This window comes from Aggregatibacter kilianii, assembly GCF_003130255.1.
Lineage (GTDB): Bacteria > Pseudomonadota > Gammaproteobacteria > Enterobacterales > Pasteurellaceae > Aggregatibacter > Aggregatibacter kilianii.
In genome coordinates this window covers 57,672-173,014 of sequence record NZ_NRCN01000001.1, presented here as the reverse complement: position 1 = coordinate 173,014, position 115,343 = coordinate 57,672, and the positions used below count along the sequence as shown (strand labels likewise).

Here is a 115,343-nt window from a genome sequence, read left to right as displayed (position 1 = left end):
CTTCCGTAAGGTGAATAACGATGAGCGCTTCCTCTTTTGCCGTTGCGGTTGAACATGTCTCACATTTATACGGAAAAACGACCGCACTTTATGACCTTAGCCTGCAAATTCCACGCGGGGCGACCGTAGGGTTAATCGGCCCTGACGGGGTTGGCAAATCTACCCTGCTCTCCCTGATTGCCGGGGTGAAAATCATCCAGACGGGGACCGTTCGGGTGTTTGATTTAAATGTCGCCGAGAAAAAAGCCCGTGACGAGCTTTCCCACAAAATTGCGTTTATGCCTCAGGGGTTGGGGAAAAACCTCTATCTCACCCTGTCTATTTATGAAAACATTGATTTTCATGCTCGTCTGTTCGGCTTAACCAAACCACAACGCAAAGCACGTATCCAGCGCCTGCTTAATGCCACGGGGCTCGCGCCTTTTGCCGATCGGGCGGCGGGAAAACTCTCCGGGGGTATGAAACAAAAACTGAGTTTATGTTGCGCCTTGGTACATAGCCCCGATTTACTGATTCTAGATGAACCTACCACCGGCGTTGATCCACTCTCCCGTCGTCAATTCTGGCAATTGGTGGACGATTTACGACATGAACATGAAAAAGACGGCATGACGGTCATCGTTGCCACAGCTTATATTGATGAAGCGGAACGTTTTGAACGCATTTTAGCCATGGATGACGGCAAATTGATTACTAATCAACCAACCCAACAGCTTATTCAAGAGACACAAAGTCATAATCTGGAAGAGGCTTACATCAAATTATTACCGCCGGAAAAACGTGGGGCGGAAAATGGCTTACGGATTCCTCCGTTCCAACCCATTTCCAATGAACCGCCGGTGATTATCGCCAGGGGATTAACCAAAAAATTCGGTGATTTTATTTCTGTAGATAATGTGACTTTCACCATTCCGAAAGGCGAAATTTTTGGTTTTTTAGGTTCTAACGGTTGTGGCAAATCCACTACCATGAAAATGCTTACAGGCTTGCTGGAACCGACGGAGGGTAAGGCTACGTTACTTGGTCAGCCCATTGATGCTAGCAACATCGATACCCGAAAACGGGTGGGTTATATGTCGCAAGCATTTTCGTTGTATGAAGAATTAACGGTGTATCAAAATTTGGAATTACACGCCAAGTTATATCATATTCCGCGCGCGCAACGGGCGGATTATGTGAAGTCGGCGATGAGCCAATTTGATTTAACCCACCTCGCCGATGAATACCCGACGTCGTTACCTCTTGGTATTCGTCAACGTCTCCAACTGGCCGCCGCCTGTTTACATAAACCTGAAGTGCTGATTTTAGATGAACCCACCTCCGGTGTAGATCCGGCTGCGCGAGATATGTTTTGGGAATATCTGATTGCACTTTCACGTGAAGATGGCATCACCATTTTTGTAACAACGCATTTTATGAACGAGGCCGCACGTTGTGATCGCATTTCTTTTATGCATCGCGGACGTGTGTTGGCGGTGGGAGCACCGGAAGAGTTGCGTGTTGGCAAACACGCGCCGACATTGGAAGAAGCCTTTATTCTTTATTTGGAAGAACAGGCAGATGATATTACGGAACACTCTGCCTTAACGGAACAAATAACGGAAAAGATGGCAGATAAAAGTGCGGTCGATTTTAAAAATGTTTTTGCAACGAAGCCGAGAAAAGGGGGTTGCACATGGTGGTCTTTGGTGTGGACCTTTGCTGCGCAGGAAGGCAAAGAATTATTACGGGATAAAATTCGTCTGTTTTTTGCGTTGTTCGGCCCGGTTATCATGTTATTTAGCATGGCATCCAGTATTTCTTTTGATATACATCCCTCAAAATTTACGGTGTTGGATTATGACAACAGCGTGGAAAGTCGCCGTTTTATGGAATATTTTGATGGTTCCCGCTATTTTGTACGTCAACCGGATATTCATTCGGCGGCTGAAATCAATTCTCTATTGCAATCTTCCAAAGTAAAACTGGTGATTGAAATTCCGCCTGATTTTGGCAAAAAACTGTTAAGCCAACAAATGCCGGAAGTCGGATTCTTTATTGACGGCGCGTTTCCCATTACCGCGGAAAATTTAAGAGGTTCGGTGATTGGTGTGCTCACCCAATACGCGCAGGAAACCTTAAAAAAAGAAAATATTTCCATTTCTGATAATCGCCTTTTAGCAACGCGTTTTGTCTATAACCAAGATTTTAAGAGTATTTTTGCCATGACACCGGGTGTCATTATGCTCGCCATGATGTTGATTCCGTCGATGATGACCGCGTTGGGCGTGGTGCGTGAAAAAGAAATCGGTTCCATCATGAATTTATACGGTTCTCCTGCCGGCACATTGCAATTTTTGCTTGGTAAGCAACTGCCATATATTCTCTTAGCCTTTGTTAGCTATTTAATTATGGTGTGGTTGTCTATTGTGATTTTTGACGTCCCCGTGAAAGGCTCAATGTGGGCAATGACCTTGGGGGCCATATTGGCGATTGCCGCCTCAACAGCTTTCGGATTGCTTATTTCCAGCTTTGTAAAATCCCAAATCGCTGCCATTTTTGCCACGGCAATTATTATTATCGTGCCAACGATGAACTTCTCCAGCATGCTCTACCCAACCTCTACATTACCTGAACATATTTATTTTATTGCTCAACTCTTCCCGGGTTATTGGTTCCTATTGGTTAGTTTAGGCGGTTTCACCAAAGGGTTGGGATTTACCGATTTTCTCACCGGTTACGGTGTATTACTCACGATTTATGCCGTGTATTTCTTCGGCTCGGTGTGGTTACTCAAGAAACAGGAGAAATAACATGCTGAGATGGTTGAAAAATGTACTTTATTTATCGGGTAAAGAATTGCGCAGCTTGTTTTCCGATCCTGTGTTGGTAGTGCTGATTATCTACATATTTTCCGTTGCGATTTACATAGTTGCTAATGCCATTACCTTTGAAGTGAAAAATGCCTCTGTGGCGATTGTGGATAACGACCATTCCACGCTGTCTTATCGCTTACAACAGAGCCTAATTCCGCCGAATTTTAGAAAAGTGCACACGGTGAGTGCCAATCAAGTAGATCGTTTAATGGATGTGGGAGAATACACCTTTGTGTTGGATATCCCGCCAAATTACCAACGGGATATATTGGCCGGGCGCAACCCGCAAATTCAGCTGTTAGCCGATGCCACCGCCATGACACAAGCGGCAATCGGTTCGAGTTATATTTCACAGATTTTTAGCGGTGAAATAAATGAATTTTTACGGATTCGATCTAATACGCAAGCCCTCATTCAACCTACCATTAATGTGCTTTATAACCCGAATTTTACCGGTAATTGGTTTATGGGGAGCATGAATATTGTAGGTTATTTGAATTTATTAACCATGTTATTGGTCGGGGCGGCGGTCATTCGCGAACGGGAGCGCGGCACGTTAGAACATATTTTGGTTATGCCCGTACGTTCCAGTGAGATTGCTATGGCAAAAATCTTGGCGAATGAACTGGTGTTATTAACGGTGACTACCTGTAGTTTATACTTTGTCGTACATAAAATTATCGGTACCCCGTTACCGGACGGTGCACTCCCGTTATTTGTATTGGGCTCGGCGATTTTTATTTTTGCTATCGCCTCCTTAGGCATTCTGTTGGCAATTTTTGCGCCGACCATGCCTCAATTCGGCTTATTGGTTTTGCCTGTGTATATCGTCATGTATTTGCTTTCCGGCACCATGTTGCCCTTAGAAAATATGCCCGAATTCGTGCAAAAATTGGTTCAGTTCTCCCCTACAACGATTTTTGGTGCTTACGCTCAAGATGTGTTGTTTCGTGGTGCCGGGCTTGATATGGTGTGGGATAAGTTATTGCAAATGGCAGCGTTAGGTGCATTATTTTTAGGTGTGGCATTAGCACAATTCAAATCCATGTTGTTACGCCAATGTTAAAAAAGGAAAAGCTTATGAAAAATATTACTCCGAAGCTTACTCTGATAGCGATGTTTATTGCATTAACAGGTTGTACGACAAACGTTGATTTATCGTCAAAGGTAGAGGTTCCCACACAATTTGAACAAACTCAAAATGCAGCAACCTCCAAAAATGCCATAGAAATTTCCCGTTGGTGGCAAAATTGGCATGATCCGCAGCTGACTCAGCTCATCGAACAAGGATTAAAAAACAACTTGGATATTGAAATCGCGAAAGCCCGTTTATTAGAAGCTCAAGCGATGAGTCAATATACGAAAGCCGAACTCGGCTCGAAAATAGGGGCACAAGGAACGGCGGGGCTCATGCACACTCATGTAGAAAATCCCCTAACTCACCGTTCTTATGATCGGGAAGGTAATATCCAATTAGCAGGAATATCTGCAAGTTGGGAATTGGATTTTTTCGGTAAAAAACGTAGCGACCGTGATGCTGCGCAAGCTGCAGCACTGGGTGTTCAACAGCAGGTTTATGCCGCCCAAATGTTGGTTACCGGACAAATTGCCGAAAGCTACGCTAATATTGCCGTGCTTCGTCAGCAAAAAGATTTATTAAAACAACAGGAAAAACACTTACTTCAATTAAAACGTTATGCGCAAGGGCGTTTTAATGCAGGTCAAGCTAATGCCAATGATGTGTTGCAAATCGAAAGCCAAATTAATGCAGTGCAGGCTCAATCATCCACATTAGAGGCACAAATCGCCGGAAATGAACGGGCCATTGCGGTGCTAATCGGCAAGCCTCCTCAGGGGTTCCGCATTGTTAAAAGTGCGGTCGATTTTCTCGGTGTTTTACCGTCAGCCCCACAGGGGGTATTACCCGGTGAAATATTAGAACGTCGCCCCGATTTACGCGCTTATAAAGCACAAGTGCAAGCCTATGTGGCCAAACTAGCCTCGGCCAAAGCCGATCTTTATCCGCGCTTTGATATTCAATTTTTAGGTCAAACGGGGCGCATTGACCTGAGTACGGATATTCCCGATTTGAAAGGCTGGGGAAATTTATTGAACGTAAATCTTAACATTCCGATTTTTACTAATGGACGTATTCAAGCCAATATTGATGCGGCCGATGCCCGCTTAAAAACAGCGCTTTTGCAATATGATAAAGCTTTATTGCAATCCCTTGCTGATGTAGATAACAGCTATCAGGCACAAGCTGCGTTAAATCGTCAAACTCACCTACTACAAACCGCCTATCAACAAGCGCAAAAACAAGCAGGTAATGCAGAAAAATTATTTCAATATGGTGAAAAAACCTTAGATAACGCTTTAACTGCACGATTAATCGCATTAGATTATCAAAATCGGTTGGTGCAAAGCCGTTTAGCGGGAGCAAAGAATTTAATTAATTTATATAAGGCATTAGGTGGCGGTTGGCAGGAATAGCGTTTAAGAAACAAAAAAGACCTAAATAAATTTAGGTCTTTTAATTTATTAGCAATAGACAGTAAATTATTTATTACCGTTTACTGCGATTTCTACACGACGGTCATCGGCTAAGCAAGCAATAAGAGCTTTACGACCTTTAACTGCGTCACATTGATTGCCGGTAACCGGATTGGCTTTACCATAGCCTGTGGCGGAAATGGTGTCTTGTGCAACGCCTTTAGATACAAGGTAGTTAGCTACGGTTTCAGCACGTTTTTGTGATAATTTTTGGTTGAAAGCGTCAGAACCGATGCGGTCTGTGTAACCGGATACAGCCACGCTAGGCTTGTTTACTTTTGCGATTTCACTATAAATACCATCTAGTGTCGCTTTGGCATTTGGTTTCAAGTTTGCTTTGCCAAACGCAAATGTTACATCAGATTTCAGTGTAAACACTTTTGTTGCTACTTCAGGTGCAACAACAGGTGCCGCCCCTTGGCCAAAACGGTAAGATAAACCTAAACTTAAAGAACCGATGTCCGGAGAATAACGTACATCAGGTTCGTCATAATTATTTGGTCCATAATATGCGTCTGCTTTTTTTCTTTCCGCTTTACCAAAATTACCTACACGAGCTACCCATTGATATTCAAGACGTAATGCTAATTCAGGCAAAATAGCATATTCAAGACCGCCGGCAAATACCGGAGAAACTTTTAAATCATTAAATTTATGTGTTTCGCCATAAGTAGTATCTTTATAGTCAACACGAATTAAAGCCGCTCCTGCGCGTGCGTAAAGATCCAAATTATCTAATACCGGATAACTTGCTTTAAGAGATAAACTGGAACCGTGAGCTGTAATTCTTTTTTCACCGTCACCAAACTCTTTAAACTCTTTTACTTTTCCACGACCAAAAAATTCATAACCCGCTTCAACGGCGAAATGATCGGTAATTTGATAACCACCGAAAACACCATACGCTTCTGAATTAATTTTGGCTTTACCAATTACTGCGCCATCGCTTTCATCTCTATATTGATATTGATTCAAACCGTGACGAACGGAAGCCCAGCCTGCTTTTGCACCGACATAAAAGGTATTTGCTTGCGGCGCAGCTTGTACCACGGTAGCCACAGTCGCAACTAAACCGGCAACAGCTAATGCGATCGTAGTTTTTTTCATCTTAAATAACCCTCTTTCTATTTAATAGTTTTTATTTTAATAATCATGTCAGTTATTAACGAATAATAAACACAATATTCTCAGTGTTTAATACCATAAGTTTTACCTGACTTTTTATTTTGCGGTAAACTCATTTATCCTTAAATGATAACTTAACGCACAGAAATTATCCTACTAAAAATATAAAAGATCAAACTTATAATTCATCTTTGTTTGTTTTATAAGTAAGCGTTTTATTCCCTATTTTTTAAAGGGAATTATTTATTTCATTAAAAAGCCCCCGCTTTGATTTTTAGGAATTAAAGTGCGGTCTTTTTTTTAATATTTTTAAATCTGCTTTTAACGCATATTTTCTAAAAATTTAATAACATCACAGGAACGAGATTAAATAAGAACGTTATGATACTTTCCACAATAAACACAAAAAAATAATGGATTTATGCTATAAAGCCATATTATTTTCATCCTCCTAGGAGTCTGAAGTGCATTTTTTCCCTATCTTCAACAATTCGTTTATACAAAAACTCAGGCTTCATATATAATGGACAGCTTTCTACCGAACCCAATAATACTGATGCGATAAACACTGTTATGCAAACCGAGAAAAAACAAACTTACAATCTTAATAAATTACAAAAACGCCTACGTCGCAATGTGGGCAATGCCATTGCCGACTTCAATATGATTGAGGATGGTGACAAAGTAATGGTATGTCTTTCCGGCGGCAAAGACAGCTATACTTTGTTAGATATTTTGCTGAACTTGCAACAAAATGCACCGATCAAGTTTGATATTGTGGCCGTGAATTTAGACCAAAAACAACCGGGTTTTCCTGAACATGTTCTACCCAATTACTTACAAAGTATCGGTGTGGATTACAAAATTGTAGAAGAAAATACTTACGGTATTGTGAAAGAGAAAATTCCTGAAGGCAAAACCACCTGCTCACTTTGCTCCCGTTTGCGCCGTGGCATTTTATATCGCACCGCAACAGAATTAGGCGCGACCAAAATTGCTTTGGGGCATCATCGTGATGATATGTTGGCTACCCTCTTCTTGAATATGTTCTATGGAGGCAAATTAAAATCTATGCCACCGAAATTGATTTCTGACGATGGCAAACAAATCGTGATTCGTCCGTTGGCTTACTGTAAAGAAAAAGATATTGAAAAATATGCCGTGGCCAAAGCTTTCCCGATTATTCCTTGCAATCTTTGTGGTTCTCAACCCAATTTACAACGTCAAGTCGTCAAAGAGATGTTAAATACTTGGGATCGCCAATACCCGGGGCGTTTGGAAACCATGTTTAGCGCAATGCAAAATATTACCCTTTCTCATTTATGTGACCCAAAACTCTTCGATTTTAAAGGTATAAAACACGGGCAGTTAATCGAAGGCGTGGAAGGCGACACAGCGTTTGATGAAGAAAAAATCACACCTATGCAGTTTGATGATGAAGATCAGGCGGATTTTAGTGAGCAAGAAATGATTACGTTTAAAGAAGTGAACTAAAAATACCACTAAAAAATGCTATTATTTCTGACCGCACTTTTTAGATTAAAAAACAAAAAATGGTAGCTTTTACACTACGATTTTTTTTATTGGAATGTGAAAGTTAGATCCGTCTTGCCTGCCAATAGGCTTTTCGCCAATAGTCACTATTTAAGGAGGAATAAATCACTCCTCCCTTCGTCGAAGCATGGAGAAATTTATCTTCTTTCACATAAATACCTACATGATAACCGTTAGGTCCACGCCCTGTCTTAAAGAAAACTAAATCGCCGGTTTGAATATCCGCTTTATCAATATATTGTCCATAATTGGCTTGTTCTTTGGTTTGGCGCGGCAATTTTATGCCAAAGCGATCAAAAAAAGTAGTTTGTACAAACCCTGAACAATCAACACCTTTACGGCCGGAGCCACCTAAAACATAAGGTGTGCCTGCCCATTCATATTGCTGTTCACTCAACAAGGCAATGGCCATAATCGGATCATTAATTTGACCTTTATAATTAATGCGTGAGTTCTTAGTGCCGCTAGTGGAACAGGCCACTAATGTTGCCATACTGCAACAAACCAGCAAAGATTTAAAAAACATCTTCATCTATGAGAGTCTCTAAAGTAAAAAGCTATCAATAAGAGACTACTGATAGCTTAGTTAATTAGGCTTTCGGCTTAACTTTTTCTACCCGACTGCGTAATTTTTGCCCCGGTTTAAATACCACGACACGACGGGCGGAGACAGGGACACTTTCTCCGGTCTTAGGATTCCGACCCGGACGGGAGGCCTTATCGCGTAATTCGAAATTACCGAAACCGGATAACTTCACATCATTTCCTGTTTCCAAAGCTACACGGATTTCTTCAAAGAAGCTTTCCACTAAGTCTTTGGCTTCACGTTTACTGAGATGGAATTTCTCAATAAGATTCTCGGCGAGTTCTACTTTAGTTAATGTCATAGTTTAATCTCTCAAGTAAGCATTAAAACGTTGTTTTAACTCAGATAATACCGCTGAAATTACTGTGTTAATTTCATCTTCTTCAAGGGTTTTTTCATTGTCTTGAATCACTAAGCTTATCGCTAAGCTCTTATGTCCTGTGGCAACACCATTTCCTTGGTAAACATCAAATAAATTGACTTGGGTAACTTTATCTCCACCCGCTGCACGACACGCTCCCAACACATCATTTGCCGGCACATTATCCGCAACCACCACTGCTAAGTCGCGACGGTTAGCCGGAAAACGGGAAATTTCTTTTGCACGAGACACCTCTCTGCGAGAAATATGCTCAACAGAAATTTCGCAAACAAATGCTTTTCCGGTAAGACCAATTTTTTGCGCAATAGTTGGGTGAAGTTGTCCGATAAAACCAATTTCTTTACCATCTAACATAATTGCGGCAGATTGACCCGGATGTAACGCTGTATATGATTTTGCTATAAATTTTGCTCGATTTCCAGCAGAACTTAACGAAAGTAGGTTTTCAATATAGCCTTTTAAGTCGTAAAAATCTGCCGGTGCAGTTTTTTCGCTCCATTGTTCGTTAGCTTTGGAGCCCGTCATTACTGCCGCAAACACAGGTTCTTGACGTACACCAAATTCGGCTTTTTCATCCGGTACAAAACGTAATCCAAATTCAAATAAACGAACACGATTTTGTTGACGATTTTGGTTATAAATCACTGCGCTAAGCAAACCGGTTAACAAAGAAACCCGCATTGTGGACATTTCCACAGAAATCGGATTTGGTAACACCAACGGTTTGATTTCAGGATGAAGCAAACTTTGAATTTTCGGATCAACAAAGCTATAAGTAATGGCTTCATAAAAATCGCAACTTACTAATGCCGCTTTGATACAGGATAATTCAACATCTGCTTCTTTGTGTTCGCACATACGTAAATGTGCTAACGGTGCATTATTCGGAATGCTGTTATAACCATAAATACGGGCGACTTCTTCAATTAAATCTTCTTCGATTTCAATATCAAAACGCCAAGATGGCGCAACAGCCGTCCAACTGTCGTTAGCGTAAGAAACCTGTAAACCAAGACGTTGTAAAATATCCGTCACTGTTTCGTTTTCAATATGATGACCGAGTAACGCATCTAATTTGTGACGTTGTAATGTAACTGCTTGGCGTTTCGGTAAATGCTGTTCGCTCACCGCCTCACAAATCTCACCGGCTTCCCCACCACAAATTTCAAGTAAAAGTGCGGTCGCTCTTTCCATTGCTTTGCGTGGTAGCTCAAAATCGACACCACGTTCAAAGCGGTGAGACGAATCTGTATGCAAACCATACTGACGTGCGCGTCCGGTAATCGCTAATGGCGCAAAAAATGCCGCTTCTAAAATCACATCTTTTGTGACTTCCACATTCACACCACTGGCTTCACCACCAAAAATACCGGCCATCGCCAATGCGCCACTTTGGTCTGCGATAACCAATGTATTTGGTTGTAATTTCGCCGTTGTACCATCTAATAGCACAAGTTCTTCGTTTTCTTTTGCCATTCTGACTTGTACCGGTTGGGCAACTTTTGCCATATCAAAGGCATGCATCGGTTGGCCAAGTTCAAGCAAAATGTAGTTAGTCACGTCCACGATCGGATCAATAGAACGGATACCGCAACGACGTAATTTTTCCTGCATCCACATTGGTGATTGCGCTTTAACATTCACATTTTTCACCACGCGCAATAAATAACGAGGACAGGCTTCGGTAGCTTGAACATCAATTTGTACTTTATCAGTGATAGTCGGTTTAACCACCTCAAAGTGCGGTGGATTTTCGTGGAGTTTATTCACCACGGCTAATTCACGCGCCACACCGGCAATGCTTAAACAATCCGCACGGTTTGGCGTTAAGCTAATCTCAATGGCGTTATCATCTAATTTTAAATAATCACGTAAATTGGTACCGATAGGTGCATCTTGTGGCAACTCGATAATACCATTCGCATCAGATTCAATGCCGAGTTCGCTGAATGAGCAAAGCATGCCTTCGGAAGGTTGTCCGCGTAATTTGGTTTTCTTGATTTTGAAATCGCCCGGCAACTCGGCACCTTCTACGGCACAAGCCACTTTCAATCCTTGACGACAATTCGGTGCACCGCACACGATATCTAATAAACGCTCACCGCCAACATTCACTTTGGTCACGCGTAATTTATCCGCATCAGGATGCTGTGCGCATTCCACGACTTCGCCCACCACAACACCAGTGAAATCACCGGCAATCTTTTCTACACCGTCAACTTCCAAGCCTAACATGGTAATTTGATCGCAAAGTTGCTCCGTAGAAATCGCCGGATTAACCCATTCGCGTACCCATTGTTCACTAAATTTCATACTTATCTCTCACTCAAAATTATTTAAACTGTTTCAAAAAGCGTAAATCATTCTCGAAAAATGAACGTAAATCTGTGACGTTGTAGCGTAACATAGTTAAACGCTCTACCCCCATGCCCACAGCGAAACCTGAGTATTCGTTCGGGTCAATGCCGACATTACGTAACACGTTAGGATGCACCATACCGCAGCCCAACACTTCTAGCCATTTCCCATTTTTACCCATTACATCCACTTCGGCAGAAGGCTCTGTGAATGGGAAGTAAGACGGACGGAAACGCACTTGCAAGTCTTCTTCGAAGAAAGCGCGTAAGAAATCGTGCAACAAACCTTTTAATTCGGTGAAATTCGCATGTTTATCCACATACAACAATTCGATTTGATGGAACATCGGTGTGTGGGTTTGGTCGTAATCGTTACGATATACGCGTCCCGGCGCCATAATGCGAATTGGCGGTTGCTGTTTTTGCATGGTACGAATTTGTACCCCAGAAGTTTGCGTTCTTAACAATAATTCGGGATTAAACCAGAACGTATCGTGATCGGCACGCGCAGGGTGATGTTTAGGAATATTTAAGGCATCAAAATTGTAATAATCGCTTTCGATTTCAGGACCTGACTCAACAGAAAAACCCAATTCGGAGAAGAATTTGGTCACGCGCTCAATGGTAATGGAAACCGGATGTAAACAACCCATTTCCACTTTACGACCAGGTAAACTCACATCAATACGCTCGTTTTCCAATTGCGCATTAAGTAATGCTTGCTCCCACTCTGCTTTTTTTGCATTTAAAAAATCTAATGCCGCTTGTTTGGCTTCGTTAATTTTCGCGCCCATGGCCGGACGCTCTTCCGCCGCTACATTGCGCAATTCTTGCATTAATTGGGTAAAGTGACCTTTTTTACCAAAATATTCCACGCGAATTTCATCAAGTGCCGCAAGGCTTTTATCTTCAATTTTGTCTATAGCATTTCTTGCTTTATCCACAAGATCTTTAAGATGCTGCATAAATATCCTCTGTGATGATGTCTTTAGTCTAAAAAATGGTTTCAATAATAATACTAACTGCTTAGAAAATCACGCGATTTATCCATATCGATGCAAATTATTCACAAATCTAAATATCTCGTGAGAAAAAATATTCAAAAAAACAACCGCACTTTAAAATCGGTATAGGTGTTTATGCTGAAACTTTTTAGCTGCTTTCTTTCATGCAAAAAAATAGAGGCTTAAAAAGCCTCTATGATTGAATAGTAAAAATATTAGCGATTTTGTAACGCTTCAATGCGTTTTTCTAACGGTGGGTGACTTAAAAATAACTCTTTTAATCCGCCGCCGCGTTTACCGTTAATAGCAAATGCCGCCAATGTAGAACCTTCCAATTCTTGTGGTTCATGCAAACTTTGCAGGCGTTTTAACGCGTCAATCATTTTTTGTTTGCCAACTAAATCCGCCGATCCCGCGTCTGCTCTGAATTCGCGTTGACGGGAGAACCACATGGCGATCATGCTGGCTAAGAAACCGAATACCACTTCAAGCACCATAGATACTAAGAAATAAATACCGGAATTGCTTGAACTTTCATTGCCTTGATTGCGGGAATTCGCAACTACGTTGGCAATTAAGCGGGACAAGAAAATCACGAAGGTGTTGAGTACGCCTTGTAACAATGCCATGGTCACCATATCACCATTTTTAATGTGGCTAACTTCGTGCGCCAATACCGCTTCAGCTTCGGCACGGGTCATTTTATTTAATAACCCGGTACTCACCGCCACCAAGGAATTTTTTTGACTCGCGCCTGTGGCAAAGGCATTTACATCGGCAGAATGATAAATCGCCACTTCAGGGCGTGGCAAACCGGCTCGATCCGCTTGCGAATACACGCTTTCAACCAACCAACGCTCCATTTCATTGCGCGGTTGTTGAATCACTTCTGCGCCCACCGCACGAATCGCCATGCTTTTGGACATTAATAAAGAAATAATGGATCCCGCAAAACCGAATAATGCAGCAAAAATCATTAAGCCGGAGGCATCACGGGCTTGAATGCCGGTTAACGATAAGATGATATTAAATACCAACAATACCGCCATGTTGGTGGCTAAGAAAAGTAAAATGCGCATCATAGATAAAAACTCCCTAAATAAAATAATAACAAAAACACGCTCGGTTATAATGGCGATAAAAAACGGAAAATCAAGTATGCCGATGAACTTTATAAAAAAATGACAATGTTTGTTAGACATTGTGAGAAAAAGTGCGGTGAATTTTGACAATGTTTTTGAAAAGAAAATGGAGTTGGTCGATAAGCCGGGTTCTGTCGTGGACAATCATTCATCTAGGCGCATATTTACACATACGCTCAAGCAACCTACCCGAATCCTGAACGGGCCATTCATTGGATTCCTATTTGGTCTTGCTACGAGTGGAGTTTACCCTGCTACCAACCGTTACCGGCGGCACGGTGCGCTCTTACCGCACCCTTTCACCCTTACCTGATCCCTTGCGGGCCATCGGCGGTTTGCTCTCTGTTGCACTTGTCGTAGGCTCTCGCCTCCCGGATGTTATCCGGCACTCTGCCCTGTGTAGCCCGGACTTTCCTCCCGTCTACTTGTCCCCTAGGTTACGCTTGCGCAAATTTGAGGGCTTCAATAGACCGGCGATTGCCTGACCAACTCGGCGCGCAGTATAGCCTAAATTTAGGCTGAAATATAGGGCTAAAATCGCCTTTAACCATGTAGCAGTAAAAGTGCGGTCGATTTTAAACACGTTTTTTCGCATAAAAAAATTTTGTGAAAAACAACCGCACTTTTGGCGTATAAGCATTGAATTACGCCCTGCTAAGGCGTATAACCTACAGCGGAACTTTCACTTAAACATTTTATAAGCTATGACATTTGACACAACGCGCAATGCCACTTTAACGGTAAAAACCCGCTATCCGCAACAAACAACTGATGTCACTTACCAACAGGGTAGCAATGTCATCTTTCACCGAACCTTTGATACCTTTGAATATATGTACAAAAATTTTGATGGCAACTTACTGATTCAATTTTGTCACCGTAAAGGCAGTGAAGATGGCGGAAAGCTGGTGTTTATTGATATGTTAAGCGGACAAACCCGTTTTTCCGTTAATCCGGAATTCGGCCGACAAAAAAACTTCAAATGGCATAATAATCAACTCTTTGTGGTTTTCCATTATGGTGAATTTGCCATTAACGAAGAAGGTAAACTGGCGGACAGAAGTGCTTTTCTGCGTGCTTGGGTGAAGACCGGCAGCATTGATATTATCCCACCGCTTCGAGAGTTATTTGAAAACATCGATCAATCGTATGATGCCCTGCTTTGGTATCAATGCGAGTTGGATAGTTATATTTACAGCCATCAACGTCATCTGCATGCACTCACCAAAATCAGTGAAGCGCTTAAATTAAAGGGCGAAATTTGTGAATACCAAAAAGATTATTACCGTGCTTTTCGTTCTTACACCTTAGCGATCAAACTCAACCCGCATTTAGATATTCAAAAAAATCTGGACAGGGTCGCCAGCCATCTGCATCCCGATTTAATAGATTCTGTGAATATGGCGCTTGGGTTATATGCTAACGCTATGATTCGTATGAATAAAGATGTGAAAAATACGGCTTATAAGAAATATAGTGTTAAATAGAAAGTTAGGCTAGAATGGGCGCCATTTAAAATACATGAAAAAGTGACCGCACTTTTTCCCTTTCCGACAAAAGGAATCCCAATGGATTATTTACAAATTGCTCGTGAAACCTTGAGCGTCGAAGAAAAAGCCCTCGGGCAATTAAACCAGAAATTAGACCGCACTTTTGCCGATGTCGTAGAATTAATTCTTTCCTGTGAAGGCCGTTTGGTGATAGGCGGCATCGGTAAATCCGGCTTGGTGGGGAAAAAAATGGTCGCCACCTTTGCTTCCACCGGCACACCAAGTTTTTTCCTACACCCAACAGAAGCTTTCCACGGCGATTTAGGCATGCTGAAACCCATTGATGTGGTGATGCTCATTTCCTACAGCGGCGAAACCGACGATGTCAACAAACTCATTCCAAGCCTAAAAAACTTCGGCAACAAAATCATTGCGCTCACTTCCAATAAAAATTCCACTTTAGCGCGTCATGCGGATTATGTGTTGGACATTAGCGTAGAGCGGGAAGTCTGCCCGAATAATCTTGCGCCGACCACCTCCGTAGTTGTTACTATGGCATTAGGCGATGCGTTGGCAGTTTGCTTAATGCGCGCCCGTGATTTCCAACCGGAGGATTTTGCAAAATTCCATCCGGGCGGCAGCTTAGGTCGCCGTTTGTTATGCCGCGTGAAAGATCAAATGCAAACCCGCTTACCGATCGCCGCCTTAGCGACCTCCTTCACCGATTGCTTAACCATTATGAATGAAGGGCGTATGGGCGTGGCGTTAGTCATGGAGCAACAGCAATTACGCGGCATCATCACCGATGGTGATATTCGTCGTGCATTAACGGCCAACGGTGCCAATACGCTTAGCAAAACCGCACAGGAATTGATGACCTCTCATCCGAAAACCATTCATCAGGATACCTATTTATCTGAAGCGGAAAATTATATGAAAGCGCACAAAATTCATTCTTTGGTTGTGGTGGATGATGCGCAAAATGTCGTGGGATTAGTGGAGTTCTCAAGCTAATGACAACAGAATTACAAGAAAAATTAAAACAGGTGAAATTTGTTATCACCGATGTGGACGGCGTATTAACGGACGGTTTACTGCACTACGATGCTAACGGCGAAGCGCTCAAAAGTTTTCATGTGCGCGATGGTTTAGGCATTCGGATGTTGATGGAAGCCAGCATTCAGGTCGCTGTGTTATCCGGACGTGATTCGGCAATTTTGCGCAAACGCATTGCCGATTTAGGCATTAAACTCGCTTTTTTAGGCAAGCTGGAAAAAGAAAGCGCCTGTTTTGAATTATGCCGCCAAGCCGGTGTTGAGCCGGAGCAAACGGCTTACATTGGCGATGACAGCGTTGATCTCCCCGCTTTCGCTGTTTGTGGACTTTCCTTCGCGGTTGCCGACGCGCCGGAATATGTCAAAAACTGTGCCGATTACACCTTAGGGTTAGGCGGTGGCAAAGGCGCCTTCCGTGAAATGTCCGATATGATTCTAAACGCCCAAGGCAAAGCCGAAATTTACAATTCAGCTCAAGGATTTTTGAAAACAGCGAAAAAGATGGCGCAGTAAAAAACGCCGTAAAAAACGACCGCACTTTTTGATTCATATCGTGGGCGGATATTAAATCCGCCCTACTTCGCTATTCATCCATTCCCACCATTCTTAAACAAAATTTTTATTTTTCTTGACTTTCAATTCTTGTACTAGTTTAATAGTGCAAAATTTATTTCATGCTTTTAAGGAAATGAGAATGTCTTCCGCTTTTATTCAAACTTTTACGCAAAACGTACCTTATCACAGCGACCCTACCGCCATTTTCGCCACATTATGTGAAAACAAACCGAATACGCTACTGTTAGAATCTGCCGAAATTTCCAGCAAAAACAGTCTGAAAAGTTTATTACTCGTTAACACGGCCATGAAAATTTCCTGTTTGGGACAAAGCGTCATTTTTCATGCGTTGACCGACAACGGTGCCACAGTGTTACCGTTAATTGCGCAAAAGCTCTCGGCACAGGTAAACGTAAAATCCCAAACAAGCACCGAACTGCAAGTGGAATTCAAACCTGTCGACAATAATGCAGACGAAGACAGCAAATTATTGGCGCACAGCATTTTCGACGGGTTGCGTTGTTTCACCGAACTTTATCAGGCAAGCTCGTTGCCGGTTTTTTTAGGCGGGTTATTCGCCTATGACTTGGTGGCAAATTTTATTCCGATGGAAAACATCACTTTGCAAGATGATGGCATTACCTGCCCTGATTATTGCTTTTATTTAGCGGAACAATTATTGGTGATTGACCATCAATTGCAACAAGCGGAATTACAAACCTTTTGTTTTGCACAAAATACGTTGGCTACGTTGCAGCAGAACGCCCAAGAGATTGCCAAAAAACTCTTGGAAATTCGACCGCACTTGAGCCTCAAATCATCTTCTACCGAAGTCGCCATTAATTTAGATGATGATAAATTCAAAAAAATTATTGAACGCCTGAAGCAGCATATTTATTGCGGCGACGTGTTCCAAATCGTGCCGTCCCGTCGTTTCTCCCTTGAATGCCCGAATACGTTGGCGACTTATCGTCAGTTAAAACAAAACAACCCAAGCCCGTATATGTTCTTTATTCAAGACGAGGATTTCACTTTGTTCGGTGCTTCACCGGAAAGTGCCTTGAAATATTCGCAAACTACCCGTCAGTTGGAGATCTATCCGATTGCCGGTTCCCGTCCGCGCGGCTTTGATGCTGACGGCAATATCGATCCCGAATTAGATTCCCGTTTGGAACTGGAATTGCGTTTGGATCATAAAGAACAGGCGGAACATTTGATGTTGGTGGATTTAGCGCGTAACGACATCGCCCGTGTGTGCGAAAGTAAAACCCGCCATGTGAAAGATTTAATGCAGGTGGATCGTTATTCGCACATTATGCATCTTGTCTCTCGCGTTGTAGGTAAACTTCGCCCTGAACTGGATGCGTTACACGCTTACCAGGCTTGTATGAACATGGGCACGCTAACCGGTGCACCGAAAATCAAAGCCATGCAGTTAATTTATCAGTTTGAACAACAAAAACGCCACAGTTACGGCGGTGCCGTAGGCTATTTACAGTCTGATGGCAATTTTGACACCTGCATCGTGATTCGCTCCGCCTTCGTGCAAAACGGCATCGCCCATGTGCAAGCCGGTTGCGGTACGGTGTTGGATTCCGACCTCCAAATGGAAGCCGACGAAACCCGTCACAAAGCCCGCGCGGTCATCAACGCCATCGTACAAACCAATAAGAAAGCGAATCAATAGGAGTGACATCATGGCAACCATTTTATTTTTAGATAACTTTGATTCCTTTACTTACAATTTGGTGGATCAATTTCGCGGATTGGGACATCAGGTTCACATTTACCGCAACGATTGCGATTTAGCCATTTTAGAAAAAAACGCCTTGGCGCAACCGGATACGATTCTTGCCCTCTCCCCCGGGCCGGGCACCCCGGATGAAGCGGGGAATATGATTCCGTTGATTAAGCGATTAATCGGCAAAGTACCGATGTTGGGCATTTGTTTGGGGCATCAAGCATTAATCGAAGCCTTCGGTGGTAAAGTCGTTCATGCGGGTGAAATTTTGCACGGCAAAGTGTCCAGAATTGAACACGACAATGAAGCCATGTTCAAAGGTTTGACCAACCCGATGCCGGTTGCGCGCTATCATTCCCTCATGGGAATTAATTTGCCCGATGAATTGATTCCGAATGCTTCTTATAATGGTATTAATATGGCAATTCGCCACCGCACTTTGCCGATTTGTAGCTTCCAATTCCACCCCGAGTCTATTTTAACGGTGCAAGGAGCACAGTTATTAGCGCAATCGGTGGAATGGTTGTTGAAACGGAATTAATAATCACGTAGCCTCGTTTCATAACTTGAACTTACAATTAAAACTTAAGACACGCGTCAGGAGACGCGCGCCATCAATAAATAAGATAAATAGGAAATACAATGATCACAGTATATGGCTTAAAACGCACCCTCTCCCCTCGCAAATCCGCTGTGGCGGAAGTGATTTATAACTGCCTGGAACTCGGTTTAGATGTTGCCAAAGGCAAGCACGCGCTTCGTTTTATTTGTTTGGAAGACGACGATTTTTACTATCCGCATACCACAAACCGCACCGACAATTACATAGTGATTGAAATCAATTTAATGCAAGGTCGTTTAGAACAAACCAAAAAGCGCTTAATCAAAATGTTGTTCAGTGAATTTGAATACAAATTAGGCATTAGCCCGTTTGACGTGGAAATCACCATCAAAGAGCAACCGGCACATTGTTGGGGCTTCCGTGGCATGACCGGCGATGAAGCGCGCGATTTGGATTACGATATTCATAAATAAGGACAAGGATGATGGAAAACCAAGCTCTATTAGAAAAACTTTATGGTGCACAAACCTTAACCGCCGCGGAAAGCGAAGCCTTATTTAACGCCATCATGTTGGGTGAGTTAAGCAATGAACAAATCTCCGCCATGTTAGTGGCACTAAAAGTGCGTGGCGAAACCATCGATGAAGTCAACGGCGCCGTATTAGCCGCCGTTAAAAATGCCAAACCGTTTCCAACACCCGACTACCCCTTTGCCGACATCGTCGGCACAGGTGGTGACAGCGCCAATACTATCAATATTTCTACGGCGTCCGCTATTGTCGCAGCCGCTTGTGGTGCCAAAGTAGCAAAACACGGCAACCGTAGTGTTTCCAGTAAAACAGGTTCAAGCGATTTATTAACCGCATTGGGTGTCAATATCGCTATGTCAACAGAACACGCCCGTAAAGCATTGGACGACATTGGCATCAGCTTCTTGTTTGCACAGCAATATCACCCGGGTTTCAAATATGTCGTGCCTGTACGCCAAGCCTTAAAAACCCGTACGCTCTTTAATATTCTCGGTCCGCTTATTAATCCTGCTCGTCCAAAACGTCAATTGCTTGGCGTTTATTCTCCCGAACTGATTGATATTTACGCCAAAACCGTTGCCCAATTAGGTCACGAACACACGATTATTGTGCACGGCAGTGGCTTAGACGAAGTGGCAATTCATGGCGCTACAGAAGTGGCGGAAGTGCGTAACGGCGAGATTGAACGTTATACCTTAACACCGCAAGATTTTGGCTTCCAAGTCAAACCGTTGGAAAGTTTGCGCGGTGGTGAACCGACAGAAAATGCGCAAATGATTACCGCACTTTTACAAGGCAAAGGCAAAACGGAACACAACCAAGCCGTTGCCATGAACACCGCACTATTATTAAAACTGTTCGGACAAGAAGACATTAAACAAAATGCACAACGGGTATTGGATGCGATTGCACAAGGCAAACCGTTTGAAACTTTACAGAAATTAACAACTTATTAATTTAAAGACCCGTTTTCAAAAATAAGACATAAACATGATCACACAAGACTTTTCCAAACCACTTGAAACCGCCACGGTGTTACAAAAAATCGTGCTCGATAAAGCCGAATGGGTAAAAAACAAAGAAGCGGAATTTCCGTTAAGTGAATTTGAAAAAAACATTCAAAAATCCGACCGCTCTTTTTATGATGCGTTAGCAAAAGGCACGCACCAAAAACCGGCGTACATTTTAGAATGTAAAAAAGCCTCGCCTTCCAAGGGGGTGATTCGTAGCGAATTTAAACCGACAGAAATTGCGCAGATCTATAAAAACTATGCCAATGCGATTTCTGTGCTGACAGATGAAAAATACTTCCAGGGCGATTTTGCCTATATCAAACAAGTTCGCGACGTTGTCACACAACCAGTGCTATGTAAAGACTTTATGATCAGCGAATACCAGGTTTATTTGGCGCGTTTTTACCAAGCCGATGCTATTTTACTTATGCTTTCAGTGGTGAACGACGAGACTTATCGAATCTTAGCCGATTTAGCGCATTCTCTCGGCATGGGCGTGTTGACCGAAACCAGTAACGAAGAAGAATTTGAACGCGCCTTGGTGTTAAGCGCGAAAATTATCGGTGTGAATAATCGCAATTTGCATGATTTAAGCGTGGATTTAAACCGCGTGGTGGCATTAACCACCCGATATGCCGACCGCATTCCTGCCGATGTGCGAATCATCAGCGAATCAGGCATTTACCATTATCAACAAGTACGCGAATTGCAACACGTTGCCCACGGCTTCTTAATTGGCAGCAGTTTAATGGGCAGTCCCGACTTAAACAACGCCGTGCGTGAAGTCATTTTTGGCGAAAACAAAGTGTGCGGTTTAACCCGTGCGCAAGACGTAAAAACCGTTTACGAAAGCGGCGCATTGTACGGTGGGCTGATTTTTGTCGAAAATTCCAAACGTTGTGTCAGTTTACGCCAAGCCCAAGAATTGGTGACGGCCGCACCACTTCGTTTTGTGGGCGTGTTTCAAAATCAAGACATCGATTTTATCGTGAAAATCGCGCAGCAGTTACAGCTCTATGCCGTTCAGTTGCACGGCGATGAAACACCGGAATTTATCACCGCACTTCGCGCCGAATTGCCTAAAAATATTCGCATTTGGAAAGCCATTTCCGTAGATGTAACCCATAAAAGTGCGGTGGTTTTTGACGACGTTTCTGAGATTGATCGTTTTATTTTCGATAGCAAGTCAGGCGCACAAAAAGGCGGTACGGGTGAGGCTTTCGATTGGTCGCTGATTCCTGCGCAACTAAAACATAAAATCCTTTTAGCCGGAGGCATCAATCCAAACAATATTGACGCGGCATTAGCACAACATTGTGTTGGTGTTGATCTGAATTCAGGCGTGGAAAGTGCTCCAGGTGTGAAAGATGCCGAAAAAGTGCGGTCGGTTTTTAAGGCAATTTTGTAAAATCGGCAAACTTTAATAAGCATGAGCCACTTTTCAATTCATATCATCCTCAATCAGGAGATTTTATGAAAAAACTTTTTAATTTTTTAATCACGTTTATTCATCCGCATCCTTGCATGTTGGTGATATTTTTTGTTGTGGCCACATTGATGTTCAGCAGTGATCTTATCAGTATTGTAAAAGATGATATCCCTTTAGAAAATTATCTAGAAACTAAAATTTATCACAATGTTAACGTAACAGTAGAAAAAGAAAAAATTTCAGGCAATTTAAATCAATATATTCAAACTAAAAATATAAGCGACCGATGCTATATCGAATATTGCGGTTTTTCCCATGCCGGAAACTTTCAATTATCCAGCATTGAATTCATTCAGGTAGAAAGACATTCTTTCTTAAACAAAAGCTGTTTAGATGCCGAGGAAAAACATTGCTTTCGTAATGTTTCCGAAGCTTATGTTGAACAGGTCACAAAACAAGCACAACAAAAGCATAAAAGAGGCGGAATTTTATGGTTAATCTATGGTGCTGTCGCTTTGATTTTCCTCCTCCTACTAGGAAGAAAACATCGATTACCAGACGAATATAAAATATAGCCACTGATAAAATATAACATTCATCACATAAAAAGTACGCATCTCCAGACGCGTGCTTTTCTTTTCCACTCATTATTCTTATAAATACGTTTACGCCAATCTGCCGTTCTATACCTGTTTATAGTTATAATAATTTAACAAATGAGAATAACTCTCAATTAATCTATAAAAACAAAAGGTTACATCTTATATTCGGATAAAAAATAGGGATATTCTTGATGACGATCAAATAAATTCCCATCATCAAGGCATATCATATTCCAATAACCATACGAACAACGTGCCAATTGGAGTGATGATATGCAAAGAAGCGATGGATTATTTTCTGCCTTAGCCGATGTTTCCCGCCGGGATTTCATGAAATTATGTACCGCACTTGCGGCAACAATGGGGCTAAGTAGCAAAGCCGGTGCGGAAATGACAGAAGCATTAACTGCGCCCGCTCGTCCGCCGGTGTTATGGATTGGTGCACAAGAATGCACCGGATGTACGGAATCTCTGCTACGTGCCAATCACCCGACGGTGGAAAATTTAGTCTTAGAAATGATTTCCTTGGAATACCACGAAACCCTTTCTGCGGCTTTTGGCGAACAAGCTGAAGATAATAAACACAACGCCATGAAGAAATATTACGGCAAATATGTTTTAGTCGTAGATGGCTCCATTCCGGTGAAAGACGGCGGCGTTTACTGCATGGTGGCAGGCAAACCAATTGTGGAACACATTCAAGAAGCCGCCAAAGGCGCCGCTGCCATTATTGCCATTGGTTCTTGTGCCGCGTGGGGCGGCGTACCTTCCAGCGGTGGCAACCCAACCGGTGCAAGCAGCTTATCTGACGTATTACCAAAAGGCACGCCGGTTATTAATATTCCGGGCTGTCCACCAAATCCACATAACTTCCTTGCGACCGTCGCTTACATTCTGACTTATAAGAAACTGCCGGCAATGGACAAACTTAACCGTCCGTTATTCGCTTACGATCGCTTAATTCACGAAAACTGCTATCGCCGACCGCACTTTGATGCCGGACGCTTTGCTAAAGAATACGGTGATTACGGCCATCGTCACGGCTGGTGTTTATATCATCTCGGTTGCAAAGGGCCGGAAACTTACGGCAACTGCTCTACCTTAGAATTTTGTGATGTCGGCGGCAATAACTGGCCTGTGGGTATCGGGCACCCTTGCTATGGCTGTAATGAAAAAGGCGTAGGCTTTACTAAAGGCATTTTCCAATTATCCAGCGTGGAAAATCCAACCCCTCGGGTGGAAAAACCTGATGTCAATAATGCGGAAGGTTCAAGTGCCAGCATGACGGCAATCGGTTTATTAGGCGGTGCGGCGGCAATTTTGGCCGGCGTCAGCGTTGTCACCTTGCGGGAACTTAGTATTCAGCACAAAGCCCGCGCTGCCGTCAAAGTTGCAGAAAAAGCAGAGAAAAAACAAACAGGTAAATCAAATGGATAGACGCAATTTTTTAAAAGCAGGTTTGCTTGGTGGCGTTGCGGTAGGTTTGCCTGTCAGTAAAACGCAGGCAAGCGAAAATTTACCGCCAATTCCGACCGCACTTGGCATGCTGTACGACTCTACCCTTTGTGTAGGTTGCCAAGCTTGTGTGGCGGAATGTCAGCAAGTCAATAAAACCGCAGTGAATCCTAAAGGCGAACAAACCTGGTCAAACAACGACAAACTTACACCGTTCACCCGCAATATCATTCAAGTTTGGTCGGATGGTGACGGCAAAAATAAAGACCAAACAGACAACGGCTATGCTTACGTGAAAAAGCAATGTATGCACTGCGTTGACCCGAACTGTGTTGCCGTTTGCCCGGTTCAGGCGCTCACCAAAGACCCGAAAACCGGTATTGTGAAATACGACCCCGACATTTGCACGGGCTGTCGTTACTGCATGGTAGGTTGTCCTTTTGACGTGCCAAAATACGATTACGACAACCCGTTCGGTGAAATCAGCAAATGTGAGCTTTGCAATCAAAAAGGTTTGGAGCGCATCGACAAAGGCGAACTGCCGGGCTGTTGTCATGTTTGCCCAACCGGTGCCATTATTTTTGGTACCCGTGAAGAGTTATTGGCGGAAGCCAAACGTCGTTTACATTTAATTCGCGGTACGGAATATGACTATCCGCGCCAACATGTCAACAGCACCGACAAATATCGCGCTACCGTGCCGGCGTATCAATATCACATTTACGGCGAAACGGAAGGCGGTGGTACACAAGTGTTAGCCTTAAGTGGCGTACCTTTTGAAAATCTCGGCTTACCGCCACTAGATGAAGTTGCCACGGGAACCCGGGCAGCGCATTTACAACATTTTCTCTATCGCGGTTTGGCATTGCCATTAGTGGCGCTTGCAGGTTTAACCTTTATGACTTACAAAAATATGCATGGCGATAAAATTGCCGAGCGTATTGCAGCCCAAAAAGAAGCAATGCGTCAGGCTCGTAAAGAAATCGAAGAAGCGGAGGATGATGATCATGAGTAATCCACGTCCGGTGGGCGGTCGTTTAATTTCCGCCGCTATTCTCTTTTTTGCCCCCCTTGCCGTACTTTGTATTTTATTGATTGTAAAACGGTTGGTGTTCGGGATTGGTTCCGTCACCGCTCTTAACGGCGGTTATCCTTGGGGGTTATGGATTGCCTTTGACTTGCTCGTCGGCACAGGATTTGCCTGTGGTGGTTGGGCTCTGGCTTGGGCAGTATATATTTTTAATAACGGAAAATATCACGCTCTCGTGCGTCCTGCCCTGCTTGCCAGTTTATTCGGCTATTCCCTCGGCGGTTTATCTATCACCATTGATATGGGGCGTTATTGGCACTTGCCGTATTTCTACGTTCCGGGACAGTTCAACACCAATTCCGTGCTGTTTGAAACGGCGTTTTGTATGACCGTGTATATCATTGTGGTGACCTTGGAGTTTGCCCCGGTATGGCTCGGTTTCCTCGGCTTGAAAAAATGGTTTAATAAACTCAATAAAATCATGTTTTTCATTATTGCCTTGGGTGCCTTGTTGCCGATGATGCACCAATCTTCCATGGGTTCTTTAATGATTGTGGCAGGTCATAAAGTGCATCCGGTATGGCAAAGTTATGAAGTCTTACCGATTCTCTCCTTGCTTACTGCTTTCATTATGGGCTTCTCTATCGTCATCTTTGAAGGTTCCTTAGTGAAAGCCGGTCTTGCAGGAAAAACACCTGACGAACGTCATTTATTCACTCAATTGGCACGAGTTACTGCAGGCTTAATCTTCTGTTTCCTTGTGGTACGTTTCGGCGAATTGATTTATCACGATAAACTACAACTGGTGTTCGGTTTTGACAAACTAACCAAATTTGAAGCGTGGATGTTCTGGATGGAAGTTTGGCTAATGGTTTTACCATTGTTAACCCTCTTCCTCGGTGAGAAAAAATCCGACTCCCGTTGGTTGTTTATTTCGGCACTTAGCATGTTACTCGGCGCCGCATTATGGCGGATGAACTACTCGCTTATCATGTATAACCCGGGCAACGGCTATCAATATTTCCCATCAGCGGAAGAATTGTTGATCTCAATCGGTTTCGTGTCCATTGAGGTTTGTGCCTATATTTTAATCATTCGTCTGTTCCCGGTCTTGCCGGTCTTTAAAGAAAAGCACACAGAAGAATCAGAAAAAATCATTGCCGAAAAAGCGGCATTCAGTAAAAAACTTAGCGGAGCAGAATAATGTCAGAAAAAAAACGTATCTCAATTGACCCGATTACCCGTATTGAGGGTCATTTACGTATTGATTGCGAAATTGAAAACGGCGTCGTCACCAATGCTTGGTCCTCCGGTACGATGTGGCGTGGTATGGAAAATATTGTGAAAGGCGCGGATCCGCGTGATGCGTGGATGATTATGCAACGCATTTGTGGCGTATGCACTACCACGCACGCCATTGTCAGTGTGCGTGCTGTAGAAGATGCCATCGGTGCTAAGGTGCCGGTGAACGCACAATATATTCGTAACATGATTCTTGCGGCGCACACGATTCACGACCATATTGTACATTTCTATCAACTCTCCGCCATGGACTGGGTGGATATCACCGCCGCTCTGAAAGCAGATCCTGAAAAAGCAGCAGATATGCTAAAAGGCGTTTCCACATGGTCGTTAAATAGCGCCAATGAATTCCGCAATGTACAGAAAAAAATTCAGGCATTGGTAGATAGCGGACAGCTCGGTATTTTCGCTAACGGTTATTTCGGTCATGCTGCAATGAAACTGTCGCCGGAAGTCAACCTCATTGCTGTGGCGCACTATTTGCAAGCCCTTGAATGCCAACGTGATGCAAACCGTGTCGTGGCATTGCTCGGCAGTAAAACACCGCACATCCAAAACTTGGCTATCGGTGGCGTGGCGAACCCAATTAATTTGGATTCCCAAGCCGTGCTTAATCATGAACGTCTCATGTTCGTGAAAGCTTGCATTGATCGCTTAGGCGATTTTATCAACCAAGTTTATAAAATCGATGCTGCCGTATTTGCGGCTTTCTATCCGGAATGGCTCAGTCTTGGCAAAACGTCCGGTAACTACTTAGCCGTGCCGGAATATCCAATTGATGCGGATAATTCTAAATTTGTGTTGAAAGGCGGTTATGTTGAAAACAGCGATTTATCCACTTTCCGCGCCATTGACAACCAAAAAGACGAGTTCGTCGTAAAAGGCATTAAAGAAAGCGGTAAACACGCTTGGTATGAAGACGACGAACCGCTCGAACCTTGGGTGGGTTTAACCCGTCCGAAATACACCGGTTGGCAAGATGACGGCAAATATTCTTGGGTAAAAGCGCCGACCTTCTACGGCAAAGTGGTAGAAGTCGGTCCGCTCGCCTATTTAATTTGCGGCTTGGCAGCGAATGACAAACCAACCATTACCCATTTCAACGAATTAAAAGGCATTTATGAAAAATTGACCGGTAATACCTTAACTACCGACCAATTACACTCCACCCTTGGACGCATTATCGGTCGTACCGTCCATTGCTGTGCGCTAAATGACATTCTAGGTACACAATGGCAAATGCTCATTGATAACATCGCCAAAGGCGACACTACCGCTTATATCAAAACCGATATCCCGGCAAGCGGTGAATTCCGTGGTGTCGGTTTCGGTGAAGTACCACGCGGTATGCTTTCTCACTGGGTTGTTATTAAAGATGGCCGTATTGAAAACTACCAAGCGGTTGTACCATCCACGTGGAACGCAGGTCCGCGTAACGAACAAGACCAAATGGGGCCTTACGAGCTTTCCATTATCGGTACACCGGTGGCGGATCCGACTAAGCCGTTAGAAGTGGTTAGAACTATTCACTCTTTCGACCCTTGTATGTCCTGCGCCGTGCACGTTGTTAACACAGAAAACGGCGATGTGACTGAAGTGAAGGTATTGTAATGAAGCCGTTAATTCTTGGTGTCGGCAATATTTTGTTAAGCGATGAAGGCGTGGGGGTGCGTGTTGTACAGGAGCTTGAAAAACGCCCTGAAATTCAACCGCACTTTGATGTCATCGACGGCGGTACTTGTGGCATGGAATTACTGGATGCGATGGCCAATCGCGAGCATTTGATTATTGTCGATGCCGTGCTTGCTAATAAACAACCGGGAGAAATTGTCGTGTTGCATGACGATCAAGTGCCAACCTTTTTCTCCCGCAAAATTTCGCCACACCAACTCGGCATTTGTGATGTGCTTTCCGCCATGAAATTAACGGATGAATTCCCAAAACACCTTTGCCTTATCGGCATCCAACCGGAATCGCTAGAATCCGGAATCGGTTTGACGGAAACAATACAAAAAGCATTACCGAAGGTTTTTGCAACCTTGAATCAAGTGATTGCTGAATATGGTTTGAATCTAGACTCCCCTCTTTAGAAAAGAGGGTAATTAATAGAGACAAGAGTTAAATCTCCCCTAACCCCTCTTTACGAAAGAGGGGAACTTTCTTTAAGATTTCACCTGCTATGCTTTAATCTTATTAATATTGAAAAATAAACCATGTATCGACACGAAAAAACATCTGAAAATTCGACCGCACTTTTAACTCAAATTGACGGTTTTGAAGAAAATCCGACGGATATTTTTCTTACCGAAATGCAAAACATTGTGCCTGAAATGCAAGATCTGCCGTTCTACCACAAAGGTATTGAATGCTTCTGCCCTAAGTTTGTTTTATTTGAAGAACAATGGATCGGCACGGTATTAGCACCGTGGATGATTAGCGTTGTCATTCTGCCCGGCCCTCAACAACAATGGGAACCGCGTGAATTAGGCGATAAACTCACCGTACAACTGCCCTACAAAGCGCTAACCTTCACCGTCAGTGGTGTTGAAAACGTCCCGCAATATTTAAGCTGTTCTTTACACTCACCCCTTGACCCGAATCTTACCAACGAACAAGCCGTTCAACTCACGCAAGATTGTTTGCGCATGGTTTTATCCATGCCGACAAAACAGCCAACATTTGATCCAGATCGCCGAAACCTGTTTAAGGCCATGATAAAATAGACGTAATTTTCAAATGGAGTGAAAGAATTATGTGTTTAGGAGTTCCCGGTCAAATCGTTCAAATCGGTGACAGTGCTCTACAACTCGCCACTGTGGATGTCTGCGGCGTACAACGCCAAGTCAACATTTCCCTTATTTGCGATAGCGACCCGCAATCCCTTCTCGGTAAATGGGTTCTCATCCACGTCGGCTTCGCCATGAGCATTATCGACGAAGAAGAAGCCAAACAAACCCAAGAAGCCCTACTTGCCATGAGCCAGTTGGAACATGAAGTGGGGGATTTTTTAGGGTTGAATCAGGGGTGATTTAAAGGAAAGTGCGGTCGGAATTTTGAGTGTTTTTTAGAAAAATGGTTGGGAATTTGACCGCACTTTTTAATTGAATAGGCAAACAAAAAAGCATTTCTAATTAAAGAAATGCTTTTTGTTTACTTACTGATTTCTACAACTTTTGCACCAACTTTGATTTGTTGCAGTACCAGGACTTGTTGTTCTATATCCAAATTTTTCTTGTAACTCTTGCGCTGTACGAGCAACCGTACCACATTTAGGACAAGTATGTGGAAGATGGATTGAACCTGACATATTTACTCCTTATTAGTATATTTTGTTATTTTCTTTTCAAAGGTTTCTCCATTATTAACTACCTTATGGAGTTTTTCTCTTTGCTCATCGTTTAAGTTTCTATCATATTTATTTAAAGTATTTTTAGCCATCTCTGGAGCCACTTCAGTAATAATAAGAATTCCAACATTTGCTACTGCTTTTAAAGTCATTGCACCTAATGCTCCTAATTTAGTTACTACTGAATCAGAAGATAAATTTCTAAGTTCCTTTTGATATTTAAAATACTTTGACATAATGGTTCCTCTATATTATTACTTAAAAATAATGAAATACTTTTATATCTTATGATAACTAACCATATGTTAGGCTCTTGATTATATATTGTTGTTTTTTTGTGCAATTAAAATTTATTTTGAATTATTCTTGTACTCAACAAATATCTTCCCCCCGCTGGCGCAAGCATCTTCCGCTTGTGCCTTTTTATTTCCACGAATCTAAATTTTCAGCACAAGTGTGGACGCTTGCGCTATCATATTAAAATTCTAACCGATAGCGCGCGTCTCCCGACCACAGCTGTTCGAAACCTGAGAAAAAGGTAAAATCACCTTATTAACAGAGAGTGAGGTGAGCGATGAAACTCAGAGAAATCTTAAGCTATATTCCGAAAGAACAGTTAAGAATGTTTGCATTGGAATATCAAGTTGACCGTCAAGTGAAAAAATTAAGCGGTGAAGTCATGTTTTATTTACTGCTATTTTCATCATTAAATGTACGACATAACAGCTTAAGAACATTAGAGCAATTTTACAGTTCCCCAACCTTTACCGGATTATTTGATAAACCGATAAAGCATGCAAAATATAATTCGATTAGCGACCGATTAAGAACCATTAATGCGGATTATTTTAAAGCAATTTTCGACTCGGTATTAAGTCGATATAGTGATAGTTATTTAAAACCGAAAGATAACATTATCGCTTTTGATTCCACAATCGTGACGCTGTCAAGTAAGTTATTAAAAACGGGAATGAAAGTAGGGAGCTATCAGGGTGTAAACGGAATCAAGTTCAGTGTGGCGTTTTCTAGCGTACCGGTAAACTCAAAACTGTTTACGCAACGGGTTTATTCCTCGGAAGATGTTGCGCTCAAAGAGCTAATTGTGGAATGTCCGTTGAGCCGGGATAATATCTTATTGTTTGATATGGGAATTCAGTCAAGAAATACGTTTGATGAATTTACCGATAAACATTTTACCTTTGTGACCCGGATTCGTGAGATAGCGCGTTATCGGGTCATGAGTGAAAATCCGATAGAAATCCGGGAGACGGCAAGTATGGTTATACAATCGGATTATAATGTCAGATTATTTAATAAGGAAAATAAAGAAACCCGGCATATTTTTCGATTAATTATCGCGAGATTAAAAGAGAAGGATGAAGAGATTTATTTTCTGACAAATCATGTAAATTATTCGGCAACGGAGGTGGCTGAGTTATATAAGAGACGTTGGGAAATCGAAGTTTTTTTCAAATTTATTAAGCAACATTTAGACTTTAGCCATTTACTTTCACGTAATGAAAACGGCATGAAAGTGGAAATGTATATGACGTTAATTACGGCGATTTTATTAATTGTTTATAAGAAAGAGAACGGTTTATCCGGTTATAAGATGGCGAAGTTAAGATTAGCCATTGAAATTGAAAGCCTTTTAATTAAAGAGATAGTTTTAATTTGTGGCGGAGACCCAAGCGGTGTTGACCTTCTTTGGGTTCCAAGTTAAGGTTTCGAACAGCTGTTGTCTCCCGACGCGTGCTTGTCCCCTTAATTTGTATAAGGCACGCGTGTCAGGAAACGCGCGCCATCAATGCACTCTTGATAATATTTAGCCCACGTAAAAAACATCTTAAAAATCCACCGCACTTTCCCTTCTCTCACGTTCCCATCTACCCAAATTATGATCTTTATCACGGTTTTACTAAAACGAATCCATTAGAATAAAATCTTCTCGTTTTTCAAACAAATAAGGAAGCAAATGATGAGTCCCACAGAGCTTATGGGTGAAGGAATTAATCTGATGTTTTCAGGGATGGGTTTTGTGTTGGTCTTTTTGCTCATTTTAATTTGGGCAATTGGGCTGATGTCTAAACTTATCAACCGATTTTTTCCCGAACCCCAACCTGCACTAAAAACTTCCCCAAATTCCACCGCACTCCCTGCGGCACCTACCGACGATTTTGAGCGTTTGCGCCCTGTGATTGCAGCGGCTATCGCGCACCATCGCCGTACCCAACAGTTCAAATAAAATAAGGATTTTACTATGACTAAAAAAATTAAAATGACCGAACTGGTGCTTCGTGATGCCCACCAATCACTTTTCGCAACCCGCTTGCGTCTTGATGATATGCTGCCAATTGCCCATGAATTAGACGACATCGGCTATTGGTCACTGGAAGCTTGGGGCGGTGCGACCTTTGATAGTTGTATTCGTTTTTTGGGTGAAGATCCGTGGGTGCGTTTGCGTGAGTTGAAAAAAGCCTGCCCGAAAACCCCGTTGCAAATGTTATTGCGCGGTCAAAACCTGCTAGGTTATCGCCATTATGCCGATGACGTAGTGGAACGTTTCGTAGAACGTTGCGTAGCAAACGGTATGGACGTGTTCCGTGTGTTTGATGCGCTCAACGACCCGCGTAATATGAAAGCGGCGTTGCAAGCCGTGCGTAAATTCGGCGGTCATGCACAAGGGACATTAAGTTACACCACCAGCCCGGTACACACCATGCAAACCTGGCTCGATACCACCGAACAACTACTTGAAATCGGTATCGACAGCTTGGTCATCAAAGACATGTCAGGTATTTTGAACCCGATGGCGGCAGCAGACTTAGTGCGTGAAATCAAAAAACGTTTTGACGTAGAATTACATTTGCATTGCCACTCGACTACCGGCATGGCAGAAATGGCGCTGTTAAAAGCCATTGAAGCGGGTGTGGACGGTGTGGATACAGCAATTTCTTCTATGTCCGGCACTTACGGCCACCCGGCAACAGAATCCATGGTAGCGACCTTACAAGGCACCGAATATGACACCGGTTTGGATATTCCGCGTTTGGAAAAAATCGCCGCCTATTTCCGTAATGTACGTAAAAAATATGCCAAATTTGAAGGTCAACTACGCGGCGTAGATAGCCGTATTTTAGTGGCACAAGTGCCGGGCGGTATGCTCACAAACTTGGAAAACCAGCTAAAACAACAAAACGCCTCCGATAAATTAGACTTGGTATTGGACGAAATTCCGCGTGTGCGCAAAGATTTGGGTTACATTCCATTAGTGACTCCGACATCACAAATCGTTGGTACTCAAGCGGTAATTAACGTGCTCACAGGCGAGCGTTACAAAACCATCGCCAAAGAAACCGCCGGTATTTTGAAAGGCGAATACGGCAAAACCCCGGCACCGGTAGATAGCGCATTACAAGCTCGCGTATTAGAGGGTGCAGCTCCGGTGACTGACCGCCCAGCCGATCACATTGCGCCTGAAATGGCGAAAATTGAAGCGGACGTTGCCGAACAAGCCAAAGTGAAAGGCGTGAAATTGGCAGACAACGCCGTGGACGATGCCTTAATCGTTGCCCTCTTCCCACAAATTGCTTGGAAATTCTTAGAAAACCGCAACAACCCTGCTGCTTTTGAACCGGCACCGACCGGCACTGAAAGTGCGGTAGAAAATAAACCTGTTTCTAAAGCTGCACCTGCGGCCTCCGGTTCTGCCATTTACACTGTGGAATTGGAAGGCAAAGCCTTTGTGGTGAAAGTCAGCGAAGGTGGGGATATTTCTCATGTGGCTACCACCACACCACAAGCTACACCGCAAGCGACTTCTGCTCCTGCGCCAACAAGCGGCGGCACACCGGTCACTGCGCCAATGGCGGGTAACATTTGGAAAGTCGTTGCAACAGAAGGTCAAACCGTGGCTGCGGGCGATGTGTTGTTTATTTTGGAAGCCATGAAAATGGAAACCGAAGTGAAAGCCGCACAGGCCGGCACCGTGCGCGGGATTTGCGTCAAAGCCGGTGACGCCGTAGCGGTGGGCGACACTGTGATGACCTTAGCGTAAGGAATGGCCTATGGAGAGTATTATTGCGTTAATTAAAGGGATGGGCATATTCCATCTGCAATGGGGGCAAGCGGTGATGATCGCCGTGAGTCTGCTGTTGCTATGGCTTGCCATTTCGCGCAAATTTGAACCATTGTTGTTGCTACCAATCGGTTTCGGCGGGTTATTGTCAAATATTCCTGAAGCCGGTCTTGCTATGACGGCTTTGGAGAATTTGCTTCATCTCGGTTCGCCTGAGCAAATTGCGGTGATTGCCGGGAAATTAGGCGTAGCCTCTGATCCGACACTTATCAAAACCGCTCTCGCCACAGCGTCCGGTTCCACCGTGCATCAACTGGAAGCCTTGTCTATGGACATGGGCTATAGCGCAGGTATTTTGGCATTGTTCTATAACGTCGCCATCGGCTACGGCATCGCCCCATTAGTCATTTTTATGGGCGTAGGTGCTATGACGGATTTTGGCCCGTTATTGGCAAATCCGAAAACCTTGTTGCTCGGTGCTGCGGCACAATTCGGTATTTTTGCTACGGTGCTCGGCGCATTAACATTGAATTATTTCGGTATTATCGAATTTACGCTACCACAAGCCGCTTCCATCGGTATTATCGGTGGTGCGGATGGCCCGACGGCGATTTACCTCACCAGTAAACTTGCGCCTGAATTGCTCGGTGCGATTGCCGTTGCAGCCTATTCCTACATGGCGTTAGTGCCGTTAATTCAGCCGCCGATCATGAAAGCCTTAACCACGGAAGAAGAACGCAAAATTCGCATGACGCAATTGCGCCATGTGAGCAATCGGGAAAAAATCTTATTCCCTGTGATTTTGCTCTTACTTGTCGGCTTACTCTTACCGGATGCCGCACCATTGCTCGGGATGTTCTGTTTCGGTAATCTCATGCGCGTCAGCGGTGTGGTAGAACGTTTAAGCGACACCACACAAAACGCCTTGATTAACATTGTGACCATCGTGCTTGGTTTGTCTGTAGGTTCCAAACTGATAGCCGATAAATTCCTACAACCGCAAACTCTGGGAATTTTAATTCTTGGCGTGATTGCTTTCGGAATCGGTACCGGTAGCGGCGTATTAATGGCGAAATTGATGAACAAGTTCAGTAAGAACAAAATCAATCCGCTCATTGGTTCTGCCGGTGTGTCTGCCGTGCCAATGGCGGCGCGCGTATCCAATAAAGTCGGTTTGGAAGCGGATCACCAAAACTTCCTACTCATGCACGCCATGGGGCCGAACGTGGCCGGCGTTATCGGCTCGGCAATTGCCGCCGGGGTCATGTTAAAATATGTCGGTACGTTGATGTAACGTTAAAAACGTTGCGAAAACCCACCGCACTTTTTAAATCAAATCATGGCGCAAGCGTATTTCGCTTGTGCCTTTTTTTGTTTGTTAAGCATGCTGAATATCGGCACAAGTGTGCTGACGCTTTCGTCATAGTTTAATTTCCCAACGAGTGCCTTTTTATTTCAGTTAACATCCATCTCAAAAAACGACCGCACTTTGATCGGCTCTCCTTTTGCAAATTTCTTGATAAAAGTTCTATATTTTTTTGTACTAGTGTAGTAGTATGTTTCGCATTCATGCAAAAGTGCGGTTGTTTTTCTAACTAAATTTCACAACACACTGATTTAATAGAATAAGGAGAGATAATAATGACAAGAATTGCATTGGTTACTGGGGCGACAGCAGGATTTGGCAGCGCCATCTGTCGTACCTTATTAAACGCCGGTTATTTGGTCATCGGTACCGGAAGAAGACATGAACGCTTAACACAACTGAAACAGGAATACGGCCAGCATTTCCTTCCCCTCGCTTTTGACATTTCTGACCGCAACGCCACAGAAACAGCCCTGAAATCTCTCCCTCCGGAATGGCAAACCATTGATTTATTAGTGAATAATGCAGGGCTTGCTCTTGGAATGGAATCTGCCGACAAAGCAAACTTAGACGATTGGGAAAAAATGATCGATACCAACGTGAAAGGCTTAGTGACCATGACACGTTTAGTATTGCCACAAATGGTAGCGCGTAACCAAGGCCATATCATCAATTTAGGCTCTATCGCAGGAAGTTATGCTTATCCGGGTGGCAACGTTTATGGCGGCACCAAAGCCTTTGTTAAACAATTCAGTTTAAACCTACGCGCCGATTTGGCCGGTACCAACATTCGTGTTTCAAATGTAGAACCCGGGCTTTGCGGCGGTACAGAATTTTCCAATGTGCGCTTTAAAGGCGATGACGCCCGTGCAGATAAGTTGTATGAAAACGTGCAATATGTGACGCCACAAGACATCGCTAATATTGTGTTGTGGCTCAACCAACAGCCGGAACACGTTAACATTAACCGCATTGAAGTGATGCCAACGGCACAAACTTTTGCGCCACTAAATGTTGCAAGAAATTAATAGATAATAGATAGATAAATAAAGGAAACAGAATGTCAGAGGCTATTTTAAACCCTTATTTCGGTGAGTTCGGCGGTATGTATGTGCCGGAGATTCTCGTACCGGTGCTACAACAATTAGAAAAAGCGTTTGTTGAAGCTAAAGATGATCCGGAATTCCAATGTGAATTTCAGGATCTATTGAAAAATTATGCCGGCAGACCGACCGCACTTACCCTTTGCCGTAATTTAACCAGAGGCACAAAAGCGAAAATTTATTTAAAACGTGAAGATTTGCTTCATGGTGGCGCCCATAAAACCAACCAAGTATTAGGTCAAATTTTGCTGGCTAAACGCATGGGAAAAACGCGTATTATCGCAGAAACCGGTGCCGGCCAACACGGCGTAGCGACAGCCCTTGCCTGTGCGATGTTGGGTATGCCTTGTCGTATTTATATGGGCGCGAAAGACGTAGAACGTCAATCTCCAAACGTATTCCGTATGCGCTTAATGGGCGCTGAAGTGGTTCCTGTACAAAAAGGCTCCTGTTCCTTAAAAGATGCCTGCTGTGAAGCCATGCGTGATTGGTCGGCAAATTATGAAAACACTCATTATTTGTTGGGTACGGCGGCAGGCCCTCACCCATTCCCAACCATTGTGCGTGAATTCCAAAAAATGATCGGCGAAGAAACCAAACGTCAAATTTTAGAAAAAGAAGGTCGTTTACCGGATGCCGTGATTGCAGCGGTAGGTGGCGGCTCAAACGCTATCGGTATGTTTACGGATTTTATTGATGAACCGAATGTGCGTCTAATTGGCGTAGAACCTGCCGGTCACGGCATTGAAAGCGGTGAACACGGCGCGCCGTTAGGCCATGCGAAAGTGGGTATTTATTTCGGGATGAAATCGCCGTTAATGCAAACGGAAGACGGCCAAGTGGAAGAATCCTACTCGATTTCTGCGGGGCTAGACTTCCCTTCTGTCGGCCCGCAACACGCCTATTTGCAAAGCATTGGTCGCGCGGAATACCCAAGCATTACCGATGACGAAGCCCTAAATGCGTTCCAAGCACTGGCAAAACATGAAGGCATTATTCCTGCATTAGAAAGCTCTCACGCGTTGGCGCAGGCGTTAAAAATGATTCATCTGGAGCCGAATAAAGAACAAATTTTGGTGGTGAATTTATCCGGTCGTGGTGATAAAGACATTTTCACCGTAGATAAAATTTTAAACGAAAAAGGAATGCAATTATGAGCCGTTTTGAAACCACATTTGCCCAATTAAGCGCGAAAAATGAAGGCGCATTCGTTCCTTTCGTTACCTTATGCGACCCGACCTTTGAGCGTTCTTTTGAGATTATTTGTACCCTCGTCGATAACGGCGCGGACGCATTGGAATTGGGCTTCCCGTTTTCTGATCCGTTATTAGACGGTCCTGTTATTCAGGCAGCCAATAATCGTGCGCTCAACGCCGGGCATAGCACGGAAGACAGCTTTAACTTACTTGCCAAAGTACGATCAAAATACTCCGAGATTCCAATTAGTCTGTTGCTTTGCGCTAATTTAATTTTTGCCAAAGGCTTGGATAACTTTTATCAACGTTGTGCGGAAGTCGGTGTGGATGCCGTTTTAGTGGCGGACATTCCATTATTGGCAAAAGAAGACTATGTCCAAGCAGCCAAAAAACACGGTGTTCAACCCGTCTTTATTTGTCCGCCGAATGCGGATGCCAAAACGGTGCAAGGCGTGGCTGAAAATAGCGAGGGCTATACTTATTTGGTTTCTCGTGCGGGCGTTACCAGCGCAGAAAATCAAAGTCATGCGGCTAACTTAGATACCCTTGTAGAGCAACTCAAAGCTCACCATGCCCCGCCTATCCTGCAAGGTTTTGGCATTGCCCAACCGTTGCAAGTAAAAGAAGCGCTTCAACTCGGTGCAGCCGGCGCGATTTCCGGTTCGGCGACAGTAAAAATTATTGAGCGAAACTTAGATAATCACGCTCAGTGTCTGAGCGAACTTGGCGAGTTTGTTCGCAATATGAAAGCGGCGACAAAATAACGTAAAAAGTCACCGCACTTTTCCTTTCCCTGATCAAAGGCCGATGTTAATTCGGCCTTTTTCTTTACAATTTATTAACTCATTGAGCTTATTCATAAAACAAGTGCGGTTAAATTTTTTCACATTTTTTGATCGTGAGAATTCTATTTTTAGATGTTATTATAAATAGGATTTATTATCATTATCAATAACATTATAAAAATTAAGGGCTTTTTATGAACGAAACTCAGGTTATTTTGCCAATCACCGATCCTAACCGACCGGATTTTGCTTGGCTTAACGAAGACAGCAAACTGTTTTTGCAGCGTGGTTATCTATTGGAAGGCACTTCTGCCCTAGATCGTATTCGCTTTATTGCCGAGTATGCCGAACAAAAATTGGGCATTGAAGGTTATGCAGAAAAATTTTATCACTACATGGCGCGAGGCTATTATTCACTTTCTTCACCGATTTGGTCGAATTTCGGATTGGATCGCGGGCTAAGTATTAGCTGCTTCGGTTCTTACATCGGCGATTCTATTAATGCCATTATGTCCACCGTGGCAGAAATCGGCGTGATGAGTAAGCTCGGCGGGGGCACATCAGGCTATTTTGGTGACATTCGTCCGCGCGGCTCCAACATTACCAATAACGGTAAATCCAACGGCTCCTTTGCTTTCACCAAACTGTTTGAGGCGACCATCGACACCATTAGCCAAGGCACCAGCCGTAAAGGTATGTTCGCCGGTTATATCGACATCGATCACGGTGATATTGAAGAATGGTTAGATATTCACACCGAGGGCAACCCGATCCAACTCATGTATTACGGCGTTTGTGTCAGTCATGAATGGTTGGAAAGCATGAAAGCCGGCGATCCGTACAAACGCCAAATTTGGGCAAAATTGTTACAACGTAAGACAGAAACGGGCATCCCATATATTTTCTTTAAAGACAACGCCAATGCGGGACGCCCGGACGTGTATAAAGATCGCAATATGATGATTCACGCATCTAATTTATGTAGCGAAATCGCTCTGCCATCCAGCGAAGATGAAAGTTTCGTGTGCTGTTTGTCTTCCATGAATCTACTCTATTTTGATGAATGGAAAGACACCGATGCGCCGGAAGTGCTGACTTATTTCTTGGATATAGTCATGAGTGAATTTATCGCGCAAAGCGCCAATATTCAATTTATGGACAGAGCCAATAAATTTGCCCATCGTCACCGCGCTTTGGGCTTAGGTGTGTTGGGGTGGCATAGTTATTTGCAATCAAAAAACATGGCTTTTGACAGTTTTGAAGCCATGCAGCACAACAATATGATTTTTAAATTGTTACAAGAAAAAACCTTAAAAGCTTCTAAGGAACTGGCGCAGCGTTTCGGTGAGCCCGAAATTCTGAAAGGTTACGGCCGCCGCAACACCACACTTATGAGCGTGGCACCGACAAAATCCAGTAGCTTTATTTTAGGCAGCGTTTCGCCGTCCATTGAGCCATTTAAATCCAATTATTACGTGAAAGATTTATCCAAAATTAAAGTGGTTTATAAAAACCCTTTCTTGGAAGCCTTGCTTAAACGTAAAGGGCTGGATCGCGATGACATTTGGGAAAGTATTTTGCTTAACGATGGCTCGGTGCAACATTTAACGGAATTAACGGAAGATGAGAAAGAAGTCTTCAAAACTTTCTCGGAAATCAGCCAGCTTTCCGTGATTCAACAAGCAGCACAACGTCAGAAATATATCGACCAAGGGCAAAGCGTGAATATTATGGTGCATCCCGCAACGCCGGCAAAAGACCTAAATCAGCTTTACCTCACCGCTGAAGAACTGGGTTTAAAATCCATTTATTACCAATACAGCATGAGTGCGGCGCAAGTGTTCAATCGAAACCTATTGAATTGCAGTAGCTGTGAAGGTTAAAAAACGCTGAAAAATTTCACCGCACTTTTCATCCTATTAAAACAACGATGGCGCGGCTTTCTAGCTCGTGCCAAATTTTATAAAACAGATTGGTAGCCTGCCATTAATAATATATAAATCACGAGGATTACAAAATGAATGCCACCCAAAAACGCAGCTTGTTTGTTCCACGCTTTGAAATTAAACCTTACGAATATCCGGAACTTTTAGAATTTAAAGATGCCATTCGCCACTCTTATTGGTTACACACGGAATTTAATTTCACCGGAGATATTCAGGATTTTCGTACACATATCAGCGATGTGGAACGTTCCGTTATCACCAAAACCATGTTGGCGATTTCACAAATTGAAGTGAGCGTCAAACGTTTCTGGGGCAATTTATATAACTACTTCCCAAAGCCGGAAATTGAAGATGTGGGCGGCAGTTTTCTTGAATCGGAAATTCGTCATAAAGACGCTTACTCGTTCTTATTAGAAAAATTAGGTCTTAATGAAATGTTCCTTAATGTGCGCCAATACAAAGCCATCATGGCGCGTATCGAATACATGGAAGCCTTTATGCGTAAAAAAGACGTTAGCCAACAAGACTTCGTATTATCGTTAATCATGTTTTCCCTATTTGTGGAACACATTTCATTATTCAGCCAATTTGTCATCATGATGAGCTTCAATAAACATAAAAATCTATTCAAAGGCATTTCCAACGCCGTGGAAGCTACCTCTAAAGAAGAGGAAATCCACGGTCGGTTTGGTATTACCCTTTATGGCATCTTGCGTGAAGAACAACCTGAATTATTCACCGATGCTTTCTTCACTGAACTAAAAGAACTTGCCGACCAAGCCTTTACGGCTGAAAAAGAAATTTTGAACTGGATTTTTGAAGACGGCGAATTGGATTTTCTAAGCAAAGCTACCGTGGAAAACTATATTGCTAACCGATATAACAATTCGTTACAGGCGTTAGGGTTGGAACCGGTTTACAACATTAATCCGGAACAATTAAAAGAAACGGAATGGTTTGATATCGAAATTCTGTCTACCAAAGAAACCGACTTTTTCAATAAACGCTCCACCGATTACAGCAAAAAAATGAAACAAATCACAGCGGAGGATTTGTTCTAAAGTAAACGAAAAGTGCGGTCAAAAAATAAATGAATTTTTAACCGCACTTTGGGTTTATTACAACACATTGAAAATGAGCAAAACTAAGTGCTTTTTCCTTTTTGCAAGGACTTTTTTCTAAAATGTGATCTCGATCTAATTTTATTTTCGGCGTATAATACCGCTCAGTTTTTTGTGGGTAATTGATGAAAAATTGCTCGCTAATAGAAAGTTTCTACAATACAACTATTTACGGAGAATTTTAATGTCTAGAAGACTAAGAAGAACGAAAATTGTATGTACTATGGGTCCGTCAACCGACCGTGGTAACAATTTAGAAAAAATCATCGCTGCGGGCGCTAATGTTGTGCGCATGAACTTCTCACATGGTACACCGGAAGACCATATCGGACGTGCAGAAAAAGTGCGTGAAATTGCTAAAAAATTAGGCAGAACCGTAGCAATCTTAGGTGACTTACAAGGCCCTAAAATTCGCGTATCCACATTTAAAGACGGCAAAATTTTCTTAAACATCGGTGATAAATTTATTTTAGATGCCGAATTACCGAAAGGCGAAGGTACGCAAGAAGCTGTTGGTTTAGACTATAAAACCCTACCTCAAGACGTGGTACCGGGCGATATTTTGTTATTAGACGATGGTCGCGTACAATTAAAAGTATTAGCTACCGAAGGCGCAAAAGTCTTTACCGAAGTGACTGTCGGCGGTCCACTATCCAACAACAAAGGTATCAACAAATTAGGCGGCGGTTTATCTGCTGACGCGTTAACCGATAAAGATAAAGCGGACATTATTACTGCAGCCCGTATCGGCGTTGATTACTTGGCCGTGTCTTTCCCTCGTTGTGGTGAAGACTTAAACTATGCCCGTCGATTGGCTAAAGAAGCCGGTTTAAATGCGAAAATTGTTGCAAAAGTAGAACGTGCCGAAGCGGTTGCTACCGATGAAGCGATGGACGATATCATTTTAGCCTCTGACGTTATCATGGTTGCCCGTGGTGACTTGGGTGTTGAAATCGGTGATCCGGAATTAGTGGCGGTACAAAAGAAATTAATCCGTCGTTCCCGTAAATTAAACCGTGTTGTTATCACTGCAACCCAAATGATGGAATCCATGATCAGCAACCCAATGCCAACCCGTGCTGAAGTGATGGACGTCGCTAACGCCGTATTAGACGGTACCGACGCAGTGATGCTTTCTGCCGAAACCGCTGCCGGTCAATACCCTGCCGAAACCGTAGCTACTATGGCCAAAGTGTGCTTGGGTGCAGAAAAAATGCCGGGAGCAAGCGTATCTCACCACCGCATGAACATTGAATTTGACAACATCGAAGAAACCATCGCCATGTCAACAATGTTTGCTGCCAACCACATGAAAGGCGTAAGTGCCATTATTGCTATGACCAGTAGTGGTCGCACTCCTCTATTAATGTCCCGTATTAGTTCCGGTTTACCGATTTTCGCCTTATCCCGTAACCAAAATACATTAAATCTTTGTGCGTTATATCGTGGCGTAACACCTGTGTTCTACGATGGTGTCAGCCGTACGATGGAAGGCGCCCAAAAAGCCATTGCTTTATTGAAAGATAAAGGTTTCTTAATGACGGGCGATGTTGTGTTACTCACCCAAGGCGCTGAATCAGATCAAAGCAGTTCTAATACCAGTCGTATTCTTATTGTGGAATAATAACGACTAAGAAATAACAAAAGGCTTAGAATGTTCTAAGCCTTTTTTGTATTAAAAAAACATCGGATAAAACGACCGCACTTTGACCTCATTCCTCGTTAACCGTTTCCGGAAAGACCCATTCAAAGATTTTTTTACTTCGACTACCGGTCATCAACGGTTCAAGTTCGGTAACACAACGATGATAATGGACTGTTTTGCGGTGTTCTTCCAGTGCCGCCTCGTCCACATACACTTCATAAGCATAAAAACGGGTTCTTACGTCGGGATCACGCAATACGTCAAAACGCAAATTCCCCGGTTCTTGTCGCGTTCCCAGATAATTTCGTTTAAATACTTCTAAAAACTCTTGTTCTTTTCCTTCCTTAATATTAATTTCCACCAACATTGCAAACATAATAAACTCCTTAATTGCAAAAGAATGAAAAGTAAAAGATGTCCTCCCCGAACAGGGAGGAATCTGGTTAAACTATGCGTTTTTTTCGTGCAGATACAGATGATAGGCTTTTTCTGCATTTTCTCCGCCATGAACAATGGCATGAACCGCTTTTAACATGGCTATCGGCGCTTCGGATTGGAAGATATTACGTCCCATATCCACGCCGGACGCGCCTTGGTCGATGGCTTTATAGCACATATCCAACGCCTCTTGCTCCGGCAATTTTTTGCCGCCGGCAATTACGATTGGTACCGGACAGCCTGCGGTAACACGCTCAAAACCGCTATCTACATAATAGGTTTTGATAATATGTGCGCCCATTTCCGCGGCAATACGGCTTGCTAATGAGAAATAACGCTGATCACGTGCCATATCCTTACCGACCCCCGTCACCGCCATGGTTGGCATACCATAACGGGTGCCTTGATCGACCAATTGGATAATATTTTTGATGGATTGGTGTTCATATTGCGAACCAATATATACCTGCGCCGCCATCGCGGAAACATTTAAGCGCAAGGCGTCTTCCACGCACACCGCCACCGCTTCGTTAGATAATTCGGTAAGAATAGAATTCGCCCCGGAGGCACGAAGTACGACCGGTTTTCGGGTTGCCGGCGGCACAACGCTGCGCAAAATTCCACGGGTACACATCAACACATCGGTATATTCAAAAAGCGGTGCAATATGCAGATCGATACGTTCCAACCCGGTTGTCGGTCCTTGAAAATACCCATGATCGAAGGCAAGCATAATAGTTCTGCCGGTTTTCGGATTAAAAATATTAGCCAAACGGGATTGCATTCCCCAATCCAACGCCCCCGCGCCTTTTAAATAAAAAGCCTGATTGGTTTGCGGTCGATCCAAACTGAAATCTTTGCCGTCTCTGATATCATCTAAATCAGCCATTGAATACTCTCCTCAACTAGAAATTGTAATTATCGATATTGTCTTTGGTAAACACTACACGTTCAGGCAATAAAATAACGCCGTTGCCATCCGCTTCATATTCATAGCCTTGCACTTTATTCGGCGATACTTCAATGGTGCCGATACCTTGTACATTTAATTTATCGCCCACATTTAGTTTTTCACCTTTAAGCAATGCATTGGCGGCAGCCACGGAAATTTTGCCTTGTTGCACCACATCCCATAAGCCGAATTGTTTTACCGTGCCGCGTTTCACATAAGGACGCATCACATTCGGCGTACTGAATCCGACGATGACCACAGAATTTACTTTCAGATTTTCTGCAGCTTGTGCGGCCGCCGGCAAGGCGTTGGCGTCCGGTGCGATAATCGCATCTAAATCCGGATAAGCTTTTAAAATACCTTCGGCGGTTTGTAGGGATTTAATTGCATCGTTGTAACCGAATTGGGTCGTCACGATTTCCCATTCCGGATAATCTTTGGCAATTTTTGCTTTTGCTTCTTTCACCCATTGGTTTTGGTCGGTTACGGTTGGGCTAGAATAGAAAAATGCCACTTTGGCTTTCGGTTTACTGATTTGATTAGCAGCCATATTCACCAACATAGAACCTAACTGTTCCGGTGTGCCTTGGTTAATGTAATAGCTGCGACATTCCGGTTTGGTGTCGGAGTCCCAAGTCAGCACTTTCACGCCCCGTTTCATGGCCCGCTGTAAGGTGGAACATAACCCATCGGGAGAAACCGCAGACACAACAATGGCGTTATAACCCTGGTTAACAAAGTTATTAATCAATTGTACTTGGTTGGAAACGCTTGGCTCGGTTGGACCATCATAAGTGACATTCACGCCCAAGGTTTTTCCCATTTCGGTAGCACCTTGCCCGCCGCTGGTGAAGAAGCCGACCCCTACCAATTTAGGAATAAAGGCGATACGATCGGCGGCCTGTGCCGTTGTCACCACAGATAAGCCGAGTAATACGGAAAGTGCGGTGATTTTTACGCGTGTTTTCATAATACGTTCTCCTCTCAATTGAGTTTTACATAATTAATCTACTACTGTCTGACGTTCGGTCCGTCGGCGGATCCATTGCATGATGGCAGCGTAATGCAAACTGATAGATTTGCCGATTAACACGATAATAAGTAATGCGCCCGATAACGCACCGGAAATTTCATTGGAAATACCAATCATCTGCAAACCTTGTTGCAAATAACCGATAAGCATAGCGGCAATTGCCGTACCAATAATGGAGCCGGAACCTCCATAAATATTTGCTCCACCCAGTACCACAGCCGTTAATACGGGCATTAAGAGCGAACTTCCCAAATCGGAACGGGCAGAACCAAAATAAGACACCAACAGCACGGCAACAAAAGCGGCAATAATGCCGATAAAAGAATAAATCAGAAACAAAGTGCGACGAATCGGCACAGCACTGTAACGTGAAGTTCGGTCGCTTTGCCCAATTAAAAAGGTACTTCTGCCAATGGTCGTTTTGTGCATTAATAACCAAAAAATCAGTGTCATTAACAGAAAATACAGAATCGGTGTTGGAATATCGAATAAGGTTTGATTGGCAAAATCCAGTAAGGCATCGGGAAATCCGCCAATACCTTCATAACCTGTGGCGCCGGCAAAACCGGATAATAATAACGCCCCACCTCCGAACAAATACATGGTACCAAGCGTAATCACCAATGGATTCACTTTGGTATAAAGAATCAAGCCTGCGTTAATTAAGCCGCATAACACACCGACCGCAAAGGTCAGCGGAATTGCCAGCATCAACGGCACATCCGCTTTAAACAAGACACCTAAAGTAATAGCACATAAGCCGACGGTGGAACCGAAAGAAATGTCCATACCGCCGCTAACGATAATCATGGTCAATGGCAAAGCAAGCATGCCGATATAAATAAAATCACTGGTGCTATATAACAAGACATTCAGATCCAGCATACGTGGGTTAAAAGCGCCAAACCCAAGGATTTCAATGATGACCAAACATAATAGCGCCAATTCCCAACCGTATCTTTTCAATGCCAACATAACCATTCTCTCCCTATTTCGACCGCACTTTGACTTCAACGCCAGCGGAATTTTCTTCTTTTAAGAAACGGGCATAACGTTGTAATTTCAAATTATTAGCGATCATCACGCGAATGCGTCCGTCGAAAACCAACACCGCCAACAGCACAATCCCTGCAACAAAATTATTCCAATACGCCGGCACTTTGAGTAGCACTAAAATCGTATCGATTTGAATTAAGAAATAGGCGCCAAGCACCGCACCGATTAGATTACCTGCCCCGCCAAGCAAACTGATACCGCCCAACACGCAAGCGGCAATGGCTTTCATTTCCAAACCATTACCGGTGGAATTCGGCACAAAACCGATTTGTGAGGCAAAAACAATACCCGCCAGAGCTGCCGTCATACCATTTATGGAAAAAGCGACAATTCTCACCCAATCAATATGCACTCCAAGTTGCATTGCCCCTTGCAGATTATCGCCGACCGCATAAAAATTACGTCCGGCAGGTAACTTGGTTAAGAAGTAATAGGCGGTAAGAATCAGAATAAGCAGTACCCAACCGATGGGGGAAATATGTAAAAAAATGGGTTCGGATAAGGTTTTTAGCTGTTGCGGCAAACCTTCAATCCATTTCCCGCCAGTAATTAACAGCATGATGCCTTTATATAACCCCAATGTCCCTAAAGTCGCCACAATGGCAGGGATACGTAACGTTGCGACCAATACGCCATTTAGCAGCCCCGCAGTCAAACCGCAGCATAAGGTAAGAAGAAAGGCAGAAGTTAAGTCATAACCCGAGTTTAACAGGCTACCGACAATTACCGAGCTCAGTCCCATGGTGGATCCCACGGAAACATCAATATTGCGGGTTAAAATCACAAAAGTCGCCCCAATTGCCAACAGAATCACAATTTGGGCAGAGCTAAAAACCATGGTTATCGTTTGTAAATGGAACCCGTTGCCTACAAACCCCAACAATAAAAATAACAATCCAATAGCAATGAGAATGGTCAGTTCACGGTTATCTTGAATGAGTTTCAACATTAATTTCCACATCCCCTTCTCCTTATGTATGTGAACTGCCGAACGCCATTTGCATAATGCGGTTGGTATTAATCGCCTCACCGATTAACGAATCACTGATTTGTCCATCATGCATCACCAATACCCGTTGGGACATTTTCTCAATTTCTTCTAAGTCGGAAGAAATAAACAAGATTGCGACATTCTGCTTGGCAATATTCTTGATCAATTGATAAATATCGGCACGCGCACCCACATCGACTCCGCGAGTCGGTTCGTCCACGATTAACAATGCAGGATCCGCCTCTAAACATTTGGCAATCAAAACTTTTTGTTGATTTCCGCCGGATAAGGTTCTGGCCGCTTGCTGCTTATCACTGAATTTAATTCCTATCGCCCGATGATAACGTTCTAAAATGGCACTTTCCTTTTTCGTATCCAACCAGAATCCCATGTTGTTATAGGTCAGCCCACACACATTCCATGTCAGTGGTGAGTCCAAATATAACCCTGAAGCTTGACGGTCTTCCGGCAAATAAACAATGCCCTGCTCCAACCGTGCTTTGGTATCGCAATCACTGATCTCATGAAAATTAAAAAAAATCTGACCGCACTTTTGTTTGCGTAGGCCATACAGGGTTTCCGCAAGTTCGGTACGCCCGGCTCCCACCACGCCTGCCAAGCCTAGAATTTCACCGGGATAAATGTCGAGGGAAATATTTTTAAACCCCTCTCCTGTCAGATTAACGACTTTCAGAATCGGTTTATCATTACGCTTTATTCGATGGTGGCCGGGCAATTCCAGCCACAATTTTTGGCTTTCGGTGAGTTGGGCATTTTTAGCTTTCGGGGTAATCGCGGTGATTACTTCGTCTTTATTTAATTCGGCAGTTTTACCGCTTAAGGCGATGTAACCGTCACGCATAACACTAATGCGATGAGAAATTTTCCACACTTCAGGCAATTTGTGAGAGATGAAAACAATCCCAACGCCTTTATCCAGTAAGGATTGGATTTTTTTAAATAAATTCTCCGTTTCAACGGGCGTTAGTGAAGCGGTCGGTTCGTCTAAAATCAAAATAGACGCATTGCGCATGAGCCCGCGCATAATCTCTACCAACTGTTGATCTGCCACTTCTAATAAACCGGCAGGCATTTCCAACTTCAAATGAGAATTTAATTCGTGCAAAAGTGCGGTCAGTTTTTCCGATGTTTTTTCGTTGCGGGGCAAACCGAACAGAATATTTTCTTTCACCGTTAAATTCGGAAATAACAACGGTTCTTGCGGCACCAGATAAATGCCAAGCTGATGGGCTTTTTTCGGCGACAGCTTATGTTGCAATGTGCCATGAATGAGCAATTCACCACTATCTTGTGGCTGAATACCGGCAATGATTTTAACCAGCGTGGATTTGCCTGCACCATTGCCGCCCAATAAGGCGTGCACTTCACCTGCATATAAAGAAAAATCAATTGCTTTTAATACTTCCACACCGGAAAAAGATTTACTGATATTTCGGGCGGAAATTAAACATGGCCGTTCGGAAACTTGAGTTTGCATTTTACCCACCATATACACATGAACAAATGTATTTTCTATAAAACATTTTTTCAGAATGTTATGTGTAATCTTTAAAAATTTCTGCGAGCCTGATCACAAATTTGGATCGAAAGACAAGAGTATTGTTACTTTTTTCTAAAAAAGTGATCTTCATCATGCTTTTACAAAAAAGCGAAAGGAACAATTGATAATAAGTAAAAACAAATGAATAATGATGCTCAATCAGCCACAAAAATTAAAATAAAAACATGAATGAACTAACATCAAATCAACAAGAATTTATTCAAACCATTAGTGAAGAGGAGCTGTTGGCGAGAATCGCGTGGTTCTACTATCACGATAACCTAACCCAAAGCGAAATTGGCGATAAATTAAAATTGCCGCGTTTAAAAGTCTCCAGACTGCTGGAGAAAGGTCGGCAATCCGGCATTATCAAAGTGCAAATTAATTCCCGTTTCACCGGTTGTTTGGAGTTGGAAGAGGCATTGCAACAGTATTTTAATCTGAAACATATTCGTATTTTGCCTGCCTTGCCACAACATGAAATTAATGAGCGCTTGGGTGTTGGCGCGGCACAAATGTTAATGTCGTTACTCAAACCGAATCAAATGTTGGCAATCGGATTTGGCGATACCATCATGAAAACATTGAAATATGCCAACGAATTTATTACCCACAATGCCATAAAACTGATTACCTTATCCGGTGGCGTTGGGCCCTACATGAAAGGTATCGGTCAATTGGACGGCTCTTGTTCCGTCAGTATTATTCCGGCACCGTTGCGAGCCTCATCAACGGAAGCGGCAAGGCTTTTTAAACGGGAATCTTGCGTCCGGGATATTATGTTGGCGGCCTGTAGCGCCAATGCGGCAATTGTCGGTATCGGAGCCACTCGCCAAAAGGGGCAGGCAACACTACTGCGTTCCGGCTATATTACGGAAGAAAAACAACAGATTATCCGTAGCCAAGGCGCAGTCGGTGATATTCTCGGCTATTTTATGCGCAAAGACGGCTGTTTACAGCCCGATATGCCCTTACACGAGGAATTAATTAGTGTGCCGTTGGAAAATCTCAAGAAAATTCCAAATGTTATTGGGATTGCGGGAGGTGAAGACAAAGTGGAAGCAATTTTAAGTGCATTGTATGGAAAACATATTAATTCATTGGTAACGGAAGAAAACACGGCTCGGATGATGTTAGCGCAGTTAGTTTAGCGAAAGGTTTTGAATAAGAGCGATTTTCTTCCTAAATAAAGGAGGAAATGATGAGTCATCAAGCAACTTATTTAATGGCATTGGACGCAGGTACCGGCAGTGTTCGGGCAGTCATTTTTGATTTAAATGGTAACCAAATCACCGCCGCACAACGGGAGTGGACGCATTTTTCTGATCCGAACATTCCCGGCTCAATGGAGTTTGACCTAGCCAATAATTGGCAACTAACCTGTGATTGTATTCAACAGTCGTTAACCAAGTTTCAAATTCAGCCGCAACAAATCGCCGCAATATCCACCTGTTCCATGCGTGAAGGCATTGTGCTTTATGACGAACATAAAACGCCGATTTGGGCTTGTGGCAACGTCGATGCCCGTGCGGTGGAAGAAGTAAAAGAATTAAAAACCCTATATAACTATACTTTTGAGCAACAACTCTATTCGATATCCGGGCAAACTTTAGCGCTTAGCGCCGTTCCCCGTTTACTCTGGCTTGCCCATCACCGTCCGGATATTTATCGTCAGACGAAAGCCATCTCCATGATTAGCGACTGGTTGTCGTTTATGTTAAGTGGTGAGCTCGCGGTTGAACCTTCCAATGCTGGCACAACAGGAATGTTAAACCTGAAAACACGCCAATGGTCTCCCGAATTATTGGATATGGCGGGACTCAATGCCGATATTCTAACCCCGGTTAAAGAAACAGGAACCTTATTGGGTAAAGTCACGACGCAAGTTGCCAAACAAACCGGCTTGCAGGAAGGTACGCCGGTCGTTGTTGGTGGGGGGGATGTGCAACTTGGTTGCATCGGTTTAGGTGTCACCGAACCTGCTCAAGCGGCAGTTATCGGCGGTACATTTTGGCAACAAGTGGTTAATCTCCCCCAAGCGGTAACCGATCCCGAAATGAATGTGCGCATCAATCCGCATGTGATTCCACCATTAGTACAGGCGGAATCTATTAGCTTTTTCACCGGATTAACCATGCGTTGGTTCCGCGATGCCTTTTGTGAAGAGGAAAAAAGATTGGCCGAGCGCTTAGGCGTGGATGCTTATAGTTTGCTGGAACAAATGGCAGAACGTGTACCGGTTGGAGCCAATAATATCATTCCGATTTTCTCCGATGCGATGCATTTTAAATCTTGGTATCACGCCTCACCCTCTTTCATTAACCTCTCTATCGATCCGGATAAGTGCAATAAAGCCGTCTTATTCCGTGCATTAGAAGAAAATGCCGCGATTGTATCTTCTTGTAATTTGGAGCAGGTTCAAAAATTTTCCGGAGTTAAATTAACCTCTATCGTCTTTGCCGGAGGCGGTTCGAAAGGCAAGTTATGGAGCCAAATTTTAGCGGATGTCACCGGACTAATCGTTAATATACCTGTTGTCAAAGAAGCAACTGCATTAGGTTGCGCCATTGCGGCCGGTGTCGGGGTTGGACTCTACTCTTCTTTAGCCGAAACCGGTAAGAAATTAGTGAAATTTGAGCGACAACATCAACCAAATTCGAAAAATCATGCTTTATACCAAGCGCATAAAAAGCAATGGGTCAATATTTATAAAAGACAGCTACAACTGGTAGATAGTGGACTAACCACCTCACTTTGGAAAGCTCCCGGCATATAATTCCGGCTATTCATAACAAAAAAATCATAAAGGCAAATCTCTACGATTTTTTATTAGGCAATGACTCAGTGTAAATTCATTGCTAAAAATGACCGCACTTTTACCCTCGTTTCTAAGCCACCAATTCTGTTTTCATATAGGTTAAGCGATCAAGATTAGTGATGAAACGGCTTAGATCCTGTTCTTCCGGTTTATGGATGTAAGATACCTCACCTAACAACGGTGCATCAATTTTTTGCTTTAAAGTGTCAATAATTTCAGCGTAATAACCAAGACAAGGGTTAACACGATTAGCAACCCAACCTAATAATGGTAAACCACGATCAAGAATCGCTTTTGCCGTCAGCAATGTGTGATTAATACACCCTTCTTTAATACCTACGACCAACACAACAGGCATATTATGCTCGGCAACCCAGTCGGCAAAACTATAATCTTTGTTAATCGGCGTCAGCCAACCAAAAGCCCCTTCCACTAAAACAGACTGATAACGTGAAGATAAACGCGTTAAATCGGCATTTAATTTACTAATTTGTACCCGTTTACAATTTTCCGTCAGAATTGGCATCGAGTGTAAAAAGGTATAGCTGTTAATGTCTTCATAGCTCACTTTTTCTTTGGTGCTATGCATTAAGGTGAGTACGTCGGAATTATCCTTGGCATCATAATCATCTGTGGCGAGTTTTTGGTAATCGGGATAAACGATATCTTCTTGCCCGTAGGCAATAGGCTTATAACCGACAATTTGTACACCGGCTTTTTGAAGTGCCTGCATAATTGCACGACTAACAACGGTTTTGCCGACATTGGTGTCTGTACCCGTGACAAAAAAACTACTCATTGTCTTCCCCTTTCTCATACTAATGACAAAATTCTAAGGGAAATTCCAATGAGTAATATTGAGCTAAAACAAAAATTGATAGATTTCTCTTATTTTTATTCGTTTTTTACCAAATAAGTCAGCAAACTCCCATCATAAATACCTTGTTTAATCGCCGCTCCGGCAACAATTGGGCTGTTCCATTCGTATTTGCCGGTAATCACCTCTACCGGAACGGACTTGTTCGGTAAATAAGTAGCCAGTTTATGATTTAGTTGTTCAAGAAAAATGTCTTTAACTAGCAACAGGCCGGAATTCAACATAACTCTTTGTGCAGAGAAAATATTAACCAAATTCATTAAAATATAAGCAAAACAATCTGTTATATGGTCTAAAATGCGCAATGCATTTCTTTCGTTTTGTTTAATTTGTTCACATAGGAATTTTATTTTGTCAGAATTATTGGTGAATATATTATTCGGATATAAAGCGTCCACAAGTTGCACAATGGCGCGATGTGTAATTTGATGCTGCACTTGATAGCGTTTAACTTCAGGCAGATCATGATTCATCAGTGCCTGTAGTTCGTTTAGTCTTGGCACGATCAAATGATCAATATTCACCCGCTCCTGTTCACGATTAAACAAAACTTCACCCTGTGACAATACGCTAAGATTTATTTCCTCATCCAATTGTATGAATAACACATCGTCACAATTAATGACATTACCTAAAGTCGATTCGGCTAATAACCAGGTTTTAAAATATTCGGTAATTAAAATCGGCACTTTGAAATAAGGTTTAAATAAGGTTTTTAAATCCAAATGTTCAAATTCCGTATGGCCCAATTTAATTAAACAACCCTCCTTATCCAATTCACCGCCGACAGTAACGGAAAAAGTAATGGGTCTTGCCAATGCATGACTTTCTGCAAGAAATTGTTTCAGACTTCGCACTAAAAACTTATCTAAATGCTGTAAGTCATTTTTTAATAAAGGAAAAACGTATTGTTCGATAATCGCACCGTCTAGTTCACTTAGGATAATTTCAAACCGATCTTCCATTAAGGTGGCGCATAAAGCCTGCCAATAAAATGGAGAAACACATAGTGCAATGGCAGGACGTCCGCGTACATCCGTTGTACGCACTGTTTTTTCCATAACTAAACGTTCTTCAATTAAGGTTCGGCTTAAGGAAGTGATGGAGGCCGGCGCCAAGCCGGAAAGTTTTGATAACTCAATGCGGGAAATTTCTTCAAATTGTTCAATTAATCGGTAAATTTTACCTAATTGAATTAAACGTAATGGGGTTTTTTCTTCCTTTCTCATCAAATAATTCCATATTGTTATAATAATTAATTTACTGAAATTATTTATACCAGTTCGTTTTTTTTACTCAAGTGCTTTACATTAAATCTGCGTCTCACATCACAAAAATAAAAACTTCCGATACGCTTTGGCAATTATTCTAACTTGAGGTAAACTAACGCGGTTTATGAAAATGCATTAATTTTGAGGTATATATGACGAAAATTGCATCAATTGTAGATGTACTACAAGGCAAAATTGCAATTGGCGAAAAAGTGACTGTGCGCGGTTGGGTGCGCACCCGTCGCGATTCCAAAGCAGGCCTATCCTTTCTTGCCGTTTATGACGGTTCTTGCTTCGCACCAATTCAAGCTATCGTAAATAATGACATCACCAATTATGAATCTGAAGTGTTACGTTTAACCGCCGGCTGTTCCGTTATTGTGACAGGGACAGTGGTTGAATCCCCGGCTGAAGGACAAGCCGTTGAGTTACAAGCGGAAAATGTAGAAGTTGCCGGTTGGGTGGAAGACCCGGAAACCTATCCGATGGCAGCCAAACGCCACTCTATCGAATATCTACGCGAAGTAGCACACTTGCGTCCTCGCACAAATATCATTGGTGCCGTTGCACGTGTTCGTCACTGCTTAGCACAAGCCATTCATCGTTTCTTCCACGAGCAAGGTTTCTATTGGGTTGCCACCCCGTTAATCACCGCTTCTGATACAGAAGGTGCAGGTGAAATGTTCCGAGTTTCCACCTTAGACTTGGAAAACTTGCCACGCACAGACAAAGGTGCGGTGGATTTTAGCGAAGATTTTTTTGGTAAAGAATCGTTCTTAACCGTATCCGGCCAATTAAACGGTGAAACTTATGCTTGCGCATTAAGTAAAATCTATACTTTTGGGCCAACATTCCGCGCCGAAAACTCAAATACTACGCGCCATTTAGCGGAATTCTGGATGATTGAACCGGAAGTGGCTTTCGCAACACTCGCCGACAACGCAAAACTTGCCGAAGATATGTTGAAATATGTTTTCCGCGCAGTTTTAGCTGAGCGTCGCGATGATTTAGAATTCTTTGCTAAACATGTTGACGGTGATGTCATTAATCGCTTGGAACGTTTCATTAATTCCGATTTTGCGCAAGTAGATTACACCGATGCTATTGAGATTTTATTGAAATCCGGCAAAACCTTTGAATTCCCGGTTTCTTGGGGTATCGATCTTTCTTCCGAACATGAACGCTATTTGGCAGAAGAATATTTCAAATCCCCTGTTGTGGTGAAAAACTATCCGAAAGACATCAAAGCCTTCTATATGCGTTTAAACGATGACGGAAAAACCGTTGCAGCAATGGACGTGTTAGCACCGGGAATCGGTGAGATCATCGGCGGTTCACAACGTGAGGAACGCTTAGACATGTTAGATAAACGCATGGTAGAAATGGGCTTAAACCCGGAAGATTATTGGTGGTATCGTGATTTACGTCGTTACGGTACTGTGCCGCATTCCGGTTTTGGTCTAGGTTTTGAGCGTTTAATCGTGTATGTGACAGGGTTACAAAACATCCGTGATGTTATCCCGTTCCCACGTGCGCCACGCAATGCTAATTTCTAATACTTAAAAAAACAAAAATCCCCTTTTCAACTATGAATAAGGGGATTTTTTTTATAACGGTAAAAACATATTTAAAACTCACCGCACTTTAAAATATCAAACAACAAAAAAGATACCAAAGTGCAGTATCTTTTTTCGGTGTTTTTTCTATTTGATGATGAACAGCTATTTTACAATGCGTAAATGAGAAGAGGATTTTTTCTCCGTACTTTTTGGCTTTTCCGTTTTATCAACCACATTCTCAAAACTCGTTGGTTGCTCTTCCGCTTGTTCCGGATGCTCATAAGCGGCTTCCGGTTCAAACATCACGCCGTCGCCATTTTCGCGGGCATAAATAGCTAATGTCGCCCCCATAGGAATATAAATATCTTGTGGCACACCACGAAAACGAGCATTAAATTGAATAAAATCATTGGTAAGCTGCAAATTACCTGTGGCGCTGGCAGACAAATTCAACACGATTTGCCCGTCTTTCACATATTCAACAGGCACCTTCACGCCCCAATAAGTGGCATCGACCACTAAATACGGCGTAAAGTCATTATCAATCAACCAATCGTAATAAGCTCTTAATAAATAAGGACGTTTCGGAGATGATTTATATTCCATTTGTCGACCTATTATTTCTCATCCATTAAATTTTTTGGTGCAAGCTCACCCACGGATTGCAAGAAAGAATCGCGCTCAAACACACGTGACATATAAGCTTTGATCGCTTTGCTACCGGCGCCGCTGAATTCCACACCTAATTCTTGCATACGCCACAACAATGGTGCGACATAGCAGTCGATAAGACTAAATTCATCGCTCATAAAATAGGTGTTTTGATTGAAAATCGAGGAGATAGCAAGAATTTCTTCTTTCAGTTGTTTTAACGCATTCGCGCGCTCTGCATCAGAAAGGTCATTCTGTGCTTTCTCCAAGGTTGGATACCAGTCTTGTTCAATACGTAACATTAACAAACGGCTTTTGCCGCGTGCCACAGGATAAACCGGCATTAATGGCGGATGCGGAAAACGCTCATCCAAATATTCCATAATGATACGTGAATTAAACAATACTAAATCACGATCAACCAATGTCGGTACGGTGCCATACGGATTGAGTTCCATTAAATCTTCCGGTAATGCTTGCGGATCTACAATTTCCGTTTCATAAGCTACGCCTTTCTCTGCTAATACGATTCTTACTTGGTGGCAATAAATATCTGTTTTATTTGAAAATAGCGTCATTACAGAACGTTTATTTGCAGAACTTGTCATCTATTCCTCCGACGACTCAAAAATAATTAAAATATTCAGTTAGCATTTTATGATGCCAAGAAAAATGGTCGCTTATTCTACCACAAAGCAGGTTACATTTTCCAAGAAAACCATAATCTTTTTGTGTTTATCACAATAAAAAAATATCCGTTTCGTATGTAAAACGGATATTTTTCTGTTTATTTTCTGGTAATTTTACAACATGTTATTTCCACTTTTCAGCCGCCACATAATCACTGTCACGTCCTTCAATCCAACGTTCCCCTTTCGTTGTTTGTTCTTTTTTCCAAAAAGGTGCTTGGGTTTTCAAATAGTCCATTATAAATTCATTGGCGTGGTAAGCATCGCCCCGATGAGCAGATGACGTGCCGACCAATACAATTTCATCGCCGGTATTCAGTTGACCGACACGATGAATAATTGAAATCTTTTGTAAATCCCACCGCACTTTTGCCTGTTGGGCAATACCCAATAACGCTTTATGAGTCATAGCGGGATAATGCTCCAAATACAAACTGCTGACTTCATCGCCTAAATTTAAATCGCGCACTTTGCCCACAAAAATCACCGAGGCACCTACTGAATTTTCTTCACTCAACCAGCGATATACTGCATTTTGATCGAAAGTCTGCTCTTGCACTGAAATTTGAATATTGTTCATTTAGCCCCCGGTCACCGGTGGGAAAAACGCAATTTCATCGCCATTTTGGACCGCACTTTCTAACGGCATCAACGTTTGATTAATGGCGACTAAGAGTTTATCCGATTGCAATGCCAACGCCCATTTGTCCCCTTTGCCGGCCAAATATTGGCGCAATTGTTCAGCCGTGGCAAAATCGCCTTCTATTTCGAGTTTATCTACACCCACCAATTCTCTGGTTTGAGCAAAAAATAAGACCGTTAACATGATGTCTCCTTTGCAATAAAATGGCCGGATTTTCCACCGCACTTTTCCAACAAACGAACGTTTTCAATGACCATATCTTTTTGCACTGCTTTACACATATCATAAATGGTGAGCGCAGCAACGCTGGCTGCAGTTAAGGCTTCCATTTCTACGCCGGTTTTGCCGGTTAATTTGCATAGACTTTCAATTCGCACCTGATTGGACTCAGGCATTGGCGTTAAGCTCACTTCCACTTTGGTAAGTAACAACGGATGACATAACGGAATCAGCTCCCAGGTCCGTTTAGCGGCTTGAATACCGGCAATTCTGGCAGTGGCGAAAACATCGCCTTTGTGATGTTGACCGGAGAGAATCATTTGTAAGGTTTCCGGCGCCATACGAACATAGGCTTCGGCGCGGGCTTCACGAACGGTTTCGGCTTTTTCGGAAACGTCCACCATGTTAGCTTCGCCATTAGCATTAATATGAGTAAATGTTGTCATGATAATTAAAAGTGCGGTTAATTTTGAATGTGTTTTTGCGTTATCGGCAGCCTGTTAACCGCCGATACTCGCTAAATGATTGCGCACGCCACTATCGCCGATATGCAAATAGTGGTGTTCACGTTTACCTTGTAACGCAGAAAAAATTCTTGCTTCTAGAAGGGGTTGTTGTTCATCTGACTGTAACAAATCGCGTAACTCAATACCTTCTTCGCCAAATAAACAAAGATGTAATTTCCCTTTGGCAGAAACCCGTAAACGGTTACAGCTGGCACAGAAATTTTTCTCGTAAGGCATAATCAAGCCGATTTCACCCACATAATCCGGATGACGAAAAACTTTTGCGGGGCCATCAGAACGTCCTTTGGCTTGCAATTGCCAACCGGAAAGTAATAATTTTTGTTCAAGAACCTGACCGGATAAATGATGTTTTTGGAAGAATGAATCCATCTCGCTGGTTTGCATTAATTCGATAAAGCGCATTTGAATCGGTTTATCTTTAATCCATGCCAAAAAACGTTCAAAATCATCGGCATTTAGGTCTTTCATTAAGACGGAATTGACCTTAATTTTCTGGTAGCCGCATTCAAAGGCGCGATCGATGCCGCGCATAATTTCATCAAATTTATTAACGCCGGTAATACGTTGGAACATTCTTGGATCGAGACTATCAACACTTACATTAATAGACGTCACTCCAGCGCTTTTCCACGCAGCAACATCTTTCAGTAAGCGAAATCCGTTTGTTGTGAGTGCGATTTGTTTAATGCCTTCAATTTGGCTAATAGTTTCTACAATAGGCAGAAAATCTTTGCGCAATGTCGGCTCCCCACCGGTAATACGCACTTTTTCTGTTCCTATTAAACTAAAATTATTCACCAAACGGCGAATTTCATCTAAGGTAAGGAAACTAGGCTTGTTTGGCTCCGGCTGATAACCGTTCGGCAAACAATAGTTACAACGGAAGTTACACACATCCGTGATAGATAGTCGTAGATAATAGTATTCACGCTGGAACGGATCAACAAGTTGAACTGCGCCAACATTTTTTATTGGAATGGATTGCATTTGACACCTTTCTAAACAACGGAGAGGATAAGCCGTTTCCAACGTATCCCTGAATAATACAAACTGCGTACTATTGGCATTACCACCATATTTTTACAAAACGTAGGTTAAGTAAGCTCGGAGTTTATGCGATTAACGAATTTTTCAGTATTGTAAGAGATTCACGAAAACAAAAGCAATCAATTAATTTGATCTAGATTATAAAATAACAAAATTCTTTAAAATCAATTATATATACATTTATATAGCGATAAATTAAATAACGAAAAATTGGTACTTTTTAGCCTTTAATCAGGTTCAACTTCTCTATTTAAAATAGATCGCTATAATGTTCTGGACAGAATATGAGAGGAAATATAATGGCGGATTTTAAAGGCTATCAACAACACGAAAATCTCAGTCGGATCACAAAAATCGTGGCCATCGGCGGTGGACATGGATTGGGGCGTGTCATGTCTGCACTTAGTTTTATGAAAGAACGGTTAACCGGCATTGTCACTACCACCGATAACGGCGGCTCTACAGGTCGTATTCGTACCGCTCAAGGTGGCATCGCGTGGGGTGATTTGCGTAACTGCTTAAATCAAATTATCACCGAACCGAGTACTGCCTCTGCCCTTTTTGAATACCGCTTCAGTGGCAATGGCGAATTAGCCGGCCACAATCTCGGCAATCTCATGTTAAAAGCCTTGGAAGATATGCATATTCGCCCAACGGAAGCGGTAAATCTGATTCGTGATCTGTTACGGGTGAAGTCATTCATCGTGCCCATGTCAGAAGAATCTGTTCACCTTGCTGCTGAGTTAGGTTGCGGCTCCAGCGTTATAGGGGAAGTCAGCATAGACCGCCTGGCAGACTTGCCAAAATCCGTTTTTCTGGTGCCTAATGTCACCGCCACAGCGGAAGCGATTCAAGCCTTAAAGGAAGCCGAAATCATTTTATTTGGCCCCGGTAGTTTCTTAACCAGCATTATGCCGCCTATTTTATTACCGGAAATTATAGAACAGCTACAACGCAGCCAAGCGAAAAAAATCTTTATTGATAATCTCAGTACTGAATCCGGCCCGGCCGCGCGTCTTTCATTAACGGATCGTATTCAATGGATTCATAAAACCGTGGGTAAACCGATTATTGATGGCGCCATTGTACCGAGCGATGCTGCAATTGATAAGCAACTTCATCTCAAAATTCTCGCCGGTCGTCTTAATGCCGACGATTTCTCCTATCGCCACGATCGCACTCTTCTCTGCTCTGCAATTGACGCATTGGTTGGGGAATTGGTTGAAAAGCCGGACATCAGTCAGCAAATCCAAATGGAAGCCACGAATATTTAGTGAAGTGCGGTCATAAAAAACAACATTTTTCACCGCACTTAAATCTCTACACAGATCACAAAATTCACATTTTTTGCTTAATAAAAATGCACAAGTCAGCATAATGGTGAAGGTTATTTCATCAGGAGATTTTATTATGCAAAAAATGTTACTACTTAGCGGTTCTCGCTATGGCAATACAGGCTATTTGGAACATGCGATTCCATGGTTACAAGATTTTTTAGCGCCATACCAAGGCAAGAAAATCGCCTTTGTGCCTTACGCAGGCGTGCGTCAAACCAACGATCAATACGAACAAAAAGTACAACAAATTCTGGCGCCGTTGAATATAGAGATTCAATCGGTACATCATGGCAAACCGCACCGCGCCATTATTGAACAAGCGGATGTGATCGCCATTGGTGGTGGCAATACGTTTTGTTTGCTAAAACAAATGTATGAACATGATTTATTGGACATTATTCGTGAAAAAGTGAAAAGCGGCACGCCGTATTTCGGTTGGAGCGCGGGTGCCAATATGGCGAGCAAATCGATCATGACCACCAATGATATGCCGATCACTTATCCGCCGTCTTTTGATGCGCTTAATCTGTTCCCTTATCAAATCAACCCGCATTTCATTTCAGGCAAAATGCCGGGGCATAACGGGGAAAGCCGTGAAGAACGTTTTGAGGAATTTTTACTGGTGAACCCAACGGCACAAATTTACGCCATGCCGGAAGGGACCGCGTTTTTAATTAACGGCAATCAGGTGAAAATTCTGGGTGAGCATAATATTGTGCATTTCAGTAAAAATATGCAGCGCCGAGATATTCCTGCCGGCTCGGTGTTTGAAATCTGATTGTGAATAAAAAAGTGCGGTTGGTTTTCAAAACGTTTTTCACATTCGAAAAACAACCTGAAAATCGACCGCACTTTTACTGGAACGATTAAAGAGAATTATTTCTTAAACACCCTCACATTATTAAACCCGCTTTCTTTTAAATACAGCGCCTGCAACTTACTCATCACGCCACGCTCGCAATACAACACATAATTCTTGCTTTGATCCAACTCGGCGAATTGACCGGAAAGTTTATAGAATGGCAGGAGTATCATTGCTTGATTTTCAATATGTAACGGGTTTTCGTCGATTTCTTCCGGGCTACGAATATCAATAATCACATCATTTGCCGCCAACACGGACACCGTATCCACAGAAACAACTTCTTTCTCCGCTTGCTCGGCAATTTGGCGGATATCTAAATATTGCGCATTTTCCACCGCACTTTCCAACACGGCAAAATTGAAATTGCCTTCTTCTTGTTCAATTTTCGCTCTTATCGCTTTCACTGTCGGATTCTTGGAAATCACGCCACAAAATTCCGGCATGGATTTGGCAATATCATCGGTGCCAATGTGTTTTGCCATGGCGATGATTTGTTCTTTGTCGTGCGTAATTAACGGACGCAACACCAACACCTCAGAGGCTTCATCAATTAAACGTAAATTGGTTAAAGTTTGGCTGGAAACCTGCCCTAGCGCCTCCCCTGTCACAATCGCCTGAATGTCGAAACGTTGCGCGATTTTGGACGCCGCACGCACCATCATCCGTTTAAGCACTACGCCCATTTGCCCGTTATCTATGTTCTCAAGGATCTCACCTACCACGCCTTCAAAGTTAATCGCTACGAAACGCACTTTGTGGGAGCTACCGTAACGTTGCCAAATGTGATACGCCATTTGTTTTACACCAATTTCGTGTGCTGCACCGCCTAAATTAAAGAAGCAATAATGCACACGTGAACCGCGACGTAACAGCATATAACTGGACACACCGGAGTCAAACCCGCCGGAAATCAGCGACAACACATCTTCCTGCGTGCCGATCGGATAACCGCCGATGCCTTCATAACGGGCTCGCACCAACATCATTTTGTCGTCTTCAATTTCAATACGCACCGTCACATCAGGATTTTTCAGTTGCACTTTGGCACTGGCAATATGTTGATTCAACCCGCCACCAATGTAACGCTCTGCGTCTAATGAATTAAATTCATGTTTGCCTTTACGCTTCACACGAACGCAAAAGGTCTTGTTTTCCAACTGTGACGCCACATCCGATAACGTTTGCTCAAAAATATCATGCAGACTGGAAAACGGTTTTTCTTCCACTTGTAGAAAATGATGAATCCCCGGGATGCGTTGCAGCTGTTCAATCAGCATCGGTAAATTCACCTTAATTTTTGACCGCACTTCGATGTAATTCCAATGTCTCACTACCGCGACCGTGTTGTCATGCTTTATCAATACATTACGGATATTGCTGGTCAGGATTTTCATGAACCGTTTCCGCACGGATTCGCTTTTAATCATAATTTCAGGGAATAATTTAATAATAAATTTCATGTTGGGTTGACTTCTTTGTTCCATTAAAAAAATGCCGTGCATTTTAGCAGATAAAGGGAAAAATGCTATCTATTCATACTGAGTCAACAAGCCTTTATGAGTTTATTTGTGTAATTATTTATATAATGAATATTTATATTATTCATTACTTTTAAAAAAACGAATAACAAATTGATTATTAAGAGAATACTAACTGTTAGCTTATTTGTTTGATTAAGATCATGGTTATTTTTCATCTCTCCCTCTAGAATTCATCTAACCAATTATAGTTATTATTCTTTCTTGTTATAAAAATAATAAAATTTTCTTTGTTAGGGGTGAATTATGAAAACAACAAAAATAGTGACCGCACTTTGTCTCATGGGGCTGGGTGCGGGCTTATTGTGGGGTTCTCAGTGGATTATGCACAAAACAAGTACGCCTGAATTTTGTGTCAGTTGTCATTCCATGGATTATCCGCGTCAAGAATGGGAAGGTTCCAAACATTTTGCCAACGCGAAAGGTATTCGAGCGGAATGTGTCGATTGCCATATTCCGCAGGAAGGCTGGCATTATGTGAAAGCCAAATTTATCGCTTTGAAAGATTTGTATTTCGAAGCCGTCGGTAAGTTGGACAGCAAAGAGAAATACGAACAACATCGTGCGAAACTGGCGCAAGCAGTTTGGGATGATTTAAAAGCCACCGATTCGGAAACTTGCCGTAGTTGCCATAGTTTTGATGCCATGGAATTGTCACAGCAAACCAAACTGGCCAAACAAATGCATATTGAAGCTAATGCCAACAAACAAACCTGTATTGATTGCCACAAAGGCATCGCTCACTTCTTACCGGTGATGCACGCGGAAGAGTCCGCCGATAAATCGGCTACGCCAAAAGGTAGCAACATCGTCGAGACGCCATCCCTTTACGCGAGCGAAATGGTGAAAGCACAAGATGCAAAAGGTGGCGAAGTGCGTTTAATGCCATTTACCGAAGTCATACAGTGGGAGGCGCAAGGCGATCAAATTCACGGCACGATACATGGTTGGCAACAAACAGGCGCGGAATCTGTGGTGTATTTGGATTTAGGCAAACGTATTACAGTGGCATTGTTAGATGAAGATGCACGCAACAATGTGCAAGTGTTGCAAACCAAACACGATGAAGTGACCGATTCCGAATGGAAAGAAGTGAATGTTGCCGTAAACGTAGCAAAAGCAAAAATGTCTTCGGATTTGACCGCACTTAGTCAATATGGCAACAACTTAAATCAAAACAATTGTAGCGGTTGCCATGCTGTTATCGGCGCGGATCACTACACGGCCAACCAATGGATTGGCGTGGTCAATTCCATGAAAGATCGCACTTCAATGAACAAAGATGAGGTCCGTGCCCTCACCATTTATTTGCAACGCAATGCCAAAGATATGAAAACAAAATAATCTATCTTGGCAATTTTTAAGTTTAATGACGACGACAAGACGAGGCTTAAATGAAAAACACAATGATTAATCAACAACGCCGCGATTTTTTGAAAAAAACGTCTGCGGGTGTTGCGGGCGCATCACTATCCGGTGGTGTAGTCGGCTCTATGGTTTCCTCAAATGCGAATGCAGTAGAAACCAAAATGACAACCGTTGTCACTGCGGCTCACTGGGGGCCGATTGGTGTGGTATTGGAAAACGGTAAAGCGGTAAAATCCGGCCCGGCAATTGAACCTGCCGTACCCAATGAATTGCAAAGCGTTGTACCCGATCAACTTTATAGCGAAACCCGCGTGAAATATCCGATGGTACGTAAAGGTTTCTTAGCCAATCCGGGCAAAAGCGATACTACTATGCGCGGGCGCGATGAATGGGTGCGCGTTTCTTGGGATGAAGCCTTGGATTTAGTGCACAATCAACTTAAACGAGTACGTGAAGAACATGGTCCAACAGGTATTTTTGCTGGTTCTTACGGTTGGTTTAGTTGCGGCTCATTGCACGCTTCTCGTACATTGTTACATCGTTATATGAACGCCACCGGCGGTTTCGTGGGGCATAAAGGCGACTACTCCACCGGCGCGGCGCAAGTGATTATGCCACATGTGTTGGGTACGATTGAAGTCTATGAACAACAAACCAGCTGGGAATCGGTATTAGAAAACAGCGATATTATTGTGCTTTGGTCAGCCAACCCGCTCACTACTATGCGTATTGCATGGATGTCCACCGACCAAAAAGGGATTGAATATTTCAAAAAATTCCAAGCGAGCGGCAAACGCATTATTTGTATCGACCCACAAAAAAGTGAAACCTGCCAGATGTTAAATGCCGAATGGTTGCCGATTAATACGGCAACAGACGTGCCACTCATGCTGGGTATTGCACACACCTTAGTCAGTGAAAATAAACACGACAAAGACTTCTTGAAAAAATACACCACCGGCTATAACAAATTTGAAGAGTACTTGTTAGGAAAAACCGGTGGTCAACCAAAAACAGCAGAATGGGCAAGCAAGATTTGTGGCATTCCGGCAGACACGATTAAACAACTGGCAAACGACTTCTCCGGCAAACGCACCATGTTAATGGGCGGCTGGGGAATGCAGCGTCAACGCCATGGGGAACAAACTCACTGGATGTTGGTCACGCTTGCTTCTATGTTAGGACAAATCGGCTTACCGGGTGGCGGTTTCGGTTTGAGCTATCATTATTCAAACGGCGGTGTACCAACAGCCACAGGTGGCATCATCGGTTCAATCACAGCAAGTCCATCTGGCAAAGCCGGTGCAAAAACTTGGTTAGATGACACCTCCAAATCCGCTTTCCCATTGGCTCGTATTGCCGATGTGTTACTCAATCCGGGTAAGAAAATCCAATATAACGGCACCGAAATCACCTATCCGAATATCAAAGCCGTGTATTGGGCGGGCGGGAACCCGTTTGTTCACCATCAAGACACCAACACTTTGGTGAAAGCCTTCCAACAACCGGAAGTGGTGATTGTAAACGAAGTGAACTGGACACCGACTGCGCGCATGGCAGATATTGTGTTGCCGGCGACCACCAGTTACGAACGCAATGACTTAACCATGGCGGGCGACTATTCCATGATGAGTATTTATCCAATGAAACAAGTGGTGCCGCCGCAATTTGAAGCTAAAAATGACTATGACATTTTCGTTGAGCTCGCTAAACGTGCCGGCGTGGAAGAACAATACACCGAAGGTAAAACCGAAATGGAATGGCTGGAGGAATTTTATAACACCGCCTTTACAGCCGCCCGCACCAACCGTATTACGATGCCACGTTTTGATAAATTCTGGGCAGAAAACAAGCCACTCAATTTTGAAGCAAGTGATGCGGCGAAAAAATGGGTGCGCTACGGTGAATTCCGTGAGGATCCGTTGCTGAATCCGCTTGGTACGCCATCAGGTAAAATCGAAATTTATTCTGATGTCGTCGCCAAAATGAACTATGACGACTGTAAAGGGCATCCAACTTGGATGGAGCCGGAAGAGTTTGCCGGTAACGTTACCCAAGAATATCCGCTCGCCTTGGTGACGCCACACCCGTACTACCGTTTGCATAGCCAATTGGCGCATACCTCATTACGCCAAAAATATGCAGTCAATGATCGTGAACCGGTGATGATTCACCCAGAAGATGCCGCACCACGTGGTATTAAAGACGGTGACATCGTGCGCATTCACAGCAAACGCGGACAAGTGCTTGCCGGCGCGGTTGTCACGGAAAACATTATCAAAGGCACCGTCGCTTTACATGAAGGCGCATGGTATGACCCGATGGATTTAGGCGAAAGTGAAAAACCATTGTGCAAAAACGGCTGCCCGAATGTGCTTACCCGCGATGAAGGCACCTCCAAACTGGCGCAAGGTAACTCACCGAATACTTGTATCGTGCAAGTAGAAAAATTCGTCGGCCAAGCCCCTGAAGTCACGGTGTTCAAACAACCGAAACGCGCAGCATAAAAACGCCATAAAAAATGACCGCACTTTGATTTTATCAAGCAAAGTGCGGTTTGTTTTTAGGGTATTTTCTATATGATGTAGTATCAATGACAAGTTCAACGATAAATTAGTTTGATGCGCTAGTTTGTTTATCCCCTGCCACCTTCTTCCATTTCTGAATCTTACTGCGAAAATAAAATTATTTAATATTGATAAACCAGAATTTGTTACTATTTCTTCTTTATCGTGATTCCTACAACCAAACAAAATGATTGTAGGAATACAGAAAAAGATGTGGAAATTACTTTTTGTCTTTATTTACAATATTTTTGACACCTTCAATTGTTCCTTCTATAGCATCTTTAACATCTTCAGCGACTTCTTTAACTTTTGCTGCTACTTGTTCTGCTGCCCCTTCTTTTTCTATTTTTTTGTCACCGGCTAATTTACCTACAGTTTCTTTTACTGCGCCTTTAGCCTGGTCGATTTTTTCTTCAATTGACATAATTAGAACTCCTTTAATTAAAATTACTTTTAAACCATATTACGTGAAAAAATTACTTATGCTCTTTTTCCAAAGAAAAATGATACAACAACAATAACAATTACTGCACCTAAGATAGAAGGAATTAATGCCATTCCTGCTAGGGTTGGACCCCATGCGCCAAACAACGATTGACCTACAGATGAACCAATTAAACCAGCAACGATATTAGCAATTATACCCATTGCTCCACCTTTTTTAGTAATTGCTCCTGCAATAAAACCTATAAACCCACCAATAATGATTGACCAAATCATAATCCTACTCCTTGTACATAATGTTTATTTATCTTGATATGCTTAAACTAAACAGTTGTTGTATATTTAATATACTTTACGTACCCTACACCATTTTATATTAAAAACTAACAAAAATTTCTCGATTGCCGTATCAAGTTTTTTTAGAGTTTTTCTATTGATAAGCTATAAATGACTTAGCAAAGCTTATGTTTTTCTGCTTCGCCGATGGCATGTAGCAGGATTTATTTTACGCTGTTGCTATTGAATACCCATCGCTTTATCGAAGATTCTCCAATCCGGTTTGTTTCTTAGATTTTCTTTGAGTTATCCTCCCATACTATTGCTCATTAGTTCCATACATTGAAAATCTTTACTGGTGACTTGTCTTGCTGTTTCATATAAAAGATTTCATTTTTTAATGATAAACAGCTATCAATCTAATTGCATTCGTTACTCTCCATAAAGAACTTAAAATGAGTTTTACAACTTGGGCACTTCATTTATCATCCAAAATCCTTTGTTGTCAGGGGATTTTATATAGCTGCATAAGGCTTCTGTTGTAACAGGCTTTTGATGTTTGAATCGCTTCAATCAATTCAATTTTATCCTGATAAATCAGCATGATACCCTCATAAAAAACGTCTTTAACTCTCGCTCACTTCTCCACTTAGCATCGCAATTTCCTGTTTTAATGCATACGGCATATGCCGTGGTCCGCGTACGGCAGTGACACCGAACTGTGCCATTTTAGCGCGGGGGATGAGGGTCTTATCATATTCTTTCAAGCAACGAATTTTCATAACTCTTTTCACCTGTAAATCATCCGTTCGTTTTTTGTGATACGGAATGTTCACCTCTAATACTAAACATTTATAGCGAATAGCACCCGTAGGTTCAGTAACGTACATATACACAATATCACCCACGGCAATATTGTTGCTCTGCTTCCAATGTATCTCACCGCCTTCGCGTAAGTCTTTCTCCACATCGTAATATTTCGGGTTGGCCGGCACGATCCATTCTGTATAACGGGCGATCCCAAGTTGCTTTTTCACTTGTCGGGTGGCGGTGAGATCAAAGCTGGCGTTCAATAAAAACAGCACGGTATCTTTCTCCACAGAGCCATCCAACAAGACCGTCAACCAATGATTTTTGTTCATGTGATACGCCGGTAGGAAGCCTGCTTGCGGCAGAAATAAACTCAACATTTCAGGAGTGCATTTCACGTTCATCACAGGCAATTTCCCTGCACCACTTAGCCCCAAAGATGATTTTTCAACATTCATCACAATGGCATACCACTTACGATTATCAGCATGACGTAATACACCATAGTCAGGGTGATTTTTCCAAAGATATTCCGGCTTAGTGCCATATTGGGTTAAGACATAATCAAATAATTGTCGGGTTAAATTTTGTTTTGCCATGCTAACCTCACTTTTATTGCGGCTACTTTTATTCTACGCCGAAAATTAAGCAATGTATTGCGAGAAACACTCAAAAAAATGACCGCACTTTATTCTCTCAACCTAAAGTGCGGTCACTTTTTTCAGTATTTTTTAAATTAATCTGCTAGAAATAATGGTCCCATCGGCATTTTCGGCAACGCAAATCGGTCGGGATAAAGCACCTTCACTAAGTACAACCCCTCCGGTTTAGCCGTTGGTGCGGCGAGAGTACGATCTTTTTGCGCCAACAACCACGATAACCATTCCACAGGTTGATTGCCACAACCTACTTCAATTAGGCTGCCAACAATGTTACGCACCATGTGATGTACAAAAGCATTTGCTTGAATATCCACGATGATATATTGCCCTTGGCGACTGACGTTTAAATGGTGCACATTACGCCACGGCGTGTTGGATTGGCATTGCGCAGCACGGAAAGAACTGAAATCATTTTCACCGAGCAACGCCTGCCCCGCCTGGAGCATTAATTGATGATCAAGTTCCAAATGGCAATGGGTCACGCCTTGCTGCAAAATGGCTGAACGCAGTTTATTACAATATAAAATGTAACGATAACGACGGGCAGTAGCGCTAAAACGGGCATGAAAATCATCATCGACTACTTTCGCCCACCGCACAGCAATATCATCAGGCAAATTGGCGTTGACACCGAAACTCCAGGCCTTCTCAGGACGATTGGCTGTTGTTTCAAAATGGATCACCTGCCCTGTGGCATGTACACCGGAATCCGTACGGCCTGCACAGAAAATACCGATTTCTTCATTGGCAACGGTGGAAATCGCCCGTTCCAGTTCAGCCTGTACACTGGCAACTTTTTCTTGTTTCTGCCAACCGAAATAATCTTTTCCGTCGTATTCCACACCTAATGCAATTTTCATGTTCTGCCCTGATTTTACTTAAAACGGCGTGCATTATAACAAGGCTTGGCGGATCTCAAAAACATTCTAAAAATCCACCGCACTTTTGCTGAATTTCGCACATAAAAAAAGCAGAGATTGCTCTCTGCTTTTTGGAAAAACGTATAAAAATTAACGTTTGGAGTATTGTGGACGACGACGTGCTTTGTGTAAACCCACTTTTTTACGTTCAACGCGACGTGCGTCACGAGTAACGAAGCCGGCTGCACGAAGTGCAGGACGTAGGGTTTCATCGTATTCCATCAATGCACGGGTAATACCATGACGGATTGCACCCGCTTGACCGGAAATACCACCACCTTTAACAGTGATGTATAGGTCTAATTTATCAGTTAATTCAACCAATTCTAATGGTTGACGTACGATCATACGAGAAGTTTCGCGACCGAAATATACGTCTAATTCACGTTGGTTGATGGTGATCTTACCATTGCCCGGTTTGATAAATACACGAGCTGAAGAGCTTTTGCGGCGACCTGTGCCGTAGTTTTGATTCTCTGCCATATCCTAAAACCTCGTGATTAAATGTCTAATACTTGTGGTTGTTGTGCAGCGTGTTGGTGTTCAGCACCCGCATACACTTTTAATTTGCGGAACATTGCACGGCCTAATGGACCTTTCGGCAACATACCTTTAACCGCAATTTCAATCACTGCTTCAGGACGGCGCGCGATCATTTCTTTGAAAGTCGCTTGTTTGATACCACCTACATAGCCTGTGTGCCAGTAGTAAATTTTATCGCTTTCTTTGTTACCGGTTACAGCAACTTTGTCCGCGTTAATCACGATGATGTAATCACCTGTATCAACGTGCGGAGTATATTCAGCTTTATGTTTACCACGAAGACGACGCGCTAATTCAGTCGCCAAACGACCTAAAGTTTTACCTGTCGCATCTACTACATACCAGTCGCGTTGAACCGTTTCTGGTTTTGCTACAAAAGTTTTCATTAATTAATTACCAATATAATAATATTAATACCCAGTGCTTAAAAAAAGCACAACCAGTTATCTTAATCTTCACCCCTTCGAGTGCGATCTCGACAAAATAATGCGCGGTGGGAATCCGCAGCATTTACAGGGTCGGGCGATTATACATAAAAACTGTGGGGAATGCTAATTTTTAAGCAAAAAATTGATAAATTTTCTTTAAAAATATACCATTCGTCTCCGCCACTAATGGCATGAATAAAAAAATCTAATCTTTTATCACACTAAGGAACTTACAAAATGTCTTTTTTAAGAAAGCAATTTGGCTTTTGGCGCATTTTTCTTTACTTTCTAATTTTCACTGCGTTTTACGCTGTATTGATATTTAAATTTTTACTCTCAAACTTTACCCTCCCCACAGGAGTTGGTGTTTTGAGTAATGCTGCTTTATTTAGCTATACCGTTTTTTATTCCGGAGGCATTTTTCTTTTAATCTACTTTATGCTGATTTGGGGAATATCCACCGGATTTATCCTCGGATTATGCCAATTCAGGAGAAGCGTTAAAGGCGTTCTTAGCGCCACCTTTATCGGAACCCTCATCGCCGGAGTTTCCTTTTATGTCATACTAAATGATATATCCCTTTACTTCTGTCTTTTCCTCGGCGCATTAACCGCAATTTTTGGCCTAATTGCTTTTCCGAATAAAGCGGGAATTCTCTTAGAATCCCAAATTATCTTTAAAATGTTTCCGAAAGCCGTCTCAACGGGAGCAAATTTAACAAACCAGGTCATAGAGAAAAAAGGCTTTGCATCTTACCGTTGGTTAATTCCTCTTGCGTTTACTTTGCTTGGAACCGTTATTTTTGGAATTACGTCCATATTATTAGCAGGAGTTACAGGTATAGCAAATATCGTAGCGTTAATGCTCTTGATGATGATTATTGTTGTGTTGCCGATGTTACTTACCGGACTTACCATCATGTTCAAACGATTCCACAAGAATTCTCGCCACATTGTTTTCAGCGTTCTTATCGGTGCGGTTTATTACAGTTTGGTTGCTCTTGTATTTAATGACAGTAGCATTAAAGAACTCAGATTATTTGCAATACCAAACTACGCCGCATTAATCCTTGCCGTCATCTTATCCGCATTGATTTCACTTAAAAAAATTGTGCCGATTAACAAAACCGAATAAGCCCAATAAAAAAGCCCTATCACGAAAGATAGGGCTGTTAAATCTAATTCTGTAGCCGTTAGGCAAAGGGTTGTAATTCCGGATTAATCGGTGTTTCGGCAATATTATTCGCGTAGTTACACAAGGTTGCCAAACTCACACCTAAAATCACATCAATAGCATGTTGTTGTGTATAACCGGCGGCAAAAAATTCATTTAATTGCGCTTCGGTTAATTTGGCTTTTTGTAGCATTACTGCCAAGGTAAAACGGGCTAACGTATCCAGTTTAGGATCCGATTCAATGCGTGCAGTGGCACGAATTTGTTTTACTACGTCCTCTTCCAGTTTAAGCACCTTTAATGCAATTTTGGTATGCCCGGCCACACAGAAACCACAACCATTTACCACCGCGGCAGTAATTTGCACCACTTCACGTTCTGCACCGGTTAAGCTGTTACGACCGTTAATACCGCCAACCGTGCGGTAAGTTTCTAACGCCGTTGGGGCATTGGCTAATACGCCGATTAAATTGGGAATAAAACCGTTCGTGCTTTGTACGGCTTTTAATGCGTCTTTTGCCTCTTCCGGGGCGGATTCAATGGTGTGGATTTGAAATTGGGACATCATAAGCTCCTGTTGTGAATAAATTGATTATCGGAGGCAGATAATACGCAAAATTCTTCGCGTTGCGAAAGACATAATATTTATGAAATATATAAAAAAGTTATAACCACCATTCAATACGCCAACGGTAATAAAAAAGTGCGGTTGACAAAAACAACGTTTTTTAAACATCGGGTTTGCTGACAGCCCTTTTGGGGTAAACAAGTGAGCTTGTGAATAATTTTAGGCTCATTTTTCAAGCAACTGCCCTAACCCACTTTGTCGTTGTACCGGATTTTTCACCGCACTTTCCCACACACTTTGCAACGCAAACACCGTGAGGAAATCCTTGGTACGGGTGATGCCGGTATAGACCAATTCTTTAGAAAGCACCGGGCTGTTTTCCAACGGTAAAATCAAGAAAGTATGCGGAAACTCGGAACCTTGAGATTTATGCACGGTCATCACAAATGCCGTTTCATTGTTCGGCACGCGACTTGCCAATACGGTTTTGTAGCTATTTTGCCCTTGCTCAAACCACACCCGACCATCATCTAAATAAATACCAATATCACCGTTATATAAACCTACATTATTGTCATTTTGAGTGACCATGACAGGCTTGCCTACATACCATTCCCGTTCGGTATTAAATTGAAGCAAATGTTTTTGACGTAATTTTTCCGCAATGGCAAGATTTAATTGCTCTACACCAAACTCCCCTACACGTAATGCCGTTAAAAAACGAATGGCATTAAACGCCGCAAAAATCGACCGCACTTTGTCTTCATTTAAAGGAGAATTCAGAGCAATCAATTGCAAATAATGGGAATATTCTTCTGCCGCCCGTTCGACAACGATTTTCACGCAAGCTTTACGTTGTTGGATGTCCTCTTTATTCGCGACATATTGCGCAAAATCCACCAAATACACGCCACTGGCTTTTGTGAGATGTTGCTGATATTGTTGTAATAATTGCCAACTTTCCGCCGCACAGCCTGTATTTACTGCAGTCGCTAATGCGCCCACTTCAGGATTTGCGCCAAAACGACGACTAATTTGTAAATAACAAATGCTGTCGCTAATAGGATTAACAGCTTCGTCAGAAGGTAGTGATATCCCCGTCGTTGCCTTTAAATATTGCGCCATTGAAGGGCTATAAGTCGGTTGTGTCGCATTCACGAAACGCCCTAATTCCCCCAAAATGGCGCCGGCTTCCACGGAGGCAAGCTGGTCTTTATCACCCAATAAAATCAATTTGGTTTCCGGCTTAAGGGCATAGAGCAATTTCGCCATTAAAGTGAGATCGATCATAGAAGCCTCATCCACCACCAACACATCTAACGGCAATGGATTATCGGTATGATAACGGGTTTCCTCACTGAAAAAACGCACACCGAGCAAACGATGAATGGTTTCTGCATTCATCGGAATTTGCAGATTTTCGATAATTTCCCGTTTGTTTGGTTCTCGTGAAAATGTCTGTTTTAAACGATCCACCGCATCCACAATCGATTCCGTTAAACGCGCCGCCGCTTTCCCTGTCGGGGCGACGAGTTTGATGCGTAAGCCGTTTTGATAAAGTTCTTGTAGCGTTAACAGGAGTTTGGTCACCGTAGTGGTTTTCCCCGTACCGGGCCCGCCGGTAATTAAACAAAAATGCTGACGTAACGCCATTGCTACTGCAATTTTTTGCCAGTCAATGCCCTGTTCTTCCTGAAAATAGCGATTGAGGAACGATGCAATTTGAGTGAGTTGCTTGCTTGAAAAAACAGGCTCAAAACAGACCGCACTTTTGAAGTAATCGGCAATACGAAATTCATCCTGCCAAATGCGATAAAAATATAAGCGATTAAACTGCAACACCAACGGCGCAACTTGTTTCAACGGTTCGGCACTAAAGGCGATGTGTTGAGTATCTAACAGTTTCGTCTGCCACTGCGCAATAGGCAGATAATCAATTTTTTGCTGAATTTCCGTTAAGTAAACACGCTCGTTGAAATAATCCTGCAAGCCGAATAAATCCTGTTCCGTAGATTGATTCAGCACAATACAGGTGTTGCCTTGGCGATAACTGAAATTGCACAACGCCGCCATCAACACCGCCAGATTCTGAATGGAAGGAGAATATTGAAAAGGTTGCTGTTTGCGGTGAATAAACTCGGCAAAATAATAGTCGGCGGCGTCGATAATGCCTTTTTCTTTGAGTTGGGATAATAGAGCTAACATCAGAATAAATTCTCCAAAGCCTGAATCAACGCATAATCCGGTTTATCAAAAAACACGCCGTGTTGATTTTCGCCGTTCATGCCGCGTAAGAAACAATAAAACACGCCGCCGAAATGGGTTTCGTAGTCATAGTTTGCATCGCGCTGTTGCAAATAACGGTGTAATGCCAGCGTGTAAAATAAATACTGCCAGTCGTAATGGTTAGCCAGCATTGCTTGCTCAAGGCTTTTGCCAACGTAGTTTTGCGGCTCTACACCAAGGAAATTGGATTTGTAATCCAGCAAATAATATTGGCCATTATGATAAAACACCAAATCCATAAAACCCCGTAACATTCCTCGAATAGCGTCAAATTGTAGCGACTCGGAAGGCAGGTGATGGTATTGTTGCAACGCTCGATTAAATGCCGAAACATCAAATAATTGATTCAATTTCAAATAAAATTGCATTTCTTTCACACAATGGCGACGGGATAAATTCGCCAATTTTAAAGTCGGCTCCTCTGCACTTAACGGCGTGTGTAAAATAGCGTTCATCCATTGTTGTAACGACGGTAGCCAAGTTTCCTCTAACTGTAACCATTGGCAAAGTTTTTGGACTTTTTCTTCATTCAACGGTTGGCTAAAATCGTATTTCTCTAAGAATCGATGCAAGGCCGTACCGATTTTAATGCCATGCGGAAAATCAAAAGGTGAATAGCCGAAAGGATAGGCGGATTCACAGCTTGCGGTTTCCGGCAGCGTTTCAGTCGGTTGTTCATTAAAATCGTAATCCTTGCCGCCATCAAAAACACGCTCAAAAATGACCGCACTTTCCGCTGCCTGTTGCGCTTTATAATATTTTTTATTTTGATGAATGTTTTCAATGGCGCTGAAACTGGTGACCGTCCAGTTTTGTTCAATATGTCCGCTAAATTTGGCAGCCTGCAAGGTGGTTTGAATTTCGGCCTGTCGCCGCAACGGTAATGGTGTTAATGTCTTCGTATCGGTAATCACAATACTATTTGCCGGCGCTTTTGCCACCAATTTATCCAACAACGGCAGACTTTCATACGCGTTCGGCTTGCTTTCCGTTTGAATCCCCCCCTGCGTCAACACATAAAGCAAACTACTCCATTTTTTCTCAAAGGTTTGAGGCACGCCAATGACCAGCTGATATTTGGCTCGGGTTAACGCGACATAAAGCAAACGTAATTGTTCGGCAAAATCTTCTTTTTGCACCAAGTCGATATGTGATTTATCAAAATCCCACAGCACCTGTTGCTGTTCTTCATCAAAATAAGTGGAAAGTTGATTCGGTTTAAATGAAGAGGCATAACCGATAAACGGCAACCAAACCAAATCATATTCCAAACCTTTGGATTTATGAATGGTCACGATCTTGACCAATTGCAACTCGCTTTCCAACCGCACTTGTTGCTCTTTTTGCCGATCTTCACCCTGAATTTGTTTTTCAAACCAACGCAACAACGCCGCCTCACTTTCATTTAATGTTGCCGCTTCCTGCAACAGTTCCGCCAAATGTAATAAATCTGTGACTATGCGTTTGCCATCTGCCGTTGGGTACCATTTTTCCGTGATTTTTTCTTGTAAAAACAAACGGTGTAACATCACCAACACCCCTTGTTTTTGCCACGTTTTTTGATACTGAATAAATTTCTCCACCCAGTGTTCCCAAAGCGTTTCATTCAATCTGATATGTTGAATATCGGCAGACGTTTGCGCAAAAATTTCCGTTGCCACGGCATTTAAAATATGGCGTTCACTAAACGGATTCAGGCAGGCTGTGAGGATCAGCAGCAAATCTTTCGCCACATGACTGTCAAACACGTTGCTGTCTTCCGACAAATACACTGAGGCAATGCCAAGTTGGCGCAACTCATTTTTAATCAATTCCGCTTCTTTGCGGCTACGCACCAAGACAGCAATGCTTTCCGGTTTCAGCACTTTTTCTACTGTCTGACCATCAGTGCTAAAAACAGCCTGATTTTCCACCGCACTTTGCAGCCAATGTTGAATAGAAATGGCACAGTTTTTCGCCATATTTTCTTTTACAGAGGCTTCATCTAGATAAAAACGCACGGCAGGCTCAGCCTTTCCGTTTAACCAAAATTGCGGATGATCTTCTCGCGCTTTTACCGGTAAAAATTGAATATCTCGATATAAAAATGGGGGATTTTCGCTGAAATCAAATAAATGATTGACGCAAGCCACCACATTTTGTTCAGAACGGTAGTTTTTATCTAAATTGAAACAATGTTCGGCTTGGCGGGCGGCTTGGAAATAAGTAAAAATGTCTGCGCCACGGAATTTATAAATCGCCTGTTTCGGATCGCCAATCATGATAAAACCTTTATCTGACTGGGAATCGGGCTGCGATTGTTCTACGTAAATTTTTGAGAAAGTCTGATATTGCACCGCGTCCGTATCTTGAAATTCATCAATCATGGCAAATGGGAATTGATACCGAATCAGACGGGCAAATTCGGTATTTTGCGGGTGATACAACGCCTCTTTTAACAGGCGCAACAAATCGTTAAAACTCTTTTCGCTGTGATTGAGTTTGTATTCCACTAATTGTGTATTAAGGGCATTTAAATAATGAAACCACAGCGCTTGTGCCAAACATTCGCGCTGTTGCAACACTTGTAATAATTCATCAATTTGACCAAACACAGCATGGGTCAAAGGTTGTTCACACGCTTCCCCTGCTTGTTCGTTCATCGCCTGTTGCCCAAAACGATAAAAACAATCGGGGAAATCTGCGGTCTCTTTTTCCGCCCATTGTTTCATGGCGGTAAGCCATTTCGGGCGAGTTGCTGAAGTGAAGCTACGTCGGTTTAATTTTTGTTCTTTCGTGTTTTTATATTTGGTGTTGACTTCCGTTTCAATCAACTCCACGATTTCCGCTTCTTTTTGTAACCATTTTCCTTTTACTTCCATTATTCGTGTTGTTAACTGTTGTGAATAATCGGCAAGTTTGGGGAGAAATTCGGATAAAGAACCGTCAAAAAAGTGCGGTGGATTTTTCGGAAGTTTTAATTCCGTACCGGCAAATTTTTTGATTCGCGAAATCACATTGGATGGTGAAGTGAGGTTTTGTTGAATAAATTCCACAACGGCATAAGGTTGCGAATAAAAATGTGCACGCCACACATTTTGTGCTAAATGTAACAACAATTCGTCTTCTTCGCTGCTCAGTTCCAAATTGAAATGAATCCCAGAATTGAAGGCATATTGCACGAGCATTCGGCGACAAAATCCGTGAATGGTATAAATCGCCGCCAAATCCATATTCTGTTCCGCCAAAGTCAGCCGTTGGATAGCAAGAGGCAGATCGGTGATTGTTTCGGCTAATCCACGTAAAAAATCATCTTGTTCAAATGCACATAAATCGCGTGTTTGGTAATAAACGATAAATTTTTGTTTTGCATCATAAATTCGTTCACGGATTTTCTTTTTCAACTCTTCCGTTGCCATCTCGGTAAACGTCACGACGAGAATCTGTTCTACATTTAACGCATAAGGAAAAGCATTTTCCCCCGCCTGTAACAATAAACGCAAATAAAGCGAACCCATGGTATAGGTTTTTCCCGTACCGGCGGAGGCTTCAATAAGGCTGATGGCATTAAGTGGCGTAGAAATAGGATTGAGTTGTTGCATAGCGTTCGATGAATGAAAAAAGATAAAACAAGGGCGGAAAGTCTCCGCCCGATGATGCTAAATTAAAAGTTGATAACTTTATCGGCCCATAACGTCCAGTTAGATACATCATCCAATGTGCCACGGGTAACGCCGTCAATAAGTTTGGCCTCAGACAAGCCGCGGGCTTTTGTACAACTAGTGCAAAGTTTGACTTCTGCGCCTTGTGCAATCAAGATCTCCATAACTTGTTGCACATTAGAACCTTCATTTGGATTTTGACCAACGAGACCGCTTAAAACTGAATCGGAGAAACAGAACACTTTGATATCCACTTCTTTGCCATGCTCTTCCTGCAAATTGACGGCAAAACGTAAGGCATTGAAGCTTTTTTCACTGCCATACGGCGATTCATTTAAGATAAAAAGAATTTTTTGCATAATGATTAACCTATCCATATAAATTTAATCAAGAACAATACGGAAACCACCCAAACCGGCGCGTTAACTTCACGCCAACGTCCTGTTCCTACTTTCATCACACAATAGCTGATGAAACCAAAGGCGATCCCTTCCGTGATGGAGTATGTAAATGGCATCATGGCTGAAGTAATAAAGGCCGGAGTGGCTTCAGTTAAGTCCTCCCACGTCACTTTAATCAGACTGGATGCCATTAAAATACCCACATAAACTAACGCACCTGCTGTCGCATAAGCCGGCACCATACCGGCCAATGGCGAGAAGAAAATGGTTAGTAAAAACAATAATCCGACGACAACCGCAGTCATTCCCGTACGTCCGCCGACAGAAACACCGGCACCACTTTCAATATAAGTACTGATCGCAGAGGTACCGATATAAGATCCGACAACGGCACTCGCGCTATCTACATATAAGGCTTGTTTCATTTTCGGGAAACGCCCTTTTTCATCGCTGAAACCGGCTTTGTCCGTCACACCCAATAAAGTTCCAGAAGAGTCAAATAAGTTCACTAATAAGAAAGAGAAGATGATACCAATAAGTGCCGTATCCAAGGCACCGGCGATATCCACTTGGCCAACCACTTGAGTTAATGCCGGTGGCATGGAAACGATGCCATGGAACATCACGCTTTCATCAAAATACAATGCAAGTGCGGTCACTGTAGCAATTGAAATTAACACGCCGGAATAAATATTGCGTGCTGCCAACACCACGATAATAAAGAAGCCAAGGATGCCCAATAACACTTGCGGACTGTGTAGATCGCCTAAAGCAACTAAGGTTGCAGGATTTGCAACAACCAACCCCATATTTTTGAAGCCGATTAAGGCGATAAAGAAACCAATCCCCGCGCCGATACCTACACGCAAACTGAGCGGAATAGACGCCATTAACCAATAACGAATTTGGAAGATAGTTAATAGCAACAAGCCGACAGAACCCCAGAAAATGGTGCCCATGCCCACTTGCCAAGAATAACCAAGTTTACCGACAACCACATACGCAAAAAACGCATTCAAGCCCATTGCCGGTGCCAATGCGATAGGTAAGTTACTGAATAACCCCATGGCAATCGTACCGAAGCCTGCAATTAAACACGTAGTCACGAACACAACTTGTTTATCCATGCCTGCATCACCCAACACGGATGGGTTCACGAAGACGATATAGACCATGGTAAAAAAGGTGGTAATCCCGGCAATAATTTCCGTTTTGGACGAGGTTCCTTTTTCTTTTAATTTAAAGAATTGTTGTAGAAAAGATTGATTTTTCATTGTTATTTCCAATCAGAGACAAAATAAAGACGATGAAAAACAAGGTTATAAGAAAGGTGTTTTTCCGGCTGATTCTAGCAAAAGATCAGAAAAACTGCGACGGGTTTGGAGAAATAAAAATGATCGTAAAAATAACCGCACTTTTCTGAATAATTGTATAAATTTTTAACAGTCATTCATAAAGACGGATAAAAAACTTGTTTTCAACTTAAAAGCTAGCTATTATTGCACCGCTTTTCGTTGCAACCGTAGCTCAGTTGGTTAGAGCACCACCTTGACATGGTGGGGGTCACTGGTTCGAGTCCAGCCGGTTGCACCATTTCACCCTACCGTAACTTCTCCAAAATCGGCAAAAGATCTTGAGAGATCTAAAAAATACGAAGTTTTTGAAACGTTCTACTAGCTAATCAAAGTTATTCACCCTTAACTGTACTTTTTAGCAACAAGTTTAGTGGTGCTTCGCAAGATCTTGTTACTAAATGTCAAATATCACTAACCCACTAGCAAATACTGAAGTAAATAATACAAAAATGGGCCTTACATGATGATTAAAAAGTAATAGATTATTTCTATTTATCATGTTTTTACTTCCTAACAAATTATAAACTGGTATTTAATCTCTCAATAAAAGATTCTTCCATATTAAGGCTTATTACAATTATTACTGCCTAAAAATTAAAAAAACATATCTGAATAAATAGTTAAATTTAGTTATCTACTTCCTAGGAACACTTGTTATTTTAGGGTTATAAGTGATTTTTTACTATGTTAATGGATGCCCGAAGAATATTTAAAAACTCTTCAGTATCTTTCGAATGCTCTTCTATCCAATGCTCGTAAAGTGACTTAGAATTGATAAGTAACTGAATTTGAGAAGATTTATACCATTTTTTAAAAAGAGTTCTTAATGGCTCTTGCTTTTTATTTATTCTGTCAGATTCCCTGTATTGTTCAATTGCCTTAACAAGATTTAATTTTTCTCCAGTATTTATATCTAACGTTGTAATAATATCTTGTGAGAATGATAATGAAATAATCGTTGAACGTGGAATTTGGTTATTTACCCAAAATAAATCATTTTCATCTTTATTAAGTAGATATTCAAAAAGCAACTGATCTGGTGGGATATTTTTAGGTAAACATATCACATTTTGATAACTATTAAATTCTTGATCGGCACGATTATCTCCATCAAGAATAATGAGCGATTTTTTTGTAAATTCAGGAATATTATACTTAATAAACTGCTTATAATTTTTACACCCAATATATAATTCATCAAGTATATTTAGATCCTGTTTAATATCTGAATTTTTACACAATCTAATAAGAAAATCTCTCGCTTCCTGATCCTCTGTATAGACATTTACTTTTACTGTAGGCGAGTTAATCATTAATTCCTCAGGAATACAGTCTTTAATATCTGCTTTCATTTTTTCTATATCTTCAAGTAACTGTATTTTTCCATAAGCATTAGTTAAATAATAAACTTTAAAATTATTTTCTTGTCCTTTTCTCCTACTTGATTTGTATATACGTTCCATTATATCAACAGAATGGGAGGTAAGAATTATTTGTAATTGCAATTCTTTTGAATATCGCTCTAGTAAACCCATTAATCTAATTTGAGCGGCACAAAAAAGAGAAGCATCAATTTCATCAATTAATAGCACTCCTCCTTTATATTTATCTCCCATGTCTTTTTTTAATTTTTTAAATGAATAAATGGCTTGTAGAATTTGTCCAATATTATCTTCTCCAACAGATACTGACTGATGATCATAGTCATCTGAATATGCAACTATAGAATTAACTATACCTAGAGTCGTTGTAACTTGGCGTGAACTTTTTATGAGTATGTTATTATTATCTTTTAAAAAATCGTTTATATTATTTTTAATAAACTCTGCATTCTCTTTTTCTTCGTATTTTCTTTCTGAAATGGGAAACATCCTCTTTAAACCAAGATAAATTACAGGATGGGTAATAGCCCTATCGGTATTTTGATTATTTCTAATACGAGAACGTGGTGTTAAAATGCCATTTTTATTTTTCTCTTGAGTTAGGCGAAGCTGTAATTTATCTAAATATATTTGATTTACTGCATCATAGACTTCAATATTAATATCCATTGTTCCTGTTAGATCATGTTTTTCAGAAAGCCGAAAATGTTCTGTTGCATAAGAAATAAAGCGTTTTCCTGACAATGTTTTGTAAGGAAGAAGTAGAAATTTTCCTGATTCATCTTTTTGAGTATAATCAATATAAAATGAGAAACATTGAGCAATAATTCCGAGTATCGTTGATTTGCACGTACCATTTCTCCCTGAGATTAATGTGATATTATCTCCAATAGATAAATCAATATCTTTTAATCCACGAAAAGATTTTATGTTTATTCTCTTAATCTTTGTAATATCTCTACCTTTAATCTGCTCTGAGATTTTATTACTTTCCTCTGGTAAAGTACTGAGTGTTTTATCTGTTCCTTTTTTTATGTCATCTGGCACGGATGATTTCTTATATATCACGAGTATCTCCTTTCTTTTTGAAGAGCTTAGATTCATTTTTTTTATTCTTTCTTTCATCCCTTTACCCATTTTTATTACTTTTTTATAAATTGAGATAATTATTATAACTCTATATAAGATTTACATTTTTATAAATAAGAATACAGATAAACTAAAAACCATATTCTTAAAAAAAAAAGCAATCTTAGGATTACTAATATATAAAAAAAGCATAATAAAAATATCATGCTTTTGTTCTTTTAACTAAAAAATTTAATTAGAAACTTGACGTATCTTGGAATAAACCGACTTTCAAATCCGTTGCAGTATAAATGACACGACCGTCCACTTCCACTTCGCCGTCCGCCATGCCCATCACTAATTTGCGGTTGATGACGCGTTTCATGTTAATGCGATAAACCACTTTCTTGGCGGTCGGCAGGATTTGCCCGGTAAATTTCACTTCGCCTACGCCAAGAGCTCGACCTTTGCCTTTGCCGCCAACCCAACCAAGGAAGAAACCGACTAATTGCCACATAGCATCTAAACCTAAACAACCCGGCATGACAGGATCACCGATAAAGTGACAAGCGAAAAACGGTAAATCAGGATGGATGTCGAGTTCGGCTTCAATGTAACCTTTACCAAATGTACCACCATCTTCAGTCATTTTCACAATACGATCCATCATTAGCATGGTCGGCGCAGGAAGCTGCGGGCCTTCTTTGCCAAACAGTTCTCCGCGTCCGGAAGCTAATAAATCTTCGTAAGAATAACTGTCTTTAATGTTTGGTGTACAAGTGTTCATTATAAAAATCCTATAAAAAGTAAATGTTTTGTTGAAATACAAACGCGAAAAGGATTCTAACAAAGCCTTCCTGTATTTAGAATAGCTAACACTTGTACGCCTAACTTGTCCGATCAGTTAATTTTTAATGGCAATTTTGAATTAATGGCTTTTGCGGAAAAAGAGAAAATCCCAAAAACCATATCGATGTGACTGCCGATCTGCATATTGGTTAATACGTTGATTAATTAAGCGTGACAAGGGCATGGTATCCACCGTGTAGGTTTTATTTTCCTGTTCCACTAAGTCACGTTGTAACAAAACTTCACAGGCCTGATCCACGGTTTCTACAGGATAGATAAAAAATTCCTGATTTTTAACCGCACTTATAACCGTCTCAGATAAACTCAGTTGATTCACCACGGCACTCGGAATAATTACACCCTGTTTACCTGTAAGTCCGCGACGCTGACAAATTGTGAAAAATCCTTCGATTTTTTCATTTATGCCTCCGACAGAATGCACCAAACCAAACTGATCGATCGCCCCGGTAATGGCGATAGATTGTGGCAATGGTAAATCGGACAAGGCACTGACTAGCACACAAAAGCCGGCTAAAGAAGCGCTATCACCATCAATTTCGCCGTAAGATTGTTCAAAAACCAAGGAAGCAGAAAACGGCAACTGAGAAGGCAATTCTAAAATATTCGCCAAACAGGCTTCTGCAATTAAAATGCCTTTGCTGTGAATATTCCCCGCCAATTCGGTTTTGCGCTCCACGTCTACGACTTCACCATCACCATATTGCACAATACAACTAATACGGGAAGGTTCGCCAAAAACTAACGGCGTCCCCGGATATTCAATGACTGACAAACCATTAATCTGTCCAACCATTTCACCTTCGGTCGCCACATAAATTTGTTCCTGCAAAATACTGTCGTAAGTTTGTTCACGCAAAAAGCCGAATTGCTCTGCTTTATGTAAAAAATAACGCTCAAAATCCACCGCACTTAAGGAGGTGGACTGCGTTAAGAGTGCCGTCTCCGTCAATATATTTTTTAACGTCAATGGCGATATATTAATCAATTCGCGGTTTTCACTGTCACGTACCAATAGTTGATAAAGTTTATTAAAGCCGCTTAAATCCAACATCGGCAATTGATGTTGTTGCGCTACGGACTGAACATAACGCATCCATTGTTGCTGTTGCTCCGCATTGGCAACACGGCAATAACTCTCGATTTCCGCATAATCCGCCAAATGATAAAGATCTTCTTCCAACTCTTCCAATGTTGCCAATTCTGTACGATTGCCTAAAACAATGACTTTTAACTGCAATGGATAACTTGGAATGTCACAAGGCAAGGTTTTAAATGGATGCGCGGAATACCAGTTAAACACGCCGGTATTGAGAATTTGTTTTAGTCGTTGCCATAAATCAAATTGCGCCAATAATGCGCCGGCAGTCACAATTAAAACACCGCTATTTAATTGATGAACCAAACCGGGGTTAAGCTGAATGTCGTGCGATGTGGCGTGAATTTTCACTGAACCAAATAACTGAAACTGATCGAAATATAACGCCGTTCCTACGCTTTTTTGCGTAGCAAAATTGTCATCATGAGACTGCGCCGATTCTGCAGAAATGCGTGGAAAAGAAAAGGAATCGCCTTGTTCAATAATGTATTGCACGCCACACAAATCCGGCATTGGCTTTTGTGATTGAATAAATTGTTCCAATAACGGCGCATATTCTGCCTGATCATCAGCTTTAAGCACCAATAAAGTGCGGTGGGAATTTTTAATGAAATGACGAATCGCTTTTTCTGCGCGGGGTTGTAATGCGAAAAAATCTTGAGGCTGTGAAGATATTTCCGTCACGCTCAATTCCGGACGAAGTTCCTGCCAAGGCAAAGTGTTATAAGGTGAAGTCACGACTACTCTCTAAGTTAAAGGTTGTTTGGTGGCATTATCGCATATTTATGCGTATCGAGTAAAAATTTGCTAGAAAATCCGTCACAAAAAGCGTATAGTGGCACAGTTACCACGTCACTAAAATCATGTATAAAAATGAAATATCAAAAGCTAGAAAATCAAGAAGCACATTGGAAATGGGTTTATTTAACCAAAAAAGCCCGTGAAGGCGAAAATATCACCCGTTACGCCGAAAAAAGTTTACAAGAAGACATCGTAAAGCAACTCATCGGCTGCCAAAACTATCCGCAACAAATTGAAGAATGGATAAAAACCCATTTGGCACCGGAGTTGGTCATTAAACTCGATCAAGCCATTCGAGCCAGAAGAAAACGTTTCTTTAACGGTGAAAAACAATCCACCAAGAAAAAATCCATTGATTTGGAATATGCCGTTTGGCTACGTTTATCCAAATATTCCCGCAAAATGAAAATGACGTTGTCGGAAACTATTTCTTACATGATCGACGAACGTGAAAAGAAAGCTTTATACGAAAGCCAAATGTCAGCCATGAAGGCTGGGTTGAAAGATTTACTGAAATAAAAAAAGACAAGACCGAAATGTGCTTGTCTTTAAATTTCAATGACTAAATAAGGAAATTTTTATAGTTATTCTACAACCGGAATAATTTTTGTGGCATGAGAACCTTTGTCGCCATGAATGACTTCAAACTGTACTTTTTGCCCCGCTTTTAAGGAACGATAGCCTTCCATTTCAATAACAGAATAATGTGCAAAAATGTCGGTATTACTGCCTTCTACAGAAATAAACCCAAATCCTTTCGCATTATTAAACCATTTAACAACACCAACTTCCATAATTTAAACCTCTTATGGTTTTTTAGTCCATTTAGAACTACCTTTACTTCAATAAGACATACTGCCCTATCACCTTAATTTGCTGGTGCCATCTTTAAATAAATTTATCACTCATGCAATAAAAAAAGTTTGAAAATCAAACAGAGATCACAAAAATTAATAAAAATAACGTGCAAAAACCCTTCAGCTTTTCCGGTTTTTTAGCTGATTATTTATGATTTTGCGTATTTTTATTCTGTTCACGTAATTGCTTTGCCACTAAGGCTATTGCCTCTCCGCTACCAATGCCTTGAGCCATTAATTCTTGAATTTTCTCAACTGCTCGTTGTTGCTGTTCATGAGTGAGGTTTAATAAGTCTTTATCTAACATTTTCTTTCCTTTCTTATTTTCATAAAAAGTGCGGTCATTTTTTTACGTATTTTTTACCACTGAAAAGTTTGCATTAAATTCCGCCATTGCGCATCCAATCCTGCCTGAATCGTAATCGGAAGTTGAGTCATCGGATGAACAAAGGTTAATTTTTCCGCGTGTAACATTAAACGGGAACATCCGGTGTGCTCCGTTAAAGCACGATTTTGATGTAAATCACCATATTGTGTATCCCCTAAAATCGGGTGAAAAATATGCTTCATGTGACGACGTAACTGGTGTTTACGCCCCGTTTTCGGTACCAAACGCACCAAAGAATAACGGGAAGTGGCATAACGCCCTACATCGTAAGGCATTTCCACGGTCTGCAATCCTTCATAAAAAGTGACCGCACTTTGTGGCGCTTTATCCTGTTGAGAAAACTTATCGGCAATTTTATCTAACTGAATCTTTAGCGGATAATCAATTTCGCCATGCCCTGTCACATATCCTCTAACTACAGCTAAATACTGTTTTTCCGTTTGTTTTTGCTCAAACTGTAGGCATAACAAATTAGCTATTTCACTGTTTAAGGCAAAAAGCAAAACGCCGGATGTCGGACGATCTAATCGATGAATAGGATAAACCAGCTGCCCGATTTGATCGCGTAAGGTTTGCATAACAAATTGTGTTTCATGGCGATCAAGCCAACTGCGATGTACCAACATTCCCGCCGGTTTGTTTACGGCGACCAATACATCATCCTGATATAAAATCTCTAACATTGTTGTTGCAACAGCTTTTCAATTTCCATGATCGGGATTAATAATTCCGCTAAATAATCCTCTTCTTTCAAAGCCTCTTCCAAATAAGGGCTAATAGCGATTTGGCGCGGCAATGGCGCTTGGCTTTCTACCAAAGCGTGCATCCGCGGAATAAAAATCCATTGCAACCACTCCGTCGGATTCATCGTATCCAACGCAAAAGGTTGTTCGCTTAAAAAAGCCGCTTCTTGTGGCGGAACACTTTGCCACAACGCCAGACGTTCCATAGTATGCTGTAAATGTTGCAAATGTAATCGGGTTTGTTGATGCATAAAACACCTCATAAAAATAAACTCGCCATTGTAGAAGATTTCATGCTTTTGCGCCAGTTGAACAAATTTAGTGTAAAATTCGGTTTTTCATATTAACGTGATCTATTATGTATTTAATCGAAACCTTTTTTTCTCTTCAAAAAAGTGATTTTTCACTGGAAAAACAAGCCCATTGCGTCAATCAACTGATTGAGCAATGGCGTTATAACGGACAGATTATTGGACGTGAAATCCCGCAATTTATTGCCGAGCAGGAAAATCAACAAGGCTTGGCCGTGCGTGTGACTTGTCCCGAACAAACCTCATTATTGGCTGAATTTAACAATCAGCCGGTCACCCAAGCCCTTCTAGAAGCTGAAAAGTGCGGTGTGTTTTTCGAGAGTTTTCAAATCGTAGCGGAAGATCTCAATTCCGACATTACTGCGTCGGAAACACCTTCTTGGCAACTGCTCTACACGACCTATTTACAATCTTGCTCACCATTACATAGCGGTGATACTTTGCAACCGATTCCGTTGTATAAACAACTGAAAAACATACCGCACTTAGCAATGGACATCATTAAATGGCAAGAAAATTGGCAGGCGTGCGATCAGTTGCAAATGAATGGTTCCGTGTTAGAAAAAGAAGCATTGGAACAAATTAGCAGTACGGAAACTCATTTGTTTAAACATGGTTATCACTTAGCTCAAGAAATTACCCGCCACAGCGGCATCCCCACATACTATTATTTGTATCGAATCGGCGGTGAAAGCCGAGAAGCCGAATTACATTCCCATTGTCCATTATGCAAACGTGCGTGGACACTGAAGCAACCACTTTTTGACTTCTTATATTTTAAATGTGATCATTGCCGCCTCGTTTCCAATCTCTCATGGCACTGGCAATAAGGAATCCCATGCATTATCAAGATAAAAGCCTAAACGCCCTTAAACTCGGTCAACAAACAAAATATGCGGAAAAATATGACCGCACTTTATTACAACCCGTTCCGCGTCACTTAAACCGCGACATGCTGAACATTACAACAACTCAACCTTTTACCGTCGGTGCGGATATTTGGACGGCATACGAAATTTCGTGGCTTAACCCGAAAGGAGTTCCACAAGTGGCAATTGCCGATGTCAGCATTGATTTTCGTAGTGAAAATTTGATCGAATCAAAAAGCTTTAAACTTTATTTAAATAGCTTTAATCAAACCCGATTTGCCAATTTCAATGAGGTTCAGCAAATTTTGCAGCAGGATTTGCAAGATTGTGCTAAGGGTGAGGTGAAAGTGCGGTTAAATTCCTTAACGGATTATACTCAACAACCCATCGCTGCATTAGACGGTGACTGTATTGATGGGCAGGATATTGAAATTGAGGATTATGCGTTTAATGCAGAATTATTGAAAGATTGTACAAGCGACAGAATTGTAGAAGAAATGTTGGTCAGCCACTTACTCAAGTCTAACTGCCTTATTACCCAACAACCGGACTGGGGCAGTCTGCAAATTCATTATGTAGGCAAGCAAATCAACCATGAACAGCTATTGCGTTATATCATTTCCTTCCGTCAACATAACGAATTCCATGAGCAATGTGTCGAGCGTATTTTTTGCGATTTAATGCACTTCGCCGCACCGGAAAAACTCACTGTTTACGCACGCTATACCCGCCGCGGTGGCCTAGATATCAATCCTTATCGTTCAAATTTTGAGCCACTACCGCCAAATTTAAGATTGGCTCGTCAATAATAAAAGCAAAAGTGCGGTTAAAAAACGCTGTGGATTTTGACCGCACTTTTTGATTTATAATTTATAATTTTTCTTATCCAACCCATATTTTTTCATACGTAGGTAAAGTTTTTTTCTGGGAATATTTAGATGCTTAACCACATCATTAATTTTCCCCTGATAAAAAACCAGCGCATCTTCAATAAGTTGCTTTTCATATTGATTCAGTTTTTCATCTAACGAATTCATCTGAGCATCATTAAATACGGGAGGAACCGCCGAAGGAATATGAGAAAGTAAGCCGATTGCATAAAGTTCCGCGACGCTAATCAATTCTTTCACATTTCCGTGCCATTCTTTATTACGTAAACTTTGCAATATTTTTTTATCCGGCATTACGACGGATTTATTTAATCTCACACAAATATTTTTCACATAATGATTAAAAATATCAACTACATCAACAATATGTTTACGCAAAGGAAGCATTTCAATTTGAGTATAAATAAAAAAATAATAAAACTCGGCACTTATCTGCCGACAGCGAATTAATTCGTTAAGCTCGGTATTGCTCAGTAAAATTAAACGGAATTGACTCTCTTCATGATGTAGAACCTGAATTAAATATTGTTGTTCTTCATCAGGAAGATAATGCATATTCTTAATAATTAAAGTCCCTGATTTTGTTTCTTTAATTAACTCAATAATATTAATATTGTCATTTTGTTTACATTCGTGAAAAACCAGCGGCAATGTTTTTCGGTCACTTAATTTATGCAGATATGTGGCTGCCAAATGACGACCGGTGCCAATTTCTCCCCAAATAAAAACCGGTAAATTTGAATTTGCCAGTTTCTGTAATTGTTTTTTTAACTCGTTAATCCAAACACTGCTGCCAATAAAAACGTCATTAATTTTTTCCATTTGCCATTGGCGCTTTTCAATCACTCTTTTTCGTTTTTCTAAAGCCTTATCTACTTGAATCAGTAATTTTTCAGGAGAAACAGGTTTTTCAAAGAAATTTGTCGCCCCTTTCTTAACAGCTTCTACCGCCATGGGCACATCCCCATGGCCGGTAATCATAATCACCGGAATTTGGCTATCAATTTCAATCATTCGATCTAATACATCTAATCCGGAAATGCCCGGCAATAATACGTCGCAAATAACAACGCCATACCAATTTTCCGGGATTTGATGAATAACCTCTTTGGGTTCAGAAGTTGCAAATACAGAATAACCTTCTTGTTGTAATAAGTCGGCATACGATTCCAAAATATCAAAATCATCATCAATTAATAAGACATTATTCTGATAATTAACCATTATTCACCACCTTAAATTCCAAAATAATAAGCGCATTTTTTGTTAACGTGGAGGCTATTAATAACTCACCTTGGCATTGCTGCATAATAGATAAACTTATCGCCAACCCTAAACCCAAATTAATGGATTTACTACTGGAAAAAGGTTGTAATAATTTATCTGACAAAGGCCAACCGGAACCATTATCAGAAATCCACAATGTCATTTTCTGCTGTGATATATGTTGTACTTCTATTTTAATTTTCGGTTTTTCATGCTGTATGGCTTCCAGTGAGTTCAGAAAAACATTAACAAATACTTGCTCTAATAAAATTTCATCACCTAATACATTTGGTAGTTCACTAGGAAGATATACCTGTGCATTAAGATGCTTATGTTTTGGTTCGAGCAAATCCCAGGCATTATTTATACATTCCGATAAATTAACCTCATGCAATATATTTGTGGTTTGGCGGGAAAAATGGCGCAGCCTTTTCACCACCAACGCCGTACGTTCCACTAAATGTTCTATTTTCTCTAAATAATTATTTGCAGAAAAAACATCATTGTTTTTGACCGCTCTTTTTGCACTAAAAATATACGCATTCATTGCATTTAGCGGCTGTGTAATTTCATGGTGAATAGATGTTAAGGTTTGTCCTACCACCGCTAATTTTGCCGCTTGAATTAATTCTTGTTGTGTGCTGACCAGTTTTTCCTGGATTGCAATACGTTCACTAATTTCATTTAATAAAATTTGATTCCTTGTTTCTAATTCTTCATTTTTTGTATTAACCTCAAATAAAAACAATCGCAATAATTTTGCTATACGCCCTAATTCATCATCACCACAAACTGAAATTTTAACGGAGGAGTCGCCGTTAATAATTCCTTCAACAGATTGATTAAGAGATTGAAAACGCTCTATTAATCTCCGTCGAATATAATAAAAATTAATCGCTGCAACAAAAAGGACAACAAATAAAATGGCAGACAGAATAATCAAGCCATTTATTCTGGTAGTTTTATTTATTAAATAATGAAACAATTCTAATTGCTTTTGATTATCACCGACCTGACTATTAATTTGCAGCCTTAATTTTGACATGAGCAATTCACTTTCATGCATTAATTGCTGTTGGGAAATATCCAGCTTCTTTCTTTCGGTTAATAAATTAGGTAAAGATTGTTCATTTTCTCCGATGGTCAGCAAGGACTCAATAATTTGTTTAATCGTATAGCTTGAAGTATGGTTATCTAAAGACTTAACTTTTTGATCAATTAAATTCTTTAAATAATTAAGCGAATTTGTGAGAGCAACTAATGAATAATCAGAGCGGTTGACAATATGTTGTTTTAGTTCTGTGACAATTTGTTCTTCATAAGTAAGGAAATCATAAAGTAGCAATAATTCATACTGAAATTTTCTAAGTTGCTCAATCTGTTTAGATCTACTTAAATTATCCTTCAGATGGTTCGCTAATGTTGTTTGCTGCCAAATAATTTCCTGTAACAACGCCTTAAATTCATCGCAAAAATCATTATGCAACCAATTGATTTCAGATAATATTTTATTAAATTTCGTATTCAAGATTAATTGATTATCGATATTTGATGACAGTTCTTGCAGAAGATTGGCTTGTTTAATTACGATAGTGGGAATTTCATCATTCAAATCGTCATTTAATGATTGAGTCACGTCTTTGAGCGTTTTAATTTGTTTATGTAACGCATTAAACCATTTAATTTTTTCTTCCGTATTTCGAATATTCTTTGCATTTAGTAATGTATTTTCCAATACATTAATTTGCTCCTCCATGCGGAAAGCGGCTTGAATCTTTGGAAAATTTTGATCAATAGCAAAATCAATTTCTATGCGTTGCTGATGCCATGTATATAAACCGACTGCACCAATAAACAGACAAAACAACGCACTGATAATAAGCGATAGTTGTAAACCTGTGCTGATATCTAAGCGTTTAAACCATTTTTTCATAATTTTTCTACTGCATCGACAAATCGCATTTGCTGTAACATGAAAAATTGTTGCCAATCCAGTAACGCCTCATTTGAATTAAACGTTTCCAAATAATTCTCGTCAGCCGCCTGCTTTTCCGTTACTGGAAGTGCGGTCAAAAATTTCCGCAATTCCGGTAATGTATGTCCTGCTTGTTGTTCTTTTTGATACAGAATTTTCCAGTTTTCTTGAATTTGAGCTAAACGGTGAATAATCTGATGCTCAAACATCAGTTTAACCACGTCCTGACGTTTTAACATCAGCTGATAATCAATCGTCGGTTGGGAAAATAAAAATTGTTGGGCTGCATATAGCGGATGGGATTTGGCTAACGGAATAATCGGATATTTTCCCATTTTGCTGTGATACAACGTGCTTTGCCCCGAATTACTTAAGAGAAAATGGATAAATGCCGATGCCTGGCGGCTATTGGCACTATTTGTTGTTATTGCGATAAACGTCGGTGAAACCGGGAAATTCGGAAAATATTTAAACATCAAAGCGGAATGCGGATCCGCATTGTAATGTGTGAGCAAATTTGCGTAATTATCAATGGTAATCCCTGCAGCACCTAACCCAGCCTGAACTTTATCAACGACACCAAAACTACGGGAAGAAATGGTTCCGACATTTGCCATAATTTGATGAATTAACGCCCAACCTTGCTGCCACCCTTGTTTCTGTAATAACGCCTCAATCATAATGTGCGTCGTATCGGAACGGCTCGGACTACTCATAATAACCAATCCCTGCAAATTAGGAGAAATAAGCCCTGACCAGTCGGTGGGAACATCCACTTCTGCATTTTCCAGCAGTGATACATTAGACAAAATCCCATACCCCGATAGTGAAAATGCTACGGTTGTTTTTTGTAAAATCTCCGGTACGAATTTTTTTCCCTGGCTAAATTTATCCGGCAAAGCAGCCAATCGTTGTTTTTCCTGCAAATGATAAAACAGCATAGGAGAGGAACTTAAAACAAGATCAATATTATCGTTTTTTTCATCATCAAATAACTTATTTAACGAGTTGCTTGTTCTGTTTAGCATTCTTATCGGGGCAGCATTCGGTTGTTTTTCCCACTCGGTAATTAAGTAAGATAGCGATTCCGGTGAAAATGTCGTACCGATGACCAATTCATTGCCATATACTCTTCCGAAACAGGATAACGCCATGATCAGCACCACAAGCAGAGAATTAAAATAACCTCGTTTTAGCCCCGACATATAAATCACCTATACGAAATATGTTGAATAAAATGATTCTAACCTTGAATTCCACTCAAATTCTATAAAATACCAATCCATTCATATTTTTTGTGATCCATTTCAAATAATTAAAATTTGGTTATTCTCGATATTTTGAGTTACTCATGGCAATTTTCTTAGGTCATATTTCCGATAATGTCCATAAATGAGTCAAAACAGCTTAAGCAAAAGGCTATATTTGAGTCAAAAATGCCTCATTTCTATTCTTTGAGTCCACTTTTCTTATTTTGTATTAGTGCTATTGTACTTTTGAATTTCACTTTCTGTTCAGTGAATCGCTCGTCAAGCAGTACCTCTCATACACTCACATCGATAAATTAAGGAATTGATTATGAATAAGAAATTCACCTCAGGCTTAATTGCACTCAGTTTAGGACTTTCCATCAGCGGCATAGCTGTCGCCCAAGACAAACTCATCGTTTACACCTCAATGAAAGAATCCCTCATTGGGGCGTTAAAAACCAAGTTCAATGAAAAATATCCGGACATCGCTATGGACTACCAATCTGCCGGCGCAGGTAAATTGATGGCGAAAATTGCCGCAGAAAAAGAATCAGGACAAATTATGGCGGATGTTATCTGGACCAGTGAAGTGCCTGATTTCTTTCATATGAAAGAAAGTGGTATGTTAGAGACCTATGTTTCATCGGAAGTAGGAAATATTATTAACCCAATTCCGGACTTTGATGGTTCCTTTACGCCAATTCGTTTGGGAACATTAGGCATCGCCTATAACACCCGTTTTGTGAAAAAAGATCCACCGTCACAATGGGCTGATGTTCTCACACCGCAATTTAAAGGCGCATTTGGTATTGCTAACCCGGCTCTTTCAGGTACGTCTTATATGAGCGTATCGTTGCTAAAATCTACTTTCGGTTGGGAATACTTTGAAAAATTAAAAGAAAATAAAGCCAAAATCGGTAAAGGTGCCGGTCAGGTAATCGATGACACTGCTTCAGGCGACTTATTGGCATCATTAGCCGTGGATTACATCACTAATGATAAGATTAGAAAAGGAGCCTCTTTAAAACTCGCTTATCCGAAAGAAATGTTGGTCATTCCTAGCCCGGCAGCCATTATGAAAGGTACAAAAAATCTTTCTAGCGCCCAAAAATTTATTGATTTCTTACTTTCCGAAGATGCACAAAAAATCATTGCTCATGAAGGTACTTTACCGGTAAGAAAAGGAATTGAACCAAACCCTGAATTCGGTTTGCCATCCGCTGAAGAAGCAATGAGCCGAGCAATTCCGATTGATTATAAGAGTGTTATCGCCTCCAAAGAAGAAACCGTAAAAAAATTCACCCAAATTCTGCAAGGTCGTAATTAAACCGCTTGAAGGACGTGCTTTATGGCAACAATTACATTTGAAAATATTTCCAAAGCATTCGGCTCCCATCAAGTGTTAAAAAATTTGTCGTTAACTGTAAAAGACGGTGAATGCTTTACCTTACTAGGCCCTTCCGGTTGTGGAAAAACCGTTTTATTACGCCTCTTGGCTGGATTTGATGTACCGGATTCTGGGCGGATTCTAATTGACGATACTGTTGTCAGTGATCCGGCTGAACATATTGATATTCAGCCGGATCAGCGTGGTTTAGGCGTAGTTTTTCAGGACTACGCCGTATGGCCACATATGACGGTATTTGACAATATCGCTTATCCGTTAAAATTCAAAAATCTGGATAAAGAAACCCTTCGTGCACAAGTCATGGAGGTTGTAGAGTTAGTGAATTTAACCGGTTTGGAACAACGCATGCCATCGCAATTATCAGGAGGTCAACAACAACGAGTTGCCTTAGCGAGAGCATTAGTTGCCAAACCGTCACTAATGTTACTGGATGAACCGCTAAATAATCTGGATGCCAATTTGCGCGAAGAAATGCGCTTTGAAATTAAAGAGTTACAGAAAAAACTCGGCATTACCATTATGTACGTCACCCACGATCAGGAAATCGCTTTAGCGATTTCCGATCGCTTGGCAATTATGGCAACTGACGGTTCTATTGAACAAGTTGGCACGCCTTGGGAAATCTATGAAAAATCTGCCAATGAAACCGTATTTAAATTTATGGGCTTGGCGAATTTTATTCCGGTACGTTACGAGCAAGGTCAACATCTTGTCGGTCAAGGCAGCCAAGCAATTCTCTGGAATGATTTGCCACAAGAATCCGGTAAATTCGGCTGTCGCCCGTCGGATATTATTCTCAGCAAACAAGGAGAAGGATTACACGCCAAAGTGGTGCGTGCCAGTTTTCTCGGCGCAGTAATGGATTATATGTTGGAAATCGACGGCGTAACGCTCCGTACAGAAGTTCCAACTAATAAAGCATTACAACAAAATTTAATGTTTACGGAGGGAGAAAGCTGTTATGTGAATTTCCATGATTTGCTTTGGTTCCCGAATACAACGGATTCGGCAAGGGGGTAAGTATGGCCGTAATAACAAATAAAAGTCCGTTCAATATCGCCAATGCCATTCTTGCTCTATCCATTGGGATTTTAGTTATCGTTGTTGCCGTACCGGTACTGTTAATTTTCATCAACTCTTTCTGGGTTGACGGGCAATTTAACATTACCGATGTAGTACAAATTCTCAAACAGCAGGAAACCTATGAAGCATTATTGAATTCTTTATTCATCGCTTCAGGCGTAACAATCATGAGTACCTGTGTAGGCACATTTTTCGCTTGGTTGGTAACCAGAACGGATCTGCCTTATAAAGGCTTTATGAAAGTTATGTTTTTAGTGCCGTTCATGTTACCTTCATTTATTGGCGCACTTGCTTGGAAAATGCTACTTTCACCACGTGCAGGTTATATAAACCAATTCTTCATGGATACATTAGGCTTTGAAGAACCGGTATTTAACATTTACAGCTACGCCGGCATTATGGCAGTGGAAACCATGTATTTGTTCCCGTTCGTATTCATTCAAGTGTGCGGTGCGTTGGAGCGCATGGACCCTACCTTAGAAGAGTCCGCCCGCATTTCCGGTGCCAGCCTGTTCACGATTACCCGTAAAATCACGATCCCGTTGGTTATGCCGAGTATCGTTTCCGGTGCATTATTGATTATGCTCTACTCCATGGCGCACTTCGGTACAGTGGCTGTATTAGGTATTGAAAACGGCATTTTCAATATCCCAACCTTAATTTACGAACGAATTCACCAAAGTGCGGGTAGTTTTGATGCCATTCGTACAGGTACGGTACTGGCAACCGTGTTAGTGGTTACCGCAGCCTTTATCATTTGGCTACAAAATAAAGTGTTAAATCGCGGACGTTTCCAAATCATTGCCGGTAAAAGTTTCCGACCGGTAGAAGTAAAGCTAAGAGGCTTGCGCATGCCGTTATTAATTATTTGCCTACTTTATATCGCTTTCACCATCGTATTGCCAACAGCGACAATTTTCTTAGTGGGCGGCTTAAAAACTTACGGCTTACCGATCACTTGGGAAAATCTCACCATGGAAAACTACAAGTTTATCCTATTTGAATGGCAACTGACCAAAGACGCCATCCGCAATAGTGTTTCCCTAGGTTTAGCCGCTGCTATAATTACCATGTTTGCCGGGGTGATGATCTCTTACGTTATCGTCAAAATGCGGGTCAGAGGTAAAGGCATTTTGGAATTCCTTGGTATGCTTCCATTCTCCGTTCCGGGTTCCGTTATCGCCTTAGGGGTGATTCTGGCATGGAGTGGCAAATTCGGTATTAACCTCTACAATACTGTCTGGATTATCCTCATCGCCTACATTGCTCGTTATATGGCGTTCTCGTTGAAAGCCAATTCTGCAGCCTTGGAACAAGTGCATGATTCCTTAGTAGAAGCTGCTCGTGCTTGTGGGGCAAGTATGTGGCAATCGTTGAAAGACATCGTCATTCCGTTGGTCAGACCGGGCATGATTGCCGCTTTCTTCTTGATTTTCTTACCTGCACTACGCGAATTAACGGTCTCCGTTATGCTGTACGGACCTTCTACCCGAACCATCGGGGTTGCCATTTATACTTTAAATGAAGATGGTGAAACCGTTTATTCCGCTGCACTGGCAGGCATTGCGTTAATTATTATCGTGGTAGGTCAAACCGTGATAAAACGTTATGCTGAAAAGAAAACGCAGAAATAGCCGAATATTAAGGAGAATAAGATGAGTTATATTCAACTAAATAACGTCATGAAAAAATTCGGCGATGTGATAGCAATTCCCGATCTAAATCTGTCCATTGAAAAAGGAGAATGCTTTTCTATGTTAGGACCATCCGGTTGCGGAAAAACCACAACGTTACGCATGATTGCCGGCTTTGAGGATTTAGATGCCGGCGAAATTAAAGTAGGTGATAAAGTGCTTTCTTCCAAAGCCACCAACTTTTATTTACCACCGGAAAAACGTCATTTCGGCATGGTGTTCCAAGCCTTTGCTGTGTGGCCGCATATGTCGGTATACGATAATGTAGCGTTTCCGCTAACGCTGAAGAAATTATCCAAGCAGGAAATTGAAAAACGTACGACCGATGCCTTAAGGCATACTAATTTGCTGGACGTAGCTTCCAAAAGCCCTGATGATCTGTCTGGTGGTGGGAAACAACGGGTTGCATTGGCACGAGCCTTAGCCCTAAACCCGGATGTGATGTTGTTGGATGAACCGTTATCCAGCCTGGATCCTCACTTAAGAGAGGAAATGCGATTTGAAATCAAAGAGTTGCAGCGTAAATTTGGTTTTAGCATTATTTACGTAACTCACGACCAATCGGAAGCCATGGCATTATCTGATCGAATTATGGTGATGAAAAAAGGCATGATTGAACAAATTGATACGCCACTTAATATTTACAATAATCCGATCAATAAATTTGTGTTTAATTTTATTGGCTTATCCAATCAGTTAAACGTCAATTTATCCGCGCAAGGCGTTAAAATTGATCACTGTGAGGGTGTATTCGACATTCAACCGCCACCACCTACCGAATTACTGGCACAAGGCAAAGCCTTATTGGCAAGTCGCCCGTCAGAAATTGAATTCGTCAATCAAGGCGGAATTCCCGGCATCGTGAAACGCCGTTCTTACTTAGGTGAGGTCATTGATTATAGCGTTCATATCGGTGATCAAGAACTGCGCGTACAAAAAGGACGGCGTGATCCGTTGTTAAACGAAGGCGAATCATGCCAGATTCAGTTTAGCAAACTGCATTGGTATCCCGCCGAATAAAAACGTTTGTAAAAATGACCGCACTTTTGTGAACGATAAGCCAAAAGTGCGGTGTAAATTTTAACTGTTTTTAACCTATCAAAGTGCGGCTAAAAAACGCTGTGGATTTTGACCGCACTTTTCGCGCTCTAAATTCTTGTTACATCAAACTTGGTTAAATCAATTTTATCTTCCGTGCCATAAAACTTAGCTAAGGCTTGACGGAGGGTTTCAGCACGTTTCGGTAGCCCTTTAGTCGCATAAGTTTTAACTTGTTCATACACCGCCAGCTTAAAAGGTTGGGTATCGCCCGGTTGGCCGTTAAGGTTATCGGAACTGGCAAAATAGCGGAAATTGGCTGCCGTGGCGAGGATCCATTCAAGCGCTTGCGGTTTGACTTCTACTTTTTCAAATAAGCGCTGTTGCTCTTCTGTTCTCCCATCAGGTTCATACCAATAACCGAAATCTTCTAATTTACGCCGTTCCTTGCCGGCAACCAACCAGTGCGCAATCTCGTGTAATCCGCTACTGTAAAATCCGCGAGCAAAATAGATGGCGTTGTAAGGACAATCCTCATTTGCCGGCACATATAGCGGTTCATCTCCGCCTTTGATCAATTTAGTGTTGTATTCCTGTTCAAAACATTGATTGAAAATTGCAATTAAATCTTCGATTTTGTGTTCCAGTTCCATTTTGTCTCCAAAAAAATAAAACCCACTTCAAAAAGTGGGTTGTGATAATAAAGCCTTTCTAACAAAGGAGAAAGGCTTTTTAATTAGCATTATAAAGATTCGGAATCGGTATCTTTTTCAACCGCACTTTGTGTATCTTTTGTAGATTCCCGATCTTCTGTTTTTGGCGTTTCGGCTTTTGGTTGTTGCGGCTGCGCCTTATTGCCATTGTCTCTCGGCTCTTCCCAACCTGATGGCGGAGTCACCGGTTCACGATTCATAAGTTGTTTAATTTGCTCTTCTTCGATAGTTTCATATTTTACTAAAGCATCTTTCATGGCATGTAAAATATCCATATTATCGATCAGAATTTGTCTTGCACGCTCATAGTTACGGTTAACAATTGCGCGAACCTCTTCGTCAATCACGTGAGCCGTTTCATCGGACATATGTTTTGCTTTCGCCATTGAACGACCGAGGAAAACTTCACCATCATCTTCTGTATAAAGAATTGGGCCAAGTTTATCGGAGAAACCCCATTGGGTGACCATATTGCGCGCAATATTGGTTGCCACTTTAATGTCGTTAGACGCACCGGTGGAAATATTTTCCTCACCGTAAATTAAGTCTTCTGCTAAACGTCCCGCATACAATGTAGAAAGTTTACTTTCCAATTGTTTTTGGCTGATACTCACTTGATCGCCTTCCGGTAGGAAGAAAGTTACCCCTAAGGCACGTCCGCGCGGAATAATTGTGACTTTATGCACAGGGTCATGTTCCGGCACCAAATAACCAACGATAGCATGTCCCGCTTCGTGATATGCGGTGGACTCTTTTTGCTTATCGGTCATAATCATGGTACGACGTTCAGGTCCCATGTTGATTTTATCTTTGGCTTTTTCAAACTCGACCATGGTAACGATACGCTTGTTGGTACGTGCAGCAAATAACGCTGCTTCATTCACTAAGTTGGCCAAATCCGCACCTGAATAACCCGGCGTTCCACGCGCTAATGTCATGGCATCCACATCCGGTCCTATCGGCACTTTACGCATGTGCACTTTTAAGATTTGCTCACGGCCTCTAACATCAGGCAAACCAACAACAACTTGGCGGTCAAAACGTCCCGGACGGGTTAATGCCGGGTCAAGAACATCAGGACGGTTAGTCGCTGCGATGACGATCACACCTTCGTTGCCTTCAAAACCATCCATCTCAACCAACATTTGGTTTAAGGTTTGTTCACGCTCATCGTGGCCGCCTCCAAGACCAGCACCACGTTGGCGACCTACAGCATCAATTTCATCAATGAAAATCAAACAAGGCGCATTTTTTTTCGCTTGTTCGAACATATCACGCACACGAGACGCACCAACACCAACGAACATTTCTACGAAGTCAGAACCTGAGATGGTAAAGAAAGGCACTTTTGCTTCCCCGGCAATGGCTTTAGCCAATAAAGTTTTACCGGTTCCCGGAGGGCCAACCATTAAAATCCCTTTTGGAATTTTACCGCCAAGATTTTGGAATTTTTTTGGCTCACGCAAGAAATCAACAATTTCAGCCACTTCTTCTTTTGCTTCATCACAACCGGCTACATCAGCAAAAGTGGTTTTAATTTGTTCTTGTGTCATCATGCGGGCGCGACTTTTACCAAAGCTCATAGCCTTGCCGCCACCGCCTTGCATTTGGCGCATAAAGAAAACCCAAACGCCGATTAATAACAACATCGGGAACCAAGAAATCAGAATTTGAGATAACAATCCTCTTCTTTCCGGTGGTGTACCTTCTATCTTAATTTTTTTCTTCAATAAATCATTTAAAAGGTCTTTATCTTCCAACGGAATAATTGTCGTATATCTGGCGCCATCACCTTTGGTCACTAAAATCTCGTTATCTTCAAACTTCACTTGACGAACCTGATTATTTTCAATATCTGAAATAAATGTTGTATAGTCCGTCACTCCTCCGTTGGAAGCTGCATTAAAACTTTGATATGCAGTCATCATCACAACTGCAACAACCACCCAAAGAATTAAATTTTTTACCATGTCGTTCAAGGTATTACCCCATTCATAAAGTTAACAAAATGTTGCAAGATTACTATATTTATCACTAAAGTTAAAGTTATCAAACTAATTACTTTTATTGCTAACCCATTTAGCTAAAACTTATACCCGCTTGCTACGATATAGACTTCCCGAGAGCGATCTCGAGAGGCTTCAGGTTTCCGAACTTTCACTACACTAAACAGAGAGCGAATCTCTTTTAAGTATTCATCAAAACCTTCACCCTGAAAAACTTTTACTACAAAACTTCCTTTATTGGCGAGAACTTGTTTACACATATCCAGTGCCAATTCCACCAGATACATCGCTCGCGGAATATCTACCGATGGCATTCCGCTGAAATTCGGCGCCATATCGGACATCACAACATCCACCTTATCTTCTCCCACTCGCTCCAATAAGGTATTCAGCACATTTTCATCACGAAAATCACCTTGTAGAAAATCTACTCCGACAATAGGATCCATTTCCAAAATATCACAAGCGATAACCCGTCCGTTATGACCGATTTGGCTCACCACATACTGTGACCAACCGCCCGGTGCGGCGCCAAGATCAACCACGGTCATGCCGGGTTTAAATAAACGGTCAGTTTGTTGGATTTCATCAAGTTTAAAATATGCGCGGGAACGCAATTTTTGCTTATGCGCTTTTTGTACAAAAGGATCTTTAAAATGTTCGTTTAACCAGCGGGTAGAACTCGCCGAGCGTTTTTTTTTGCCCATAACTTGTCTTGTGTATCGTAATGTCGTTGTATATGAAGGCTCAAGCTTTACTTTTCAAGCCTTAAATCATAATTAATAAAAAATCCACCTTCCTTCAATTTGCGACAGAAAGGTGGCTTAAATCAGAATGACGCTTATTGTAGCAACTAAAGTGCGGTCTATAAAACGATCGTTTTATTTTTATAAACAAAAATCCGATCGTGCAACGCTAAATCTAAGGCGCGGCTTAATACTGTTTTTTCCACATCACGCCCTGCTTTCATCATAGCTTCAGCACTGTAAGTATGATCAACATTAATCACATTTTGCATAATAATCGGACCTTGATCCAACTCATTATTAATAAAGTGCGCCGTTGCACCAATAATCTTGACACCGCGCTCATATGCCTGCTGATAAGGTTTAGCACCAATAAAAGCCGGCAAGAATGAGTGGTGAATATTGATAACACGGTTAGGATAGCGTGCCACAAATTTTGGATTCAACACTCGCATATACTTCGCAAGAACAATGTAATCTGGTGCAAATTCATCAATTTTTTCTGCCAATAATTGATCATGCTGCTCACGGGTTAAATCTTGATGGCTAATACAAAAGAAAGGAATATCAAAGCGCTCTGCCAGACTACGCAATGTGTTATGGTTACCTATTACTGCAGCGATGTCTACATCTAAACCGCCATAGTAATTTTTCATTAAAATATCGCCTAAACAATGCGCTTCCTTGGTGACCAAAATAACGATCCGTTTACGTTTTGTACTAATTAAGCGACAGTTTGTTTTTTCTGGTAGGCTAAAATTTAAATCCGTCAGTAATGTTTCTTCATTAAAAATGCCTTGTAGTTCCGTACGCATAAAGAAATGTTTGGTTTCGAAATCAACAAATTCATTATTATGAATAATATTTAGTTGATGCTTGTAACAAATATTTGTGATTTTAGAGATCAGGCCTTTATCATCCGGGCAGTCAGTGAGTAATATTTTATTTTCAATCATAAGCTTCTATCATATTGATAAAAAAAGAAAACCCATAAAAATGGGTTTCTTTGTGAAAGCGCAAGAAGTAATTAAATTTCAAAAGAAGATAGGGATTTACCTTTATCCAATTGTACTTGAATAGCTTTTGGTGTTCTACCTTGACCTGTCCAAGTTTTAACCACCCCATTTTCATCAACATATTGATATTTTGCCGGACGGGATTCTCTTTTCTTACGAACAACGTCAGAGCCTAAAATTTCGGCTAATTCATCTGCCGTAATACCTTCTTGTTTTAACAATTCTTTATATTTTGCAATACGCTCTTGACGCTCGTTTTCTTCCTGTTGAACTTTTAATAGCTCCTCTTTTTTCTCAGCTACAACTAATTGAACTTTTTCTAAAATACCTTCCAACTGTTCTAGGGGTAATTCACGGGCAATGACACGTAAACTACGAATATTGTTTAATACTTTTAACACATCAGTCATTAATTTCTCTCCTCTCTATATGTACACTGATTAACATGAACGCGGGTTATAATAAACAAATTATAGGGTAAGGTAAATACGATTTTTTTCACCATAAACAATTTGCAATTTTATAGACAATTATTATTGGCATTAGTGCTTTTTTATTGTAGTCTTATGCCATCCTACGTATGTAGAGGTGCAAATGTTATAAGTATATTTTCAGAGTGGATAACGATGAAGAAAATTGAAAGGAACATTTGCCGAAATCGATTAAAAGTCATTTTAATCGGTTGGTGGCGTATTCGAAAGAACCGTCACTGTCATAGTATATTTACAACTATGGAGCGCTACTGGTTAGGTTAGGTCTTATTTTACCTACCTTTTTTTAAATCATTTCTAATACTATTTTAAATATTTAAAGTCAGTGGTTCTCCCTTTATTTAGGTAGAACAACATTATGGAACTCATAAACTATTCCACTTCAATTTGGTCGATACTGCCACCGGTGCTTGCCCTGTTGCTTGCCATTGTGACACGTAAGGTATTACTTTCTTTGAGTATCGGTATTCTGGTCGGAGCAGCTATGTTGGCTGATTTTAACCCGCTTAATACCCTCATTTATTTAAAAAATAATGTTTCATCCCTATTCGTTAAAGATGACGGATTAAATACAAATAATATAAATATCCTAATTTTCTTATTATTGCTCGGTGTTTTAACCGCACTTTTAAGTATGTCGGGCAGTAACCGCGCTTTTGCCGAATGGGCACAACGACATATTAAAGACCGTCGCGGTGCAAAATTGGTTGCCGCCTCTTTGGTATTTATCACCTTTATTGATGATTATTTCCACAGTCTAGCCGTAGGCGCCATTGCCCGTCCTATTACCGATAAATTCAAAGTCTCCCGTGCTAAATTAGCCTATATTTTAGATTCCACCGCCGCACCGATGTGTGTTTTAATGCCGGTATCCAGTTGGGGAGCTTACATCATCACCTTAATTGCAGGCTTATTAGCCACCTATTCCATCACCGGATATTCACCTATTGGTGCTTTCATGGCAATGAGCGCGATGAACTATTACGCTATTTTCTCCATTTTTATGGTGTTCTTCGTAGCCTATTTTTCTTTTGATATTGGCTCCATGGCAAGACATGAAAGACTGGCTTTAGAAGCAAATAATACAGAAGAAGAAAAACTTTCCGGTGTTAACGGTCATGTGCGTAATCTCGTATTACCTATTTTAACGCTTATCATTGTCACTGTTTCTGCCATGATGTATACCGGCAACGAAGCCTTGGCTGCCGATGGTAAACCGTTTAGTGTATTAGGCGCATTTGAAAACACCACCGTAGGTATCTCTCTTGTTGTCGGCGGTTTAAGTGCGGTCGTTATGGCGTCTATTTGTATTGCGGCAGATCGCCTAGTCAGCGTTCAAGAATATATCAAAGGTTGGTTACTTGGCATGAAATCCATGCTTGGCGCGATTTTAATTTTATTCTTCGCATGGACGATTAATAATGTGGTCAGTGACGTACAAACCGGTGCTTATTTGGCGTCTCTAGTTTCCGACACGTTACCATTGGCTTTATTACCTGCACTACTCTTTATCTTGGCTGCGATCATGGCCTTTTCCACAGGGACTAGCTGGGGAACATTCGGCATTATGTTGCCAATTGCTGCTGCCATCGCCGCTCACGCAGCGGCAGGCTCGGTAGAACTTATGTTGCCATGTTTATCTGCCGTTATGGCGGGTGCCGTATGTGGCGACCACTGTTCACCGGTATCCGATACCACCATCTTATCTTCAACCGGTGCAAAATGTGACCACATGGATCATGTAACATCACAGTTACCTTATGCCGTAACGGTTGCAATTGCAAGTATCGCAGGCTATATCGTTGTTGGCCTAACTTACTCCGGTATCTTAGGATTTATTACCACCGGCGTAGTATTAGCCTTATTAGTGTTTATCTTTAAGAAACGCTAAATTGTGATCTAACGCACAAAAATTAAATTCAAAAGATTATTTTGTATATTTTATAAAATGCGACATAAAGTCGCATTTTTTATGATTAAAGATTAAAAAAATTTATAAAATATCGTCTAAAACAATTTAACAGGATTTTATATCACAAAATTAGCTAAAACATGTGTTTCCACAATAAATTATTAATAGACAAATAAACTCTTTTCCGTTAAAACTACTGCACGGTGAATCACAAATGCAAAGTTCACTCTGTTGAAGTAGCACGCCATCCACATAAAGTGCGGTCAAAAAATGCAATACTTTTTCAACATTGGCTTCATCAATGCACCCCTTAGGGTGAATCAGTAAGCAGGCTTATGATAAAAATCATAGGTTTTTAACATTTCCGATAAATCGCAACGGCGATTTATAGCTAATTAAGAGGTAAAAATGAAGAAATTATCGGGTGCAGAAATGGTTGTGCAATCCTTGCGCGATCAAGGTGTTGAGTTTTTATTCGGCTATCCGGGTGGGGCGGTTTTAGACATTTATGATGCCATTCATACCCTCGGCGGTATTGAACATATTTTAGTACGCCACGAACAAGCCGCAGTACACATGGCTGATGGTTACGCACGCGCCACCGGTAAAGTAGGCTGTGTTTTAGTTACCTCCGGCCCTGGTGCCACCAATGCCATTACCGGTATTGCTACCGCGTATGCGGATTCTATTCCGTTAGTGGTGCTTTCCGGACAAGTACCATCGGGATTAATTGGTAGTGATGCCTTCCAAGAATGCGACATGGTGGGGATTTCCCGTCCGGTCGTAAAACACAGTTTTTTAGTTAAAAACCCGGAAGACATTCCGACCATCATTAAAAAAGCCTTTTATATTGCCTCTACCGGTCGTCCCGGTCCTGTCGTGATTGATTTGCCGAAAGACATACTCAATCCGTTGAACAAATTTGCCTACACTTATCCGGAAGAAGTCACTTTGCGTTCTTACAGCCCAACGGTGCAAGGCCACAAAGGGCAAATAAAAAAAGCACTAAAAGCCTTATTGGTGGCAAAAAAACCGGTGCTTTTCGTGGGCGGTGGTGTAATTTCGGCTAACTGCCACGATGCCTTAACACGCTTTGCTAAACAGTTAAATTTGCCGGTCACCTCTTCTCTCATGGGCTTAGGTGCTTTCCCGGGCACGGATAAACAATTCCTTGGTATGCTGGGTATGCACGGCACTTATGAAGCCAACACCGCTATGCATAACAGTGACTTGATTTTAGGTATCGGCGTTCGCTTTGACGATCGCACCACCAATAATCTCGCGAAATATTGCCCGAATGCGAAAGTGATTCATGTAGATGTGGATCCCACCTCCATTTCCAAAACCGTACCTGTGGCGATTCCGATTGTAGGCAGTGCAGAAAGCGTATTAGACGAATTTTTATCGTTATTAGAAGATGAAAACCTTGCGAAGTCCCAATCTGATTTAACCGATTGGTGGAAAGAAATCGAACAATGGAAAGCAGAGAAATGCCTCGATTTCGATCGTCACAGTGGTGTGATAAAACCACAACAAGTGCTTGAAACGATTTATCGCCTCACCAAGGGTGATGCCTATGTGGCATCTGATGTAGGACAACACCAAATGTTCGCCGCCTTACACTACCCGTTCGACCAACCACGGCGTTGGATCAACTCCGGTGGGCTTGGCACTATGGGCTTTGGTTTGCCTGCTGCACTTGGCGTAAAACTCGCCGAGCCGAAAGCAACGGTGGTTTGTATTACCGGTGATGGGAGTATTCAAATGAACATTCAAGAGCTTTCTACCGCCAAACAGTATGATATTCCTATCGTCGTCATTTGTTTGAACAACCATTTCCTCGGTATGGTGAAACAATGGCAGGATTTAATTTATTCTGGTCGCCATTCGCAAACTTACATGAACTCGTTGCCGGATTTCGTGAAATTAGCGGAAGCCTACGATCATGTGGGTATTCAAATCGCCAAACCGGAAGAACTGGAAGAAAAACTCAAACAAGCGTTCAGTATAAAAAATAAACTGGTCTTTGTTGACATCAACGTTGATGCCAACGAACACGTTTACCCAATGCAAGTGCGTGGCGGCGCCATGAATGAAATGATTTTGACTAAACCGGAGAATGCATAATGCGTAGAATTTTATCAGTATTACTCGAAAATGAATCAGGTGCGTTATCCCGCGTAGTCGCCTTATTCTCACAGCGTGCTTTCAACATCGAAAGCCTCACCGTGGCGCCAACAGACGACCCAACGTTATCCCGTATGACTATCGAGACCTACGGCGACGAACAAGTGTTGGAGCAAATCGAAAAGCAACTGCACAAATTGGTGGACGTATTCAAAGTGATTAATTTGAGCGACAGCGAACACGTTGAACGCGAAGTCATGTTAATTAAAGTGCGCGCCCAAGGTGCAAATCGTGAAGAACTAAAACGCTTAACGGACATCTTCCGCGCGCAAATTGTGGACGTCACCACGAAGTCTTACATTATCCAACTCACCGGTACCAAAGACAAACTGGACGCCTTCGTGAATACGCTAAAAGAAGAAGCCGTTTTGATTGAAATCGTCCGTTCCGGTTTGGTGAGCTTACCACGTGGAGAAAAGGGCTATTTGTAGTCAATAAATAAACACAAAGTGTGGTCAAAATTTACAACGAATTTTGACCGCACTTTTATTTTTTATATCATCATATCAATCACTTCCCTCACTCCGTTTACGGGCGGAGGTGCCGTAGTCAGAGGAGGAAAATACCAATCCCTATTCGGGGTTTAGTCTAGTGTCCACCGTAAACGAAGGGGCAATTATTTCGCCGCATTCCATGTCACTAAAAAACACCCCAAATTCTCACCGCACTTTACCCCGCTAGGTTTTCACCAATGTCTTTATGTAATCCTTGCAAGGCATACACCGCACAATTATCCAGACTTTTCACGCCTTCCACCAAAGCTTCCGCGCCGGCAAGGGTGGTTTGGATGAACACTTTACATTGCAACGCGCCGGCACGAATGGAATGGCTATCCGCGATACTCTCTGCTTGACTGCCTACGGTATTGATCACAATGGCAATTTCACCGTTTTTAATGGCATCCACGATATGCGGGCGACCTTCGCGTACTTTGTTGACAATTTGCGTCACAATGCCGTTATCACGCAGGAATTTTGCCGTCCCCATGGTAGCACACAAGCCGTAGCCTTCTTCCTGTAAACGACGCGCCACCGGCAATAAGCGGGCTTTGTCGCTGTCGTCCACGGACAAAAACACCTTACCCGTTTTCGGAATGCGTTCGCCGGCACCCAATTCGGCTTTTAGAAAGGCTTCGGAGAAGGTTTTGCCCACGCCCATCACCTCACCGGTGGAACGCATTTCAGGCCCGAGCACCACATCTACTCCCGGGAATTTAATGAACGGGAACACCGCTTCTTTCACCGAGTAATACGCCGGAATCACTTCGCCTGTTACACCTTGTTCTTTCAGGCTGATACCCGCCATCACGCGTGCGGCGATTTTTGCCAACGGGCGACCGGTCGCTTTACTCACAAACGGCACGGTGCGGCTGGCACGCGGGTTTACTTCCAACACATACACCACGTCATTTTGCACGGCAAATTGCACGTTCATTAAGCCCACCACCTTTAATGCCTGCGCCATAGCAGCAGTTTGACGACGGATTTCATCTTGAATGGCTTGGCTTAAAGAATACGGCGGAAGGGAACAGGCGGAATCACCGGAGTGAATCCCCGCCTGTTCAATATGTTGCATAATGCCACCGATAATCACCTGCTCGCCGTCGGCAATACAGTCCACGTCCACTTCAATGGCGTTATTCAAGAAATGATCGAGCAAAATCGGGCTATCATTGGAAACAGACACCGCCTCGCGCATATAACGGTTTAGTTCTTCGTCGTTATACACGATTTGCATAGCGCGACCGCCCAAGACATAAGACGGGCGCACCACCAACGGATAGCCCACTTCATTTGCCAACGCCACGGCTTCCTGCGCATTGCGTGCCGTGCGGTTTTCCGGTTGTTTTAAGTTGAGATCGTGCAGAATTTGTTGGAAACGCTCGCGATCTTCCGCCGCATCAATACTGTCCGCGGACGTGCCGATAATGTTCACGCCGTTTTCATGTAACGCATTGGCAAGTTTAAGCGGGGTTTGCCCGCCGTAATGTACAATCACGCCCCAAGGTTTTTCCACATGAATAATTTCTAACACGTCTTCTAAGGTAAGTGGTTCGAAATACAAACGATCGGATGTGTCAAAATCCGTAGAAACCGTTTCCGGATTACAGTTCACCATGATGGTTTCAAAGCCGCTTTCGCGTAAGGCAAGGGCGGCGTGCACGCAACAATAATCGAATTCAATACCTTGCCCGATTCGGTTCGGCCCACCGCCTAAAATCATGACTTTTTTGCGTTCACTCGGATTGGCTTCGCATTCTTCTTCATAAGTAGAATAAAGGTAAGCGGTGTCCGATTTGAATTCTCCCGCACAAGTGTCCACCCGTTTGTAAACGGGATGCAAACCGTAAGAAATGCGTAAATTTCTGACCGCACTTTCGTCCGCTTTTACAAGCTGGGCGATACGTTTGTCGGAGAAGCCTTTACGTTTCAGGTAACGCAAAAAAGTGCGGTCTAAATCGGCGATGTTTTTCTTCTCAAGGGCAAGTTCTTCCTGCACCAAATCTTCGATCTGGCGTAAGAACCAAGGATCGATTTTGCTATAATGATGCACTTCTTCCAAGCTGAATCCTGCACCGAAAGCGTCCGCCACATATAAAATTCGATTCGGCCCCGGGTTGCCCAATTCCTGACGGATTTTTTCCGGCTGTTCGGAAAGCAAGTTAAAACCACAAATGCCCGTTTCCAAACCGCGTAAGGCTTTTTGCAGGGATTCTTGGAAAGTGCGTCCCATCGCCATCACCTCGCCCACGGATTTCATTTGTGTGGTTAAGCGGTCATCGGCTTTCGGGAATTTTTCAAAGGCAAAGCGTGGCACTTTGGTGACCACATAGTCGATGGAAGGTTCGAATGAGGCAGGAATCAAACCGCCCGTGATGTCGTTACGCAACTCATTGAGCGTATAACCTACAGCCAATTTTGCCGCCACTTTCGCAATGGGGAAGCCGGTGGCTTTGGAGGCTAAGGCAGAAGAACGGCTCACGCGTGGGTTCATCTCAATCACGATCATTTCGCCGTTTGCCGGGTTCACCGCAAACTGCACGTTGGAGCCCCCCGTATCCACGCCGATTTCACGCAACACCGCAAGGCTGGCGTTACGCATGATTTGATATTCTTTGTCGGTTAAAGTTTGTGCGGGTGCCACCGTGATGGAATCGCCCGTGTGCACGCCCATTGGGTCAAAGTTTTCGATGGAACAGACAATAATGCAGTTATCCGCTTTGTCGCGCACCACTTCCATTTCGTATTCTTTCCAACCGAGCACAGACTGTTCGATTAACAATTCATGGGTCGGCGAGGCGTCAAAACCGCGTTCACAAATGGCTTGGAATTCATCGCGATTATAGGCAATACCGCCACCCGAACCGCCCATGGTGAACGACGGACGAATTAACGTTGGAAAGCCCACTTCTTCCTGCGCTTTCCAGGCTTCGTCAAAAGTGTGGCAAATGAAGGATTTCGGCGTATTCAAGCCGATTTTCGTCATAGCGTCTTTGAAACGACCGCGATCTTCCGCTTTATCAATGGCATCTTCCGTGGCACCGATAAGCTCTACACCGTATTTTTTCAGCACGCCGTTTTTGGATAAATCCAAGGCACAGTTCAACGCCGTTTGTCCGCCCATGGTTGGCAAAATCGCATCAGGACGTTCTTTCTCGATGATTTTTTCCACGGTTTGCCATTGAATCGGCTCGATGTAGGTGACATCCGCCATATTCGGATCGGTCATGATGGTCGCCGGATTGGAATTCACCAACACCACGCGATACCCTTCCTCCCGCAACGCCTTACACGCCTGCGCGCCGGAATAGTCAAATTCACACGCCTGACCGATCACAATCGGCCCTGCCCCAATAATTAAAATCGTGTTTATGTCTGTACGTTTTGGCATTTTTGTTTTCTCACTGTAAAACGATTAAAAATTACTCACAATCAAACAAGTTTGACTGTTCGCCCTTCAGGCTGTTGGTAAACCAACGTTCAAAATCCTTCGGATTTTGTAACCGCACTTTTGGTTGATATTACTGATAGCGCAAGCGTCCACGCTTGTGCTGTAAATTCTGTTTTTGGCACAAGCGTGGACGCTTGCGCCATCGATGGTGTTTTATTTTTTCTTATTTCTGCTGGCGCGCGTCTCCCGACGCGTGCCAATTATTGTTTGTTACAGCACGCGTCGGGAGACGCGCGCTATCGTTTGGGCTTTCCATCATGCCTTGAATAATTCCGCCGATAATTTCAATCAAAATCTCAATCACGCTTTAAATAACCTGTAAAAACGTTTTAAATTTCGACCGCACTTTTGGTTGATATTGTTGATAGCGCAAGCATCCACGCTTGTGCTGTAAATTCTGTTTTGGCACAAGCGTGGATGCTTGCGCTATCGGTGTGTTTCCCCGTATATACGTTTCACTAATTTATTCTTTTACCCTAGAAACAGATTTTATATCTATCTCATTCGATCTTATTAGGACAGACATAAAGTCTGTCCCTACAAAATATTTAGAAAACCGACCGCACTTTTACTTCGTCGCCCGCATCTGCGCAATAAACTTATCGAACAGATACGCCACATCATTCGGGCCCGGGCTGGCTTCGGGGTGGCCTTGGAAGCTAAACGCAGGTTGGTCAATGAGTTCGATGCCTTGTACGGAGTTGTCGAATAAAGAGCGGTGGGTTATGCGCACGTTTTTTGGCAGGCTGTGTTCGTCCACTTCAAAGCCGTGATTTTGACTGGTGATAAGCACCTTTTGTGAAGCCAAATCTTGCACTGGGTGGTTGGCGCCGTGGTGTCCGAAGGACATTTTTTTAGTTTTGCCACCGACCGCCAAGCCGAGTAATTGATGCCCCAAGCAAATACCAAATAACGGTTTTTTGCTTTGCAGTAAGGTTTGAATGGCTTGAATGGCGTAATCACAAGGTTCCGGATCGCCCGGGCCGTTGGAAAGGAAAATGCCGTCCGGGTTGAGCGCCAATACCGCTTCAGCGGAGGTTTTTGCCGGCACCACGGTGAGTTTGCAACCGCGTTCCGCAAGCATACGCAAGATGTTGTGTTTCACGCCGAAATCGTAGGCGACCACATGAAATTCGGGATTGTCAATTTTTGAGTAACCTTTGCCCGGTTGCCATTCGCCTTGTGTCCATTGGTAGGCTTCGGCACAAGTGACTTCCTGTGCCAGATCCTTGCCCGCCATGGAGCCGAAACTTTTCGCCAATTCCAAGGCTTTGGCTTCGTCAATGTCGCCCGACATGATACAACCAGCTTGTGCACCTTTATCTCGCAATAAACGGGTTAAGCGGCGAGTGTCGATTTCGCTAATGGCGACAATATTGTTTTGTTTGAGATAGTCGGCAAGGGAAGATTGGGAGCGGAAATTACTGTGTTGCAATGGCAAATCGCGAATGATTAAACCGGCGGCATAAACCTGATTGGATTCAGTGTCTTCGTTGTTAGTGCCGGTGTTGCCGATATGGGGATATGTGAGGGTGACGATTTGTTTGGTATAAGATGAATCGGTTAAGATTTCCTGATAGCCGGTCATGGATGTGTTAAATACCACTTCGCCGATTGTAAAACCGGTTGCGCCAAGGGCTTTGCCATGAAAGACACTACCGTCGGCGAGGACGAGAATTGCCGCTTCGGACATAAATTACTCCTAATTTTATTTGGTCGAACACTTACGAATGTTCATTAACCTCAGTTTGAAAAACACCTTTGAAAACGACCGCACTTTTAGTTATCGACCTGTTTTATGGGGGGATTAATCAAACTGCCTCTGTTTTGCCCTGCCATGGCGGCAAAACGGGTTTATTCTAAAAGAGGATAGGGTTTCTGACAAGCAAAATCCCCAAGGGGCTAAATATTATTAGTAGGATGATATTTTTTATAAAAAATCAATTTTATGCCATTGTTTTTCTGTGGCTTTCTTGCGATTTGTCATGTTTTTAATTTTTATCGTTATTATCGTCGTTAATGGAAGTGTTATAATTTCACCGGGTTTAACCCAATAAAAAATATTATTAACCTAAGAACCAATCAAACTATCTATTTCTGACATTGATAAGGAGTTAATGTGAAATTAGATGAACTTGCAAAGCTCGCGGGCGTATCCTGTACAACCGTGAGCTATGTTGTGAACGGAAAAGCCAAGCAATATCGCGTTAGTGACAGCACTATCGAGAAGGTGGAGGCCTTAATTAAACAATATGATTTTAAACCGAATGCCATGGCAGCGAGTTTACGTGTAGGAAAAAGCAAAACCATCGGTTTAATTATTCCCGACTTTGAAAATATCAGTTATGCCAAAATCGCGAATAATTTGGAAAATCGCTTGAGAGAAAAAGGCTACCAATTATTAATTTCCTGTTCTAACGACAAAGTCGAAAACGAGCAAGACTGCGTAAAACATTTACTGCAACGTCAAATAGATGCGTTGGTTGTCTCTTCTACCCTGCCTTACAATACGGATTTTTATCAAAATATCGAGATTCCTGTGGTGGGGTTTGATCGTCGAATTATGTCGCCGAATGTGGTGAATGTATTAACCGATGACGAAGGAGACGCCTATCGCTTAAGCAACGAATTATTACAACAAGCTAAGCAACAACGCATCCTGTTTTTCGGCGCATTGCCTGAATTACCAACCAGCCAAGAGCGTGAAAAGGGTTTCCGCAAGGCATTGGAAGAAAAAGACATTCCGGTGACGTATTTATATACGGATAAATTCCATAAAGATAATGCGGCGGCAGACTTTGCCCGTTGGTTGGATCAAAATGAACTGCCCACCACGATTTTTACAACCTCTTTCACTTTGTTGGAAGGCGTGTTGTTAGTGTTATTGCAACGCCAAGGTCATGTGCCGCA

At 42.0% G+C, this 115,343-nt stretch carries 100 protein-coding genes, 1 tRNA gene, 1 other RNA gene and 2 riboswitches (2 of these 104 cut by a window edge); of the genes, 51 read left to right on the top strand and 51 right to left on the bottom strand.

Going from position 1 to position 115,343, the window contains the following annotated elements:
- The 4 genes in view from DK428_RS00755 to DK428_RS00740 are tightly spaced (at most 14 nt apart) and all read left to right on the top strand, a layout consistent with a single transcriptional unit that may run on beyond the window.
- Positions 1-9, top strand: the final stretch of a protein-coding gene (locus DK428_RS00755) for an HlyD family secretion protein (protein WP_109064043.1). The gene continues 963 nt to the left of window position 1, outside the view; only the last 9 of its 972 coding nucleotides appear in the window; its start codon lies beyond the left edge, outside the window; it ends in the stop codon at positions 7-9.
- An 11-nt stretch (positions 10-20) separates the two neighbouring features.
- A complete protein-coding gene (rbbA, locus tag DK428_RS00750) occupies positions 21-2,792 on the top strand; it encodes a ribosome-associated ATPase/putative transporter RbbA (protein ID WP_109064042.1) in 2,772 nt (923 codons plus the stop codon).
- 1 nt (position 2,793) lies between these two features.
- Positions 2,794-3,921: an ABC transporter permease gene (locus DK428_RS00745; RefSeq protein WP_109064041.1), complete on the top strand. Its 1,128-nt coding sequence runs from the start codon at positions 2,794-2,796 to the stop codon at positions 3,919-3,921.
- Positions 3,922-3,935: 14 nt separating this feature from the next.
- Entirely contained in the window at positions 3,936-5,348 is a 1,413-nt protein-coding gene (locus tag DK428_RS00740; protein ID WP_109064040.1) for an efflux transporter outer membrane subunit, read from the top strand.
- Positions 5,349-5,414: 66 nt separating this feature from the next.
- On the opposite strand, the gene ompA is transcribed toward DK428_RS00740, so the two are convergent.
- Positions 5,415-6,515: a porin OmpA gene (ompA, locus tag DK428_RS00735; RefSeq protein WP_109064039.1), complete on the bottom strand. Its 1,101-nt coding sequence runs from the start codon at positions 6,513-6,515 to the stop codon at positions 5,415-5,417.
- A 591-nt stretch (positions 6,516-7,106) separates the two neighbouring features.
- Here ompA and ttcA point away from each other — a divergent pair.
- On the top strand, positions 7,107-8,027 hold the full coding sequence (ttcA, locus tag DK428_RS00730) for a tRNA 2-thiocytidine(32) synthetase TtcA (protein WP_109064038.1): 921 nt from the start codon (positions 7,107-7,109) through the stop codon (positions 8,025-8,027).
- A gap of 103 nt (positions 8,028-8,130) precedes the next feature.
- Here the strand turns inward: ttcA and DK428_RS00725 are convergent, their stop codons facing one another.
- The 6 genes from DK428_RS00725 to rnpB form a co-directional block, all read right to left on the bottom strand.
- Positions 8,131-8,619: a C40 family peptidase gene (locus DK428_RS00725; RefSeq protein ID WP_109064037.1), complete on the bottom strand. Its 489-nt coding sequence runs from the start codon at positions 8,617-8,619 to the stop codon at positions 8,131-8,133.
- 58 nt (positions 8,620-8,677) lie between these two features.
- Positions 8,678-8,974: an integration host factor subunit alpha gene (locus tag DK428_RS00720; protein WP_005700494.1), complete on the bottom strand. Its 297-nt coding sequence runs from the start codon at positions 8,972-8,974 to the stop codon at positions 8,678-8,680.
- 3 nt (positions 8,975-8,977) lie between these two features.
- Positions 8,978-11,368: a phenylalanine--tRNA ligase subunit beta gene (gene pheT, locus DK428_RS00715; protein ID WP_109064036.1), complete on the bottom strand. Its 2,391-nt coding sequence runs from the start codon at positions 11,366-11,368 to the stop codon at positions 8,978-8,980.
- A 19-nt stretch (positions 11,369-11,387) separates the two neighbouring features.
- Entirely contained in the window at positions 11,388-12,377 is a 990-nt protein-coding gene (pheS, locus tag DK428_RS00710; RefSeq protein ID WP_005703185.1) for a phenylalanine--tRNA ligase subunit alpha, read from the bottom strand.
- A 254-nt stretch (positions 12,378-12,631) separates the two neighbouring features.
- Entirely contained in the window at positions 12,632-13,498 is an 867-nt protein-coding gene (htpX, locus tag DK428_RS00705) for a protease HtpX (protein WP_065295040.1), read from the bottom strand.
- Between the two features lie 164 nt (positions 13,499-13,662).
- Positions 13,663-14,051, bottom strand: an RNA gene (rnpB, locus tag DK428_RS00700) — RNase P RNA component class A.
- Between the two features lie 211 nt (positions 14,052-14,262).
- Here rnpB and DK428_RS00695 point away from each other — a divergent pair.
- The 16 genes from DK428_RS00695 to hybG all read left to right on the top strand — a co-directional run bounded on the left by DK428_RS00695 (position 14,263) and on the right by hybG (position 29,350).
- Positions 14,263-15,045 carry a hypothetical protein gene (locus DK428_RS00695; protein WP_109064035.1) on the top strand — a complete coding sequence of 261 codons (783 nt, stop codon included), beginning with the start codon at positions 14,263-14,265 and terminating at the stop codon, positions 15,043-15,045.
- Between the two features lie 81 nt (positions 15,046-15,126).
- Positions 15,127-16,062: a KpsF/GutQ family sugar isomerase gene (locus tag DK428_RS00690; RefSeq protein WP_109064034.1), complete on the top strand. Its 936-nt coding sequence runs from the start codon at positions 15,127-15,129 to the stop codon at positions 16,060-16,062.
- On the top strand, positions 16,062-16,616 hold the full coding sequence (locus DK428_RS00685; protein ID WP_109064033.1) for a KdsC family phosphatase: 555 nt from the start codon (positions 16,062-16,064) through the stop codon (positions 16,614-16,616). The genes DK428_RS00690 and DK428_RS00685 overlap by 1 nt, the downstream gene beginning before the upstream one ends.
- A 181-nt stretch (positions 16,617-16,797) precedes the next feature.
- A complete protein-coding gene (trpE, locus tag DK428_RS00680; RefSeq protein ID WP_109064032.1) occupies positions 16,798-18,345 on the top strand; it encodes an anthranilate synthase component I in 1,548 nt (515 codons plus the stop codon).
- Positions 18,346-18,355: 10 nt separating this feature from the next.
- Positions 18,356-18,940, top strand: a complete 585-nt coding sequence (locus tag DK428_RS00675; protein ID WP_012771484.1) for an aminodeoxychorismate/anthranilate synthase component II — start codon at positions 18,356-18,358, stop codon at positions 18,938-18,940.
- Positions 18,941-19,041: 101 nt separating this feature from the next.
- On the top strand, positions 19,042-19,434 hold the full coding sequence (locus tag DK428_RS00670) for a tautomerase family protein (protein WP_109064031.1): 393 nt from the start codon (positions 19,042-19,044) through the stop codon (positions 19,432-19,434).
- Between the two features lie 11 nt (positions 19,435-19,445).
- The gene (gene trpD, locus DK428_RS00665) at positions 19,446-20,447 is read left to right on the top strand and encodes an anthranilate phosphoribosyltransferase (protein ID WP_109064134.1); all 1,002 of its coding nucleotides are present in this window, start codon (positions 19,446-19,448) and stop codon (positions 20,445-20,447) included.
- A 34-nt stretch (positions 20,448-20,481) separates the two neighbouring features.
- On the top strand, positions 20,482-21,912 hold the full coding sequence (trpCF, locus tag DK428_RS00660; RefSeq protein WP_109064030.1) for a bifunctional indole-3-glycerol-phosphate synthase TrpC/phosphoribosylanthranilate isomerase TrpF: 1,431 nt from the start codon (positions 20,482-20,484) through the stop codon (positions 21,910-21,912).
- A gap of 65 nt (positions 21,913-21,977) precedes the next feature.
- Positions 21,978-22,508, top strand: a complete 531-nt coding sequence (locus DK428_RS00655; protein ID WP_109064029.1) for a hypothetical protein — start codon at positions 21,978-21,980, stop codon at positions 22,506-22,508.
- 300 nt (positions 22,509-22,808) lie between these two features.
- Positions 22,809-23,972, top strand: a complete 1,164-nt coding sequence (hybO, locus tag DK428_RS00650) for a hydrogenase 2 small subunit (RefSeq protein ID WP_109064028.1) — start codon at positions 22,809-22,811, stop codon at positions 23,970-23,972.
- Positions 23,965-25,005, top strand: coding sequence for a hydrogenase 2 operon protein HybA (hybA, locus tag DK428_RS00645; RefSeq protein WP_109064027.1), 1,041 nt, complete (start codon positions 23,965-23,967; stop codon positions 25,003-25,005). The genes hybO and hybA overlap by 8 nt, the downstream gene beginning before the upstream one ends.
- Complete coding sequence (gene hybB, locus DK428_RS00640; protein WP_005700515.1) at positions 24,998-26,224, top strand: Ni/Fe-hydrogenase cytochrome b subunit; 1,227 nt, start codon at positions 24,998-25,000, stop codon at positions 26,222-26,224. Before hybA ends, hybB begins: the two co-directional genes overlap by 8 nt.
- Positions 26,224-27,933, top strand: a complete 1,710-nt coding sequence (gene hybC, locus DK428_RS00635; RefSeq protein WP_109064026.1) for a hydrogenase 2 large subunit — start codon at positions 26,224-26,226, stop codon at positions 27,931-27,933. Before hybB ends, hybC begins: the two co-directional genes overlap by 1 nt.
- Entirely contained in the window at positions 27,933-28,412 is a 480-nt protein-coding gene (locus DK428_RS00630; protein WP_109064025.1) for a HyaD/HybD family hydrogenase maturation endopeptidase, read from the top strand. Before hybC ends, DK428_RS00630 begins: the two co-directional genes overlap by 1 nt.
- A 123-nt stretch (positions 28,413-28,535) precedes the next feature.
- Positions 28,536-29,045, top strand: a complete 510-nt coding sequence (hybE, locus tag DK428_RS00625) for a hydrogenase-2 assembly chaperone (protein WP_109064024.1) — start codon at positions 28,536-28,538, stop codon at positions 29,043-29,045.
- Positions 29,046-29,074: 29 nt separating this feature from the next.
- Positions 29,075-29,350, top strand: coding sequence for a hydrogenase maturation factor HybG (gene hybG, locus DK428_RS00620; protein ID WP_109064023.1), 276 nt, complete (start codon positions 29,075-29,077; stop codon positions 29,348-29,350).
- A gap of 281 nt (positions 29,351-29,631) precedes the next feature.
- Here the strand turns inward: hybG and DK428_RS00615 are convergent, their stop codons facing one another.
- Positions 29,632-29,904: a hypothetical protein gene (locus DK428_RS00615; RefSeq protein WP_109064022.1), complete on the bottom strand. Its 273-nt coding sequence runs from the start codon at positions 29,902-29,904 to the stop codon at positions 29,632-29,634.
- Positions 29,905-30,242: 338 nt separating this feature from the next.
- Between DK428_RS00615 and DK428_RS00610 the strand changes: the two genes are divergently transcribed.
- The 10 genes from DK428_RS00610 (at position 30,243) to pyk (ending at position 42,887) form a co-directional block, all read left to right on the top strand.
- Positions 30,243-31,391, top strand: a complete 1,149-nt coding sequence (locus DK428_RS00610) for an IS4 family transposase (RefSeq protein ID WP_109064021.1) — start codon at positions 30,243-30,245, stop codon at positions 31,389-31,391.
- A gap of 255 nt (positions 31,392-31,646) precedes the next feature.
- Entirely contained in the window at positions 31,647-31,913 is a 267-nt protein-coding gene (locus DK428_RS00600) for an oxaloacetate decarboxylase subunit gamma (protein ID WP_083015457.1), read from the top strand.
- A 15-nt stretch (positions 31,914-31,928) separates the two neighbouring features.
- Positions 31,929-33,725, top strand: coding sequence for a sodium-extruding oxaloacetate decarboxylase subunit alpha (gene oadA, locus DK428_RS00595; RefSeq protein ID WP_109064019.1), 1,797 nt, complete (start codon positions 31,929-31,931; stop codon positions 33,723-33,725).
- 10 nt (positions 33,726-33,735) lie between these two features.
- Complete coding sequence (locus tag DK428_RS00590) at positions 33,736-35,040, top strand: sodium ion-translocating decarboxylase subunit beta (protein WP_005703209.1); 1,305 nt, start codon at positions 33,736-33,738, stop codon at positions 35,038-35,040.
- A gap of 347 nt (positions 35,041-35,387) precedes the next feature.
- Positions 35,388-36,140, top strand: coding sequence for an SDR family oxidoreductase (locus tag DK428_RS00580; protein ID WP_109064018.1), 753 nt, complete (start codon positions 35,388-35,390; stop codon positions 36,138-36,140).
- 32 nt (positions 36,141-36,172) lie between these two features.
- Positions 36,173-37,372 carry a tryptophan synthase subunit beta gene (gene trpB, locus DK428_RS00575; protein ID WP_109064017.1) on the top strand — a complete coding sequence of 400 codons (1,200 nt, stop codon included), beginning with the start codon at positions 36,173-36,175 and terminating at the stop codon, positions 37,370-37,372.
- Positions 37,369-38,175 carry a tryptophan synthase subunit alpha gene (gene trpA / locus DK428_RS00570; RefSeq protein ID WP_109064016.1) on the top strand — a complete coding sequence of 269 codons (807 nt, stop codon included), beginning with the start codon at positions 37,369-37,371 and terminating at the stop codon, positions 38,173-38,175. Before trpB ends, trpA begins: the two co-directional genes overlap by 4 nt.
- A gap of 215 nt (positions 38,176-38,390) precedes the next feature.
- On the top strand, positions 38,391-40,079 hold the full coding sequence (locus DK428_RS00565; protein WP_109064015.1) for a ribonucleoside-diphosphate reductase subunit alpha: 1,689 nt from the start codon (positions 38,391-38,393) through the stop codon (positions 40,077-40,079).
- Positions 40,080-40,213: 134 nt separating this feature from the next.
- Positions 40,214-41,203, top strand: coding sequence for a ribonucleotide-diphosphate reductase subunit beta (locus tag DK428_RS00560; protein WP_109064014.1), 990 nt, complete (start codon positions 40,214-40,216; stop codon positions 41,201-41,203).
- A 244-nt stretch (positions 41,204-41,447) separates the two neighbouring features.
- Complete coding sequence (pyk, locus tag DK428_RS00555; protein ID WP_109064013.1) at positions 41,448-42,887, top strand: pyruvate kinase; 1,440 nt, start codon at positions 41,448-41,450, stop codon at positions 42,885-42,887.
- Between the two features lie 88 nt (positions 42,888-42,975).
- On the opposite strand, the gene lsrG is transcribed toward pyk, so the two are convergent.
- The 6 genes from lsrG to lsrA all read right to left on the bottom strand — a co-directional run bounded on the left by lsrG (position 42,976) and on the right by lsrA (position 48,876).
- On the bottom strand, positions 42,976-43,284 hold the full coding sequence (gene lsrG / locus DK428_RS00550) for a (4S)-4-hydroxy-5-phosphonooxypentane-2,3-dione isomerase (RefSeq protein WP_109064012.1): 309 nt from the start codon (positions 43,282-43,284) through the stop codon (positions 42,976-42,978).
- Positions 43,285-43,356: 72 nt separating this feature from the next.
- The gene (lsrF, locus tag DK428_RS00545; protein WP_109064011.1) at positions 43,357-44,235 is read right to left on the bottom strand and encodes a 3-hydroxy-5-phosphonooxypentane-2,4-dione thiolase; all 879 of its coding nucleotides are present in this window, start codon (positions 44,233-44,235) and stop codon (positions 43,357-43,359) included.
- A gap of 16 nt (positions 44,236-44,251) precedes the next feature.
- Positions 44,252-45,268 carry an autoinducer 2 ABC transporter substrate-binding protein LsrB gene (gene lsrB, locus DK428_RS00540; RefSeq protein ID WP_109064010.1) on the bottom strand — a complete coding sequence of 339 codons (1,017 nt, stop codon included), beginning with the start codon at positions 45,266-45,268 and terminating at the stop codon, positions 44,252-44,254.
- 33 nt (positions 45,269-45,301) lie between these two features.
- Positions 45,302-46,306: an autoinducer 2 ABC transporter permease LsrD gene (gene lsrD / locus DK428_RS00535; protein WP_109064133.1), complete on the bottom strand. Its 1,005-nt coding sequence runs from the start codon at positions 46,304-46,306 to the stop codon at positions 45,302-45,304.
- Between the two features lie 13 nt (positions 46,307-46,319).
- The gene (lsrC, locus tag DK428_RS00530; RefSeq protein WP_109064009.1) at positions 46,320-47,348 is read right to left on the bottom strand and encodes an autoinducer 2 ABC transporter permease LsrC; all 1,029 of its coding nucleotides are present in this window, start codon (positions 47,346-47,348) and stop codon (positions 46,320-46,322) included.
- Positions 47,349-47,358: 10 nt separating this feature from the next.
- Positions 47,359-48,876 (bottom strand): autoinducer 2 ABC transporter ATP-binding protein LsrA, encoded by a 1,518-nt coding sequence (gene lsrA / locus DK428_RS00525; protein ID WP_109064008.1) that lies wholly within the window; start codon positions 48,874-48,876, stop codon positions 47,359-47,361.
- A gap of 248 nt (positions 48,877-49,124) precedes the next feature.
- Between lsrA and lsrR the strand changes: the two genes are divergently transcribed.
- Positions 49,125-50,090 carry a transcriptional regulator LsrR gene (lsrR, locus tag DK428_RS00520; RefSeq protein WP_012771496.1) on the top strand — a complete coding sequence of 322 codons (966 nt, stop codon included), beginning with the start codon at positions 49,125-49,127 and terminating at the stop codon, positions 50,088-50,090.
- Positions 50,091-50,140: 50 nt separating this feature from the next.
- Positions 50,141-51,715, top strand: coding sequence for an autoinducer-2 kinase (gene lsrK, locus DK428_RS00515; RefSeq protein ID WP_109064007.1), 1,575 nt, complete (start codon positions 50,141-50,143; stop codon positions 51,713-51,715).
- A 112-nt stretch (positions 51,716-51,827) separates the two neighbouring features.
- Here the strand turns inward: lsrK and bioD are convergent, their stop codons facing one another.
- Both bioD and DK428_RS00505 read right to left on the bottom strand, forming a co-directional pair.
- Positions 51,828-52,556, bottom strand: a complete 729-nt coding sequence (gene bioD / locus DK428_RS00510; protein WP_109064006.1) for a dethiobiotin synthase — start codon at positions 52,554-52,556, stop codon at positions 51,828-51,830.
- A gap of 95 nt (positions 52,557-52,651) precedes the next feature.
- Entirely contained in the window at positions 52,652-53,863 is a 1,212-nt protein-coding gene (locus DK428_RS00505) for an ROK family protein (protein ID WP_109064005.1), read from the bottom strand.
- Positions 53,864-54,057: 194 nt separating this feature from the next.
- Between DK428_RS00505 and asnS the strand changes: the two genes are divergently transcribed.
- Positions 54,058-55,461 (top strand): asparagine--tRNA ligase, encoded by a 1,404-nt coding sequence (asnS, locus tag DK428_RS00500; protein WP_109064004.1) that lies wholly within the window; start codon positions 54,058-54,060, stop codon positions 55,459-55,461.
- A gap of 165 nt (positions 55,462-55,626) precedes the next feature.
- On the opposite strand, the gene DK428_RS00495 is transcribed toward asnS, so the two are convergent.
- From DK428_RS00495 to moaA, 6 genes are all read right to left on the bottom strand, one after another.
- Entirely contained in the window at positions 55,627-56,070 is a 444-nt protein-coding gene (locus tag DK428_RS00495; protein WP_109064003.1) for a ClpXP protease specificity-enhancing factor, read from the bottom strand.
- Between the two features lie 11 nt (positions 56,071-56,081).
- Positions 56,082-56,723: a stringent starvation protein SspA gene (gene sspA / locus DK428_RS00490; protein ID WP_109064002.1), complete on the bottom strand. Its 642-nt coding sequence runs from the start codon at positions 56,721-56,723 to the stop codon at positions 56,082-56,084.
- Positions 56,724-56,928: 205 nt separating this feature from the next.
- Positions 56,929-57,384 carry a molybdopterin synthase catalytic subunit MoaE gene (moaE, locus tag DK428_RS00485; RefSeq protein WP_109064001.1) on the bottom strand — a complete coding sequence of 152 codons (456 nt, stop codon included), beginning with the start codon at positions 57,382-57,384 and terminating at the stop codon, positions 56,929-56,931.
- Positions 57,385-57,630 (bottom strand): molybdopterin synthase sulfur carrier subunit, encoded by a 246-nt coding sequence (gene moaD, locus DK428_RS00480; protein ID WP_005700548.1) that lies wholly within the window; start codon positions 57,628-57,630, stop codon positions 57,385-57,387.
- Entirely contained in the window at positions 57,624-58,112 is a 489-nt protein-coding gene (gene moaC / locus DK428_RS00475) for a cyclic pyranopterin monophosphate synthase MoaC (RefSeq protein WP_109064000.1), read from the bottom strand. The genes moaD and moaC overlap by 7 nt, the downstream gene beginning before the upstream one ends.
- Positions 58,113-58,166: 54 nt before the next feature.
- The gene (moaA, locus tag DK428_RS00470; protein WP_109063999.1) at positions 58,167-59,180 is read right to left on the bottom strand and encodes a GTP 3',8-cyclase MoaA; all 1,014 of its coding nucleotides are present in this window, start codon (positions 59,178-59,180) and stop codon (positions 58,167-58,169) included.
- Positions 59,169-59,315, bottom strand: a riboswitch (molybdenum cofactor riboswitch). Its footprint overlaps the gene before it by 12 nt.
- 224 nt (positions 59,316-59,539) lie before the next feature.
- On the opposite strand from moaA, the gene DK428_RS00465 reads away from it, so the two are divergent.
- Together DK428_RS00465 and pepE are read left to right on the top strand one after the other, a co-directional pair.
- On the top strand, positions 59,540-60,514 hold the full coding sequence (locus DK428_RS00465; RefSeq protein WP_109063998.1) for a gluconeogenesis factor YvcK family protein: 975 nt from the start codon (positions 59,540-59,542) through the stop codon (positions 60,512-60,514).
- Between the two features lie 136 nt (positions 60,515-60,650).
- Positions 60,651-61,355 carry a dipeptidase PepE gene (gene pepE, locus DK428_RS00460; protein ID WP_109063997.1) on the top strand — a complete coding sequence of 235 codons (705 nt, stop codon included), beginning with the start codon at positions 60,651-60,653 and terminating at the stop codon, positions 61,353-61,355.
- A gap of 98 nt (positions 61,356-61,453) precedes the next feature.
- On the opposite strand, the gene thiI is transcribed toward pepE, so the two are convergent.
- A complete protein-coding gene (gene thiI, locus DK428_RS00455; RefSeq protein ID WP_109064132.1) occupies positions 61,454-62,902 on the bottom strand; it encodes a tRNA uracil 4-sulfurtransferase ThiI in 1,449 nt (482 codons plus the stop codon).
- 321 nt (positions 62,903-63,223) lie between these two features.
- Between thiI and DK428_RS00450 the strand changes: the two genes are divergently transcribed.
- Positions 63,224-64,324 (top strand): NapC/NirT family cytochrome c, encoded by a 1,101-nt coding sequence (locus DK428_RS00450; RefSeq protein ID WP_165819757.1) that lies wholly within the window; start codon positions 63,224-63,226, stop codon positions 64,322-64,324.
- A gap of 50 nt (positions 64,325-64,374) precedes the next feature.
- Positions 64,375-66,855, top strand: coding sequence for a trimethylamine-N-oxide reductase TorA (gene torA, locus DK428_RS00445; RefSeq protein ID WP_109063995.1), 2,481 nt, complete (start codon positions 64,375-64,377; stop codon positions 66,853-66,855).
- A gap of 280 nt (positions 66,856-67,135) precedes the next feature.
- Here torA and DK428_RS00440 read toward each other — a convergent pair whose 3' ends face one another.
- The 6 genes from DK428_RS00440 to rplM form a co-directional block, all read right to left on the bottom strand.
- Positions 67,136-67,339, bottom strand: a complete 204-nt coding sequence (locus tag DK428_RS00440) for a CsbD family protein (RefSeq protein WP_109063994.1) — start codon at positions 67,337-67,339, stop codon at positions 67,136-67,138.
- A 56-nt stretch (positions 67,340-67,395) separates the two neighbouring features.
- A complete protein-coding gene (locus tag DK428_RS00435; protein WP_109063993.1) occupies positions 67,396-67,635 on the bottom strand; it encodes a GlsB/YeaQ/YmgE family stress response membrane protein in 240 nt (79 codons plus the stop codon).
- 626 nt (positions 67,636-68,261) lie between these two features.
- Positions 68,262-69,044 carry an MmcQ/YjbR family DNA-binding protein gene (locus DK428_RS00430; RefSeq protein WP_109063992.1) on the bottom strand — a complete coding sequence of 261 codons (783 nt, stop codon included), beginning with the start codon at positions 69,042-69,044 and terminating at the stop codon, positions 68,262-68,264.
- A 137-nt stretch (positions 69,045-69,181) separates the two neighbouring features.
- A complete protein-coding gene (gene truA / locus DK428_RS00425; RefSeq protein ID WP_109063991.1) occupies positions 69,182-69,967 on the bottom strand; it encodes a tRNA pseudouridine(38-40) synthase TruA in 786 nt (261 codons plus the stop codon).
- A gap of 150 nt (positions 69,968-70,117) precedes the next feature.
- On the bottom strand, positions 70,118-70,510 hold the full coding sequence (gene rpsI / locus DK428_RS00420) for a 30S ribosomal protein S9 (protein ID WP_005700563.1): 393 nt from the start codon (positions 70,508-70,510) through the stop codon (positions 70,118-70,120).
- 17 nt (positions 70,511-70,527) lie between these two features.
- Positions 70,528-70,956, bottom strand: coding sequence for a 50S ribosomal protein L13 (gene rplM / locus DK428_RS00415; protein WP_005700564.1), 429 nt, complete (start codon positions 70,954-70,956; stop codon positions 70,528-70,530).
- Between the two features lie 279 nt (positions 70,957-71,235).
- On the opposite strand from rplM, the gene DK428_RS00410 reads away from it, so the two are divergent.
- Entirely contained in the window at positions 71,236-72,132 is an 897-nt protein-coding gene (locus DK428_RS00410; protein WP_109063990.1) for a hypothetical protein, read from the top strand.
- Positions 72,133-72,190: 58 nt separating this feature from the next.
- On the opposite strand, the gene DK428_RS00405 is transcribed toward DK428_RS00410, so the two are convergent.
- The 5 genes from DK428_RS00405 to DK428_RS00385 all read right to left on the bottom strand — a co-directional run bounded on the left by DK428_RS00405 (position 72,191) and on the right by DK428_RS00385 (position 80,341).
- A complete protein-coding gene (locus tag DK428_RS00405) occupies positions 72,191-72,736 on the bottom strand; it encodes a carboxymuconolactone decarboxylase family protein (RefSeq protein ID WP_109063989.1) in 546 nt (181 codons plus the stop codon).
- 228 nt (positions 72,737-72,964) lie between these two features.
- A complete protein-coding gene (gene recD, locus DK428_RS00400; protein ID WP_109063988.1) occupies positions 72,965-74,944 on the bottom strand; it encodes an exodeoxyribonuclease V subunit alpha in 1,980 nt (659 codons plus the stop codon).
- Positions 74,944-78,606, bottom strand: coding sequence for an exodeoxyribonuclease V subunit beta (gene recB, locus DK428_RS00395; RefSeq protein WP_109089995.1), 3,663 nt, complete (start codon positions 78,604-78,606; stop codon positions 74,944-74,946). Before recB ends, recD begins: the two co-directional genes overlap by 1 nt.
- Positions 78,607-78,668: 62 nt before the next feature.
- Positions 78,669-79,025 (bottom strand): DsrE/DsrF/TusD sulfur relay family protein, encoded by a 357-nt coding sequence (locus DK428_RS00390; protein ID WP_109063986.1) that lies wholly within the window; start codon positions 79,023-79,025, stop codon positions 78,669-78,671.
- A 5-nt stretch (positions 79,026-79,030) separates the two neighbouring features.
- Positions 79,031-80,341, bottom strand: a complete 1,311-nt coding sequence (locus tag DK428_RS00385; protein WP_109063985.1) for an NCS2 family permease — start codon at positions 80,339-80,341, stop codon at positions 79,031-79,033.
- A 242-nt stretch (positions 80,342-80,583) separates the two neighbouring features.
- Between DK428_RS00385 and DK428_RS00380 the strand changes: the two genes are divergently transcribed.
- Positions 80,584-80,660 (top strand) — tRNA-Val (locus DK428_RS00380).
- 427 nt (positions 80,661-81,087) lie between these two features.
- Here DK428_RS00380 and DK428_RS00375 read toward each other — a convergent pair.
- The 3 genes from DK428_RS00375 to DK428_RS00365 all read right to left on the bottom strand — a co-directional run bounded on the left by DK428_RS00375 (position 81,088) and on the right by DK428_RS00365 (position 85,576).
- Positions 81,088-82,941 (bottom strand): AAA family ATPase, encoded by a 1,854-nt coding sequence (locus tag DK428_RS00375; RefSeq protein WP_109089993.1) that lies wholly within the window; start codon positions 82,939-82,941, stop codon positions 81,088-81,090.
- 187 nt (positions 82,942-83,128) lie between these two features.
- Positions 83,129-83,659, bottom strand: a complete 531-nt coding sequence (fabA, locus tag DK428_RS00370; protein ID WP_005700570.1) for a bifunctional 3-hydroxydecanoyl-ACP dehydratase/trans-2-decenoyl-ACP isomerase — start codon at positions 83,657-83,659, stop codon at positions 83,129-83,131.
- Positions 83,660-83,800: 141 nt separating this feature from the next.
- The gene (locus DK428_RS00365; protein WP_109063984.1) at positions 83,801-85,576 is read right to left on the bottom strand and encodes an AAA family ATPase; all 1,776 of its coding nucleotides are present in this window, start codon (positions 85,574-85,576) and stop codon (positions 83,801-83,803) included.
- A gap of 135 nt (positions 85,577-85,711) precedes the next feature.
- Between DK428_RS00365 and matP the strand changes: the two genes are divergently transcribed.
- A complete protein-coding gene (gene matP, locus DK428_RS00360) occupies positions 85,712-86,158 on the top strand; it encodes a macrodomain Ter protein MatP (RefSeq protein ID WP_050693738.1) in 447 nt (148 codons plus the stop codon).
- Positions 86,159-86,223: 65 nt separating this feature from the next.
- Here the strand turns inward: matP and cspD are convergent, their stop codons facing one another.
- The 4 genes from cspD to DK428_RS00340 all read right to left on the bottom strand — a co-directional run bounded on the left by cspD (position 86,224) and on the right by DK428_RS00340 (position 87,878).
- Positions 86,224-86,433, bottom strand: coding sequence for a cold shock domain-containing protein CspD (gene cspD / locus DK428_RS00355; protein ID WP_005700573.1), 210 nt, complete (start codon positions 86,431-86,433; stop codon positions 86,224-86,226).
- 208 nt (positions 86,434-86,641) lie between these two features.
- Positions 86,642-86,803: a YoaH family protein gene (locus tag DK428_RS00350; protein ID WP_005703262.1), complete on the bottom strand. Its 162-nt coding sequence runs from the start codon at positions 86,801-86,803 to the stop codon at positions 86,642-86,644.
- A gap of 53 nt (positions 86,804-86,856) precedes the next feature.
- Entirely contained in the window at positions 86,857-87,567 is a 711-nt protein-coding gene (truC, locus tag DK428_RS00345; protein WP_109063983.1) for a tRNA pseudouridine(65) synthase TruC, read from the bottom strand.
- Positions 87,561-87,878 (bottom strand): YqcC family protein, encoded by a 318-nt coding sequence (locus DK428_RS00340; RefSeq protein WP_005700578.1) that lies wholly within the window; start codon positions 87,876-87,878, stop codon positions 87,561-87,563. Before DK428_RS00340 ends, truC begins: the two co-directional genes overlap by 7 nt.
- Before the next feature lie 107 nt (positions 87,879-87,985).
- On the opposite strand from DK428_RS00340, the gene DK428_RS00335 reads away from it, so the two are divergent.
- Both DK428_RS00335 and queF read left to right on the top strand, forming a co-directional pair.
- Complete coding sequence (locus DK428_RS00335; protein WP_109063982.1) at positions 87,986-88,768, top strand: Zn-ribbon-containing protein; 783 nt, start codon at positions 87,986-87,988, stop codon at positions 88,766-88,768.
- An 8-nt stretch (positions 88,769-88,776) separates the two neighbouring features.
- Complete coding sequence (gene queF / locus DK428_RS00330; protein WP_109063981.1) at positions 88,777-89,616, top strand: NADPH-dependent 7-cyano-7-deazaguanine reductase QueF; 840 nt, start codon at positions 88,777-88,779, stop codon at positions 89,614-89,616.
- A 54-nt stretch (positions 89,617-89,670) separates the two neighbouring features.
- On the opposite strand, the gene DK428_RS00325 is transcribed toward queF, so the two are convergent.
- From DK428_RS00325 to DK428_RS00315, 3 genes are read right to left on the bottom strand one after another with little or no spacing between them, the layout of a single operon-like run.
- Complete coding sequence (locus DK428_RS00325; RefSeq protein ID WP_109063980.1) at positions 89,671-90,921, bottom strand: sigma-54-dependent transcriptional regulator; 1,251 nt, start codon at positions 90,919-90,921, stop codon at positions 89,671-89,673.
- Entirely contained in the window at positions 90,914-92,896 is a 1,983-nt protein-coding gene (locus DK428_RS00320; RefSeq protein ID WP_109063979.1) for an ATP-binding protein, read from the bottom strand. The genes DK428_RS00325 and DK428_RS00320 overlap by 8 nt, the downstream gene beginning before the upstream one ends.
- A complete protein-coding gene (locus DK428_RS00315) occupies positions 92,893-94,143 on the bottom strand; it encodes an ABC transporter substrate-binding protein (protein WP_109063978.1) in 1,251 nt (416 codons plus the stop codon). The genes DK428_RS00320 and DK428_RS00315 overlap by 4 nt, the downstream gene beginning before the upstream one ends.
- A gap of 373 nt (positions 94,144-94,516) precedes the next feature.
- Here DK428_RS00315 and DK428_RS00310 point away from each other — a divergent pair, with 373 nt between their 5' ends.
- From DK428_RS00310 to DK428_RS00295, 4 genes are read left to right on the top strand one after another with little or no spacing between them, the layout of a single operon-like run.
- Positions 94,517-95,515 (top strand): ABC transporter substrate-binding protein, encoded by a 999-nt coding sequence (locus tag DK428_RS00310; protein ID WP_109063977.1) that lies wholly within the window; start codon positions 94,517-94,519, stop codon positions 95,513-95,515.
- A 21-nt stretch (positions 95,516-95,536) separates the two neighbouring features.
- On the top strand, positions 95,537-96,616 hold the full coding sequence (locus tag DK428_RS00305) for an ABC transporter ATP-binding protein (protein ID WP_109063976.1): 1,080 nt from the start codon (positions 95,537-95,539) through the stop codon (positions 96,614-96,616).
- Between the two features lie 2 nt (positions 96,617-96,618).
- Complete coding sequence (locus DK428_RS00300) at positions 96,619-98,313, top strand: ABC transporter permease (protein WP_109063975.1); 1,695 nt, start codon at positions 96,619-96,621, stop codon at positions 98,311-98,313.
- Between the two features lie 21 nt (positions 98,314-98,334).
- Positions 98,335-99,393 (top strand): ABC transporter ATP-binding protein, encoded by a 1,059-nt coding sequence (locus DK428_RS00295; protein ID WP_109063974.1) that lies wholly within the window; start codon positions 98,335-98,337, stop codon positions 99,391-99,393.
- Between the two features lie 128 nt (positions 99,394-99,521).
- Here the strand turns inward: DK428_RS00295 and DK428_RS00290 are convergent, their stop codons facing one another.
- The 5 genes from DK428_RS00290 to DK428_RS00270 form a co-directional block, all read right to left on the bottom strand.
- Entirely contained in the window at positions 99,522-100,058 is a 537-nt protein-coding gene (locus DK428_RS00290) for an elongation factor P hydroxylase (RefSeq protein ID WP_109064131.1), read from the bottom strand.
- A gap of 95 nt (positions 100,059-100,153) precedes the next feature.
- Complete coding sequence (gene ftsH, locus DK428_RS00285; protein WP_109063973.1) at positions 100,154-102,094, bottom strand: ATP-dependent zinc metalloprotease FtsH; 1,941 nt, start codon at positions 102,092-102,094, stop codon at positions 100,154-100,156.
- A gap of 113 nt (positions 102,095-102,207) precedes the next feature.
- A complete protein-coding gene (gene rlmE, locus DK428_RS00280; RefSeq protein WP_109063972.1) occupies positions 102,208-102,837 on the bottom strand; it encodes a 23S rRNA (uridine(2552)-2'-O)-methyltransferase RlmE in 630 nt (209 codons plus the stop codon).
- Positions 102,838-102,995: 158 nt separating this feature from the next.
- Positions 102,996-103,832 (bottom strand): formyltetrahydrofolate deformylase, encoded by an 837-nt coding sequence (purU, locus tag DK428_RS00275; protein ID WP_109063971.1) that lies wholly within the window; start codon positions 103,830-103,832, stop codon positions 102,996-102,998.
- A gap of 71 nt (positions 103,833-103,903) precedes the next feature.
- Positions 103,904-104,302 carry an H-NS family histone-like protein gene (locus DK428_RS00270; RefSeq protein ID WP_109063970.1) on the bottom strand — a complete coding sequence of 133 codons (399 nt, stop codon included), beginning with the start codon at positions 104,300-104,302 and terminating at the stop codon, positions 103,904-103,906.
- Positions 104,303-104,467: 165 nt separating this feature from the next.
- Positions 104,468-104,642: riboswitch (Lysine riboswitch) on the top strand.
- Between the two features lie 99 nt (positions 104,643-104,741).
- On the opposite strand from DK428_RS00270, the gene DK428_RS00265 reads away from it, so the two are divergent.
- From DK428_RS00265 to ilvN, 3 genes are all read left to right on the top strand, one after another.
- Positions 104,742-106,274, top strand: a complete 1,533-nt coding sequence (locus DK428_RS00265) for a Na+/H+ antiporter NhaC family protein (RefSeq protein WP_109063969.1) — start codon at positions 104,742-104,744, stop codon at positions 106,272-106,274.
- A 429-nt stretch (positions 106,275-106,703) separates the two neighbouring features.
- On the top strand, positions 106,704-108,422 hold the full coding sequence (locus tag DK428_RS00260; protein WP_109063968.1) for an acetolactate synthase 3 large subunit: 1,719 nt from the start codon (positions 106,704-106,706) through the stop codon (positions 108,420-108,422).
- Complete coding sequence (gene ilvN, locus DK428_RS00255; RefSeq protein ID WP_109059785.1) at positions 108,422-108,913, top strand: acetolactate synthase small subunit; 492 nt, start codon at positions 108,422-108,424, stop codon at positions 108,911-108,913. Before DK428_RS00260 ends, ilvN begins: the two co-directional genes overlap by 1 nt.
- Before the next feature lie 238 nt (positions 108,914-109,151).
- Here the strand turns inward: ilvN and carB are convergent, their stop codons facing one another.
- Together carB and carA are read right to left on the bottom strand one after the other, a co-directional pair.
- The gene (carB, locus tag DK428_RS00250) at positions 109,152-112,373 is read right to left on the bottom strand and encodes a carbamoyl-phosphate synthase large subunit (RefSeq protein ID WP_109063967.1); all 3,222 of its coding nucleotides are present in this window, start codon (positions 112,371-112,373) and stop codon (positions 109,152-109,154) included.
- 628 nt (positions 112,374-113,001) lie between these two features.
- The gene (carA, locus tag DK428_RS00245) at positions 113,002-114,126 is read right to left on the bottom strand and encodes a glutamine-hydrolyzing carbamoyl-phosphate synthase small subunit (RefSeq protein ID WP_109063966.1); all 1,125 of its coding nucleotides are present in this window, start codon (positions 114,124-114,126) and stop codon (positions 113,002-113,004) included.
- A gap of 426 nt (positions 114,127-114,552) precedes the next feature.
- Here carA and cra point away from each other — a divergent pair, with 426 nt between their 5' ends.
- A protein-coding gene (gene cra / locus DK428_RS00240) for a catabolite repressor/activator (protein WP_109063965.1) crosses the window boundary here: on the top strand, positions 114,553-115,343 show its 5' portion. It continues 202 nt past the right edge of the window; only the first 791 of its 993 coding nucleotides appear in the window; the start codon lies at positions 114,553-114,555; the stop codon falls past the right edge of the window.

Excerpts from the sequence above, each read along its gene's own strand:
- carA (WP_109063966.1), bottom strand. The coding sequence starts at position 114,126 with ATGTCCGAAGCGGCAATTCTCGTCCTCGCCGACGGTAGTGTCTTTCAT.
- lsrR (WP_012771496.1), top strand. The coding sequence starts at position 49,125 with ATGAATGAACTAACATCAAATCAACAAGAATTTATTCAAACCATTAGT.
- DK428_RS00435 (WP_109063993.1), bottom strand. The coding sequence starts at position 67,635 with ATGATTTGGTCAATCATTATTGGTGGGTTTATAGGTTTTATTGCAGGA.
- DK428_RS00580 (WP_109064018.1), top strand. The coding sequence starts at position 35,388 with ATGACAAGAATTGCATTGGTTACTGGGGCGACAGCAGGATTTGGCAGC.
- trpA (WP_109064016.1), top strand. The coding sequence starts at position 37,369 with ATGAGCCGTTTTGAAACCACATTTGCCCAATTAAGCGCGAAAAATGAA.
- ttcA (WP_109064038.1), top strand. The coding sequence starts at position 7,107 with ATGCAAACCGAGAAAAAACAAACTTACAATCTTAATAAATTACAAAAA.
- lsrB (WP_109064010.1), bottom strand. The coding sequence starts at position 45,268 with ATGAAAACACGCGTAAAAATCACCGCACTTTCCGTATTACTCGGCTTA.
- lsrF (WP_109064011.1), bottom strand. The coding sequence starts at position 44,235 with ATGGCTGATTTAGATGATATCAGAGACGGCAAAGATTTCAGTTTGGAT.
- DK428_RS00655 (WP_109064029.1), top strand. The coding sequence starts at position 21,978 with ATGAAAAAACTTTTTAATTTTTTAATCACGTTTATTCATCCGCATCCT.
- lsrD (WP_109064133.1), bottom strand. The coding sequence starts at position 46,306 with ATGTTGGCATTGAAAAGATACGGTTGGGAATTGGCGCTATTATGTTTG.
- torA (WP_109063995.1), top strand. The coding sequence starts at position 64,375 with ATGAAAAACACAATGATTAATCAACAACGCCGCGATTTTTTGAAAAAA.
- ftsH (WP_109063973.1), bottom strand. The coding sequence starts at position 102,094 with ATGGTAAAAAATTTAATTCTTTGGGTGGTTGTTGCAGTTGTGATGATG.
- DK428_RS00720 (WP_005700494.1), bottom strand. The coding sequence starts at position 8,974 with ATGACATTAACTAAAGTAGAACTCGCCGAGAATCTTATTGAGAAATTC.
- trpB (WP_109064017.1), top strand. The coding sequence starts at position 36,173 with ATGTCAGAGGCTATTTTAAACCCTTATTTCGGTGAGTTCGGCGGTATG.
- DK428_RS00615 (WP_109064022.1), bottom strand. The coding sequence starts at position 29,904 with ATGTCAAAGTATTTTAAATATCAAAAGGAACTTAGAAATTTATCTTCT.
- DK428_RS00560 (WP_109064014.1), top strand. The coding sequence starts at position 40,214 with ATGAATGCCACCCAAAAACGCAGCTTGTTTGTTCCACGCTTTGAAATT.
- DK428_RS00385 (WP_109063985.1), bottom strand. The coding sequence starts at position 80,341 with ATGAAAAATCAATCTTTTCTACAACAATTCTTTAAATTAAAAGAAAAA.
- rbbA (WP_109064042.1), top strand. The coding sequence starts at position 21 with ATGAGCGCTTCCTCTTTTGCCGTTGCGGTTGAACATGTCTCACATTTA.
- DK428_RS00465 (WP_109063998.1), top strand. The coding sequence starts at position 59,540 with ATGGCGGATTTTAAAGGCTATCAACAACACGAAAATCTCAGTCGGATC.
- matP (WP_050693738.1), top strand. The coding sequence starts at position 85,712 with ATGAAATATCAAAAGCTAGAAAATCAAGAAGCACATTGGAAATGGGTT.
- queF (WP_109063981.1), top strand. The coding sequence starts at position 88,777 with ATGCATTATCAAGATAAAAGCCTAAACGCCCTTAAACTCGGTCAACAA.
- DK428_RS00740 (WP_109064040.1), top strand. The coding sequence starts at position 3,936 with ATGAAAAATATTACTCCGAAGCTTACTCTGATAGCGATGTTTATTGCA.
- DK428_RS00590 (WP_005703209.1), top strand. The coding sequence starts at position 33,736 with ATGGAGAGTATTATTGCGTTAATTAAAGGGATGGGCATATTCCATCTG.
- DK428_RS00745 (WP_109064041.1), top strand. The coding sequence starts at position 2,794 with ATGCTGAGATGGTTGAAAAATGTACTTTATTTATCGGGTAAAGAATTG.
- DK428_RS00675 (WP_012771484.1), top strand. The coding sequence starts at position 18,356 with ATGGCAACCATTTTATTTTTAGATAACTTTGATTCCTTTACTTACAAT.
- recB (WP_109089995.1), bottom strand. The coding sequence starts at position 78,606 with ATGCAACAACTCAATCCTATTTCTACGCCACTTAATGCCATCAGCCTT.
- DK428_RS00600 (WP_083015457.1), top strand. The coding sequence starts at position 31,647 with ATGAGTCCCACAGAGCTTATGGGTGAAGGAATTAATCTGATGTTTTCA.
- DK428_RS00685 (WP_109064033.1), top strand. The coding sequence starts at position 16,062 with ATGACAACAGAATTACAAGAAAAATTAAAACAGGTGAAATTTGTTATC.
- rlmE (WP_109063972.1), bottom strand. The coding sequence starts at position 102,837 with ATGGGCAAAAAAAAACGCTCGGCGAGTTCTACCCGCTGGTTAAACGAA.
- DK428_RS00405 (WP_109063989.1), bottom strand. The coding sequence starts at position 72,736 with ATGTCCCAATTTCAAATCCACACCATTGAATCCGCCCCGGAAGAGGCA.
- DK428_RS00265 (WP_109063969.1), top strand. The coding sequence starts at position 104,742 with ATGGAACTCATAAACTATTCCACTTCAATTTGGTCGATACTGCCACCG.
- lsrK (WP_109064007.1), top strand. The coding sequence starts at position 50,141 with ATGAGTCATCAAGCAACTTATTTAATGGCATTGGACGCAGGTACCGGC.
- DK428_RS00610 (WP_109064021.1), top strand. The coding sequence starts at position 30,243 with ATGAAACTCAGAGAAATCTTAAGCTATATTCCGAAAGAACAGTTAAGA.
- hybA (WP_109064027.1), top strand. The coding sequence starts at position 23,965 with ATGGATAGACGCAATTTTTTAAAAGCAGGTTTGCTTGGTGGCGTTGCG.
- lsrC (WP_109064009.1), bottom strand. The coding sequence starts at position 47,348 with ATGTGGAAATTAATGTTGAAACTCATTCAAGATAACCGTGAACTGACC.
- DK428_RS00295 (WP_109063974.1), top strand. The coding sequence starts at position 98,335 with ATGAGTTATATTCAACTAAATAACGTCATGAAAAAATTCGGCGATGTG.
- rpsI (WP_005700563.1), bottom strand. The coding sequence starts at position 70,510 with ATGGCAGAGAATCAAAACTACGGCACAGGTCGCCGCAAAAGCTCTTCA.
- truA (WP_109063991.1), bottom strand. The coding sequence starts at position 69,967 with ATGAAAATTGCATTAGGTGTGGAATACGACGGAAAAGATTATTTCGGT.
- cspD (WP_005700573.1), bottom strand. The coding sequence starts at position 86,433 with ATGGAAGTTGGTGTTGTTAAATGGTTTAATAATGCGAAAGGATTTGGG.
- DK428_RS00300 (WP_109063975.1), top strand. The coding sequence starts at position 96,619 with ATGGCCGTAATAACAAATAAAAGTCCGTTCAATATCGCCAATGCCATT.
- DK428_RS00335 (WP_109063982.1), top strand. The coding sequence starts at position 87,986 with ATGTATTTAATCGAAACCTTTTTTTCTCTTCAAAAAAGTGATTTTTCA.
- hybE (WP_109064024.1), top strand. The coding sequence starts at position 28,536 with ATGTATCGACACGAAAAAACATCTGAAAATTCGACCGCACTTTTAACT.
- moaE (WP_109064001.1), bottom strand. The coding sequence starts at position 57,384 with ATGAACAATATTCAAATTTCAGTGCAAGAGCAGACTTTCGATCAAAAT.
- bioD (WP_109064006.1), bottom strand. The coding sequence starts at position 52,556 with ATGAGTAGTTTTTTTGTCACGGGTACAGACACCAATGTCGGCAAAACC.
- trpD (WP_109064134.1), top strand. The coding sequence starts at position 19,446 with ATGGAAAACCAAGCTCTATTAGAAAAACTTTATGGTGCACAAACCTTA.
- purU (WP_109063971.1), bottom strand. The coding sequence starts at position 103,832 with ATGATTGAAAATAAAATATTACTCACTGACTGCCCGGATGATAAAGGC.
- DK428_RS00350 (WP_005703262.1), bottom strand. The coding sequence starts at position 86,803 with ATGTTAGATAAAGACTTATTAAACCTCACTCATGAACAGCAACAACGA.
- asnS (WP_109064004.1), top strand. The coding sequence starts at position 54,058 with ATGACGAAAATTGCATCAATTGTAGATGTACTACAAGGCAAAATTGCA.
- DK428_RS00690 (WP_109064034.1), top strand. The coding sequence starts at position 15,127 with ATGGATTATTTACAAATTGCTCGTGAAACCTTGAGCGTCGAAGAAAAA.
- moaD (WP_005700548.1), bottom strand. The coding sequence starts at position 57,630 with ATGTTAACGGTCTTATTTTTTGCTCAAACCAGAGAATTGGTGGGTGTA.
- pheS (WP_005703185.1), bottom strand. The coding sequence starts at position 12,377 with ATGCAGCATCTTAAAGATCTTGTGGATAAAGCAAGAAATGCTATAGAC.
- DK428_RS00320 (WP_109063979.1), bottom strand. The coding sequence starts at position 92,896 with ATGAAAAAATGGTTTAAACGCTTAGATATCAGCACAGGTTTACAACTA.
- DK428_RS00430 (WP_109063992.1), bottom strand. The coding sequence starts at position 69,044 with ATGGCAAAACAAAATTTAACCCGACAATTATTTGATTATGTCTTAACC.
- DK428_RS00725 (WP_109064037.1), bottom strand. The coding sequence starts at position 8,619 with ATGAAGATGTTTTTTAAATCTTTGCTGGTTTGTTGCAGTATGGCAACA.
- DK428_RS00495 (WP_109064003.1), bottom strand. The coding sequence starts at position 56,070 with ATGGAATATAAATCATCTCCGAAACGTCCTTATTTATTAAGAGCTTAT.
- DK428_RS00505 (WP_109064005.1), bottom strand. The coding sequence starts at position 53,863 with ATGAGAAAGGAAGAAAAAACCCCATTACGTTTAATTCAATTAGGTAAA.
- DK428_RS00310 (WP_109063977.1), top strand. The coding sequence starts at position 94,517 with ATGAATAAGAAATTCACCTCAGGCTTAATTGCACTCAGTTTAGGACTT.
- DK428_RS00410 (WP_109063990.1), top strand. The coding sequence starts at position 71,236 with ATGTCTTTTTTAAGAAAGCAATTTGGCTTTTGGCGCATTTTTCTTTAC.
- recD (WP_109063988.1), bottom strand. The coding sequence starts at position 74,944 with ATGTTAGCTCTATTATCCCAACTCAAAGAAAAAGGCATTATCGACGCC.
- DK428_RS00440 (WP_109063994.1), bottom strand. The coding sequence starts at position 67,339 with ATGTCAATTGAAGAAAAAATCGACCAGGCTAAAGGCGCAGTAAAAGAA.
- hybO (WP_109064028.1), top strand. The coding sequence starts at position 22,809 with ATGCAAAGAAGCGATGGATTATTTTCTGCCTTAGCCGATGTTTCCCGC.
- lsrA (WP_109064008.1), bottom strand. The coding sequence starts at position 48,876 with ATGCAAACTCAAGTTTCCGAACGGCCATGTTTAATTTCCGCCCGAAAT.
- oadA (WP_109064019.1), top strand. The coding sequence starts at position 31,929 with ATGACTAAAAAAATTAAAATGACCGAACTGGTGCTTCGTGATGCCCAC.
- DK428_RS00260 (WP_109063968.1), top strand. The coding sequence starts at position 106,704 with ATGAAGAAATTATCGGGTGCAGAAATGGTTGTGCAATCCTTGCGCGAT.
- DK428_RS00305 (WP_109063976.1), top strand. The coding sequence starts at position 95,537 with ATGGCAACAATTACATTTGAAAATATTTCCAAAGCATTCGGCTCCCAT.
- ilvN (WP_109059785.1), top strand. The coding sequence starts at position 108,422 with ATGCGTAGAATTTTATCAGTATTACTCGAAAATGAATCAGGTGCGTTA.
- DK428_RS00565 (WP_109064015.1), top strand. The coding sequence starts at position 38,391 with ATGAACGAAACTCAGGTTATTTTGCCAATCACCGATCCTAACCGACCG.
- pepE (WP_109063997.1), top strand. The coding sequence starts at position 60,651 with ATGCAAAAAATGTTACTACTTAGCGGTTCTCGCTATGGCAATACAGGC.
- fabA (WP_005700570.1), bottom strand. The coding sequence starts at position 83,659 with ATGAACACTTGTACACCAAACATTAAAGACAGTTATTCTTACGAAGAT.
- pheT (WP_109064036.1), bottom strand. The coding sequence starts at position 11,368 with ATGAAATTTAGTGAACAATGGGTACGCGAATGGGTTAATCCGGCGATT.
- DK428_RS00695 (WP_109064035.1), top strand. The coding sequence starts at position 14,263 with ATGACATTTGACACAACGCGCAATGCCACTTTAACGGTAAAAACCCGC.
- moaA (WP_109063999.1), bottom strand. The coding sequence starts at position 59,180 with ATGCAATCCATTCCAATAAAAAATGTTGGCGCAGTTCAACTTGTTGAT.
- moaC (WP_109064000.1), bottom strand. The coding sequence starts at position 58,112 with ATGACAACATTTACTCATATTAATGCTAATGGCGAAGCTAACATGGTG.
- trpE (WP_109064032.1), top strand. The coding sequence starts at position 16,798 with ATGTCTTCCGCTTTTATTCAAACTTTTACGCAAAACGTACCTTATCAC.
- DK428_RS00390 (WP_109063986.1), bottom strand. The coding sequence starts at position 79,025 with ATGCAAAAAATTCTTTTTATCTTAAATGAATCGCCGTATGGCAGTGAA.
- DK428_RS00340 (WP_005700578.1), bottom strand. The coding sequence starts at position 87,878 with ATGCATCAACAAACCCGATTACATTTGCAACATTTACAGCATACTATG.
- hybG (WP_109064023.1), top strand. The coding sequence starts at position 29,075 with ATGTGTTTAGGAGTTCCCGGTCAAATCGTTCAAATCGGTGACAGTGCT.
- hybB (WP_005700515.1), top strand. The coding sequence starts at position 24,998 with ATGAGTAATCCACGTCCGGTGGGCGGTCGTTTAATTTCCGCCGCTATT.
- DK428_RS00630 (WP_109064025.1), top strand. The coding sequence starts at position 27,933 with ATGAAGCCGTTAATTCTTGGTGTCGGCAATATTTTGTTAAGCGATGAA.
- sspA (WP_109064002.1), bottom strand. The coding sequence starts at position 56,723 with ATGACAAGTTCTGCAAATAAACGTTCTGTAATGACGCTATTTTCAAAT.
- thiI (WP_109064132.1), bottom strand. The coding sequence starts at position 62,902 with ATGAAATTTATTATTAAATTATTCCCTGAAATTATGATTAAAAGCGAA.
- rplM (WP_005700564.1), bottom strand. The coding sequence starts at position 70,956 with ATGAAAACTTTTGTAGCAAAACCAGAAACGGTTCAACGCGACTGGTAT.
- htpX (WP_065295040.1), bottom strand. The coding sequence starts at position 13,498 with ATGATGCGCATTTTACTTTTCTTAGCCACCAACATGGCGGTATTGTTG.
- trpCF (WP_109064030.1), top strand. The coding sequence starts at position 20,482 with ATGATCACACAAGACTTTTCCAAACCACTTGAAACCGCCACGGTGTTA.
- hybC (WP_109064026.1), top strand. The coding sequence starts at position 26,224 with ATGTCAGAAAAAAAACGTATCTCAATTGACCCGATTACCCGTATTGAG.
- DK428_RS00325 (WP_109063980.1), bottom strand. The coding sequence starts at position 90,921 with ATGGTTAATTATCAGAATAATGTCTTATTAATTGATGATGATTTTGAT.
- truC (WP_109063983.1), bottom strand. The coding sequence starts at position 87,567 with ATGTTAGAGATTTTATATCAGGATGATGTATTGGTCGCCGTAAACAAA.
- lsrG (WP_109064012.1), bottom strand. The coding sequence starts at position 43,284 with ATGTTTGCAATGTTGGTGGAAATTAATATTAAGGAAGGAAAAGAACAA.
- carB (WP_109063967.1), bottom strand. The coding sequence starts at position 112,373 with ATGCCAAAACGTACAGACATAAACACGATTTTAATTATTGGGGCAGGG.
- ompA (WP_109064039.1), bottom strand. The coding sequence starts at position 6,515 with ATGAAAAAAACTACGATCGCATTAGCTGTTGCCGGTTTAGTTGCGACT.
- pyk (WP_109064013.1), top strand. The coding sequence starts at position 41,448 with ATGTCTAGAAGACTAAGAAGAACGAAAATTGTATGTACTATGGGTCCG.
- DK428_RS00670 (WP_109064031.1), top strand. The coding sequence starts at position 19,042 with ATGATCACAGTATATGGCTTAAAACGCACCCTCTCCCCTCGCAAATCC.
- DK428_RS00315 (WP_109063978.1), bottom strand. The coding sequence starts at position 94,143 with ATGTCGGGGCTAAAACGAGGTTATTTTAATTCTCTGCTTGTGGTGCTG.
- DK428_RS00270 (WP_109063970.1), bottom strand. The coding sequence starts at position 104,302 with ATGACTGATGTGTTAAAAGTATTAAACAATATTCGTAGTTTACGTGTC.
- DK428_RS00375 (WP_109089993.1), bottom strand. The coding sequence starts at position 82,941 with ATGGGTAAAGGGATGAAAGAAAGAATAAAAAAAATGAATCTAAGCTCT.